General features: G+C 71.0%; 107 protein-coding genes, 3 pseudogenes and 6 riboswitches (2 of these 116 cut by a window edge). Of the genes and pseudogenes, 55 read left to right on the top strand and 55 right to left on the bottom strand.

Translation table 11 applies throughout. From position 1 onward, the window contains the following. From AB0469_RS06260 to AB0469_RS06245, 4 genes and pseudogenes are all read left to right on the top strand, one after another. Positions 1-223: pseudogene (locus AB0469_RS06260) on the top strand (PEP/pyruvate-binding domain-containing protein) (its annotated part extends 722 nt beyond the left edge of the window); the annotation flags it as partial. A gap of 27 nt (positions 224-250) precedes the next feature. After that, a complete protein-coding gene (locus AB0469_RS06255; RefSeq protein WP_366450244.1) occupies positions 251-1,861 on the top strand; it encodes a PEP-utilizing enzyme in 1,611 nt (536 codons plus the stop codon). 54 nt (positions 1,862-1,915) lie between these two features. Further along, the gene (zapE, locus tag AB0469_RS06250) at positions 1,916-2,974 is read left to right on the top strand and encodes a cell division protein ZapE (protein WP_366450159.1); all 1,059 of its coding nucleotides are present in this window, start codon (positions 1,916-1,918) and stop codon (positions 2,972-2,974) included. 540 nt (positions 2,975-3,514) lie between these two features. After that, positions 3,515-4,762, top strand: coding sequence for a dsDNA nuclease domain-containing protein (locus AB0469_RS06245; RefSeq protein ID WP_366450158.1), 1,248 nt, complete (start codon positions 3,515-3,517; stop codon positions 4,760-4,762). 103 nt (positions 4,763-4,865) lie between these two features. Here the strand turns inward: AB0469_RS06245 and AB0469_RS06240 are convergent, their stop codons facing one another. After that, positions 4,866-6,074, bottom strand: coding sequence for an IS701 family transposase (locus tag AB0469_RS06240; RefSeq protein ID WP_366450157.1), 1,209 nt, complete (start codon positions 6,072-6,074; stop codon positions 4,866-4,868). A gap of 273 nt (positions 6,075-6,347) precedes the next feature. On the opposite strand from AB0469_RS06240, the gene AB0469_RS06235 reads away from it, so the two are divergent. Next, positions 6,348-6,824 carry a hypothetical protein gene (locus AB0469_RS06235; protein WP_366450156.1) on the top strand — a complete coding sequence of 159 codons (477 nt, stop codon included), beginning with the start codon at positions 6,348-6,350 and terminating at the stop codon, positions 6,822-6,824. A gap of 1 nt (position 6,825) precedes the next feature. Further along, a complete protein-coding gene (locus tag AB0469_RS06230) occupies positions 6,826-8,760 on the top strand; it encodes a hypothetical protein (RefSeq protein ID WP_366450155.1) in 1,935 nt (644 codons plus the stop codon). A gap of 63 nt (positions 8,761-8,823) precedes the next feature. Here the strand turns inward: AB0469_RS06230 and trxB are convergent, their stop codons facing one another. From trxB to AB0469_RS06215, 3 genes are read right to left on the bottom strand one after another with little or no spacing between them, the layout of a single operon-like run. Beyond that, positions 8,824-9,816, bottom strand: coding sequence for a thioredoxin-disulfide reductase (trxB, locus tag AB0469_RS06225; RefSeq protein ID WP_366450154.1), 993 nt, complete (start codon positions 9,814-9,816; stop codon positions 8,824-8,826). A gap of 10 nt (positions 9,817-9,826) precedes the next feature. After that, a complete protein-coding gene (locus AB0469_RS06220) occupies positions 9,827-10,246 on the bottom strand; it encodes an arsenate reductase ArsC (RefSeq protein ID WP_366450152.1) in 420 nt (139 codons plus the stop codon). Positions 10,247-10,292: 46 nt separating this feature from the next. After that, positions 10,293-10,922 carry an arsenate reductase ArsC gene (locus AB0469_RS06215; RefSeq protein WP_366450151.1) on the bottom strand — a complete coding sequence of 210 codons (630 nt, stop codon included), beginning with the start codon at positions 10,920-10,922 and terminating at the stop codon, positions 10,293-10,295. Between the two features lie 76 nt (positions 10,923-10,998). Between AB0469_RS06215 and AB0469_RS06210 the strand changes: the two genes are divergently transcribed. The 6 genes from AB0469_RS06210 to AB0469_RS06185 are packed head-to-tail and all read left to right on the top strand — an operon-like array spanning position 10,999 to position 15,363. Further along, positions 10,999-11,313 carry a metalloregulator ArsR/SmtB family transcription factor gene (locus AB0469_RS06210; RefSeq protein WP_361768722.1) on the top strand — a complete coding sequence of 105 codons (315 nt, stop codon included), beginning with the start codon at positions 10,999-11,001 and terminating at the stop codon, positions 11,311-11,313. A gap of 40 nt (positions 11,314-11,353) precedes the next feature. Further along, a complete protein-coding gene (locus AB0469_RS06205; RefSeq protein ID WP_366450150.1) occupies positions 11,354-12,130 on the top strand; it encodes an aquaporin in 777 nt (258 codons plus the stop codon). Continuing rightward, complete coding sequence (locus AB0469_RS06200; protein ID WP_366450149.1) at positions 12,127-13,185, top strand: ArsO family NAD(P)H-dependent flavin-containing monooxygenase; 1,059 nt, start codon at positions 12,127-12,129, stop codon at positions 13,183-13,185. The genes AB0469_RS06205 and AB0469_RS06200 overlap by 4 nt, the downstream gene beginning before the upstream one ends. Before the next feature lie 34 nt (positions 13,186-13,219). Further along, positions 13,220-14,002, top strand: coding sequence for a MerR family transcriptional regulator (locus AB0469_RS06195; protein WP_366450148.1), 783 nt, complete (start codon positions 13,220-13,222; stop codon positions 14,000-14,002). Next, positions 13,999-14,304 (top strand): hypothetical protein, encoded by a 306-nt coding sequence (locus AB0469_RS06190; protein ID WP_366450147.1) that lies wholly within the window; start codon positions 13,999-14,001, stop codon positions 14,302-14,304. The genes AB0469_RS06195 and AB0469_RS06190 overlap by 4 nt, the downstream gene beginning before the upstream one ends. Before the next feature lie 60 nt (positions 14,305-14,364). After that, positions 14,365-15,363 (top strand): bile acid:sodium symporter, encoded by a 999-nt coding sequence (locus tag AB0469_RS06185; protein WP_366450146.1) that lies wholly within the window; start codon positions 14,365-14,367, stop codon positions 15,361-15,363. On the opposite strand, the gene AB0469_RS06180 is transcribed toward AB0469_RS06185, so the two are convergent. Genes AB0469_RS06180 through AB0469_RS06170 form a run of 3 tightly spaced genes read right to left on the bottom strand, consistent with a single transcriptional unit; the run spans position 15,356 to position 17,318 of the window. Continuing rightward, complete coding sequence (locus tag AB0469_RS06180) at positions 15,356-15,853, bottom strand: N-acetyltransferase family protein (RefSeq protein WP_366450145.1); 498 nt, start codon at positions 15,851-15,853, stop codon at positions 15,356-15,358. The two genes, AB0469_RS06185 and AB0469_RS06180, sit on opposite strands and share 8 nt — an antisense overlap. Next, the gene (locus AB0469_RS06175; protein ID WP_366450144.1) at positions 15,850-16,218 is read right to left on the bottom strand and encodes a metalloregulator ArsR/SmtB family transcription factor; all 369 of its coding nucleotides are present in this window, start codon (positions 16,216-16,218) and stop codon (positions 15,850-15,852) included. The genes AB0469_RS06180 and AB0469_RS06175 overlap by 4 nt, the downstream gene beginning before the upstream one ends. Before the next feature lie 41 nt (positions 16,219-16,259). Next, on the bottom strand, positions 16,260-17,318 hold the full coding sequence (locus AB0469_RS06170) for an NAD(P)/FAD-dependent oxidoreductase (protein ID WP_366450143.1): 1,059 nt from the start codon (positions 17,316-17,318) through the stop codon (positions 16,260-16,262). A 106-nt stretch (positions 17,319-17,424) separates the two neighbouring features. Between AB0469_RS06170 and AB0469_RS06165 the strand changes: the two genes are divergently transcribed. The 10 genes and pseudogenes from AB0469_RS06165 to AB0469_RS06120 all read left to right on the top strand — a co-directional run bounded on the left by AB0469_RS06165 (position 17,425) and on the right by AB0469_RS06120 (position 28,998). Further along, entirely contained in the window at positions 17,425-17,637 is a 213-nt protein-coding gene (locus AB0469_RS06165; protein ID WP_366450142.1) for a hypothetical protein, read from the top strand. 55 nt (positions 17,638-17,692) lie between these two features. Continuing rightward, positions 17,693-19,057: an NAD(P)-binding domain-containing protein gene (locus AB0469_RS06160; protein ID WP_366450141.1), complete on the top strand. Its 1,365-nt coding sequence runs from the start codon at positions 17,693-17,695 to the stop codon at positions 19,055-19,057. Between the two features lies 1 nt (position 19,058). Next, entirely contained in the window at positions 19,059-20,300 is a 1,242-nt protein-coding gene (locus AB0469_RS06155; RefSeq protein WP_366450140.1) for an MFS transporter, read from the top strand. Positions 20,301-20,757: 457 nt separating this feature from the next. After that, entirely contained in the window at positions 20,758-21,783 is a 1,026-nt protein-coding gene (locus AB0469_RS06150) for a helix-turn-helix transcriptional regulator (RefSeq protein WP_366450139.1), read from the top strand. After that, positions 21,780-22,601, top strand: a complete 822-nt coding sequence (locus tag AB0469_RS06145) for a sulfite exporter TauE/SafE family protein (protein ID WP_366450138.1) — start codon at positions 21,780-21,782, stop codon at positions 22,599-22,601. Before AB0469_RS06150 ends, AB0469_RS06145 begins: the two co-directional genes overlap by 4 nt. Before the next feature lie 101 nt (positions 22,602-22,702). Further along, positions 22,703-22,873: pseudogene (locus AB0469_RS06140) on the top strand (helix-turn-helix domain-containing protein); the annotation flags it as partial. Between the two features lie 488 nt (positions 22,874-23,361). Continuing rightward, positions 23,362-24,420: a tRNA (adenosine(37)-N6)-threonylcarbamoyltransferase complex transferase subunit TsaD gene (tsaD, locus tag AB0469_RS06135; RefSeq protein WP_366450243.1), complete on the top strand. Its 1,059-nt coding sequence runs from the start codon at positions 23,362-23,364 to the stop codon at positions 24,418-24,420. A 20-nt stretch (positions 24,421-24,440) separates the two neighbouring features. Beyond that, positions 24,441-24,992, top strand: a complete 552-nt coding sequence (locus AB0469_RS06130) for a GNAT family N-acetyltransferase (RefSeq protein ID WP_366450137.1) — start codon at positions 24,441-24,443, stop codon at positions 24,990-24,992. Between the two features lie 26 nt (positions 24,993-25,018). After that, positions 25,019-27,664: an alanine--tRNA ligase gene (alaS, locus tag AB0469_RS06125; RefSeq protein WP_366450136.1), complete on the top strand. Its 2,646-nt coding sequence runs from the start codon at positions 25,019-25,021 to the stop codon at positions 27,662-27,664. A gap of 239 nt (positions 27,665-27,903) precedes the next feature. Further along, positions 27,904-28,998, top strand: a complete 1,095-nt coding sequence (locus tag AB0469_RS06120; protein WP_366450135.1) for a HoxN/HupN/NixA family nickel/cobalt transporter — start codon at positions 27,904-27,906, stop codon at positions 28,996-28,998. Between the two features lie 179 nt (positions 28,999-29,177). Here the strand turns inward: AB0469_RS06120 and AB0469_RS06115 are convergent, their stop codons facing one another. The 5 genes from AB0469_RS06115 to AB0469_RS06095 are packed head-to-tail and all read right to left on the bottom strand — an operon-like array spanning position 29,178 to position 36,546. Continuing rightward, positions 29,178-29,993, bottom strand: coding sequence for an ECF transporter S component (locus tag AB0469_RS06115; protein ID WP_366450134.1), 816 nt, complete (start codon positions 29,991-29,993; stop codon positions 29,178-29,180). Beyond that, positions 29,990-31,645 (bottom strand): ATP-binding cassette domain-containing protein, encoded by a 1,656-nt coding sequence (locus tag AB0469_RS06110; protein ID WP_366450133.1) that lies wholly within the window; start codon positions 31,643-31,645, stop codon positions 29,990-29,992. Before AB0469_RS06110 ends, AB0469_RS06115 begins: the two co-directional genes overlap by 4 nt. Beyond that, positions 31,642-32,832 (bottom strand): energy-coupling factor transporter transmembrane component T, encoded by a 1,191-nt coding sequence (locus AB0469_RS06105; RefSeq protein WP_366450132.1) that lies wholly within the window; start codon positions 32,830-32,832, stop codon positions 31,642-31,644. The genes AB0469_RS06110 and AB0469_RS06105 overlap by 4 nt, the downstream gene beginning before the upstream one ends. A gap of 4 nt (positions 32,833-32,836) precedes the next feature. Beyond that, on the bottom strand, positions 32,837-33,766 hold the full coding sequence (locus AB0469_RS06100; protein WP_366450131.1) for a hypothetical protein: 930 nt from the start codon (positions 33,764-33,766) through the stop codon (positions 32,837-32,839). Beyond that, positions 33,763-36,546, bottom strand: a complete 2,784-nt coding sequence (locus AB0469_RS06095) for a prenyltransferase/squalene oxidase repeat-containing protein (protein WP_366450130.1) — start codon at positions 36,544-36,546, stop codon at positions 33,763-33,765. Before AB0469_RS06095 ends, AB0469_RS06100 begins: the two co-directional genes overlap by 4 nt. Before the next feature lie 112 nt (positions 36,547-36,658). Next, a riboswitch (cobalamin riboswitch) is annotated at positions 36,659-36,795 on the bottom strand. A 76-nt stretch (positions 36,796-36,871) separates the two neighbouring features. Then, positions 36,872-37,011: riboswitch (cobalamin riboswitch) on the top strand. A gap of 96 nt (positions 37,012-37,107) precedes the next feature. On the opposite strand from AB0469_RS06095, the gene AB0469_RS06090 reads away from it, so the two are divergent. Continuing rightward, entirely contained in the window at positions 37,108-38,520 is a 1,413-nt protein-coding gene (locus AB0469_RS06090) for a hypothetical protein (RefSeq protein WP_366450129.1), read from the top strand. Between the two features lie 117 nt (positions 38,521-38,637). Further along, a complete protein-coding gene (locus AB0469_RS06085; RefSeq protein ID WP_366450128.1) occupies positions 38,638-38,997 on the top strand; it encodes a hypothetical protein in 360 nt (119 codons plus the stop codon). Positions 38,998-39,040: 43 nt separating this feature from the next. On the opposite strand, the gene AB0469_RS06080 is transcribed toward AB0469_RS06085, so the two are convergent. Next, the gene (locus tag AB0469_RS06080; protein WP_366450127.1) at positions 39,041-39,529 is read right to left on the bottom strand and encodes a DUF4430 domain-containing protein; all 489 of its coding nucleotides are present in this window, start codon (positions 39,527-39,529) and stop codon (positions 39,041-39,043) included. A 166-nt stretch (positions 39,530-39,695) separates the two neighbouring features. After that, positions 39,696-39,769, bottom strand: a riboswitch (cobalamin riboswitch). Positions 39,770-39,926: 157 nt separating this feature from the next. Beyond that, positions 39,927-40,847, bottom strand: coding sequence for a cobalamin-binding protein (locus AB0469_RS06075; RefSeq protein WP_366450126.1), 921 nt, complete (start codon positions 40,845-40,847; stop codon positions 39,927-39,929). A gap of 48 nt (positions 40,848-40,895) precedes the next feature. Then, a riboswitch (cobalamin riboswitch) is annotated at positions 40,896-41,081 on the top strand. A 192-nt stretch (positions 41,082-41,273) separates the two neighbouring features. Between AB0469_RS06075 and AB0469_RS06070 the strand changes: the two genes are divergently transcribed. The 5 genes from AB0469_RS06070 to AB0469_RS06050 are packed head-to-tail and all read left to right on the top strand — an operon-like array spanning position 41,274 to position 46,705. Beyond that, a complete protein-coding gene (locus tag AB0469_RS06070; RefSeq protein ID WP_366450124.1) occupies positions 41,274-42,773 on the top strand; it encodes a CoA-acylating methylmalonate-semialdehyde dehydrogenase in 1,500 nt (499 codons plus the stop codon). Continuing rightward, positions 42,770-43,924 carry an acyl-CoA dehydrogenase family protein gene (locus tag AB0469_RS06065; RefSeq protein ID WP_366450123.1) on the top strand — a complete coding sequence of 385 codons (1,155 nt, stop codon included), beginning with the start codon at positions 42,770-42,772 and terminating at the stop codon, positions 43,922-43,924. The genes AB0469_RS06070 and AB0469_RS06065 overlap by 4 nt, the downstream gene beginning before the upstream one ends. Further along, the gene (locus AB0469_RS06060; RefSeq protein WP_366450122.1) at positions 43,921-45,021 is read left to right on the top strand and encodes an enoyl-CoA hydratase/isomerase family protein; all 1,101 of its coding nucleotides are present in this window, start codon (positions 43,921-43,923) and stop codon (positions 45,019-45,021) included. Before AB0469_RS06065 ends, AB0469_RS06060 begins: the two co-directional genes overlap by 4 nt. After that, positions 45,018-45,932: a 3-hydroxyisobutyrate dehydrogenase gene (gene mmsB, locus AB0469_RS06055; protein WP_366450121.1), complete on the top strand. Its 915-nt coding sequence runs from the start codon at positions 45,018-45,020 to the stop codon at positions 45,930-45,932. Before AB0469_RS06060 ends, mmsB begins: the two co-directional genes overlap by 4 nt. Further along, entirely contained in the window at positions 45,929-46,705 is a 777-nt protein-coding gene (locus AB0469_RS06050) for an enoyl-CoA hydratase (protein WP_366450120.1), read from the top strand. The genes mmsB and AB0469_RS06050 overlap by 4 nt, the downstream gene beginning before the upstream one ends. Positions 46,706-46,755: 50 nt before the next feature. Here AB0469_RS06050 and AB0469_RS06045 read toward each other — a convergent pair whose 3' ends face one another. Beyond that, complete coding sequence (locus AB0469_RS06045; protein WP_366450242.1) at positions 46,756-47,610, bottom strand: S1 RNA-binding domain-containing protein; 855 nt, start codon at positions 47,608-47,610, stop codon at positions 46,756-46,758. 341 nt (positions 47,611-47,951) lie between these two features. On the opposite strand from AB0469_RS06045, the gene AB0469_RS06040 reads away from it, so the two are divergent. Together AB0469_RS06040 and AB0469_RS06035 are read left to right on the top strand one after the other, a co-directional pair. Continuing rightward, positions 47,952-48,179: a CbtB-domain containing protein gene (locus AB0469_RS06040; RefSeq protein ID WP_366450119.1), complete on the top strand. Its 228-nt coding sequence runs from the start codon at positions 47,952-47,954 to the stop codon at positions 48,177-48,179. A 14-nt stretch (positions 48,180-48,193) separates the two neighbouring features. After that, positions 48,194-49,027, top strand: coding sequence for a CbtA family protein (locus AB0469_RS06035; protein ID WP_366450118.1), 834 nt, complete (start codon positions 48,194-48,196; stop codon positions 49,025-49,027). Positions 49,028-49,109: 82 nt separating this feature from the next. Here the strand turns inward: AB0469_RS06035 and AB0469_RS06030 are convergent, their stop codons facing one another. Genes AB0469_RS06030 through AB0469_RS06020 form a run of 3 tightly spaced genes read right to left on the bottom strand, consistent with a single transcriptional unit; the run spans position 49,110 to position 52,689 of the window. Further along, positions 49,110-50,246 carry a bifunctional 2-methylcitrate synthase/citrate synthase gene (locus AB0469_RS06030; protein ID WP_366450117.1) on the bottom strand — a complete coding sequence of 379 codons (1,137 nt, stop codon included), beginning with the start codon at positions 50,244-50,246 and terminating at the stop codon, positions 49,110-49,112. Positions 50,247-50,263: 17 nt separating this feature from the next. Then, on the bottom strand, positions 50,264-51,169 hold the full coding sequence (gene prpB, locus AB0469_RS06025; protein WP_366450116.1) for a methylisocitrate lyase: 906 nt from the start codon (positions 51,167-51,169) through the stop codon (positions 50,264-50,266). Next, positions 51,169-52,689 carry an MmgE/PrpD family protein gene (locus AB0469_RS06020; protein ID WP_366450115.1) on the bottom strand — a complete coding sequence of 507 codons (1,521 nt, stop codon included), beginning with the start codon at positions 52,687-52,689 and terminating at the stop codon, positions 51,169-51,171. Before AB0469_RS06020 ends, prpB begins: the two co-directional genes overlap by 1 nt. 183 nt (positions 52,690-52,872) lie before the next feature. On the opposite strand from AB0469_RS06020, the gene AB0469_RS06015 reads away from it, so the two are divergent. Then, a complete protein-coding gene (locus tag AB0469_RS06015; RefSeq protein WP_366450114.1) occupies positions 52,873-54,303 on the top strand; it encodes a short-chain fatty acyl-CoA regulator family protein in 1,431 nt (476 codons plus the stop codon). A gap of 19 nt (positions 54,304-54,322) precedes the next feature. On the opposite strand, the gene AB0469_RS06010 is transcribed toward AB0469_RS06015, so the two are convergent. Both AB0469_RS06010 and AB0469_RS06005 read right to left on the bottom strand, forming a co-directional pair. Then, positions 54,323-55,024, bottom strand: a complete 702-nt coding sequence (locus tag AB0469_RS06010) for a hypothetical protein (RefSeq protein WP_366450113.1) — start codon at positions 55,022-55,024, stop codon at positions 54,323-54,325. Between the two features lie 54 nt (positions 55,025-55,078). After that, positions 55,079-56,494: a short-chain fatty acyl-CoA regulator family protein gene (locus tag AB0469_RS06005; RefSeq protein ID WP_366450111.1), complete on the bottom strand. Its 1,416-nt coding sequence runs from the start codon at positions 56,492-56,494 to the stop codon at positions 55,079-55,081. Between the two features lie 380 nt (positions 56,495-56,874). On the opposite strand from AB0469_RS06005, the gene aceA reads away from it, so the two are divergent. The 3 genes from aceA to AB0469_RS05990 all read left to right on the top strand — a co-directional run bounded on the left by aceA (position 56,875) and on the right by AB0469_RS05990 (position 60,754). Next, entirely contained in the window at positions 56,875-58,158 is a 1,284-nt protein-coding gene (aceA, locus tag AB0469_RS06000) for an isocitrate lyase (RefSeq protein WP_125638903.1), read from the top strand. Positions 58,159-58,274: 116 nt separating this feature from the next. Then, entirely contained in the window at positions 58,275-59,873 is a 1,599-nt protein-coding gene (gene aceB / locus AB0469_RS05995) for a malate synthase A (RefSeq protein ID WP_366450110.1), read from the top strand. Then, entirely contained in the window at positions 59,870-60,754 is an 885-nt protein-coding gene (locus AB0469_RS05990) for a 3-hydroxybutyryl-CoA dehydrogenase (RefSeq protein ID WP_366450109.1), read from the top strand. The genes aceB (AB0469_RS05995) and AB0469_RS05990 overlap by 4 nt, the downstream gene beginning before the upstream one ends. A gap of 180 nt (positions 60,755-60,934) precedes the next feature. On the opposite strand, the gene AB0469_RS05985 is transcribed toward AB0469_RS05990, so the two are convergent. The 7 genes and pseudogenes from AB0469_RS05985 to AB0469_RS05955 all read right to left on the bottom strand — a co-directional run. Next, complete coding sequence (locus AB0469_RS05985) at positions 60,935-61,462, bottom strand: flagellar hook-length control protein FliK (RefSeq protein WP_366450108.1); 528 nt, start codon at positions 61,460-61,462, stop codon at positions 60,935-60,937. 429 nt (positions 61,463-61,891) lie between these two features. Beyond that, positions 61,892-63,388 carry a hypothetical protein gene (locus tag AB0469_RS05980; protein WP_366450107.1) on the bottom strand — a complete coding sequence of 499 codons (1,497 nt, stop codon included), beginning with the start codon at positions 63,386-63,388 and terminating at the stop codon, positions 61,892-61,894. Positions 63,389-63,528: 140 nt separating this feature from the next. Next, a riboswitch (cobalamin riboswitch) is annotated at positions 63,529-63,676 on the bottom strand. Positions 63,677-63,757: 81 nt separating this feature from the next. Beyond that, positions 63,758-64,555, bottom strand: a complete 798-nt coding sequence (gene folP, locus AB0469_RS05975) for a dihydropteroate synthase (protein ID WP_366450241.1) — start codon at positions 64,553-64,555, stop codon at positions 63,758-63,760. A 92-nt stretch (positions 64,556-64,647) separates the two neighbouring features. Further along, the gene (gene aceB, locus AB0469_RS05970) at positions 64,648-66,240 is read right to left on the bottom strand and encodes a malate synthase A (protein WP_366450106.1); all 1,593 of its coding nucleotides are present in this window, start codon (positions 66,238-66,240) and stop codon (positions 64,648-64,650) included. Positions 66,241-66,299: 59 nt separating this feature from the next. Beyond that, positions 66,300-66,638, bottom strand: a complete 339-nt coding sequence (locus tag AB0469_RS05965) for a hypothetical protein (protein ID WP_366450105.1) — start codon at positions 66,636-66,638, stop codon at positions 66,300-66,302. Between the two features lie 94 nt (positions 66,639-66,732). Continuing rightward, positions 66,733-69,057 carry a 5-methyltetrahydropteroyltriglutamate--homocysteine S-methyltransferase gene (metE, locus tag AB0469_RS05960; RefSeq protein ID WP_366450104.1) on the bottom strand — a complete coding sequence of 775 codons (2,325 nt, stop codon included), beginning with the start codon at positions 69,055-69,057 and terminating at the stop codon, positions 66,733-66,735. Between the two features lie 168 nt (positions 69,058-69,225). Beyond that, a riboswitch (cobalamin riboswitch) is annotated at positions 69,226-69,452 on the bottom strand. A 154-nt stretch (positions 69,453-69,606) separates the two neighbouring features. Then, positions 69,607-69,789, bottom strand: a pseudogene (locus tag AB0469_RS05955) (serine/threonine-protein phosphatase); the annotation flags it as partial. A 290-nt stretch (positions 69,790-70,079) separates the two neighbouring features. Between AB0469_RS05955 and AB0469_RS05950 the strand changes: the two are divergent. Further along, the gene (locus AB0469_RS05950; protein WP_366450240.1) at positions 70,080-70,976 is read left to right on the top strand and encodes a DUF5655 domain-containing protein; all 897 of its coding nucleotides are present in this window, start codon (positions 70,080-70,082) and stop codon (positions 70,974-70,976) included. 195 nt (positions 70,977-71,171) lie between these two features. Here the strand turns inward: AB0469_RS05950 and AB0469_RS05945 are convergent, their stop codons facing one another. The 26 genes from AB0469_RS05945 to AB0469_RS05820 all read right to left on the bottom strand — a co-directional run bounded on the left by AB0469_RS05945 (position 71,172) and on the right by AB0469_RS05820 (position 95,554). Beyond that, positions 71,172-72,311, bottom strand: coding sequence for a DnaB-like helicase N-terminal domain-containing protein (locus AB0469_RS05945; protein WP_366450103.1), 1,140 nt, complete (start codon positions 72,309-72,311; stop codon positions 71,172-71,174). Continuing rightward, a complete protein-coding gene (locus tag AB0469_RS05940) occupies positions 72,308-73,528 on the bottom strand; it encodes a DNA cytosine methyltransferase (protein WP_366450102.1) in 1,221 nt (406 codons plus the stop codon). Before AB0469_RS05940 ends, AB0469_RS05945 begins: the two co-directional genes overlap by 4 nt. Next, entirely contained in the window at positions 73,525-75,333 is a 1,809-nt protein-coding gene (locus tag AB0469_RS05935) for a TraM recognition domain-containing protein (RefSeq protein WP_366450101.1), read from the bottom strand. The genes AB0469_RS05940 and AB0469_RS05935 overlap by 4 nt, the downstream gene beginning before the upstream one ends. A gap of 47 nt (positions 75,334-75,380) precedes the next feature. Beyond that, positions 75,381-76,124, bottom strand: a complete 744-nt coding sequence (locus tag AB0469_RS05930; protein WP_366450100.1) for a DUF317 domain-containing protein — start codon at positions 76,122-76,124, stop codon at positions 75,381-75,383. After that, positions 76,121-76,909 carry a DUF317 domain-containing protein gene (locus tag AB0469_RS05925; RefSeq protein WP_366450099.1) on the bottom strand — a complete coding sequence of 263 codons (789 nt, stop codon included), beginning with the start codon at positions 76,907-76,909 and terminating at the stop codon, positions 76,121-76,123. Before AB0469_RS05925 ends, AB0469_RS05930 begins: the two co-directional genes overlap by 4 nt. Further along, the gene (locus AB0469_RS05920) at positions 76,906-77,289 is read right to left on the bottom strand and encodes a hypothetical protein (RefSeq protein ID WP_366450097.1); all 384 of its coding nucleotides are present in this window, start codon (positions 77,287-77,289) and stop codon (positions 76,906-76,908) included. The genes AB0469_RS05925 and AB0469_RS05920 overlap by 4 nt, the downstream gene beginning before the upstream one ends. A gap of 38 nt (positions 77,290-77,327) precedes the next feature. Then, positions 77,328-77,561, bottom strand: a complete 234-nt coding sequence (locus tag AB0469_RS05915) for a hypothetical protein (protein WP_366450096.1) — start codon at positions 77,559-77,561, stop codon at positions 77,328-77,330. Continuing rightward, positions 77,558-78,346, bottom strand: coding sequence for a hypothetical protein (locus AB0469_RS05910; RefSeq protein WP_366450095.1), 789 nt, complete (start codon positions 78,344-78,346; stop codon positions 77,558-77,560). Before AB0469_RS05910 ends, AB0469_RS05915 begins: the two co-directional genes overlap by 4 nt. Positions 78,347-78,356: 10 nt before the next feature. Next, complete coding sequence (locus AB0469_RS05905; protein ID WP_366450093.1) at positions 78,357-79,007, bottom strand: hypothetical protein; 651 nt, start codon at positions 79,005-79,007, stop codon at positions 78,357-78,359. Next, the gene (locus AB0469_RS05900; protein ID WP_366450092.1) at positions 79,004-79,897 is read right to left on the bottom strand and encodes a hypothetical protein; all 894 of its coding nucleotides are present in this window, start codon (positions 79,895-79,897) and stop codon (positions 79,004-79,006) included. Before AB0469_RS05900 ends, AB0469_RS05905 begins: the two co-directional genes overlap by 4 nt. 75 nt (positions 79,898-79,972) lie before the next feature. Further along, entirely contained in the window at positions 79,973-80,389 is a 417-nt protein-coding gene (locus AB0469_RS05895; protein WP_366450091.1) for a hypothetical protein, read from the bottom strand. Positions 80,390-80,494: 105 nt separating this feature from the next. Continuing rightward, entirely contained in the window at positions 80,495-80,932 is a 438-nt protein-coding gene (locus tag AB0469_RS05890; RefSeq protein ID WP_365489732.1) for a hypothetical protein, read from the bottom strand. Positions 80,933-81,195: 263 nt separating this feature from the next. Next, the gene (locus tag AB0469_RS05885; protein ID WP_366450090.1) at positions 81,196-82,992 is read right to left on the bottom strand and encodes a hypothetical protein; all 1,797 of its coding nucleotides are present in this window, start codon (positions 82,990-82,992) and stop codon (positions 81,196-81,198) included. After that, complete coding sequence (locus tag AB0469_RS05880) at positions 82,989-84,116, bottom strand: AAA family ATPase (RefSeq protein ID WP_366450239.1); 1,128 nt, start codon at positions 84,114-84,116, stop codon at positions 82,989-82,991. The genes AB0469_RS05885 and AB0469_RS05880 overlap by 4 nt, the downstream gene beginning before the upstream one ends. Positions 84,117-84,309: 193 nt before the next feature. After that, a complete protein-coding gene (locus tag AB0469_RS05875; RefSeq protein ID WP_366450238.1) occupies positions 84,310-84,531 on the bottom strand; it encodes a hypothetical protein in 222 nt (73 codons plus the stop codon). 597 nt (positions 84,532-85,128) lie between these two features. Continuing rightward, positions 85,129-86,265 carry a hypothetical protein gene (locus AB0469_RS05870; protein WP_366450089.1) on the bottom strand — a complete coding sequence of 379 codons (1,137 nt, stop codon included), beginning with the start codon at positions 86,263-86,265 and terminating at the stop codon, positions 85,129-85,131. 2 nt (positions 86,266-86,267) lie between these two features. Beyond that, complete coding sequence (locus tag AB0469_RS05865) at positions 86,268-87,035, bottom strand: glycosyltransferase (protein WP_366450088.1); 768 nt, start codon at positions 87,033-87,035, stop codon at positions 86,268-86,270. Between the two features lie 11 nt (positions 87,036-87,046). After that, positions 87,047-87,826 carry a hypothetical protein gene (locus tag AB0469_RS05860; protein ID WP_366450087.1) on the bottom strand — a complete coding sequence of 260 codons (780 nt, stop codon included), beginning with the start codon at positions 87,824-87,826 and terminating at the stop codon, positions 87,047-87,049. Continuing rightward, positions 87,823-88,371, bottom strand: coding sequence for a hypothetical protein (locus AB0469_RS05855; protein ID WP_365489718.1), 549 nt, complete (start codon positions 88,369-88,371; stop codon positions 87,823-87,825). Before AB0469_RS05855 ends, AB0469_RS05860 begins: the two co-directional genes overlap by 4 nt. Positions 88,372-88,380: 9 nt before the next feature. Continuing rightward, the gene (locus AB0469_RS05850; protein ID WP_366450086.1) at positions 88,381-89,871 is read right to left on the bottom strand and encodes an ATP-binding protein; all 1,491 of its coding nucleotides are present in this window, start codon (positions 89,869-89,871) and stop codon (positions 88,381-88,383) included. 30 nt (positions 89,872-89,901) lie between these two features. Next, a complete protein-coding gene (locus AB0469_RS05845; protein WP_366450085.1) occupies positions 89,902-90,360 on the bottom strand; it encodes a DUF6238 family protein in 459 nt (152 codons plus the stop codon). Between the two features lie 45 nt (positions 90,361-90,405). Beyond that, positions 90,406-91,875: an SCO6880 family protein gene (locus tag AB0469_RS05840; protein ID WP_366450084.1), complete on the bottom strand. Its 1,470-nt coding sequence runs from the start codon at positions 91,873-91,875 to the stop codon at positions 90,406-90,408. Positions 91,876-91,943: 68 nt separating this feature from the next. Continuing rightward, positions 91,944-93,260, bottom strand: a complete 1,317-nt coding sequence (locus AB0469_RS05835) for an ATP-binding protein (RefSeq protein WP_366450083.1) — start codon at positions 93,258-93,260, stop codon at positions 91,944-91,946. 30 nt (positions 93,261-93,290) lie between these two features. Then, positions 93,291-93,971 carry a hypothetical protein gene (locus AB0469_RS05830; protein WP_366450082.1) on the bottom strand — a complete coding sequence of 227 codons (681 nt, stop codon included), beginning with the start codon at positions 93,969-93,971 and terminating at the stop codon, positions 93,291-93,293. Beyond that, positions 93,971-94,300 carry a hypothetical protein gene (locus AB0469_RS05825; RefSeq protein ID WP_125651797.1) on the bottom strand — a complete coding sequence of 110 codons (330 nt, stop codon included), beginning with the start codon at positions 94,298-94,300 and terminating at the stop codon, positions 93,971-93,973. The genes AB0469_RS05830 and AB0469_RS05825 overlap by 1 nt, the downstream gene beginning before the upstream one ends. A gap of 141 nt (positions 94,301-94,441) precedes the next feature. Continuing rightward, the gene (locus AB0469_RS05820) at positions 94,442-95,554 is read right to left on the bottom strand and encodes a C40 family peptidase (RefSeq protein ID WP_366450081.1); all 1,113 of its coding nucleotides are present in this window, start codon (positions 95,552-95,554) and stop codon (positions 94,442-94,444) included. A gap of 837 nt (positions 95,555-96,391) precedes the next feature. On the opposite strand from AB0469_RS05820, the gene AB0469_RS05815 reads away from it, so the two are divergent. From AB0469_RS05815 to AB0469_RS05730, 18 genes are all read left to right on the top strand, one after another. Beyond that, a complete protein-coding gene (locus AB0469_RS05815) occupies positions 96,392-97,147 on the top strand; it encodes a site-specific DNA-methyltransferase (protein WP_125650356.1) in 756 nt (251 codons plus the stop codon). A gap of 168 nt (positions 97,148-97,315) precedes the next feature. Next, positions 97,316-97,945 (top strand): DUF4913 domain-containing protein, encoded by a 630-nt coding sequence (locus tag AB0469_RS05810; protein ID WP_366450237.1) that lies wholly within the window; start codon positions 97,316-97,318, stop codon positions 97,943-97,945. A gap of 62 nt (positions 97,946-98,007) precedes the next feature. Next, positions 98,008-98,442 carry a hypothetical protein gene (locus AB0469_RS05805; RefSeq protein WP_366450080.1) on the top strand — a complete coding sequence of 145 codons (435 nt, stop codon included), beginning with the start codon at positions 98,008-98,010 and terminating at the stop codon, positions 98,440-98,442. Continuing rightward, a complete protein-coding gene (locus AB0469_RS05800; RefSeq protein WP_366450079.1) occupies positions 98,439-99,077 on the top strand; it encodes a DUF3631 domain-containing protein in 639 nt (212 codons plus the stop codon). The genes AB0469_RS05805 and AB0469_RS05800 overlap by 4 nt, the downstream gene beginning before the upstream one ends. After that, positions 99,074-99,748 (top strand): hypothetical protein, encoded by a 675-nt coding sequence (locus tag AB0469_RS05795; RefSeq protein WP_366450078.1) that lies wholly within the window; start codon positions 99,074-99,076, stop codon positions 99,746-99,748. The genes AB0469_RS05800 and AB0469_RS05795 overlap by 4 nt, the downstream gene beginning before the upstream one ends. A gap of 55 nt (positions 99,749-99,803) precedes the next feature. Further along, a complete protein-coding gene (locus tag AB0469_RS05790) occupies positions 99,804-100,511 on the top strand; it encodes a hypothetical protein (RefSeq protein ID WP_366450077.1) in 708 nt (235 codons plus the stop codon). A 279-nt stretch (positions 100,512-100,790) separates the two neighbouring features. Next, positions 100,791-100,979 (top strand): SH3 domain-containing protein, encoded by a 189-nt coding sequence (locus AB0469_RS05785; protein WP_366450076.1) that lies wholly within the window; start codon positions 100,791-100,793, stop codon positions 100,977-100,979. A gap of 38 nt (positions 100,980-101,017) precedes the next feature. Continuing rightward, positions 101,018-101,461 (top strand): hypothetical protein, encoded by a 444-nt coding sequence (locus AB0469_RS05780; RefSeq protein WP_366450075.1) that lies wholly within the window; start codon positions 101,018-101,020, stop codon positions 101,459-101,461. Next, positions 101,458-101,901, top strand: coding sequence for a hypothetical protein (locus AB0469_RS05775; RefSeq protein ID WP_366450074.1), 444 nt, complete (start codon positions 101,458-101,460; stop codon positions 101,899-101,901). Before AB0469_RS05780 ends, AB0469_RS05775 begins: the two co-directional genes overlap by 4 nt. Next, positions 101,902-102,327, top strand: a complete 426-nt coding sequence (locus tag AB0469_RS05770) for a hypothetical protein (RefSeq protein ID WP_366450073.1) — start codon at positions 101,902-101,904, stop codon at positions 102,325-102,327. Positions 102,328-102,375: 48 nt separating this feature from the next. Further along, a complete protein-coding gene (locus AB0469_RS05765; RefSeq protein ID WP_366450072.1) occupies positions 102,376-103,233 on the top strand; it encodes a helix-turn-helix domain-containing protein in 858 nt (285 codons plus the stop codon). 97 nt (positions 103,234-103,330) lie between these two features. After that, positions 103,331-104,626: an MFS transporter gene (locus AB0469_RS05760; protein ID WP_366450071.1), complete on the top strand. Its 1,296-nt coding sequence runs from the start codon at positions 103,331-103,333 to the stop codon at positions 104,624-104,626. Between the two features lie 82 nt (positions 104,627-104,708). Then, positions 104,709-105,968, top strand: coding sequence for an MFS transporter (locus tag AB0469_RS05755; protein WP_366450070.1), 1,260 nt, complete (start codon positions 104,709-104,711; stop codon positions 105,966-105,968). A gap of 36 nt (positions 105,969-106,004) precedes the next feature. After that, on the top strand, positions 106,005-107,213 hold the full coding sequence (locus tag AB0469_RS05750) for a hypothetical protein (RefSeq protein WP_366450068.1): 1,209 nt from the start codon (positions 106,005-106,007) through the stop codon (positions 107,211-107,213). Between the two features lie 29 nt (positions 107,214-107,242). After that, positions 107,243-108,085 carry a DUF317 domain-containing protein gene (locus tag AB0469_RS05745; RefSeq protein WP_366450067.1) on the top strand — a complete coding sequence of 281 codons (843 nt, stop codon included), beginning with the start codon at positions 107,243-107,245 and terminating at the stop codon, positions 108,083-108,085. A gap of 20 nt (positions 108,086-108,105) precedes the next feature. Beyond that, complete coding sequence (locus AB0469_RS05740) at positions 108,106-108,582, top strand: hypothetical protein (RefSeq protein ID WP_366450066.1); 477 nt, start codon at positions 108,106-108,108, stop codon at positions 108,580-108,582. 105 nt (positions 108,583-108,687) lie between these two features. Beyond that, positions 108,688-110,376, top strand: a complete 1,689-nt coding sequence (locus AB0469_RS05735) for a SpaA isopeptide-forming pilin-related protein (RefSeq protein WP_366450065.1) — start codon at positions 108,688-108,690, stop codon at positions 110,374-110,376. Between the two features lie 73 nt (positions 110,377-110,449). Beyond that, positions 110,450-111,511 (top strand): SpaA isopeptide-forming pilin-related protein, encoded by a 1,062-nt coding sequence (locus AB0469_RS05730; RefSeq protein WP_366450064.1) that lies wholly within the window; start codon positions 110,450-110,452, stop codon positions 111,509-111,511. A 24-nt stretch (positions 111,512-111,535) separates the two neighbouring features. Here the strand turns inward: AB0469_RS05730 and AB0469_RS05725 are convergent, their stop codons facing one another. Continuing rightward, positions 111,536-112,696 carry a hypothetical protein gene (locus AB0469_RS05725; RefSeq protein WP_366450063.1) on the bottom strand — a complete coding sequence of 387 codons (1,161 nt, stop codon included), beginning with the start codon at positions 112,694-112,696 and terminating at the stop codon, positions 111,536-111,538. A gap of 40 nt (positions 112,697-112,736) precedes the next feature. Next, on the bottom strand, positions 112,737-113,843 hold the full coding sequence (locus tag AB0469_RS05720) for a hypothetical protein (RefSeq protein WP_366450062.1): 1,107 nt from the start codon (positions 113,841-113,843) through the stop codon (positions 112,737-112,739). A 171-nt stretch (positions 113,844-114,014) separates the two neighbouring features. On the opposite strand from AB0469_RS05720, the gene AB0469_RS05715 reads away from it, so the two are divergent. Next, positions 114,015-114,022, top strand: the 5' portion of a protein-coding gene (locus AB0469_RS05715; protein ID WP_366450061.1) for a hypothetical protein. Its footprint extends 145 nt past the window's final position; the window shows 8 of its 153 coding nt (coding positions 1-8); the start codon lies at positions 114,015-114,017; its stop codon lies beyond the right edge, outside the window.

Raw genomic sequence — 114,022 nt, 5'->3', positions numbered from 1 at the left:
GGAACGCGTCGCCGCGAAGGAGGTGATGACCGTTCCGACCGCCGAAGGAACCGCGTAGCAGCCGGTCCCCGAGGACCTGCGCGAGGCCCCGGTCCTCACCGCCGCGGAGGCCGGCGAACTGGCCCGGCTCGGACTTGCGATCGAGGAGCTGTACGGCGAGCCGCGCGACATCGAGTGGGCCCGCGAGGCGGGTTCCTTCCGCATCCTCCAGGCACGGCCCGTCACCACGGTCGCGGCGCCCCGGCCCGAGGTGTGGAACGACAGCACCGGCACCGACGCCCTGTGGACGAGCGCCAACCTGGGCGAGGCCGTCCCGGACGTGATGACGCCCGCGACCTGGTCGTTCGTCAAGGCGTTCATGGGCGACGTCATGGTCGGGGCCAGCCTGGAGGGACGCCCGATGTACGGGAACATCGGCGGCCGCTTCTACATGAACCTCAGCGTCACGGCCACCCTCGCCGCCGCGTTCGGGCAGGGCCGCAAGTTCGCCCAGGCGAACGAGCTGGTCTTCGGCCGCCTCCCCGAGGGCATGACCATTCCGCTGCTGCCCGCCTCCAGGGTGCGGGTCTGGCGGGACACCATCGGCGAGGCGTTCGCGGTGATGAACCGCATTCGCGCGAACGGGAAGCAGCTGCCGGCGTTCCTGGAGGAGGCTCCCGAGCGCTGCGAGGAACTGCGCGCCCGTGTCGCCGCCGCGGCGACCGCCGGGGACCTGTCGGCGCTGTGGGAGTCGGAGGTGGCGCCGTACTTCCGCCGCTGCTGCCACATGCTCCAGGCCGCCACGCGCCAGGGCGGGGACTCCCTCGTCAAGGTGCGCGGCACCCTGGAGTCCCTGGTGGGTGAGCAGGACGCCGACCTGATGACCACCGGCCTCGGCGACGACGGCCAACTGGCCAGCATGGGACCGCTGCTGGGCCTGGAGCGGCTGGCCCGCGGCGAGACCGACCGCGACACCTACACCCGGACGTACGGCCACCGCGGCCCGCACGAGTTCGAGGTGTCCCTCCCGAGGCCGGCCGAGGACGCGCAGTGGATCGACCGGCAGCTCGCCGCGCTCGGTACGGTCGAGGAGGACGCGGCCCTGCGGCTCGCACGGCAGACCACCGCTCGCGCGGCGGCATGGGACCGCCTGGCCGCCGCCCACCCCCGGCGGCTGGCGGGCCTGCGCACCGCGGTGGACGGCTGGGCGGCCTCGGCACGCCTGCGGGAGGCCGCCCGTACCGAGGTCGCCCGCGTCTTCTGGCTGCTGCGCACCTTCGTCCTGCGCGCGGGCGAGGTCAGCGGGGTCGGCGAAGACCTGTTCTTCCTGTCCCGCGGGGAGATCCTCGCCCTGCTCGGCGGCGACCGGACCCCGCTCGCCGCGGTCCCGGCCCGTCGTGCCGCATACGACGCCTACCGCGCGCTCCCCACCTATCCGACCCTGATCCGGGGTGAGTTCGACCCGCAGGCGTGGGCCGCCGACCCGAACCGGCGGGCCGACCTGTTCGACGCGCAGGACACGACGCCCGCCACGGACACGGTCGCGGGCTCGCCCGCGTCCGGCGGCGTGGTGGAGGGCACGGCCCGGGTCGTCGCCGGCGTCGAGGAGGGCGAGGCCATCCAGCCGGGCGAGATCCTGGTGACCACGGTGACGAACATCGGCTGGACACCCCTGTTCACACGGATCTCGGCGATCGTGACGGACGTCGGCGCGAACCTCTCGCACGCCTCGATCGTGGCGCGTGAGCTCGGCATCCCGGCGGTGGTCGGATGCGGCAACGCCACGACGCGGATCCGGACGGGAGACAGGATCAGGGTGGACGGCGGCCGCGGGACGGTGGACGTCCTGGAACCGGCGGCCGAGACCTCGGACCCCGCCTGATCCCCGGCCGATGGCCCGACCCGGAACCCAGCGTACGAACGGACGAGCAGACCGGTGCCCCAGCACGAACAGGCCATGCGCCGCCACTTCCAGCAGGCCGCGGCACGAAGCGGATTCTCGGTCGCCCCGGCGCAGGAGGCCGCCGTGGAGCGGCTGGCCCGCCTGGCGGCCGAACTCGCCCGGCCGGCCTGGACGTTCCCCAGGCCGCCACGGGACCTGTACGTCTGGGGCCCGGTGGGCCGGGGCAAGTCCTGGTTGGTGGACACCTTCTACGACGGGCTGCCCACGGGGCGCAAGCGCCGTCTGCACTTCCACGACTTCTTCCGCCGGCTGCACGACGGGGTGAACCGGCCGGGCGCCCGCCACGACGGGCAGAGCGCTGTCGACGGCGCCCTCGACGAGCTGATCGGCGACAGCCGCGTCCTGGTCTTCGACGAGTTCCACGCACACGACGCGGGCGACGCGATGCTGATCGCACGCCTCTTCCGTACCCTCCTCGACCGCCGCATCACCCTGGTCACCACCTCGAACTACCCGCCCGCCGGGCTGATGCCCGACCCGCTCTACCACCACCTGTTCGAGCCCACCATCGAACTCATAGAGGAACGGATGGACGTCCTGGACGTCACGGGTCCGGTGGACTTCCGCCGACTCGCGGTGCCCCGGCCGCAGGCCCGCCGCCGGTTCGCGACGGGCCTGTGCCTACCCCCGGGGGACACCGTTCTGGAGGCACGGGGCCTCACCGCCCCGGCGCCCGCGGAGGCCACCGCCGTCCAGGCGCACCTGCGGCAGCTGCCGGCCCGCGCGGTGCGCCGCGACCTCGTCTGGTTCGCCTTCGACGCCCTGTGCGAGGCCGCGACGGGCGTGCCCGACTACCTGGCCCTCGCCGAACGGTTCGGCACTCTGGTCCTGGACGGCCTGCCACCGCTGGCCGAGGCCTCCGCCGACGCACGGCAGCGTTTCGCGAACGTCGTCGACGTGGCCTGCGACCGGGACGTCCGGCTCGTCCTCATCGGCGCCGACCCCCTGGCCGCCCTCCCCGCAGACCGGGCCCTCACACGCGACCTGGACCGCACGGCCAGCCGCCTCGCGATGCTCCAGCGGGGCACCTGAGCCGACCCGTCCCCGCCACAGCCGGGATCCACGGGGGCCATGGCCGGATTCCCAGCGCCTCCCGAGGGCGCTCAGAAGAAGCCGAGCTTCTTCGGGGAGTAGCTGACCAGCATGTTCTTGGTCTCCTGGTGGTACAGCAGCTATACCCGTGCTGACCTGCGAAAACGTCACATTGTGAGGGTCTTGGGCGGGCGCTGGTCCGGACATGGTCCGGATCTTGGTCCGATGGACGCCTGCCCGGGCTGCGCCTTGGCTGCAGTGGCAGCGTGTGGGAGCGATCGGGTCTGGACGGGTGAGGTGGGTGGCTGCCTGCACGTCCACGCCGGATTGAAGTGGGGTCGCGAGCCCGTGGGCTGTTCCAAGGCTAGGGAGTCGGAAGCGCTGCGGGCCGGTGTCGTTCTGGGTGCGGTGGGCTCCACATCTCCGTGGCCGCGAATGTGACCGACCGGTTACGGAGTGCATGGGTGCTGTGGTAGTTGTGGTGATCTTCCGCCGTCGGCCCTGGGGTCGTACCTCCAGCGGCGGGGTGGGGGGTGTGCAGTGGCTGTTGAGGTTGAGGCGGCAGAGGACGCGGACGCTGATGAAGGGTTCGTGCACCCGATCTTCCGAATGGCACCTCATGAGGACAGCGGGTCGGACACCCTGGGCAACTACCGCTATCAGGCAGAGGTAGCTGCCCAGATCTGCGTTGCGCTGCTCACCCAGGATTCTGTCGAGTCGGTGGTCTGTGAGTGGCACGAGGACTTTGTGGTCTCCTACGCGAACGGTTCGGTAGAACTCGTATCGGTGAAGCACCGTGGAAAGCGGCGTAACCCCTGGAATGTGGCGGATCTTTGCAAGGACGGCGGACTGGCGCACCTCTTCGACCGATGGCGTGCGTGTGATGGCTTGAGTAGCGTCCGTCTTCGGCTTGCGACGAACGCTGGTCTCACAACGGGCAAGGGTGGCGCCACAACGCTGAAGGCGATGTGCGGGCCCGACCCGCGAACCACCGTTGGCGTCGACGATATGGCCAGTGCCGTCGCCCAGTACCTCTTGAAAGTTCGTTGGAAGCAGCCCTACGCCACAATTCCCGAAGTGCCCCAGGTTTCGCGGCTCGCCGACATCGCCATCCCGGACGGTTTTATCGACTTGGTGAAGCTCTTCTTTGGCGCGCTGCTCATTGACGATGAACTGCCGTCGCGTCGGCACATCACCGACGTCAATCTCCAGAGTCTCCTCGTTCCCGCGATCGCGACCCTTCAGCGGGAACACGTGGATGTCGAGGCAACCTATCGCGCATTGATCGAGCGAATCGAGCAGTGCAACCGCGACGAGAGCGATCGGGGCCAGCTCGCTGTCTACATCGCAGACCCGGCGAGGGTCCTGCACAGCGTGCAAATTCAGCAGCGCATCGCGAGGCGTCGGTTGACCAAGGAGACGGTTCTCGACACGTTCGTCTCCAGCCGCTCCGCCGTGCCCACCTTCGCTCGCGGCCAGCTGCCGATCGTCGCCCCGGGTGGGGGCAACCTGCGCAAGAAGATGGCCCGCGGCCGCATTCCGGCGGACGAGGCTGCCCACGCCGAGCGCCTTCGCTCAGCCTGGTATGTCGCCTGGTCCCAGCACCGGTCGGGCCTGGCGGGGGACACTACGGAGCTGGCCAATGTGAGTTATGAGGTTCTGGACACCGTCTTTGCCTGCCGCGACCAGGCCGAGGAGGAAGTGCCAGACGGGGCACCCTACGGGCGCCGCATGAACCAGCTGATGACTCGGCACCTGACACCGGACCTACTAGTAGGGCTTTGTTAGGTGGTGTCGTAGGGCTGCCATGGGACGGTTTGTTGGCAGGTGGGGCAGGTGCCGGTCCAGGTGGCGATGAGGTGTTGGAGGAGGTCCAGGGCCTGGTAGAGGGTCAGGCCCTGGCAGGGGCTTTTGGGTTCCTCCGCTGTTCGGTCAGGAACAGGTGGGCGGCGGTGACGAGGGTGACATGCCGGTGCCATCCGGCAAACGAGCGGCCCTCGAAGTGGTCCAGGCCCAGAGCGGTCTTCAGCTCTCGGTAGTCATGCTCGATCCGCCAGCGGGCCTTCGCCAGACGGACCAGGTCTTTGGCGGGGATGTCGGCGGGCAGGTTCGAGATCCAGTACCTCACCGGTTCGGCTTCGCCTTCGGGCCACTGGGCGATCAGCCAGGACAGCGGGATCGTGCCGTCGGCGGCCGGTTTCGGACGGCGGCCGGCGAGGCGGACCCGCAGGAGCACGAAGTGCGAGCTCATTGCTGCTTTGGAGCCCTTGCGCCAGGTCAGGGACCGGCCGCTGCTGCGGCCCGCGGCCAGCGCATGATCGCGCAAGGAGCGTGGGCGGGTGCGGTAGCGGGGCAGCGGGCGGGGCCCGAGCCCGCCGTAGTCGGGCCGGTGCGGCACCGCGTCCTGGCCGTGGGCGGTCATCTCGCCCTTGACCTGCAGGACCCAGGCCAGACCACGATCGTCCAGACCGCGGCGGAAGTCGGCGTTCGCGCCGTAGCCGGTGTCCGCGACCAGGGCGGCGGGCCTCAGCCCGGTGGCGGCGAGTTCGTCGAGCATGTCCAGGGCGAGCTGCCACTTGGGCCGGTGATGGACGCTGTCGGGGATCCGGCAGGCCCGCCTGCGGGCCTCGGCGTCGGGTCCGTCCCAGATGGCGGGCAGGAACAGGCGCCAGGACAGCGGGCACGAGGCGGTGTCGGAGGCGGCATGGACGCTGACGCCGATCTGGCAGTTGCCGACCTTGCCCAGCGTCCCGGAGTACTGCCGGGCCACCCCTGGCGAGGAACGGCCGTCTTTGGGAAACCCGGTGTCGTCGACGACCCACACCTGCGGCCGCACCGCTACCACCGCCCGCCATGCCAGCCGGGCCCGGACGTCCTCGACCGGCCAGGTCGAGGACGTCATGAACTGCTGCAACTGCTGGTGATCGACCCCGAGCCGGTCGGCCATCGGCTCCATCGACTTCCGCCGGCCATCCAGCAGCAGTCCCCGCAGATACAAGGCGCCCTTCTCGCGCTGGTCCCGCCGTATCAGCGGCGCGAACACCTCGGACGCGAACTCCTCCAACCGGCCCCGCACCGCGGCAAGCTCCCCAGCCCTCATACAGCCAGCGAACTACCGCACACCGAACACGACAAGACCACCTAACAAAGCCCTACTAGGCGCCGGGCTTCCGTTTCCTGTCAACGGGCGTCATTTGCGGGGCTTGGCCTACCAACTCTGCGACGACTGCGACTTCTACTTCTCCGACGTGTTCGACCCCTCTGAGGAGGAGGCGTCGTGACAAGCGCCGGCGACCGACTGGTGGCAACCACACGCCTGAGGGACCGGGCTCGTCGAGAGGAGCAGCATGAGGCTCACTATCACGAGGCCCGTGTGCTGCTGCTGATCGACCGCTTCACCGGAGCGAAGAAGGGCCTGGAAGGTTTGACCAAGCTTGCCAAGCTCGACTTCCTGCTGCGCTACCCGGCCATGCTGGAGCGCCTCCTGGCCAAGGATGGAATTCCGTGGCCCGACGGAGCCCAACCCACCTCCGCTGAACGCCTATCCGTCGAGAGCCGCATGACCCGCTACAAGTACGGGCCCTGGGACCACCGCTACTACACCGTCCTGGGATCCCTGGCTGCACGCGACCTGATCACCTACGGCGGGACTGGCCGTGCCGAATTCCGCATCACAGCCTCCGGCGCGGTCGCCGGGGCAATGCTGGCAGAAACGGACGAGTGGAGTGTGGTGGCCAAGCGCATCACGCTCCTCAAGAAGCACTTCAACAAGTCGGGTACGACCCTGAAGACCCTCATCTACGACCGTCTGCCGGACGCGGTCGACAGGCCCTGGCGGACGGAGATCTGAAATGGCAGTCCACCTTCGATTTCGATCCCTCACCGTCACCACCGCCGACGCCGAGAAGACCTACCGCTTCGACGGGCCGGCCACCGTCGTCAGCGGTCCCAGCGGTACTGGCAAGTCCAGCCTCCTGATGCTGCTCAAGCATGTGGTGGGTGGCAAAGCCGTACTGACCCCGGCTGTCCGCGACCACGTCCTCTCTGCCCAGGCCGAGGTGGTCATCGGCGAGCAGTACGTGATCCTCAAAAGGACCGTGAACGACGCCCGCTCCGGCCAGGTCGACGTCCTCGACCCAGAAACCCTAGCCACTGTCAACACCTACGCCGTACAAGCGGACGGCGACCTGCCACCCTTGTCGGACTACCTTCTGAGGGCGCTCGACTTTCCCCGCGAGACGATCCCGTCCAGCCGCGACGGCAAAGCCACGACGCGGGACCTCACCTTCCCCGATCTCTTCGCCTACGTGTACCGGGAAGCCCGCAACATCGACCGCGAAGTCGTGGGACACCTCGACACGTGGTTCCGGACCAAACGCACCGCGCTCTTCAAGCTGATGTTCGCTCTTACCGACAGCACCGTGCTGGAGCTCAGCCGGAAGCTGGGGGAGCTCAAGGAGGAGCTCCGCAAGAAGACGGACGAATACGAGAACGTCAAGAACTTCCTCGGTGCGACCGACCCCCGCACCGAGGACCAACTGCGGGCCGAACTCACCAGCCTGCGGGACATGCTCCAGCGAGCCGATGCAACGCTGACATCCCTGCGCCACGAACTGGAGGAGAGCACCGCAGCCGACGCCGTCCTCCGCCAAGAGCTGCGTGCCGCAGTGGACAGTGCCCGCGAGGCGGCGGAGGAGGTCCTGGCGGCACAAGAACTCGTGGAGGCTCGTGCCGCGGTTGTCGCCCAGGTCGAACTTGACCTCTCCCGACTCGATCGCTCCACCACCGCCATCGAGAAGCTGTCCCCCTTCGACTTCGTAGTCTGTCCGCGCTGCATGCAGCGCCTCAGCACCCGCCCCGTCCCCGAGGACCACTGTGTGGTCTGCCTGCAGCACGACCCGCACGACCAAGACGTCGACCCCGCCGCAATCGCGCAGACCCGGAGAACCCTCGACCTTCAGCTCCAGGACGCCCAGACCGTACTCGAAGCCGACAGCGGTGTCCTGGAAGCCGCACAACAGCGTGCCCAGCAAACCGACTTCCTCGCGCACAGCCTGCGCCGTCAACTCGACGCGCAGACCCGCGACCTCGTGGCGCCACGCTTCGACGCCATTGCAGACGCCAGCGCCCGCGCGGCCTCGCTCAGAGCAGCCATTGACTCTGTAACCCAGCTACGAGACTCCTGGGCGCGAGCTCACGTGATCGCACGAGATGTCCGCGCCATCAAGGAGCAGCGGACCCGCGCAACGGCTGAAAGGAAGGCCCGAACAGCCGAACTCGCAGCGCGACAAACCCTCGTGAGTGACCTCGGCCGAGACTTCAACACGATGATCTCTCAGCTGCGCCCTGCGCCGTGGATCCAGTCCGCGACCGTCGACCCGACGTCCTATCTGCCCGTCGTGGACAACGTCTCGTTCGAGAGCCTTCAGGCGGACGGCGGGGGCATCGTGACCTGTATCAACGTCGCGTACAGCCTTTCCCTGCTGGAGTTCGGCATCACACACCCAGACGTCCGAGTGCCGTCGCTGCTGATCATTGACTCCCCACGAAAGGCGTCCGGGAGTAACTTGGACGACCAAGCACGAGGCCACCGGACCTACCAGCGCTTTCAAACACTCGCCGAGGTACATGGCTCTCAGGCCCAACTGATCATCGCCGACAACGACTCGGCGCCGATCCCAGGTGCGGCCTTCGGCAAGATCGAACTTGACTACGACAACCCCTTCGTCCCCGGTGTCGCCCACCCCGGCCCCGAGCACACCCACCGAGCCGAAGACGACTCCTGAACGGGCTGTCCGGAGGGGGCGGGGTTCCAGGCTGGCCCCCACCATGGGGTGGGGGCCAGCCGGTCAGGCGTTGACCTGCGCCATGTCTACGTTGGTGCTGCTGTCGCTCAGGGCGGCGAGGTAGCGCTCGGCGTCGAGGGCCGCTGCGCAGCCGGAGCCGGCTGCGGTGATGGCCTGGCGGTAGGTGTGGTCGACGACGTCGCCGGCGGCGAAGACGCCGGGGATGTTCGTGCGGGTCGAGGGCGAGGCGACCTTGATGTAGCCCTCGTCGTCGACGTCGACCTGTCCGGTGAACAGTTCGGTGCGGGGGTCGTGTCCGATGGCGATGAACAGGCCGGTGACGTCGAGGTCGCGGAGCTTGCCGGTGAAGGTGTCGCGCAGGACGACGCCGGAGAGCATGCCGTTCGTGTCCTTGATCTCGGCGATTTCGCTGTCGAAGGCGAAGGAGATCTTGTCGTCGGTGAACGCCCGGTTCTGCATGACCTTGGAGGCGCGCAGGGTGGAGCGGCGGTGGACGATGGTGACGGAGCGGGCGAAGCGGGTGAGGAAGGTGGCTTCTTCCATGGCGGTGTCGCCGCCGCCGACCACGACGATGTCGCGGTCGCGGAAGAAGAACCCGTCGCAGGTGGCGCACCAGGACACCCCGCGGCCGGAGAGCTCGTCCTCCTTGGGGAGGCCAAGCTTGCGGTAGCCGGAGCCGGCCGCGATGATCACCGTCTTCGCGCGGTGGACGGTGCCTTCGGAGTCGGTGACTTCCTTGATATCGCCGGTGAGGTTCACGGAGACGATGTCGTCGTCGATCATCTCGGCGCCGAACTTCTCGGCCTGAGCCCGCATGTTCACCATCAGGTCCGGGCCGTCGATCCCATCGGGGAAGCCGGGAAAGTTCTCCACCTCGGTGGTCGTGGTGAGGGAGCCGCCGACGAAGATGGAGCTGCCGAACAGCAGCGGCTTCAACTGTGCGCGGGCGGTGTACAGGGCGGCGGTGTATCCGGCGGGGCCGGAGCCTATGACGATGACGTCGCGGACGTCGTTGGTCGGGGTCGTCTCGGTCACGGCAGGTGCCTCAGGCCTTCGGCTTGGCGTCGATCTCGGCGATCAGGCCCTCGATGAGGCTCTTGATCTCGTCGCGGATGGGGCGGACGGCCTCGACGCCCTGGCCGGCCGGGTCCTCGAGCTGCCAGTCGAGGTACGTCTTGCCGGGGAAGTACGGGCAGGCGTCCCCGCAGCCCATGGTGATGATGTAGTCGGACGCCTGGGCGGCCTCGGGGGTGAGGACCTTCGGCTTCTGGTCGGAGATGTCGATGCCCAGCTCGGCCATGGCGGCGACGGCGGAGGGGTTGATCTGCTCGCCGGGCATGGAGCCGGCGGAGCGGACCTCGACGCGGTCGCCGGCGAGGTGGCGGAGGAACCCGGCCGCCATCTGGGAGCGGCCCGCGTTGTGGATGCAGACGAACAGGACGGAGGCGGCAGGAGCGGAGGACATCTGTTCTTCCTAGGGGTGAGACGACTGCGATGGGGATGCGTGGGGGTCAGGGGGCGAGCTGGGCGAGCAGCTCGGCGATGCGGGCGTCGATGACGTCGCGTATGTCGCGGACGACGGCGATCGGCGCCCCGTCGGGGTCTGCCACGGGCCAGTCGAGGTATCGGCGGCCGGGCATCACCGGGCAGGCGTCGCCGCAGCCCATCGTGATCACGATGTCGGCGGCCTGCACGACCTCCTCGGTGAGCGGCTTGGGGTAGGCGTCGGCCAGGTTCGCGCCCGCCTCGGTGAGGGCCTGGACGATGTGCGGCTCGACCTCGTCGGCGGGGTGGGTGCCCGCTGAGGAGACCGTGACCGCATCGCCGGCCCGGTGGGCCAGGAGGGCGGCTGCCATCTGGGAGCGGCCCGCGTTCTGGCTGCACACGAACAGCACCCGCATCGGCCCGCTCGTCAGCCCCTGGGTGTGGGCGAGGGCGTCAAGGCGGTCGGCGGTCAGCCGTTCCGCCAGCACGACCAGGTGCGTGCGGATCCGTGCCTGCTCGGCGAGACGCGCGTAGGAGTCGGCAAGCAGGCCCAGCACGGTTTCCGGCGCGAAGTGGCCGGCGTAGCGGGTGGCGAGACGGGCAGCCCCGGCGGCCAGGCGTTCGTCCGGCAGGAGGGGCGAGGAAGGCGTGGGCATGGCGATCCTGTTCAAAGGAGCCAATAGGATCAGCTCGGGCTGGTGTCAGCCCCAACTGATGTGACAGTATCAGTCCATGATGACGTCAGTCGACACTGATCTGATCCGGGTTCTGGCCGACCCGCTCAGGCTCCAGATCGTGACCCTGCTCGCCCGCGAGACGCTCTGCACCACCCACCTCGTGGAGGAGACGGGCGCGAAGCAGACGAACCTCTCCAACCACATGAAGGTGCTGCGGGAGGCGGGGGTCGTGGATACGGAGCCATGCGGCCGGTACATCTACTACCGCCTGCGCCCGGAAGTCATCGAAGCCCTCGCCGGTCAGTTCGCCGACCTCGCACAGACCGCGCGAGCCACCGCAGAAGCGAACCTCAAGCGGTCCTGCCCATAGTCTTCCGCGCTTTGCCTCACCTGCTCGAGGAGAACCCGCCTTGACCGCCACCCAGCCCGTCGGCACCCCGATACCTGCCGACGTGCCCCAGCCCGCACCCGGCGCGACTCCGCCCCGCACCCCGCTGATCGCCCGCGCCGCCGCCGAGCTGGTCGGCACCGCCGCTCTCGTCGCGGTCGTCGTCGGCTCGGGCATCCAGGCCACGAAGCTCACCGACGACGTGGCCCTGCAGCTGCTGGCCAACTCGACCGCCACGGTGTTCGGGCTCGGTGTCCTGATCGCGCTCCTCGGCCCTGTCTCCGGCGCGCACTTCAACCCGGCCGTCACGCTGGCGGAGTGGTGGACCGCCCGTCGGGGCGGCGCCGGGGTCACCGCCCGAGAGTTCGCCGTCTACGTGCCCTCGCAGATCGCGGGGGCGATCGCGGGCGCGATCCTGGCGGACGCGATGTTCGGCGAACCCCTGGTGAAGTGGTCCACCCACGACCGCTCCGCCGGGAACCTCCTCCTCGGCGAGGTCGTCGCTACGGCCGGCCTGATCCTGCTGATCTTCGGCCTGGCCCGCACCGACCGCCTGCGCTTCGCGCCCGTCGCAGTGGCCTCGTACATCGGCGCCGCGTACTGGTTCACGTCCTCGACCTCCTTCGCCAACCCGGCCGTCACCATCGGCCGCGCCTTCACGGACACCTTCGCGGGCATCGCCCCGGCCTCGGTGCCCGGGTTCGTAGGCGCGCAGCTGGCCGGCGCGGTCGTGGGCCTGGCCCTGGTGGCGGTCATCTTCATGCGAGGCAAGACGGACACCGGGACGCTCTCGGCATGACGCGGCGCACGGACGTGGTGGTGATCGGCGGCGGCCAAGCGGGGCTCGCCGCCGGCTACCACCTGCGCCGCCTGGGCATCGAGCACGTCATCCTCGACGCCGAGGCGGCGCCCGGCGGGGCCTGGCAGCACACCTGGGACTCCCTGCGCCTCTTCTCCCCGGCCCAGTACTCCTCCCTGCCCGGGCGGCTCATGCCGTCCCAGCCGGGCGAGCTCTACCCGGACGCCGCCCACGTCATCGGCTACCTCACCGACTACGAGAAGCGGTACGAACTGCCCGTCCAGCGTGGTGTGTGGGTCTCCGCCGTCCACCGGGACGGCGCCTTCCTGCGGGTCGCGACGGACTGCGGGGACTGGCGGGCCCGCGCGGTCATCAGCGCCACCGGCACCTGGACCCGCCCCTTCCTGCCTGCGGTGCCCGGCCGCCGCGAATTCGCCGGCCGACAGCTGCACACATTGCAGTACCAGAACCCGCGGGAGTTCGACGGGCAGCGCGTGATCGTGGTGGGCGGCGGGAACTCCGGAGCTCAGATCGCCGCCGACCTCGCCGGCAGGGCAGAGGTGACGTGGGTGACGCAGCGCCCGCCACGCTACCTCGCCGACGACATCGACGGCCGTGCCCTCTTCGACCACGCCACCGCCCGCCGCCGGGCCCTGGACGAGGGACGTAGGGACACCGGCGGTGTCGCTTCCCTCGGCGACATCGTCGCCATTCCGCCCGTACGCGCCGCCCGCGACGCCGGGCTGTTGACCGCCAGGCCGATGCTCAGCCGCCTCACCGCCACCGGAGCCCAGTGGGCGGACGGGGCAACGGCGGAGGCGGACGTGGTCATCTGGTGTACCGGCTTTCGACCCGCGCTCGCCCCCTTCGCGGCACTGCGCCTGCGCGGCACGCGCGGTCACATCGCCACCGTCGGGACCCGGGCCGTCGACGAACCACGCCTGCACCTGCTCGGCTACGGCGACTGGACCGGCCCCGCCTCCGCCACCCTGATCGGTGTCGGCCGCCCCGCCCGTGATGCGGCCCGCGAGATTGCCGGGCTTCTGCGGGCTTGACCTTCGAGTCGGGTTGAAGGTTTACGGTCGAGGCATGAGCACACTGCGCATATCGCAGCTGGCCGAACGCTCCGGCGTGCCGGCCTCCACCCTGCGGTTCTACGAGACGGCCGGGCTGCTGCCCGCAGAGCGGACGGCGTCCGGCTACCGCCAGTACGGGCCGGACGCGGTGGAGCGGCTGGCGTTCATCTCCTCCGCGAAGCTGCTCGGGCTGGCGCTGGAGGACATCCGCGACCTGCTCGACGTACGGGACGCGGGGGTGTGCGCCGCGGTGCGGGCGCGCATGGTGCCCCTGGTCGCCGACCGGATCGCGGACGCGGACCGCCGCGCGGCCGAGCTGGCCGCCTTCTCCGTCCGCCTCGCCGAAGTCCACCGGCAGCTGTCCGGGCCGGCGCCGTCCGGCGGGTGCGGCCCGGACTGCGGCTGCACCACCGCCGAGCAGCCCCGGCCGGCGGGGCCGGTCCTGGTCGCACTCTCACCCACCCGCCCCCAGCCCGACGCCGACAGCGAGCCGTGGCGCGAGGCGCCGGTGGCCTGCACGCTCGGCGGGGACGAACTGGGCGAACGCACAACCCAGTGGCGGGCGCTGATCGCGCGGTCCACCGGACGCGAAGAGATCACCGACGGCCTGCGCCTCGTCTTCCCGAGCACCCCGCGACTGGCGGCCGAACTCGCCGCCCTGGCGGCGGCGGAGCAGGACTGCTGCGCGTTCTTCGACTTCACCCTGGGTCTCACCCCCACCCACCTGACGCTGACGGTGCGGGCACCCGAAGCGGCCGCTTCCCTGCTCGCCGACCTGTTCGGAGCCACCACGTGAACCCCGAGACGAAGTCTTCCGGCACGTCCCTCCTCGGAGTGGGCGGCCTCGCCGCACTGGCCTGCGCGGCCTGCTGCATCGGCCCGATCACGGCCTTCCTCGGCGGGCTGGGAGTCCTCTCCGCTGTCGGCGCCGTGTGGGTGCCCGCCCTGGCCGCCGTCACCGTCGGAACCCTTGCCGCCACGGCGTGGGTACTGCGTCGGCGCCGCCGGGCCGCCACGTGCGCGACCGCGCCGGGCCCGGTGGACCTCGGCCTGCCCACCCCGCCGCCCGGGCAAGGGCACGCCGGCTTGCCACAATGACCGGGCCCCAGACGGGGCCACCGCACGATCAGCAGGTACGTACAGCAAGGAGTCAGCAGGGTGTCGCAGGAACCACAGGGTCTGGTCGCACGCATGGAGCACCACCAGATCCCGATCTACCTCGGCGCCATGGCCCTGGGCGCGCTCCTCGGCTGGGCAGCACCCTCGGCCGGTCCGGGACTCGAACACGCCATCAACCCCGTCCTCGGGGCGCTGCTCTTCGTGACCTTCCTCCAGGTCCCGGCCGCCGACCTGTTCCGCTCCCTGCGCGACGGCAGGTTCCTGTCCGCGACCATGGTCGTGAACTTCGCCGTCGTCCCGCTCGTCGTCGCCGCGATGTTCACCTTCCTTCCCGCCGACCAGGCCGTGCGCATCGGCGTCCTGCTGGTGCTGCTCTGCCCGTGCGTGGACTACGTCATCGTCTTCACCGGCCTGGCCGGCGGCGACGGCCGACGCCTCCTGGCCGCGACCCCGCTGCTGCTCGTCGCCCAGATGCTGCTCCTGCCAGGCCTGCTGTACCTGTTCATGGGCCCGGACCTGGCCGACGTCGTCGAGGTCGGCCCGTTCCTGGAAGCCTTCCTCGTCCTCATCGTGATCCCGCTCGCGCTGGCCTGGATCCTCCAGGCGTGGGCGGGACGCGCACCGGCCGGACGGAAGGTGTCGGACGCGGCCACGACGACGATGGTGCCGCTGATGGCCGCCACCCTCGTCACCGTGGTCGCCTCCCAGGTCCCCAAGCTCGGCGGCAGCCTCGGCGACGTCGCCGCCGTCATCCCCTTCTACGTCGCGTTCCTCGTGGTCATGGCCTTCGCCGGACGGGGTGTCGCCCGCCTCTTCCGCCTCGAAGTCCCCGCATCACGGGCGGTCGTCTTCACCGGCGCGACACGCAACTCCCTGGTGGTCCTGCCCCTGGCCCTCGCGCTGCCCGACGACCTCGCGGTCGCCGCGGTCGTCGTGGTCACCCAGACCCTGGTCGAGGTGATCGGCATGGTGGTCTACGTACGCCTCGTTCCCCGCCTCGTGCCCGCGACCGCCACCACGCCCGTCGGCGTCAGCTGATCCGTGGGCTGCGGCGCTCCAGGAGGACCACGTCCCGCCAGACACCGTGGTGGCGGCCGATCCGCTCGCGGGTGCCGATGATCCGGAAGCCGACCCGCTCGTGGACGGCGAGGCTCGCGGTGTTCTCGGGGAAGACGCCGGACTGGACCGTCCAGATCCCCGCGGCCTCGGTCGACTCGACCAAGGCGGCAAGGAGCCGGCCCGCGACGCCGCGGCCGCGGGCGTCGGGGTGGACGTACACGGAGTGCTCGACCACGCCCGCGTACGCACAGCGGTCGGAGACCGCGCTCGCCGCGACCCAGCCCGCCACTCGGCCGCCCTCGTCGAGGGCGACGAAGCGGTGACCGGGCAGTTTGGCCTTGTCGAAGGCGGCCCAGTCAGGGGCCTGCGTCTCGAAGGTTGCGTTGCCTTCGTCGATGCCGGCCTGGTAGATGCCCAGCACCTGCTCAGCGTGCTCCGGCAGAAGAGCCTCGATCCGCACGCCGGTCACGCGGCCTTCGCAGCGCCGACCAGCAGCGCGCCCATGGCGGCGAGCACGGACGGCTCGACCCGGTAGTACACCCACGTGCCGCGCCGCTCGGAGGAGAGCAAGCCGGCTTCCTTGAGCTTCTTGAGGTGGTGGGAGACGGTGGGCTGGGAGACGCCGACGTCGGAGATGTCGCATACGCACGCCTCGCCACCCTCGTGGGAGGCAACGGCGGAGAACAGGCGCAGGCGCACTGGGTCCCCCAGCGCCTTGAACATCTTCGCCGCGACCTCTGCCTCGTCCGCCGACATGGGGCGCTCGTTCAGCGGCGGGCAGCAGGGCGCGACGGCCTCGGGCTCCAGGAGCGGCAGTACCTTCGCATTCGACATACGTCTATGTTGACACATGTCGAACCAGACTGGCAGGGGTCTCACGCGCGGTCCAGGTGGGCGGCAAGGCGGCGGGCCGTCCGCTCGGCGTCCCGGCCGACGCCTCGCAGGGAGTTCGAGGACAGGCTGCGCTGCCACTCCAGGCCCACGAAGGCCAGGCCCGGGTGTGCGGGGGAAGCGCCGTCCCGTTGCCGGGGCCGGCCGGAGGTGTCGAGGGCGCCGCCGAGACCGGCCAGGTATGGCAGATCCGGGCGGTAGCCAGTGGCCAGGATCAGCGCATCCAGCCTCTCGGTGGTGCCATCGGCCCAGGTGACCTTGTTGCCGTTCAGGTGCTGGAACATCGGGCGCCGGTCGGGGCTGCCGGCCGCCAGGGCGGCGCGGTAGCGGCCGTCGTCCAGGACTGGCTGGCCGGGCGGGGTCCGCAGCAGGCGCCCCAGCGGTGCGGTGTCGACACCGGTGCGGGTCAGCCAGAAGTGCAGATCCCTCCCCGGTAGGTGCTGGCGGGCGAACTTCACCGGCGCCCGCGTGGCCAGCGTGTTCCGGCTTTCACGCGCGAGCTCGGCGGCTATCTGGACCGCGGAGTTCCCCGCCCCGACGACCGCGACCCGCTGGTCGGCGAACGCGGCGGGGCTGCGGTAGTCGGCTGCGTGCAGGACCTGCCCATCGAAGGTCTTCAGGCCCGGCAGGTCAGGGTGGTGGGGGCGGCCGAAGCTACCCGAGGCTGCGACCACCACCCGCGCCGACAACCGCCCGCCGCCCTCCAGCTCGACGGTGAAACCGCCGCCGTCGGCCAGGACCGCGGCCACGCGCTGCCCGGTGCGGATGTCGGCCTGCAGTCGGTCGGCGTAGGCGGTGAGGTAGGCGACGACTTCGTCCCGGTGCGGGTAGCGGTCCGGATCCCCGCCGAACGGCACTCCGGGCAGTGCGCTGAACCGAGCTGGGGAGAAGAGGGTCAGGCTGTCGTAGTAGCGCGGCCACGAGCCCGCGGCCTGGCTCGACGCCTCCAGTACCAATGGCTTCAACCCTGATCTGACCAGTGCGTGCGCGGCCGCCAGCCCCGACTGCCAGCCCCCGATGACGGCGACTTCCACATGCTCCACGGCAACCTCCGGGAAATAGATGAACGTCTATGTTGACGTCTATCGATACAGGTGTCATGCTGATCACGCAAGCCATCGACAAACTTCGAAACACCAGGGAGTCGTCATGAGCGAGTCGGTCACCCCCAGCCCGAACCACGCCGAGACGGCGGCTTCCTGCTGTAGCGCCGCCCCGGCCGCGCCCACGGCGGAGGCGGCTCCCGCCGAGTCCTCGTCCTCACCGTGCTGCGGCACCGTCGAGGGCGCGGAAGCCGCCGGAGCCTGCTGCGACCCCCAGTCCAAGCGCGAGGCCGTCGCTACCGGAGCCGGCTGCTGCTGACCACCCGAAGTCCCCACCCACCTTGCCCGCCTGCACGAAGACCCGGAGACCAGTCATGAGCGAGACCACCACCGAGCTGCCCGTCGTCGTCATCGGAGCCGGCCCCGCCGGACTCGCGGCCGCCGCCCACCTCGTCGACCGCGGCATCGAACCGCTCGTCCTGGAAGCCGGGACCGCCGCCGGATCCGCCGTCCGAGAATGGGCCCACGTACGCCTCTTCTCCCGCTGGGGCGAGGTCGTCGACCCGGCCGCCGAGAAGCTCCTCGCCCCGACCGGCCGGGTCAAGCCCGCCGAGGACACCTACCCCTCCGGCGGGGACTGGGCCGAGCGGTACCTACAGCCGCTGGCCGACGTCCTCGGCGAGCAGGTCCGCTACGACGCCCGCGTCACCGGCGTCTCGCGCGCCGGCCGCGACCGTATCGTCGACGCCGACCGCGAGGCCCAGCCCTTCGTCGTCCACTACGAGAACGCCGACGGCCGCGAGCAGCGGATCTTCGCCCGCGCGGTCATCGACGCCTCCGGCACCTGGTCCACCCCCAGCCCTGCCGGCGGCAACGGCCTGGCGGCCCTGGGGGAGAAGGCGGCCGCCGACCGGATCGGCTACCGCGTCCCGGACCTGAAGGACCCCGCCGTCCGGGCCCGGTACGCGGGCAAGCGCACCGCGGTCATCGGCTCCGGCGCCTCCGCCTTCACCGCCCTCGCCTACCTGGCTGACCTCGCCAAGTCCGAGGACGGCACCGGTACCCACGCCACCTGGATCCTGCGCCGGGGTATCTCCGGCTCGACCTTCGGCGGCGGAGAGGCGGACCAGCTGCCCGCCCGCGGCGCCCTGGGCCTGGCGGCGAAGGCCGCGGTCGACGGCGGGTACGCGGACGCCGTCACCGGCTTCCGCACCGACGCCTTCGAGCGCGACGAGGACGGCCGCTTGGTCCTCGTCGGGGAGGACGGCCGCCGCCTGGACCCGGTGGACGAGGTCATCGTCCTCACCGGCTTCCGCCCCGACCTCTCCTTCCTCGACGAGCTGCGCCTCGGCCTCGACGACCGCCTCCAGGCGCCGGTCGAGCTGGCTCCGCTGATCGACCCCAACCAGCACTCCTGCGGCACCGTCTACCCGCACGGCGCGAACGAGCTCTCCCACCCGGAGAAGGACGTCTACCTCGTCGGCATGAAGTCCTACGGCCGAGCCCCGACCTTCCTCGCGATGACCGGTTACGAGCAGGTCCGCTCCATCGCCGCCCACCTCGCCGGTGACCAGGAAGCCGCCGAGCGCGTCGAACTCACCCTCCCCGAGACCGGAGTCTGCGGCGGCGCGGGTCTCTTCGACGAACCCGCAGCCGCGGAGGGGGCCGGTGGCGGTTGCTGCGCGGCCCCGGCCACCCTCACCATCGGCGCCGTACCCGCCTCCTCCGGCGGCTGCTGAGGTGAGCGACCTACGAAGCGGCGTGGCTGCGACCGGGACGGGGGTCCGGTCGCGGCCACGCGCCGTCCTGCCCGCCTTCTGCCTCACCCAGATCACCAGCTGGGGCGTCGTCTACTACGCCTTCCCCGTCCTCAACCCGGCCATCACCGCGGACACCGGGTGGAGTACGGGCTCCACCACCGCAGCGTTTTCCGCTGCCCTCGTCGTCTCCGCCGTCGTCGGGATCTATGTCGGCCGCGTCCTGGACCACCGCGGCCCGCGCCTGGTCATGACCGCCGGCTCCGCCCTGGGTTCGCTGAGCCTGCTGGTGATAGCCGCAGCCCCCAACCTGGCCGTGTTCTTTGCCGGATGGCTGCTGGCCGGAGCGGCGATGGCCGCCATTTTCTACCAGCCGGCCTTCGCCGCCCTCACCCGTTGGTGGGCCCCCGACCACGTCCGCGCCCTCACGATCGTCACGCTCGCCGGCGGGCTCGCGTCCACGGTTTTCGCACCCCTTACCGCGGTCCTCGCCGACCACATGTCCTGGCGCGCCACCTACGTGGTCCTCGCCGGCATCCTTGCGGTGCTGACCATTCCGGCGCACGCCCTCGCCCTGAAGGCTCCCTGGCCGCCGGCTCCTCCGAGCCCGCCGCACGTCAGTGGCGGGCACGAGCAGGTCGTCCGCAGCCGGGCGTTCTGGATGCTGGCCGTCACCTTCACCCTGTCCGCGTTCGCCATGTACGCGGTCGTCATCGGCCTCGTCCCCCTCCTGATCGAGCGCGGCTACACCACCACCCAGGCGGCATGGGCCCTCGGCCTCGGCGGCGCCGGCCAGACCCTCGGCCGCACCCTCTACGCGACCCTCGCCCGCCACCTCGGCGTCACCGCCCGCACCATCACCCTGATCGCGCTCGGTGCCCTCACCACCGCCGCCCTCGCCGTCGTGGCCGGGCCGTACGCCCTGCTCGTCGCCGTGTCCGTCTTCGCCGGGGTGATCCGAGGGAACCTCACCCTCCTGCAGGCCACCGCCATCACCGACCGCTGGGGCACCACCCACTACGGCCGACTCTCCGGACTCCTCGGCGCACCCGCCCACGCCGCAGCCGCCCTCGCCCCCTTTGCCGGGGCCATCCTGGCCGGACCCCTCGGCGGTTACCACGCACTGTTCGCCCTACTCGCCGCGCTGGCGTTCGCTGCGGCCGTCACGGCCCTCGGAGCCCGCATGCAACAGCCCGAAGGGGCAACCTCCGCTGGCAGCCGTTGATTTCGAGCCCAGGAACCCAGGTCCGCCCTCATGTCCGGCAACTGAGGCCGCCCGCCGGGCACAGGGCGCGGCGAGCGTCCGAACTTGGTGTCGCACCTGCGGGCCGGGGTCGGGAGCATCTAGATAACTGACATCGCAGATGCCAGCCGATTCACGCTTTACAGCTTGCATATGTTTATTGAATGCGAGATTTGATGGGCGAATGCGGTAGGGCCGCCCATGTCTTGATTCCCGCAGGGGGTGGTTCTTCACGGCCGTGGGATGAATCTCGGGATCTCAAGCCCTTCGGATCACATTCGGGCGGCGTCACATATCTGCTGGTCAGAGCACCCGTGATTCGGCCGTCGGTATTTTCCTCCTAATCCTCAGCCGTGTGCTTCCGGTGGTTGTGTGGGAGTTGCCGAAATCCAGGCCGCCCTCTTGTGCCTGGATAGTGGCGGACCGCTATCTTCCTGGCATGGCTGGTGAACGGGTACGAGAGCGGCGGCTGGCTTTGCGCTGGTCGCAGGAGGAGTTGGCGGCTGCTGCGGGGGTTTCGCGGCAGTCGGTCGCGGCGGTGGAGTCCGGGCGGCAGGTTCCTTCGGTGACGGCTGCGCTCGGGCTTGCCGCGGCGTTCGGCTGCTCGGTGGAGGAGCTCTTCGCTGCGTCCGGGCCGGAGGTGTTCGCTCCGGTGATGGCCGACGAAGGGCAGCCGGAGGTGGGTACGCCGCTGGCGGTGGCCCGGGTCGGTGAGAACCAGGTGTGGGCGCCGCTCGGCGAGAGCGACGGGCACGGTTTCACGCTGGCCGACGCCGTCTGGTCCGAGCGGGGGCCGCAGTTGCTGGACGGCGCGTCGGTCGACGGGTTCGTGGTGGCGGGCTGTGAGCCTGCCCTCGGGATGGCCGCAGCTGCTGGCCCTGGCCGCGGTCCCGGGCGGCTGGTGGTCGTGCACGCTTCCTCGGGCCGGTCGATGGCCGCGCTGGCCGCCGGCCGGGCGCACGCCGCAGTCGTTCACGGTCCTGCCGGTGAACTGCCGCAGGTACCCGACGGGGTGGCGAGGTGGGAGCTCGCACGCTGGCCGGTGGGCCTGGCCCATGACGGGCCCGCGCCCGCCCTGTCCGCGATCGGCACCGGCCTCGTGCCGGTGGCCCACCGAGACGCGCAGGCCGGTTCCCAGCAGGCGCTGCTGCGGACCCTTGCCGCCGCCGGTGCTCCCGACCAGGTCGCGGGCCCGGTGGTCTCCGGCCACCTGGCCTCGGCGCGGATGACTGCGGCCGGGCAGGTGGCGGCGGGGATCACCACGGCCGCCGCCGCGGCGTCGGTCGGTTTGGACTTCTCCCCGTGGGAGGAGCACGTCGTGCAGCTGTGGGTGGACCGGCGGTTCGTCGAACACCCCGGCATGTCGACGCTGTTGCAGGTGTGGTGTTCGCCTCGGGTGAGCGCTCAGTTGCGCCGGCTGGGCGGATACACGCTCACCGGCGCCGGACAAGAGGTGAACGCGTGATCGACGTGGCATCAGACAAGGCATTGGCCGGGGCCGCGCGGTCGCGGTCGACACCGCTGGTCTTCGGGGCTGGCGCCATGGTGGGTGTGCTCGGCGGCATGATCGGCCTGGGCGGTGCCGAGTTCCGACTGCCGCTGCTGATCAGCATGTTCGGCTTCGCTGCCCTGTCGGCGGTCATCCTGAACAAGGCGATGAGCCTGGTCGTCGTGATCACCGCCCTGCCCGCCCGACTCGCCGCGGTCTCCTTCAGCGACCTCGGCGCCCACTGGTCGATCGCGGTCAACCTGCTGGCCGGCAGCCTCCTCGGCGCGTGGGCGGGAGCATCGTGGGCCGTGCGGATGCGCTCGTCCACCCTCTACAAGGTCCTCGCCGTCCTGATGGTAGGCATGGCTGGTGCACTCGTCCTCACCCACACCACCGCCGTCGGAACCCTGGACCTGCCGGGCCCCGTCCAGATCGTGGCCGGAGTGGTGGCCGGGTTCGGGATCGGGGTCGTCGCGGCCATCATGGGCGTAGCCGGCGGCGAGCTTCTGATTCCCACGATCGTGCTGCTGTTCGGCGCCGACATCAAGCTCGCGGGAAGCCTGTCCCTGCTGGTGTCCCTGCCGACGATGCTGGTGGCCTTCGCCCGCTACAGCCGCGACGGCAGCTTCGCCGTCCTTGGCGCCAACCTCCGCTTCGCCGCTCTCCTGGCCGGAGGATCCATCGCCGGCGCGCTCCTCGGCGGGCTCCTGCTCGGAGTGATCCCGGACATCGTCCTGATCCCCGGCCTCGCGCTGATCCTGCTGATCTCGGCCGTCAAGGTCGCCCGCCACTAGTAGACCAGCCGGTAGGAAGCAGGAAGAGGGATGCCCCCACGCCGCGGCACCCTTCTTCCTACGGCGGACAGCGAAAGTCAACGGCACGTGCCGCGCTCCACGTGGAGCAGGCCGAGCGCCTGCTGGGCCTCAGTCCCGACACCGCCCACCGCTGGGCCGACGCGGGGAAGTTCCCCGCGCGCCGGGAAGGCGGCGACGGCGCGGGCCGACGCCTCATCGCCGGCCGCGATGTCGCCGCGTTCGCCGTCGACCTTGCCAACCGCGCCCCGGAGGACGACAGCGGAGACGCCGACTTGTGAACGGGCATTCGGTGCTGCTGGATTTGAAGGAATTGCTGCCCGCGCGCGCCGCTGCCTTCGTGCTCATTGGGTTCGGGCGGGGCGACATCGAGGAGGGTCTCCTGCCAGGGTCTTGTTCGTCCCCTGGTGGTACAGCGGTCGCATCCGCCCGGACCAGGGCAAACGTCCGTGAGAGCGGCTCCTGGGAGGCGGCTGGTCCGGGAATCGGCCTGTCGGGCCTCTACTTCGCATGGACCGCCTTCGGGATCCTCTACGGCGCCATGCTCCGCACAAGCCACGCGCGACGCGTCGGCGGAGGCGGCACCCGGTCATCCACGTCGGGACGCGGTGGGCAGTCCCCGGCTCTCTCCGGCTCTTCCCAGAACCCCTGACACCGGGCGGGTGCCCCATCCGGCTCCTTATTGCGCATATATTGCAGTTGCAGGTTGAGTGCAGAAGGAGTGGGTGCTGTGGCCGGACCGGTGGTGCTGGGGATCGAGTCGTCGTGTGACGAGACCGGCGCGGGCATCGTTCAGGACGGGAAGCTGCTGGCGCACGTGGTGGCGTCGAGCATGGGCGAGCACGCCCTCTTTGGCGGTGTGGTGCCCGAGATCGCGGCCCGTGCCCACCTGCACGCCTTCAACCCGGTGGTCAGGCAGGCCCTCGACCAGGCCGGGCTGCGGATCGACCAACTCGACGCGGTCGCCGTCACCACGGGCCCGGGACTCTCCGGCGCCCTCCAGGTCGGCCTGGCCGGGGCGAAGACCCTGGCCTACGCGGCCGGGGTGCCGCTGTACGGCGTCCACCACCTGGCCGGGCACGTCGCCGCCGACACCCTGGAGCACGGCCCTCTGCCCGACCCGTGCGTGGTACTGATCGTCTCCGGCGGCCACACCTCGCTCCTCCTCGTCCAGGACCTCGTGCGCGAGCCGATCCTGCACCTCGGAGACACCCTCGACGACGCGGCCGGCGAATGCTTCGACAAGGTCGCACGCATCCTCGGCCTGCCGTACCCAGGCGGTCCTGCCATCGACAAGGCCGCGCGGGACGGGAACCCGAAGGCCGTGGCCTTCCCGCGCCCGCTCACCCGGCCCGGCGACGACCCGTACGCCTTCTCCTTCTCCGGCCTCAAGACCGCCGCCGCCCGCTGGGTCGAGCAGCACCGCCAGCGCGGCGAGGAGGTGCCGGTGGCCGACGGCGCCGCCGCCCTCCAGGAAGCCGTGGCCGACGTCCTGACCCGCAAGGCCATGGCGGCCTGCAAGGCATACGACGTGAAGACACTGGTCGTGGTCGGCGGAGTAGCCGCCAACTCCCGCGTCCGCGCCCTCGCGGAGAAGCGGTGCGCCTCCGTCGGCATCGAACTCCGGGTCCCGCCCATGACCTTGTGCACGGACAACGGGGCGATGATCGCCGCCGTCGGGGACCTGCTCGTCCGCTCGGGCGCCGAGCCGGCCCCGCTGGACGTATCGATCGACCCGTCCGCCCCGCTCGAATACGCGTCCCTGACCCCCCTCGCACGCCCCGCCGTCAGGGCAGCCTGATGCCCGTCGATGTCCCGTGCATGTCCGCTCCTGAGGTACTCGGGTACATAGGCGGGGTGCGTGAGGTCTACGCCGAGGCCTACGGAGCCCCGCCCTGGGAGGAGGATCCGGGCCGGTCTGACGTCTACGTCCGGCGGCTCGCCGACGACGTGAAGCGCCCGGGCTTCACCGCGGCCCTCGCCCTCGACGGGGACGTCGTCCTCGGTTACGCCACGGCCTGGACGACTCCGGAGTCCTTCCCGACCGACCGCTGCTACCCGCACGTATCGGCGGCTCTGGGCGAGCGACACACCTCTGCCTGGCTGTGTGGCGCACGGGAGGTCGACGAGTTGGCCGTCGCCGCCCGTGCCCGGGGCACCGGACTGGGCGCCCGGTTGCTGGCTGCTGTCACCGAGGAGCGCGCCGACGGCCTCTGCTGGCTACTGACCTCGATCCGCGCCAAGGCCGCCTGCGCGTTCTACGAGCGACAGGGCTGGACCCAGGCCACCCACCCCGCACCCGGGGGAGCCGGCTACGCCGCCTTCCTCGGCCCCCGACACCCGGCCCGCACAGCCGCCCCTCGCCCCCTCTGAGAACCGACCAACGGAGCCGATCCACCGTGCGTACCGCCGACATCCGCAGCAGATTCCTCGACTTCTTCACCGAACGCGGCCACACGCCCGTCCCCAGCGCGCCGCTGCCCACCCCGGACCCGACGCTGTTGTTCGTCAACGCCGGCATGGTGCCGTTCAAGCCGTACTTCACCGGGGAGATCGCCCCACTATGGGAACGGGCGACCAGCGTGCAGAAGTGCGTACGGACCCTGGACATCGAGGAGGTCGGGAAGACCACCCGGCACGGCTCGTTCTTCCAGATGAACGGCAACTTCTCCTTCGGGGACTACTTCAAGGAAGAAGCCATCGCCTACGCCTGGGAGCTGTCGACGGCCTCCCAGACGAACGGCGGCTACGGCCTCGACCCGGACAAGATCTGGGTCACCGTCCACCACTCCGACACCGAATCCCGCGGCATCTGGCGCAAGGTCGCGGGCCTGCCCGACGAGCGGATCGTGGCCCGGGGCGACGAGGACAACTTCTGGTCCATGGGCGTCCCCGGCCCCTGCGGCCCCTGCTCCGAGCTGTACTACGACCGCGGCCCGGCCCTCGGCCGCGAAGGCGGCCCGGCGGTCGACGAGGACCGGTACATGGAGTTCTGGAACCTCGTCTTCATGCAGTACGAGCGCGGCGAGGGCCCCGGCAAGTCCGGCTACCCGATCCTGGGCGAACTGCCGCGCCGCAACATCGACACCGGCATGGGCCTGGAGCGCATGGCCACCCTGCTCCAGGGCGTCGACAACCTCTACGAGATCGACGAAACCCGCCCCATCCTCGACCGCGCGGCCGCCCTCGCGGGTGTCCGGTACGGGGCCGACGCCGAGGCCGACGTACGACTGCGGGTCGTCGCCGACCACGTCCGTACCGCCCTGATGCTCCTCGGCGACGGCACCGCCCCCGGCAACGAGGGCCGCGGCTACGTCCTGCGCCGCATCCTGCGCCGCGCGGTCCGCTCCATGCGCCAGCTCGGCTACCAGGACCCGGCCCTGCGCGAGCTGCTCCCGGTGGCCCGCGACTGCATGGCCCCCAGCTACCCCGAGATCACCGAAGCGTTCCCCCGGATCACCGACCAGGCGTACGGCGAGGAGGCCACCTTCCGCGCCACCCTCAAGCAGGGCACCACCGTCCTCGACACCGCCGTCACCAAGGTCAAGGCGGAGGGCGGACGTTCGTTGCCCGGCGCGCAGGCGTTCCTGCTGCACGACACCTACGGCTTCCCCATCGACCTCACCCTCGAGATGGCTGCCGAGCAGGGCGTGGAGGTCGACCGCGAAGGCTTCACGGCACTGATGAACGCCCAGCGGGAGCGGGCCCGCGCGGACGCCCGCGCCCGCAAGTCCGGCGGCGCCGTCGACACCACCGCCCTGCGCTCCGTCCTGGACGCGAACGGGCCGACCGACTGGCTGGCCTGGGAGACCCTGACCACCGAATCCCGTGTCCTCGCCGTCCTGGGTGCCGAGGGCGCGGTACCCGTGGCCCGGATCGGGGAGATCGTCACCGTCGTCCTCGACCGTTCCCCCTTCTATGCTGAGTCCGGTGGTCAGGACAGCGATGCGGGCGTCCTCTCCGGTGCCTCCGTCGAGGCCGAGGTGCTGGACGTCCAGCGGCCCCTGCCCAGCCTGGTCGCCCACCAGGTCCGGATCACCGCGGGCGAGCTCGCCCCCGGTGACGCAGTACACGCAGCCGTCGACCCGGAATGGCGGCTCGGTGCCCGCCAGGCCCACTCCGGCACGCACGTCCTGCACGCGGCCCTGCGCGAGGTCCTCGGCCCCACTGCCCTCCAGGCCGGCTCGTACAACCGGCCCGGCTACCTCCGGCTCGACTTCCCCTGGCGCGGCGGGCTCTCGACTACTGTCCGCAGCGAGGTGGAGGAGGCCGCGAACCGGGCCCTGCGCCGTGACCTGCCGGTCGGCGTGCAGTGGATGACCCTCCCCGAGGCGAAGGAGCTGGGCGCGCTCGCCCTCTTCGACGAGACGTACGGGGAGAAGGTCCGGGTCGTCGAGATCGGTGGGGCCTGGTCGCGGGAGCTGTGCGGCGGCACCCACGTCGAGCACGCCTCACAGATCGGCACGGTCGCCCTGACCTCGGAGGGCTCGGTCGGCGCGGGCATGCGCCGCCTGGAGGCCGCCGTCGGCGTCGAGGGCTTCGCGTACCTGGCCCGTGAACGGGACCTCGTCGCCCGGATCGCCGAACAGCTGGGCGCCCCGCGCGCCGAGCTGCCCGAGAAGATCGCCGGGCTGCTGGACCGGCTCAAGGCCGCCGACAGGGAGAACGCCCGACTCAAGCAGCAGGCCACCACCGTCCGCGCCGCCGCGCTGGCCAGGAGCGCGGTCGACGCGAACGGCGTCCAGGTGGTCGTCACCACCGCCGACGGCGGCGGTGACGAGGCCCGCGCCCTGGCGACAGCCGTACGCGACCGGCTGTCCGCCGCGATGCCGGGCGTCGTCGGCGTAGGTACGGCGGCCGGGGTGGTCGTCGTAGCGCTGAACAAGGCCGCCCGCGAGGCGGGGCTGCACGCGGCCTCGCTGGTCAAGCAGCTCCTCGGCGGCCGCGGCGGCGGCTCCCCGGAGCTGGCCCAGGGCGGCGGCCTGGCAGCGGAACGCCTCGCCGACACGCTGGCGCAGCTGCCCCGCCTCGTCGGTAGCCGCTGACCCGCTCCCCGGGGAGGCCGTGGCCGAATGCCACGGCCTCCCCATGGCGGTGCAAAACCTCCGCCAGCTGCCGGCCGGCCTTAGGCCACGGCGGCCTCAAACCGCTCCTGCACACAGGTTGCAAGAGCACTCTCTTGGCGATAGATGTGGAACGCGACCGAGAGAAGACACCCATGACCGCCGCCGTACCTGTCCCACCAGCGCCTTCTCGCTCCCGATGGCAACGCTTCACCGGGTCCATGACCCGGGCGGAGTGGCGGCGGGTGGCCGGGATGACCGCGTTCATCGCCGCTCTCCACGTCATCGGCTGGTTCACCCTCGTCGCGATCGTCGCGCCCGAGCACTACAGCCTGGGCGAGAAGACCTTCGGCATCGGGATCGGCGTCACCGCCTACACCCTGGGCATGCGGCACGCCTTCGACGCCGACCACATCGCCGCGATCGACAACACCACCCGCAAGCTCATGCACGAGGGCCAGCGCCCCCTGTCGGTCGGCTTCTGGTTCTCGCTGGGCCACTCCACCATCGTCTTCGCCCTCGCCGTACTGCTCTCCCTCGGGATCAAGGCCCTCGCCGGCCCCGTCGAGAACGACGACTCCCAGCTCCACAACATCACCGGCTGGATCGGCACCACGGTCTCCGGCGTCTTCCTCTACGCCATCGCGATCATCAACCTCGTGATCCTGGCCGGGATCTGGAAGGTGTTCCGCGAGATGCGCTCCGGGCAGTTCGACGAAGCCGCCCTGGAGGAGCAGCTGAACAACCGCGGCTTCATGAACCGCCTCCTGGGCCGGCTGATGCGGTCGATCACCAAGCCCTGGCAGATGTACCCGCTCGGGATGCTGTTCGGGCTCGGCTTCGACACCGCCACCGAGATCGCCCTGCTGGTCCTCGCCGGGACCGGTGCCGCTTCCGGGCTGCCCTGGTACGCGATCCTCTGCCTGCCGGTCCTCTTCGCGGCGGGGATGTCGCTCCTGGACACGATCGACGGCTCGTTCATGAACTTCGCCTACGGCTGGGCCTTCTCCAAGCCGGTCCGCAAGGTCTATTACAACCTCACCATCACCGGCCTGTCGGTGGCCGTAGCCCTGATCATCGGCACGGTCGAGCTGCTGGGTCTCGTCGGCGAGAAGCTCGACCTGCACGGACCGTTCTGGGACTGGGTCGGCAGCCTCGACCTCAACATCATCGGCTACCTCATCGTGGGCCTCTTCATCGCCACGTGGATCGTCGCGTTCGCAGTCTGGAGGTTCGGCCGTATCGAGGAGAAGTGGACTGCTGACCTCCAGCCCGCCCACGCGGGAGGCGAGGCGGGAACAGACCGGCAGCCGTGACCCTGCGGCGGGACTGGGGTCTCCTTTCCTGCAGACGGGGAAGGGGCCCCAGCGCCGTTTCACGGGCTGACCGCTTCCGGCGCCGGCCGTTGTGATCTCCCGGAGGTCTCTGTCAGGTCACTCCGCCGAGAGTCGCGGGGTGCGCTGCGGCTCGGAGCGCCGGGTGCGAGCGTTGCAGCTCACTTCTCAGCCGGGATCGTGCTGGGCTTGAAGCTGACCGGGGCTTGGAAGCGGGCTTTGCGGGCCGCTCGGCGGAAGACGGTGAGGACGGCCGGGCCGGCCAGGCAGACGCAGATGAAGTTGGTGACGGCGCGGCCGGTGTCCCAGCCGAGGGAGGTGGCGAGGTCGAAGGCGAGGTAGCGGTGGAACTGTTCGGTGAACGGCAGGCCGGGGAGGTAGGCGATGGAGCTGTTGGGGTCGAGGGAGAAGGGCCAGAAGGAGAGGTTGAGGAGGAAGCCGAAGAGGTAGCCGGAGACGGAGCCGTAGACGGCGAGCATCGCGACTTCCTTGCGGCCGGTGGCCTTCGGGAGGAAACCGGCCAGCATGCCCACGAAGGCGCAGCCGAACATCTGGTACGGCATCCACGGCCCGACGCCGCCGGTGATGAGGGCGGAGGCGAAGAGGGAGGTGCAGCCCAGGGTGAAGCCGAAGCCCGGGCCGTAGACCCGGCCGGCGAGGACGAGGATGAAGAAGACGGTCTCGATTCCCGCCGTGCCCGCGCCCAGGGGGCGGATGGCCGCGTTGACAGCCGACAGGACGCCCAGCATGGCGAGGGCCTTGGAGTTGATGCCGCCCTCGGCGATCTCGGAGATGACGACGCAGAGCACGATGACGAGCAGGACGCCGAAGATCAGCGGCGGGGCGTAGTTCGACCCGAACTTCCCTGGCGCGACGAGGAACGGCCAGAAGAAGGCGACGATGCCGAGGAAGGCCGCCATGGCGATGACGATGCCGGCGCGCGCGTTGATCCGGATGGCTGCGGCGCGTGCGGTCATGAGGCCGGGTCCGTCTCGTCGTCGGTGAGGGTGGCGGCCGCCTGGGCGACCGTGAGGTAGGGGAGCGGGGCGAGGATCTTCGCGGTCTGGGGGGCGAAGACGGGGGAGGCGACGATTACCTCGGTGGTGGGGCCGTCGGCGACGACGTCGCCTTCCGCCATGACGACGACGCGGTCGGCGGCGCGGGCGACGAACTCGACGTCGTGAGTGGAGATCACGACGGCCCTGCCTTCTGCGGCGAGGTCATCGACGATGCGGATCAGCTCGCTCTTCGCCCGGTAGTCGAGCCCGCGGGTGGGCTCGTCGAGGAGGAGCACCCGGGGTGCGGCGGTCAGCTGGATCGCGAGGACGAGGGCGAGCTTCTGGCCCTCGGACAGGTCGCGGGGGTGGGTGGCGTCGGGGATGCCGGGTGCGAGCCGGTCCAGGATGGTGCGGGCCCGGATCCCGTCGGCGGCGACGCCGGACTCGGCGTCGGCCTGGTCGAGTTCCTGCTTGACGCTCTCCAGGTAGAGGAGGTCGGTGGGGGTCTGCGGGACCAGCCCGACCAGCTGTCGGGCGTCCGCGGCCGACAGCTTCCGGGGGTCCAGCGGCTTCGAGTCGCCTGCGGCGCCGACGGCCACGGAGCCGGCCTTACGCGGTCCGGAGCCCTGGAGGGCCCACAGGAGGGAGGACTTGCCGGAGCCGTTGCGGCCCATGAGCGCGGTGATCTCACCGCCGCGCAGGTCGAGGTCGACCTCGCGGACGGCTGGGACGCCCTGGTAGGTCACCGTCACACCGTGAGCCGTCAGCAGCGTGGTGGCATCGGCTGCGGGTGCCGGGCGTACCGGCGGTGGCGTGACTCCGGCGAGCCGGGACCGCAGAGGGGCCGCGGCCCGGCGGGCGTCGCGGATCGAGAGGGGCAGGGGGGCCCAGCCCGCGGCGCGGCCCAGTTCGACGATGGGCGGGGCGATGGAGGAGGTGCGGAAGATCTCGGCGGGTGTGCCGGAGACGACCCGGCCGTTGCCGGGCAGGTGGATGACGCGGTCGGCGTACTGGACCACGCGCTCCAGGCGGTGTTCGGCGAGGAGGACGGTGACGCCGAGGTCGTGGACGAGCCGGGTGACGGCCGCCAGGACCTCCTCCGCGGCCGTCGGGTCCAGGGCGGAGGTGGGCTCGTCCAGCACGAGCACGCGGGGATGGGCGGTGAGGACGGAGCCGATGGCGACCCGCTGCTGCTGGCCGCCCGAGAGCTCGTGCAGGGCGCGGTGGCGCAGGTCGGCGAGGCCGAGGAGGTCGAGGGTCTCCTCCACGCGCTTGCGCATCGTCGCCGGGGGGACCGCCAGCTGCTCCATGGCGTAGGCGAGTTCCTCCTCGACGGTGTCGGTGACGAACCCGTCGAGCGGGTCCTGGCCCACGACGCCGACGACGTCGGCGAGTTCGCGGGGCGGGTGCTCGGCCGTGTTGCGGCCGTCGACGAGTACGCGGCCGTACAGGGTGCCGCCGGTGAAGTGTGGGACGAGCCCGTTGACGGCGCCGAGGAGGGTGGACTTGCCGACGCCGGTGTGGCCGACGACGAGGCAGAGTTCGCCTTCCTCGACGGTTAGGTCGACGTCGCGCAGGACCGGTTCGGCCGTGTCCTCGTACTGGACGGTGACCTGGTCGAAGTGGATCACTTGGGTTCCTCGGTGCGCTGGGGCGGGACGGCCGCCCGGGCCGGAGCGGCCGGCGGCGGGGCCAGGAAGCCGGCGGCTCCCGCGAGGAGGATCGCGGCGGCCGGCACGAGCGGCAGGGTGGGCCAACTGAGCGGGTAGATGGAGGGGTTGAGCTCGGCCGCATTGAAGCCGACGTTGGCGAAGAGCAGGACGGCGGAGAGGACGCCGCAGCCGGCGACGGCCCATTCGGCGAAGCGCCACGGGTCGGGTCGGTACGCGGTCCGTGTGATCCGGCGGCCTCCCAGGCGCAGCCCGGCGAAGCACAGCACGGCTCCGGCGCCCATGGCCGGGAGCCCGAGCAGCTTCGGCGCGGTCGCGTCGAGCAGTCCGTAGGCCCCGGCGCACAGGCCGCACATGCCGAGCAGCATCAGGGTGCCGGTCAGGCGGCGGGAACGCCGGGTGGCCGTGCCCGCGCGACCGTAGCCGCGGGAGTCCATGGCGGCGGCCAGGCGCAGGGACCGTTCGAGTGCGTCCTCCAGGACGGGGACGATGATGCCGCGCAGGGCGCGCAGTCCCTTCGAGCGTCCTGCCCGCAGGCGCTTGGCGCGGTGGACGCGCTGCACGCTCTGGACGAGCTGCGGGGCGACGCTGATGGAGACGGTGACGGCGACGCCCAGTTCGTAGAGGGCGCCGGGCAGTACGCGCAGGGCTCGTTTGGGGTTGGCGAGGGTGTTGGCGGCGCCGATGCAGCAGAGCATGCAGGCCAGGCGTAGTCCGTCCGTCGCGGCGGAGAGGAGGGCTTCCAGGGAGACGGGGCCGCCGAGTTGGATGCCCGCGTACCAGTCGGGGGTGGGGATGTGGGGGAGGGAGAAGAGGAAGTGGTCACGGGGGGTGATGCCGGTGGCGAAGATCGCGCGGAAGGTGACGCGGATCGTGACGACGGTCAGTGCGAGGTAGAGGTAGTACTTGAAGCCGCGGGCCCAGGGCGCCTCGGTGCGGCGCATGGTGATGACGTAGCCGAGGACCGCGAGGACGAGGAAGAGCAGCAGCGGGTTGTTGGTGCGGCTGACGGCGGTGGCGAGGGCGAGGGCCCAGATCCACCAGGCGACGGGGTGCAGGGTGCGGGGCAGGCGGCGGCCGCCCGTGTCCGGCGAGAGGCCGGACACGGGCGGCTTCGCCGCCTGCGTCGAGGTGGTGGTGCGTGGCACGCGGCTACTCCGTACGACGGCGGCGCTTGGCGGCGTACACGGCCGCGGCACCGATCAGCAGCACCAGCGCTCCGGTGGCGACGGCGGGCAGGTACGAGCCGACATCATGCTTCGCGTCGGCGGCAGGTGCGGCTTCGACCACCTGGGGGCCGGGCGCGGCCACAGCCGGAGCACTGGCGGAAGGAGGCGCGGAGGGCGTCGGCGAGACGCTCTCGGAAGGGCTCGGCGAGGCCGAGGGGCTCTCCGAAGGCGTGGAGCTGGGCAGCGGGGTCGGAGTCTGCGGGGCGGCTGGGGGCGGGTTCTCCGGGCGGGGACCGGTGTTGACGTTCGGAGGCAGGGGAGCGGCCGTGCGGGTGTCCTTCGGCGCGGGGCCGCCGGTCGGCTGGGTGTTCTTGGCGCGGAGCTGGTCGGGGGTGACGGTGGGCTTGCCCTCGGTGCCCTCGATGTTCGTGCCGCCGAAGATCCACAGGTCGACGCTGCCGGGCTTCGGCTTGTAGAGCATGGCGCCGAGCTGGCTGTACTCCCAGGTGTTCTGGCCGGGGTTCGCGTGCCAGTACGACCAGTAGGCGGAGGCCGGCGGGGTCAGGACGCAGTCGTCCTGCTGCGGGGTGGGGTACTGCTTGCCGCCCTGGTGTCCGCTGTAGCCGATGCGGCAGATGAAGGCGGGGCCGTCGTGGCCGGTGCCGGTGGTGGCCCAGCCGCCCTGGTTGAGGAGTTCGTAGCCGGTGGTGGGGGTGGTGCCGCAGGAGCGGTAGACGGGGCCGCCCCAGTGGCTGAAGTCCACGGCGAGTACGACCCCCGAGGAGGTGGTGCACTGGCCCATGGGCTGCGGTGCGGCGCCGGCGGGGGCCGCGGTGGCGGCGAAGGCGGCCACCGTCAGCCCCAGCGCGGCGGCGGTCCTGGCGAGGGCGCGTACGACGCGGTTGCGGCTCATGCTCCCGCTCCCGTCCGGCGGCGGCGCTTCGCGGCGCGGGTCAGGCCCCAGCCGCCGAGGGTCAGGACCAGCGCGGCAGCGGCCAGCGTGCCGACCTGGGCTCCGGTCGAGGCGAGAGGTCCGCCACCGGAGCCGGAGCCGCCTGCGGATCCTGTGCTGCCGCCGTTCTCGCCCGGGGTCACGATGACGGGCGAGCCGTTGCCGCCGGAGCTTCCTCCAGAGGTGCCTCCAGAAGTACCTCCGGTCGTGCTGGGGATGGGCTGGGGGGTGGTGCCGGTGAGGTCGCGGGTCAGCGTGCCGAAGGAGATGCCGGTGGCGCCGCCGACGGCCTGGGTGGAGGCGCGGAGGTCGGAGCCGGTCTGGCCGCCCTTGGCGACGTTGAACCCGCCGTCGCTGTTCTGCTGGCTCACCAGGAACTTCCGGGCCTTGGCGATCTGGGTGCCGTACTTGGGTGCGTCGAGTGAGAGCCCCTGGATGGCGAGGGCCGCGGAGTTCACGGAGTTGCCGGAGGCGCCGGGGAAGCCGCCGTCGTCCTTCTGCTGGGTGGCGAGCCAGGCGAGCGCCTTGTCCACCGCGGCCTGGGAGTCGGCGTCGGGGAGGAGGTCCACGGTCATGGCGGCCATGGCGGTGGAGTCCACTTCGGGGCCGCTGGGTTCCCCGATCAGGCTGACCCAGGCGCCCGAGGGATCCTGGAGGCTCTTGAGGTACGCGGCCGGCTCGGCCGCGGCGGCCTTCTCGCCGGCGCGGAGCTGGGCCATGACGCCGAGGGACTGCTTGAAGACGGACGTGGCGTAGGCGTAGTTGCCCTTGGCCGCGCACTCCTGGCGGGTGTCGGTCTTCGCCTGGCAGGTGATCTTGGCGAGTGCGGCGATCAGATCCTGGCCGCCGAAGTTCCGGGGGTCTCGGCCCACGGCTTCGGCGAGTACGGCGGTCTTGCCGATGGAGCCGCCGTTCGCGTACGTGGTGCCGACGAGGGTCCAGTCGTGGATGCCGCGCTTCTGGCCGTCCTTGCCGCCCTTGTCCATGAAGTCGACGATGTTGCGCAGGGCGGCGTTGTCCTGGCCGGTGGCGGCGAGGGCGTACGCGCCGTCGATGGTCAGGCCGTAGTCGGCGAAGCCGGAGCCGGGCTGGCTCTCGTAGAAGCGGCCCTGGACCAGGCGGGACGGGGCCGTCAGGTACGCGGTGCCCTTCTTGAGGTCGGGTCCTTCACCAGACGGGGGCGTGGTCGGCGGGTTCGTCGGTGCCGGCGGTTCGGCCGGCTTGGCGGTCAGGCTGGCCAGATCAGTGCCGGCGCCCGCGGCCGCGGCCGTGGCGGTGGGGTACAGCCTCGATTCGGTGTCGTCCTCGGCGAAGCCGAATCCGCCGGTCGGGAGCTGGTGCTTGGAGAGATAGGAGACGCCGGCGTCCGCGAACGCCTCGTCGCCGAGGGCGCGCAGTGCCTGCGAGGCCCAGGCGGTGGCGGCCGGGTTGCCGGTCGTCTCGTAGTAGAGGGCCGGCCAGGCGCCGGTCGTCAGCTGGGACCTCTTCAGGTAGCTGCGGGCCTTCTGGAGCACGGCCTCGTGGCCGCCGGCCCGCTCAAGGGCGAGGGTGATGAGGCCGGTGGCGCCGGCCTCGCTCTCGCAGCCCGGACTGCCGGGGCGGATGAGGACGCTGGTGAATCCGCCGTCCTCGCACTGCAGGACGGTCAGCCGGGCAACTGAGCCGGGGGGCGGGGTCATACCGGCGTTGACCAGGGCGATGACGGCCATGGCCTGGGCGTCGGCCTGCCCGGTGGTACGGAAGTCGCCCTTGGTGAGGCAGCCTTCGACCGTGTCGCCGTCGCCGATGTCGCGGGGGCAGGCGTACTTGACGAGGTCGCCGAGCAGGTCGTGCCCGCCGAACACGCGCGGGTCTTTGCCGGTGGCTTCGGCGACCAGGGCGAGCCGGGCCGCGGCGGTGGCGTCCGGGATGCCGTCCTTTCCGGCCGGGTAGGCGTACGCGTCGGTCTGCGCGGGCGTGGCGAGGAAGTCAGCGATCTTCTTCGCCACTGGGCTCTTGCGGTCGGCCGCCGCGAGGGCGAAGGCGGCTTCCGTGGTGAGGAAGTGGTTCGGGGTGGTGGAGCCTTCGTCGACGACGCGCTCCCCGTCCGTCAGCGTCCCGGTGACCCAGCGGGTGGTCGCGGGTACGTCGACACGCCCGGCCGGTACCTTGGGCGGGGCCGTCGGGACGGTCGGGTCGGGGGTGGTGAAACCGCGGACGTCGTCGGGGGAGAAGGACGGCTTGCCCTTGGTGCCCTCGATGTCCGTGCCGCCGTAGACCCAAGCCTCCACATCACCCGGCTTCGGGTTCCGGGCCATGGCCCCTTGCTGGCTGTAGGACCACTTGCGCTGACCGGGCGAGGCGGTCCAGTACGACCAGTAGGCGGTGGCCTGCGGGGTGAGTACGCAGGGCTCCTTGTCCGGCGTGGGGTACTGCGTACCGGTGCCCTTGCCGATGCGGCAGATGAAGGCGGGGCCGTCGTGGACGGTGCCCTCCATGGTGAAGCCGGCGGTCTGCAGCAGCTCGTAGCCGGTGGTGGGGGTGGTGTCGCAGCCCTTCTCCACCTTGCCGCCGAACGGGCCGAAGTCCACCGCGACGATCGCCCCGGCGGTGGCCGTGCACTGCTCGATCGGGTCGGCCGAGGCGGACACCGTCCCGCCCACGAAGGCCACGCTCGCGGCGAAGGTCAGCAACGCCGCCGATACGAGCGACAACAGCCCCTTGCTCCCCAGGTGTCGCTCTGCTTGCTGTGCGGTCCCCACCACGGCCCCTCGTGTCGGCCGGGCGGACCAGTGCGTGGTGAAGAGGCTTCCGCAGCCCGTTGGGCACACGGGGAGGCCGTTCGAACCACGCCGTAGTCCGCGACGGCGTTTCTCGCTGCAAAAACCTGACTCCAGGCATTCCGACTCGCCCGGATGGAACCGGGCCTACGGTTGCGGGTCAGCGCCGGATTTCGACCGGCTTCCCCTGGAGCTGAGTGCTTATCAGTCGGAGTGGACCACGTTGATAAAGACAGCGTCAAGGTGGTCTGCGTCTCATGTGCCACGGCTCCGGCACCGCTCGACCGGTCTCCAGCGCAGCGGCTGGCGGAGCCTTGATCACTCGGGTAGCGTCCTGGGCTGCCACATGGGGGAACCTGGTGCGAATCCGGGGCTGACGCGCAGCGGTGTGGGACGGCAGGGGGCCGTCACCAAGCCCGAATGCCCATGCGGCATGGCACATCACCAGCCGTACCACGCGTTCGGACGGCCGCCACCGAGCTCCGGGCTGCCCGCCCGCACGAGCCACGGTCAGGTCGGCGTCCCCCATTCCAGGAGCAGGCCATGACCCGTACCCGCACTTCCCGCCGCCTCACCCTTGCGGTGCCCGCAGCACTGGGCGCCCTCGCCCTCACGACCCTGCCGGCGTTCGCCACCTCCTCGCCCGCGCAGATCGCCACGTCCAAGACCAACGGCGTGACGTACCTCAAGTCCCTCCAGGCCGCCGACGGTTCGTACGCGGGCAGCGGCCTGTCCAACGAGTGGGCGTTCAGCGCCTTCGCGGCCACCGGCACGGCCGTCGTCGATGTCTACCCGGGTGGTGACACGACGAAGAACGCGCGGACGGTCTACCGCAACCTGCTTTCGACGGCGGGCTGGCCGCAGGCCTCCCCGGTCGTCACCGACTACGAGCGCGGCACCCTCAACGCGTACGCCGCCGGCATCGACCCGGCCCGCGTCTCGGCCTCCCGCAACCTCATCGCCAACATCTACTCCTACTGGCAGACCGCCGAGGCCGGCTACTTCGGCCCGTCCGGGAACTTCAACGGCACCGTCTTCGCGGCCCTTTCACTGGGCGGAGCCAAGACCCAGGCCGGCGGCGCGCGCGTCCCGCAGGCCCTGACCGACTCCATGGTCACCCGCATCCGGGCCAACCAGCACGTGGACGGCGGCTGGACCTATAACAAGGCCGAGGGCAACCCCACCGTCCTCAACTCCGCGGGCGATGTGGACATGACCGGCGCGGCGATGGCGGCCCTGTGCGTCTCCGGCGTTCCCAATACGGACGCGGACGTCGTCCAGGCGAAGAACTTCCTCAAGAGCAAGCTCGTCTCCAGCAGCGGCGCGTTCAATTCCCTCTACGGGGTCAACACCAGCTCCAACGGCTGGGGCGTCGCGGGGCTGAACGCCTGCGGTTTCAACCCGCAGACGGGCGATTTCCTCACCGGTAGCGGCAAGACCCCGATCGACTTCCTCATCGCCAACCAGTACAACCCGGCAGGCGGCTTCAAGTACCAGCCCGCCGACACCAGCCCGTCGGCCTACTCCTCCATCGACGCCCTGCGCGCCGTCGCAGGCGGTGGCTTCACCACCGCTCCGCCCGTCCCGGTCACCCCCGGCGCACCGCAGTGGGTTTCCCAGTCCACCTTCACCGCCGGCACGGCGACGAAGCTGGCACTGACCGTCGATGACGGGGCCGGCAATCTCAAGGTGTGCTCGGTGGCCTTCACGCCGACCGGGACGACCACCACACTGGGTGACGTCCTCAACGCCGCGGTGACCGCCGCCGCTCCGTCCGGTTGCGTCACCAGCGTCACGCCGTCCTCCGGGACCGGCACCATCACCGACGTCAACGGCAAGGCCAACAGCGGCTCCAACACGTGGAAGGTGAGCGTGGACGGGTCCGCGTTCGCCGGCGCCGCCCGCAACAAGGTCATCAACGTGGGCGACACGATCGCCCTGCGGTGGGGTGTCTGATCATTTCGGCCACAGTGCGGGTTGCGGGCCCCCGGCCCGCAACCCGCACTGTTGCACTATTGGAGGACAGGCAACGTGAAAGCAGGGCGTTTGCCCATGACGCCGGAAGGGTCGGGGATGGCGAAGATTGTGCCGCGTCATGTGATGGTCGACGGGGTGCAGTTGGTCGCCCTCACGGAACAGGAGTACGAGAGTCTCGCCGCGTCACGGCGCCAGTTCGGCTCCCACGTAGTGCGGTTGCGCATGACACGGGAGGCGCTCACCTCCTTGACCCGGGTGGCCGGGGCGATGTGTGCCCTGCTCCGGGCGGGCGAGGTCCCCGCGGAGACTTCCCACAGTGGACCTGATGCCTCCCGACAGGCGCCGAAGGGCCTGCTCAGCGCTCTGGAAGCAGCGGTCGAGCAGGCCCAACGAGTCATCGGAAAGCAGTCGGACGCATCGCCCGGCTCGGCGAACGGCCGTGGAGGCAAGCGCTAGCGGACCGACGGAGCGGGCCCGGTGGCACGGACTTCGGAACGGACTAGAAGGACGTCCAGGTGAAGGACACCTGGTCACCGGCGTTGAGCTTGAACTGGCAGCCGCCGACCGGGGTGGGGGTGCCGTTGACGGCGATGCTCCAGTAGGCGGAGCCGCCGCCGCTGACGTTCTTGATGGTGTCGACGGAGAAGTCGTCGAAGGACGCGTACCAGGTGCCGTCCCAGGCGAAGTAGTTCAGGCGGGCCGCGTCGTCGAGGGCCGCGGTCGGGGTGGGGACCTTGGACGGGTTGGCGCCGCCGTTGGTGCCGTCGCACTTGTGCGTGCCACCGGTCACCGTGGTGACGTCGTGGCCCTTGGTCGTGATCTTGCCCTTGAACAGCAGCCCGTCGGGGCCCTGAACGGTGAGGCTGACCCTGACGGCCGCGTTCGGGTTCGGCTTGGGGGCGGCCTCGGCCGCGGCCGGAGCGGTGGCGAGAGCGAGACCGAGGGCGACCGTGGTGATCACGGAGCGGCGGGCGAGGAGCTGGCGCATGATGCCTACTTCCTGAGAGGGACGACGGGTCTGAGCCGACGGTCCCTCCGCCGCACGTGCCCGTCCCCTGCTCGTTTCCAAGAGGAAAAGGGCAGGGGACGCAGGCCCGGGGTGGGGGCTTCGCGCTGCAGACCATGACAGTGAGAAGCAGTACGCAGTGCACCCCGGGTACTCCGACTCACGGTGCCCAGCGGCCCGTTCACGGTTGCAGGTCAGTGCCGGATTCCCACCGGCTTCCCCCAGCTGTGCATGCATTCGATTGTGAGCCCCGCCGTGTGGGCCGGAGCAGAACGCATCGTACGGTCTGGTGGGGGTGCGCCGGAAGCGGATCCCGAGAGATGATCGCGTGAACACATCGGCTCCGTCCCGGCGAGCCGCCTTCGGCCGGAAGGGGGCGCTACGCCCCGCCCAGCCGCCGTGCCTCCGCCTCGGTCACCGGGTCTCCGGCCTGCGCCCCGTGCAACACGTGGGCGAGTACTTCGGCACCCCGGACCACGCGCGGACCTGGCCGATTGAAGTAGGCGGGGCCGTCCAGCACCCACACCTCGCCCGCCCGTACGGCGGGCAGCTCCTCCCAGTCCGGCAGCGAGGTGAGCAGGTCGAGCTCCGTCAGGGTCCGCTCGGGCGGGAACCCGCACGGCAGGACGAGGACCACGTCCGGGCGTGCCTCGCGTACCGCCTCCCACGTCATCGGCCCGGTGTGCTCGCCCGGCCCGGCCAGTAGCGGCTCGCCGCCCGCCGCGGCGATCTGTTCGGGTACCCAGTGGCCGGCGGGCCACAGCGGGTCGAGCCACTCGACGGCCACCACCCGCGGCCTCGGCCAGCTTGCCACGGCGCGTCGGACCCCGGCGAGCCGGCCGAGCAGCTCCGTGCGCCGCCGTTCGGCCGTTTCCCGGACTCCCAGCAGGTCGCCCACGGTGACCAGGCAGTCCAGGACGTCGTCCAGGGTCCTCGGTTCCAGGCTCAGCACGCGCGGTCCGGCGTCCATGAGGCGCACCGCCCGGGAGACGCCCTCGTAGGACACCGCGCAGACCCGGCACAGGTCCTGGGTGAGCAGGACGTCGGGTGCGAGCGCCGCGAGTGCCTCCGTGTCCAGGGTGTAGAGCGAGGAGCCGCTGTGCGCCGCGCCACCGACCGCGGCGGAGATTTCCCGGCTGCTGAGTGCGTCCGCGTCGAATTCGGCGCGGGTGACCACGGGCACGGAGGCGACCGTCGCGGGAGGCCAGTCGCATTCGTGGGTGCGTCCGACCAGGTCGGCGGCGAGTCCGAGGTCCGCCACGATGTCCGTGGCCGCGGGGAGCAGGGAGACGATGCGCATGCCACGACTCTAGGCCCGCCCGAGCGGTGGGTCTGGACTTACTAGGACGTCCAACTATATGTTCGTGGCACAAGGTCCGCGGTGCAGGGAAGCCGGTGAGAAACCGGCACGGTCCCGCCACTGTGACCGGGGAGTGTGCTGCCATCCACACGCCACTGACGAGGTCTGTCGGGAAGGCGGGCGGCGCGCGGTGATCCGGGAGTCAGGATACCGGCCGCGGATGTTCCGTGTTGTCCACGAGGATGGAGCAGACACGCATGACACCGGTTTGTACCCACGACCCTGGTGATCCGGCGGAGCGCGCGCACACCGATTTCGCGCGCTCGTAGTTCTCACGGCTTCCCCGCAGCGGCGCACCCCTACCCGGGTGCGGTCCGCCGGCCTGCCGTGCCATCCCCGGATCCAACCTGACGAGAGCAGGCATCCATGGTCCGTGAACTCACCCATTTCATCGGCGGAAAGCACACCACCGGTTCCTCCGGGCTCTTCGCCGACGTGTACGACCCCAACACTGGCGCCGTCCAGGCCCGGGTTCCGCTCGCCGGGCGCGCCGACACCGAGGCCGCCATCGCCAACGCCGAGGAGGCGCAGGCCGAGTGGGGGCAGTGGAACCCCCAGCGGCGCGCCCGTGTCCTGATGCGCTTCCTCCAGCTCGTCGAGGGTGAACGCGAGAGCTTGGCCCGGCTGTTGTCGGCCGAGCACGGCAAGACCGTCGCCGATGCCCACGGCGACCTGCAACGCGGCCTGGAGGTGGTCGAGTTCGCGGCAGGTATCCCGCACCTGCTCAAAGGCGAGTTCACCGACAACGCGGGCACCGGGATCGACGTGCACTCGCTGCGCTCCCCGCTCGGTGTCGTCGCCGGGATCACCCCCTTCAACTTCCCCGCGATGATCCCCCTCTGGCAGGCCGCGCCCGCCCTGGCCTGCGGCAACGCGTTCATCCTCAAGCCCTCCGAGCGCGACCCGTCCGTACCGCTGCGCCTCGCGGAACTCTTCCTGGAGGCCGGCCTGCCGCCGGGCGTCCTCAACGTGGTCAACGGCGGGAAGGAAGCCGTCGACACCCTCCTCGAAGACCCCCGCGTCCAGGCACTCGGCTTCGTCGGCTCCACTCCGATCGCCGCGCACATCTACGCCACCGCAGCCGCGCACGGCAAGCGCGCCCAGTGCTTCGGCGGGGCCAAGAACCACATGATCGTGATGCCGGACGCCGACCTCGACCAGGCCGTCGACGCCCTGATCGGCGCCGGCTACGGCTCGGCCGGCGAACGCTGCATGGCCATCTCCGTCGCCGTCCCCGTCGGCGAGGAGACCGCCGACAAGCTGGTCGCCGCCCTGAAGGACCGCATCGCGACCTTGAAGATCGGTCGCTCCGATGACCCTGACGCGGAATTCGGCCCTCTGGTGAGCCGCGACGCCCTCGACCGGGTCCGCCGCTACGTCGACATCGGCGTCAACGAGGGAGCCGAACTCGTCGTTGACGGACGCGGTTTCGCTCTGGAAGGTCACGAGAACGGCTTCTTCGCCGGCGCGTCCCTCTTCGACCGTGTCTCCCCACAGATGAGGATCTACCGCGAGGAGATCTTCGGCCCCGTCCTGTCCGTGGTGCGGGCCGCAGACTTCGAGGAGGCGCTGCGCCTGCCGAGCGAGCACCCGTTCGGCAACGGCGTGGCGATCTTCACCCGGGACGGGGACACCGCCCGCGAGTTCTCCCGCCGGGTCAACACCGGCATGGTCGGCGTCAACGTGCCGATCCCCGTCCCCGTCGCCTACCACACCTTCGGAGGCTGGAAGAAGTCCGGCTTCGGCGACCTGAACCAGCACGGCCCGGACTCGATCCGCTTCTACACCCGCACGAAGACCGTCACCTCGCGCTGGCCCTCCGGGGTCAAGGAGGGCGCGAGCTTCACCATCCCGACGATGGGGTGAGCGCGGTGACCACCACCCTCACCGAGGACCAGCTCGCCCTGGCCGAGGTCACCCTCGACTTCGCGCAGGAGCAGCTCGCCCCCCATGCCGTGGCCTGGGACCAGGACAAGCACTTCCCCGTCGACGTCATCCGCCGGGCGGCCGGACTCGGTCTCGCCGGCGTGTACGTACGCGAGGAGCAGGGCGGTTCCGGCCTCTCCCGCAGCGACGGCGTCCTCGTCTTCGAGACCCTCGCGACGGGCTGTCCGTCCATCGCGGGCTACCTCTCCATCCACAACATGGTCGCCTGGATGATCGACCGCTACGGCGACGACGCCCAGCGCGCCCGCTGGCTGCCCGGCCTCTGCTCCGCGACGACCCTGGGCAGCTACTGCCTGACCGAACCGGGCGCGGGCTCGGACGCCGCCGCGCTGCGCACCCGCGCCGAACGCCAGGGCGACCACTACGTGCTGACCGGGGTCAAGCAGTTCATCTCCGGTGCCGGCGCCTCGGACGTCTACGTGGTCATGGCCCGGACCGGCGAGCCGGGCCCCGGCGGGATCTCCGCCTTTGTGGTCGAGCGCGAGGATCCGGGAGTCTCCTTCGGCCCCAATGAACGGAAGATGGGCTGGAACGCGCAGCCGACCCGTCAGGTGGTCCTCGACGGTGTTCGCATTCCTGCCGACCGGCGGCTCGGCGCGGAGGGCGATGGCTTCCGCATCGCCATGAACGGCCTCAACGGCGGCCGGCTCGGCATCGCTGCCTGCTCGCTCGGCGGGGCGCAGAGCGCCCTCGATCGCTCGCTGTCCTACCTGGCCGACCGCGAGGCCTTCGGCGCCCGTCTGCTGGACGCGCAGGCGCTCCAGTTCCGGCTGGCCGACATGGCCACGGAACTGGCCGCCGCCCGCGCGCTGGTCCGCCAGGCCGCCGAGGCCCTGGATACCGGGGATCCGCTGGCTCCGCGGCTGTGCGCGATGGCCAAGCGGTTCGCCACCGACACCGGGTACGCGGTGGCCGACGCGGCCCTCCAGCTCCACGGCGGATACGGATACCTGAGCGAGTACGGCATCGAGAAGATCGTCCGCGACCTGCGGGTCCATCAGATCCTGGAAGGCACGAACGAGGTCATGCGCGTCATCGTCGCGCGCGGACTCACGGAGACCCTGCGATGACCAACGAAGCCCCTCACGACCACGACAACGACCGCGACCACGTCCTCCTGCGCACCGAGGGACGTGCTGCCTACCTCACCCTCAACCGCCCCAAGGCCCTCAACGCCCTCAGCCATCCGATGGTGCTCCGCATCGAGCAGGCCCTCACGGCCTGGGCGCAGGACCCCGGCATCGAAGTGGTCGTCATCGACGGCGCCGGCGGCCGGGGCCTGTGCGCGGGCGGGGACATCCGCGCGATCTACGAGGACGCCCGTACCGGTGGCACCGCCTCGGCGGACTTCTGGCGCGACGAGTACCGGCTCAACGCGCTGATCGCCCGCTACCCCAAGCCCTACGTGGCCCTCATGGACGGCATCGTCATGGGCGGCGGAGTGGGCGTCTCCGCCCACGGCAGCGTCCGCATCGTCACCGAACGCTCCAAGATCGCCATGCCCGAGACCGGCATCGGGTTCGTCCCCGACGTCGGCGGCACCTACCTCCTCGCCCTGGCTCCGGGGGAGCTCGGCACCCACCTGGCACTCACGGGAGCCCCGGTCGGCGCCGCCGACGCGCTGCTGTGCGGGCTCGCCGACCACTTCGTCCCAGCGCAGGCGCTGCCCACGCTGTCCCGGGAGCTGGCCGTGGACTCCGTACACGAAGTGCTGCAGCGGCACGTGCAAGAGCCTCCCGCAGGGACCCTCGTCCCCGCGCGCGGCGAGTGGATCGACCACTGCTACGCCGCCGACACCGCCGAGGAGATCGTGGCCCGGCTCCTGGCCTCGGGCTCGTCCGCCGCGAAGGACGCGGCGGACACCCTGCTGTCCAAGTCGCCGACGGCGGTCAAGGTTACCCTGGCCGCACTGCGCGGGGCCCGGCAGCTGGGGCCGCTGGAGCGGGTGCTGGACCAGGAATACCGCGTCTCGTGCGCGGCACTGTCCTCGCCCGACCTGGTGGAGGGCATCCGCGCCCAGGTCATCGACAAGGACCGGAACCCGCGGTGGTCCCCGGCCACGCTGGAGGACGTCACCCCCGCGGAAGTGGACCGCTACTTCGCCCCGCTCGACGCGAACGAGCTCGGGCTCGTCGCGACCACTTCGTCGCAGGAGGTCGTCTGGTGAGCAGCACCGTCGCATTCATCGGGCTCGGACACATGGGCGGGCCCATGGCCGCCAACCTCGTCAAGGCCGGCCACCGCGTCCTCGGCTTCGACCTCGTGCCCGAGCTGCTCGCCGCCGCTGCCGCCACCGGCGTCGAGCCGGCGCCCTCCGCCGCGGAGGCCGCCGCCGCGGCCGACGTGGTGATCACCATGCTCCCCGCCGGCCATCACGTCCTCTCCCTCTACCGGGAACAGGGTCTCCTGGCCGCAGCCCGGCCCGGGACCCTGTTCGTCGACTGCTCCACCATCGACGTGGCCGACGCGCGGACTGCGCACGAGGCCGTCGTCGCGGCCGGCCACCGGGGGCTGGACGCCCCGGTGTCCGGGGGAGTCGTGGGCGCGGAAGCCGCGACCCTCACCTTCATGGCGGGCGGAGGGGAAGCCGAGTTCGCTGCTGCCGAACCACTGCTCGGAGCCATGGGGAAGAAGGCCGTGCACTGCGGTGCGGCAGGATCCGGCCAAGCCGCGAAGATCTGCAACAACATGATCCTCGCCGTCTCCATGATCGGGGTGAGCGAGGCCTTCGTCCTGGCCGAGAGCCTCGGCCTGGATCACCAGGCGCTGTACGACGTCGCCTCCACCGCCTCGGGCCAGTGCTGGGCCCTGACCGTCAACTGCCCCGTCCCCGGCCCCGTCCCGACCAGTCCGGCCAACCGTGACTACCGGCCGGGCTTCGCCGCCCCGCTGATGGCCAAGGACCTCGGGCTCGCCGCGAACGCTCTGCGCGCCGGCGGAGTGGACGCACCGCTGGGACTCAAGGCCGCGCAGATGTACGCAGACTTCGCCGAGGGGGAGGGTGCGGGACTGGACTTCTCAGCGATCGTCCGCACGCTCCGTCCCGGTGTACCGAACCAGATGGGAAACCCCGCATGACCACCTACGAGACCATCCTGCTCGAACGCAAGGGCCGCGTCGCCGTCCTCACCCTCAACCGGCCCGAGGCACTCAACGCCCTCAACCTCCAGGTGATGACGGAGGTCGTGGCGGCCACCGAGGAGCTGGACCGGGACCCGGAGGTCGGCTGCATCGTGCTGACCGGTTCCGCGAAGGCCTTCGCCGCCGGCGCCGACATCAAGGAGATGCGCCCGCAGTCCTACATGGACATGTACCTCTCCGACTGGTTCACGGCCTGGGACCGGCTCGGCCAGGTCCGCACCCCCACGCTCGCCGCCGTCTCCGGCTATGCGCTGGGCGGCGGCTGCGAACTGGCCATGCTCTGCGACATCCTGCTCGCCGCCGACACCGCGAAGTTCGGCCAGCCCGAGATCAAGCTCGGAGTCATCCCCGGCATCGGCGGCTCCCAGCGCCTGACGCGCGCCGTCGGCAAGGCCAAGGCCATGGAGCTCTGCCTGACCGGCCGCACCATGGACGCCACCGAAGCCGAACGCGCCGGGCTTGTCTCCCGGATCGTGCCCGCGGACGAACTGCTCGCCGAGGCCCTCGCCGTGGCGACGACGGTCGCCGAGATGTCCAAGCCGGTCGCGATGATGGCTAAGGAGGCGGTCAACCGCGCCTTCGAGACCACCCTCGCCGAAGGCGTCCGCTTCGAACGCCGCCTCTTCCACGCGGTGTTCGCCACCGCCGACCAGAAGGAGGGCATGTCCGCCTTCGTGGACAAGCGCCCGCCGCACTTCACACACAGCTGACCGCGTGCAGCGTTCGGTGGACGGCAGGCCAGCCGTCCACCGAACGCTGGTCACCGTCCTGGACGCGGCTCGTCAGTCTGGCGTTCCAGGGTCCTACAGGACCTGGCGGACAGGGAGAGCCGTTGGCGAGCCAGGTCGACCGCGACGATCCGTACCGTGATCTCATCACCTTCGCGGACGATCCGAGCGGGATCGTCGACGGGCGCGTCCGCCAGCTCGGTGTTGTGTACGAACCCCTCCACACCCTCGGCCAGACGGACGACTGCCCCGAACGACAGCAAGGTGGTGACCCGCCCGACCGCGGTCTGGCCGATTCGCTCCCTGAACGGTACGAGAGGGTTCGTCTGGAGCGCCTTCAGGGACAACTGAACCTGCCCTCGGCGCCTGTTCACGTCGAGGATCTCCCCTACGACGGGCTGTCCGACCGTGACCACATCGGCCGGCTCGTTGATCCAGGCCCAGGTCAGTTCGGGCCCGCGAATGAAGCCCGTGCACAGACCGTCCGGCTCGTCGTCGAGGTTCACGAAGACTCCGTAAGTGTGGACGCTACGCACCCGGCCCCTGTGGATGGCACCACGTCGGAGGCTCAAGAGGAAATCTCGCAGAGCCAGGTCCTCACAGGCGGAGGCCGACCCCCAGACGTACTCGTGCTCGCGGTCGATCTCGAAAACCTCGAAGGTGAGCCGCTGGCCGATGCCCACCACCTTGGACGGATGTTCAGACAGGTGGAGTGATAGATCTCGGCTGAGGATGCGCGCTGTGACTGGCTTGGCGCCCGAGAATCCGTCCATTTCAACGAGCACTTCGTGGTCCGAGATGTTGACGACTCGACCCGTGCGGATTTCGCCGGCACGGATGGCGTCGAAGGGGTTGTTGGCTCCGTCCTGCAATGGGGCATCGGTCATGATGATCACCCTATGATCCCGGGCTGTTCAGCACACCGCAGTGGGGGCGTCTCCTTGGTGAGCGCGCGATCCGCCCCTGCCGGAGCCGAGCGTCTTGCGCAGCGGACAGCCTCTGTGATCAGGGACTCATCCGCTTGGTCGGACCGGTCGCACGCTGTAGCCTCACGCCGACATTTCCATATAGCGACGACGGCGAGACGGAAGCCCGGTGTGAATCCGGCATGGTCGCGCCACTGTGTGCTGCGGCGACACCTTCCGGGTGGCGGCGCGGCGAGTCAGACCCGAGGACCGTCGTCCTGCACCACCGTATGGGACGCGTTGTTCCCCGAGGAGGTTCCATCATGGCCGAGGCTGTCGCTTCCGCTGCCATACCCGCCACCGCCCTGTCGCCGTCGGCTCCGCTGCCCGTGCGCGCGGTCCTGCCCTGGGCGCTGTTCGTCGGCCTGCTGATGCTCGTGGCCCTGTACTTCGTCGGTGCGGAGCAGGGCGCGACCGCCGTGTTCTCCGGCGAGGGCGTCCACGAGTGGGTCCACGACGGCCGCCACCTGCTCGGCTTCCCCTGCCACTGAGAGGCACACGCACCATGTACGCCTCCACTGTCAGAGGTCTGCTGGTCCGCGGCATGCTCGCGGGCCTGATCGCCGGACTGTTCGCCTTCGCTGTCGCCTACGTCGTCGGTGAGCCGCCGGTTCGGGGTTCCATCGCCGTCGAAGAGGCCACGGCCGCCAAGGAAGCCGCCCCCGCCGCCCCCGCCGCCGGTCACGCCGGTCACGGCGCGGCCGCTGCGCCCGCCGAGGAGGAGGAAGAGCTCGTCAGCCGGCCGGTCCAGTCCACCGTCGGCCTGGCCACCGGTGTCCTGGTCTACGGGGTCGCGCTCGGCGGCATCGCCTCCCTCGCGTTCTCCTTCGTCCTTGGCCGTGTCGGCGGGTTCAGCCCGCGGGGCACCGCCGCACTGACGGCCGCCGGTGCCTTCACCACCGTCTATTTCGTACCGTTCCTGAAGTACCCGGCCAGCCCGCCGGCCGTCGGGAACCCGGACACCATTGGGCAGCGCACGACGCTGTTCTTCCTGATGATCCTGCTCAGCGTCCTGCTCGGCGTCGGCGCGATCATCCTGGGCAGGCGCCTGGCACCGCGCCTGGGTAATTGGAACGCGACCCTCACCGCGGGTGCGGGTTTCGTCGTCGCCGCGGCGCTGGCCTTCCTGGTGCTCCCGGACAACACCGACGCGGTCAAGCCCGAGTTCCCGGCAGCCCTGCTGTGGGAGTTCCGGGTCGCGTCGGTGACCGTCCAGGTCGTGATGTGGGTGGTGTTCGGGATCGTCTTCGGCGTCCTCGCCCAGCGGCTCCTGGCCCAGCGCACCGATCCCGCCGGTGCGCAGGCGACGGCTGCTCAGCCGGATCCGGTTCTCGGCTGATCGAGGGAACCTGCAGCCAGCCCAGAGCCCTGTCTCCCCGCACATGCGGGGAGACAGGGCTCTGGCCATTGCTGCCCGATCCTCAGACCGGCTGGGGGAGCGGGCGCTGATCCGGACCGTTGTAGATGCCCAGGGGGCGGATCAGTGCGTTGTGCGCGAGCTGTTCGGTGATGTGGGCGGTCCACCCGGTGACCCTGCTCATGACGAACAGCGGAGTGAACATGGGTACGTCGAAGCCCATCAGGTGGTAGGCGAGTGCGGCGGGGTAGTCCAGGTTCGGGTGGATGCCCTTGCGGCCGATCATCGCGTGGCGCAGGGCCGCGTGGAGTGCGGTGAGCCGGGTTACCTCCGGGCTCGCGGCCCGGGCGACGAGCCGGTCGGTGGCCTCCTGCATGATCGGAACGCGGGAGTCGCCGTGCTTGTAGACCCGGTGACCGAAGCCCATGATCTTGCGCTTGTCCGCCAGGGCCCGGTCCAGCCAGTCAGCGGCCTGCTCGGGGCCGCCGATCTCCCGCAACATATGCATGACCGCTTCGTTGGCGCCGCCGTGCAGGGGGCCCTTCAGCGCGCCGATCGCCGCCGTGACCGCGCTGTAGAGGTCGGAGAGGGTGGAGGTGACAACGCGGGCGGTGAAGGTCGAGGCGTTGAAGCTGTGTTCGGCGTAGAGGATCATCGAGATCTCGAAACAGCGGACCACCTCGGGGGCCGGGACCGCGCCGAAGCACATGTGGAAGAAGTTCTCCGCGTATCCGAGCTCCGGGTCCGGCTGGATGGGATCTTCCCCGAGCCGTCGCCGGTGGTCCGCGGCGACGACCACCGGCAGTTTGGCGAGCAGGCCCAGCGACTTGGTCAGATGTCCGGCGGCGCCCTCCTCGTCCTCGGTGGGGTCCTCCGCGCCGAAGAAGCTGACAGCGGTGCGGAGCACGTCCATGGGGTGGCAGGTCCGGGGCAGGCCGGCCAGCAGTTCGGCCGTGGTGCGGTCGAGCGGGCGCAGGGCCCGCTCCCGGGCCCGGAACCGCTCCAGCTCTCCGGCGTCCGGCAGCTCTCCGTGCCACAGCAGGTACGCGACCTCCTCGAAGGAGCGGTGCGCGGCCAGCTCCTGCACCGGATAGCCGCGATACGTCAGGGAGTTGGTTGCCTCGATCACCGTGGAGATCGCGGTGGTGTCGACGACGACACCGGCGAGGCCACGGTGGATCTCAGGGGTGGTGGCGGTCATGGCTCACTCCGGTGGGGTCAGGTGCCGGGCGGCAGGGTGAAGTCGAAGACGCTTCCGTCGAAGGCGGTGTACGCCTCGTAGTCGAGGACCTCGTACAGGCGGGAGCGGGTCTGCATGCGGGGGAGGAGGGACTCCTGGGTCCCCTCCTGCGCGATCGTGCGCAAGCCCTCCTCGACCGCGCCCATGGCGAGGCGGAAGAGGGTCACGGGGTAGATGACGAGGTTGTAGCCGAGGTCCTCGAGGGCGCGGGCAGGCAGCAGCGGGCCCTTGCCGAACTCGGTCATGTTGGCCAGCAGCGGTACGTCGACGGCCTTGCGGAAGGCCTCGAACTCGACCTCGCTGCCCAGAGCTTCTGGGAAGATCGCGTCCGCTCCGGCGTCCACGTACGCCTTGGCGCGGTCGATCGCCGCCTCCAGACCTTCGACGGAGCGGGCGTCGGTGCGTGCCATGAGGAGGAAGTCGGGATCGCGTCGGGCGTCGACGGCTGCCCGTACCCGACGCCGCATCGCATCGAGGGGGATGAGCGCCTTGCCGTCGAGGTGGCCGCAGCGCTTCGGATTGACCTGGTCCTCCAGGTGGAGGCCGGCCAGGCCCGCGTCCTCCATGAGCTGGACGGTGCGGGCGACGTTCAACGGTTCGCCGAAGCCGGTGTCGGCGTCGACGAGGGCGGGCAGGTCGGTGGTCCGGGTGATCTGCTGGGCGCGGGCCGCGACCTCGGTCGAGGTCGTCAGGCCGATGTCGGGCAGCCCCAGGTCGGCGGCGAGTACCGCTCCGGAGAGGTAGACGCCGTCGAAGCCGGCCTCTTGGATGAGGCGGGCCGAGTACGGGTTGATCGCGCCGGGCATGCGCAGCAGCCGCCCCGAGGAGAGCTGTTTCCTGAAACTCCGGCGCCTGGCGGCGGGTGTGGTGTGGGTGTGGAGCATCAGAACAGTCCCTTCGGGAGCGCCCCGTCGTACGCGGCGGTCCGGCCCGTGTCGAGCGTGGGGAACAGGTCCGCGAGCCCGTCGGTGTCCAACTTCGCGAGCCGGCCGGCGGCGTCGAGGAAGCGGTCCTGGGCGCCGGCCGTGACAATGCCTTCGGTCAGGGTGCGGAACTTGCCGGTGTAGGCGGCTCGGTCGAAGGGTCGCGCGCCGGCCGGGTGCGCGTCGGCGACACCCAGCTCGTCCTCGATGACGCTGCCGTCGTCGAGGGTGACGACCAGGCGTCCGCCGAAGGCCCGGCGCTCCGGGTCGGGGTGGTGGTAGCGGCGGGTCCACTCGGGGTCCTCGACGGTGGAGATCCTCTTCCACAGCTCGACGGTCGCGGGCCGCTGGGCGCGCTCGGGGGCGTAGGACCGCTCGTGGTGCCAAGTGCCGTCCTCCAGAGCGACGGCGAGGATGTACGGGATGGAGTGGTCGAGGGTTTCGCGGCTGGCCGTCGGGTCGTATTTCTGGGGGTCGCCGGAGCCGGAGCCGATCACGTGGTGGGTGTGGTGGCTGGTGTGCAGGACGGCCTCGCGGATTGCGGTGGTCGGGCCGGTCTTCTCGCGCATCCGGCGGGCGAGGTCGATGATCGCCTGCGCCTGGTACTCGGCGGAGTATTCCTTGGTGTAGGTGTCGAGGATCGCCCGCCGGGATTCTCCGGGGGCGGGTAGTGACACGGTGTAGGCGGCCTGCGGTCCGTTCAGCATCCGGGCGAGGAAGCCGTCCTCCCCCTCGTAGATGGGGGAGGGGGAGCCTTCGCCGCGCATTGCACGGTCGACGGCCTCGATCGCGGCCTTTCCGGCGAAGGCCGGGGCGTAGGCCTTCCAGCTGGAGATCTCTCCCTTGCGGGACTGCCGGGTGGCCGTTGTGGTGTGCACCGCCTGCTGGACAGCCTGGTAGACCGTCGCCGTGTCGAGGTCCAGCATCGCCCCGAGCCCGCAGGCGGTGGCGGCACTCAGGTGGGCCACGTGGTCGATGCGGTGCTCGTGCAGGCAGATGCCGCGGACCAGGGCGACGTGGACCTCGTAGGCGGCGATGATGCCGCGCAGGAGGTCGGCGCCCGAGCGGCCGGTGTGCTGGGCAACGGCCAGCAGGGGCGGGATGTTGTCGCCCGGGTGGGAGTAGTCGGCGGCCAGGAAGGTGTCGTGGAAATCGAGCTCGCGCACGGCCGTGCCGTTGGCCCAGGCCGCCCATTCGGGGGAGACCCGTACCTCCGGCGGCAGCCCGAAGACGGAGGCTCCGGGTGCTGCCCGGTGGGGTACGGCCTGGGCCCGGGCCACCGCGACCGGGCGGCGCAGCAGGGAGGCCACGGCCACGGAGGCGTTGTCCACGATCCGGTTCACCGCCATGTCGGCGGCCTGAGGGTCGAGGGAGGCGGCCGGCTTGGTGCCGGTGGCCGCCTCGGCCAGCTTCCAGGCGAGCTGCCGCTCGCGCGGAAGGCGGTCGGCGCTGGGATGGACGCGTACCTCGTGCTCGATCACGGAACTCCTCGGGTGCGGAAAGCGAAGGTTTCGATGCCTCAGCTTTCCCCGCATCCGGAGCCGATGCGACAGCTCCAACCTGCGGAATCAGTACCGTCGAATCCTGCGAATCTGCGAATCTTGCGAAAGGGGCGAGTGCTACCTTCGCAAGAGAGGAACGGGTGGAAGGAACGCTGTCGCCACATGGGACGTACGGCCGGACGCAAGATCTACGCCCACGCGAAACTGCGCAGGCTGCGCCGTGAGCGGGGCATGAACCAGGTGGAGCTGGCCCATGCCCTGGACCTGTCCACCAGCTACCTGAATCAGATCGAGCACAGCCAGCGGCCTCTCACCGCCCCTGTCCTGCTGAAGATCGCCGAGGTGTTCGGGGTCGACCCCGAATTCTTCTCCGAAGCCGACGAGGAACGCCTCACCACCGATCTGCGCGCCGCCCTCGCGGACGAAGCCGGCGGGGTCTCGGTGGCCTCCGAGGAGATCGCGGACATGGCCCGGGACCACCCGGACATCGCGAAGGCCCTCGTCGCGCTCCACCACCGCTACCGCGACGCGGCCGAGCAGGTCGCCGCCCTGGCCCCGCCGGGGGACTCGACGGTCGTGGTGCGCGCCGAACCGCACGACGAAGTAAGGGACTTCTTCTACGCCCACCACAACCATTTCGACGCACTCGACACCGAAGCGGAAGCCGTCGCATCGACCCTGGGCGGCGGCTCCGTGTCCCGCACGGCGGACCGCCTCGCCGAAGTTCTCGCCACCCGGCACGGAGTGACCCTCTACGACGGCGCTCCGGACTGGTCCTCGGACGCCCGCCGCTTCGATCGCGAACGCGGCCTGCTGTTCCTGTCACCCTGGCTGACCGACGCACAACGTGCCTTCCAGCTCGCCACCCAACTGGCACTGCTGGCGCACGGGCCGCTGCTCGACTCCCTGGTGGCCGACACCGAGTTCGATTCTGACGCATCTTCCGGACTGGCCAGGGTCGGACTGGCGAACTACTTCGCGGGCGCCCTCTTGATGCCCTACGGGGCCTTCCGGGCGGCGGCCGAGGAACTGCGCTACGACATCGAGCTCCTCCAGGCCCGCTTCGGGGTCGGCTTCGAGACGGTCTGCCATCGGCTGAGCACCCTGCAACGCACCGGACAGCGCGGAGTTCCGTTCTCGTTCCTGCGCGCCGACCGGGCCGGAAACATCTCCAAGAGACAGTCCGCGACCGACTTCCACTTCTCCCGCCTCGGCGGCACCTGCCCCCTGTGGACGGTCTACGAGGCGTTCTCCGCTCCGGGCCGGATCCTGACCCAGGTGGCGGAGATGCCCGACGGCAAGAAGTACTTCTGGATCGCCCGCACCGTGACCCGCGGAGGCTACGGACATCGCGCCCGCCGGGCCGAGTTCGCCGTTGCGTTGGGCTGCGAGCTCCGCCACGCGTCCCGGCTCGTCTACGCCGAAGGCCTCGCGGTGACGGATCAGGCGGCCGCGACCCCGATCGGGCTCGGCTGCCGGATCTGCGAGCGCCGCGACTGTGCCCAGCGGGCCAGGCCGCCGGCCGGGGGCCGCCTCGCGGTCGACCCCGACCGGCAGACGTACGTTCCCTACCCGGTGTTCAAAAGCGGGTGATCCGGCGCCCCGGATGGTCTTACTTCCTGCCCAGCACCTCCGCGTACGCGGTGAGCTCGCCTTCCTGGTCCCAAGTCAAGTGCCGGATATCCCAGATCAGCGAGGCGGTGTCGACCACCTCGGGCGCCGGTTCGCGATGCTCGCCGGACGGGCGGATTCCGGTCAGGTGGGCCAGCACGGCGACCCGGATGCCGAGTGTTGCCGCGAAGCCGTCGAGCATCTCCGCATCGAGTTCCTTGGCACCTCGTCCCACCGCGCCGATGGTCGAGGCCGCCTTGCACACACCGGACATCAGGCACATCGCCTTGGCCGCCCCCGACCAGTTCAGGTTGCGGAGCGCGAGCATCCGCAGGAGGAGCGAGCCGAAGCCCGGTGGATACTGCTCGTACGGGCGGGGCTGCCGAGGCGTGAGCGTGCCCGCCGGCGCGGTCATGGAGCGTGCACGGGTGCGCAGCAGCTGCCTGCCGGACGGGGGCAAGGCAAGGGAACGCGACACCAGGGAACTGGAGGCGCTGGCCGTCTCGTCGAAGAGCCATGCGGTCGCGGGTACGGGTAGGTCCGCGACGAGCAGCAGGTCGTGGGTGTGCAGCCCGGTCCGTTGCGCGAGGTCGTCAAGGAACTGATCGGTCGGTGGACATGCGGGCGGGAGACCGACCGCTTCCGCGAGGCGCGCCAGTCGTACGTCGGGTTCGGGATATGTCGAGGGTTCCATGACCACCACGGCTGGTAGGGGCTTCGGGGCGTGTCCGCGCTGCCTGGGTCGACCCCAGGTGCGTCAGCTGCGGGGGGACGAGGGGGCGCCCATGACGGGGTACGGGACGAACGTGCTGCTGTTCTCGTCCACGGCGAGGGCACGCCCGAGCGGGGGGACCGCCCGCTGCGGGCAGTCGAGGCGCTCGCAGAGACGACAGCCCATGCCGATCGGGGTCGCGGCCGCCGTGTTGTCGAGGTCGAGCCCGTCGGCGTACACGAGCCGCGAGGCGTGTCGGATCTCGCAGCCGAGGCCGATCGCGAAGGTCTTGCCGGGCTCGCCCCAGCCGCCGCGGTGGCGGGTGACGGCGCGGGCGGTCCACAGGTACCGCTGTCCGTCGGGCATGGCGGCGACCTGGACGTGGATGCGGCCGGGGGCGCTGAAGGCCTCGTAGACGTTCCAGAGCGGGCAGGTGCCGCCCGCGCGGGAGAAGTGGAACCCTGTGGCTGATTGCCGCTTGGACATGTTCCCGGCCCGGTCGACCCGGACGAAGGAGAAGGGGACCCCGCGCAGCCTGGGGCGTTGCATGGTGCTGAGGCGGTGGCAGACGGTTTCGTAGCCGATGCCGAAGTGGTCGGTCAGGCGCTCGATGTCGTAGCGGAACTCCTCGGTGGCCGTGTGGAACGCGGTGTACGGGAGAATCAGCGCGGCGGCGAAGTAGTTGGCGATGCCGATCCGGGCCAAGGGGCGTGCCTCGGATCCGGCCGGGAAGTCCTCGGCGGCCAGCCGGTCGAGCTCGTCTCCGTATTCGAGGAGGGCGAGCTGGGTGGCCATCCGGAAGGCCTGCTGGCCGGGGCGGAGCCTGCTCGACAGGTGCAGGGCGCGGCCCTCGGCGTCGTAGTGGTGCAGCCTGTCGGAGTCCGCGGTGATCCTCACCCCGTGCCGGTCGGTGAGGCGGTGCGTCAGGGCGCGGATGACGTCCCCGGGGCGGATGCCGATCTCGCGGGCCAGGTCCTCGGCGGCGAGGTCGGTGTCGTGGAGGTAGTTCTGCCGCCGGTAGAAGAACTCGCGGATCTCCTCGTGGGGAGAGCGCGGCGCCTCCGCCGGACCCCCACGGCCTTCGGCCGCGTCGGCGAGCCGCTCCGCCAGGAGCTGGCCGCGTCGCCCGAGGTCCAGCAGGACGGCGGCGACCGCGGGCATCCGGGTGGCCAGCTCGGCCAGGTCGGAGGAAGAGACACGGGCTTCGGCGACCTCCTTGGCCAGAGCCTCGCGAAGGTCGGCCACCATGCGGCTGGTGTCGCGCTCCGAGAAGAACCCCGGGTCCACCCCGAAGGCCTCGGTGAGGCGCAGCAGCACCGGAACGGTGAGCGGGCGGGAGTCGTGTTCCATCTGGTTCAGGTAGCTGGGCGAGATGCCCAGAACCCTGGCCAGGTCGGCCTGCGTCATGCGCCGCTCTTCACGCAGCCGCCGCAGCCGTGCTCCCGCGTAGGTCTTGCTCACCGGACTCCTCCACCGTCGGACGGGTCCCGTCAGCATACGGCGACCTGTACCCATCGGTAACCTTCGCAAGGTTGGCAATTTCAGCCTCGAAGATTCGCAAACCTTGGCAGCCGTCCCTCCTTGATGGCACCCAGTGCCAATGCCAGAGTCAGTCCTGCGGCCAGCCGGAACCGGTGGCCGGGAAGGACCTCAGAACTTCGATTCATGCCCTAATTTCGATGCTCTGGCGCGTCCGCTCCTGGCGGATCGGCAGCATTGCTCAGCTCCAGCCCACGGGCGGGTTCGGCGGCCGCACCTTCTTCACTAGGCACAGAGTGCCAATGCGTGGATCCCTACCGGGGGCATTGGCAAGACAAGCGACGACGGAAACGGTGACGGTCATGGCAGAGGCGAACAAGGCGGCGGCCGAGCAGCTCAAGCAGCGCTGGGCGGACGACCCGCGGTGGGCGGGCATCGAGCGGACGTACTCCGCCGAGGACGTGGTCCGCCTGTCGGGCAGCGTCCGCGAGGAACACACCCTGGCCCGGCGCGGCGCCGAGCGCCTGTGGCGACAGCTCCACGAGCAGGACTACATCCACGCGCTCGGCGCCCTCACCGGCGGCCAGGCCGTCCAGCAGGTCCGAGCGGGCCTTCAGGCGATCTACCTGTCCGGCTGGCAGGTCGCCGCCGACGCCAACCAGGCCGGACACACCTACCCGGACCAGAGCCTGTACCCGGTCAACTCCGTCCCGCAGGTAGTGCGTCGGATCAACAACGCCCTGCTGCGCGCCGACCAGATCGCCACCGCCGAGGGCGGCACCGACACGACGGACTGGCTCGCGCCGATCGTCGCCGACGCCGAAGCCGGCTTCGGCGGACCGCTCAACGCCTTCGAACTCACCAAGGCGATGATCGCGGCCGGCGCCGCGGGCATCCACTACGAGGACCAGCTGGCCTCCGAGAAGAAGTGCGGCCACCTCGGCGGCAAGGTCCTCGTGCCGACCTCGCAGCACATCCGCACCCTGAACGCGGCCCGCCTGGCCGCCGACATCGCGGACACCCCGACCCTGATCATCGCCCGTACCGACGCCCTCGCCGCCACACTGCTGACCAGCGACGTCGACGAGCGCGACGCCGAGTTCTGCACCGGCGAGCGCACCGCCGAGGGCTTCTACCACGTACGCAACGGAATGGCACCGGTCATCGCCCGCGGCCTGGCCTACGCCCCGTACGCCGACCTCATCTGGGTCGAGACTGGCACCCCGGACCTGGCCCAGGCCCGCGAGTTCGCCGAGGCGATCCACGCGCAGTACCCGGACCAGATGCTGGCCTACAACTGCTCGCCGTCCTTCAACTGGAAGGCCGCCCTGGACGACGACCAGATCGCCAAGTTCCAGCGTGAGCTCGGCGCCATGGGCTACCGCTTCCAGTTCATCACCCTCGCCGGTTTCCACTCCCTCAACCACGGCATGTTCGACCTCGCCCGCGGCTACGCCGAGCACGGCATGACCGCGTACGTGGACCTCCAGGAGCGGGAGTTCGCCGCCCAGGCGCAGGGCTTCACGGCCGTCAAGCACCAGCGCGAGGTCGGCACCGGCTACTTCGACCTGGTCTCCACCGCGGTCAACCCCGCCTCCTCCACCACGGCGCTCGCCGGTTCCACCGAGGAAGAGCAGTTCCACTAGAACCTCCGCTCTTCGTCCAACCGGGTACAGCCCGGCGCTCTGCCGCTCACCGTCCGACGGCGCCCGAGGGGGTTCTCCTCGGGCGCCCGCCGCCCACCGCTGAGGAGAAGAACCTCATGTCACGCACGCCCCTGATCAGCAGCGTCCGGGTTCTCGGCGCGCCGGCTGAGCGCCACGAGGAGATCCTGACTCCCGAGGCCCTGGAGTTCATCAGCCGGCTCGACGCCGCCTTCGCGGACCGCCGCCTGGAAATCCTCAAGGAACGCCGACGCCGCTCTGCCCACCTGGCCTCCGGGACGCCGCTGGACTTCTCCCGCGCCACGGCCGCTGTCCGCACCGACACCGACTGGCGCGTGGCCCCGCCGGCCCCCGGCCTGACCGACCGCCGAGTGGAGATCACCGGCCCGCCGGAGCGCCGTATGGCGATCAACGCGCTGAACTCCGGGGCCAAGGTCTGGATGGCCGACTTCGAGGACGCCACCGCACCCACCTGGAACAACGTCATCGGCGGCCAGCTCAACCTGCTCGACGCCATCGAGCGGCGCATCGACTTCACGACTCCCGAGGGCAAGGAGTACCACCTCGGCGCGGACCTCGCGACCATCATGGTCCGCCCGCGCGGCTGGCACCTGACCGAGGAGCACCTGGAGATCGACGGCCGGCCCGTGTCCGCCTCGCTCGTGGACTTCGGTCTGTACTTCTTCCACTGCGCGCAGCGGCAGATCGACGCCGGCCACGGCCCGTACTTCTACCTCCCGAAGCTGGAGAACCGTACCGAGGCCCGCCTGTGGAACGACATCTTCGTGTTCGCCCAGGACCTCCTCGGAATCCCCCGCGGCACGGTCCGCGCCACCGTCCTGATCGAGACGATCACCGCCGCGTTCGAGATGGAGGAGATCCTCTACGAACTGCGCGAGCACAGCGCCGGGTTGAACGCGGGCCGCTGGGACTATCTCTTCAGCCTCATCAAGACCTTCGGCCACCGCACCGACTTCCAGCTCCCCGATCGGGCCTCGGTCACCATGACCGCCCCGTTCATGCGCGCGTACACCGAACTCCTTGTCCGTACCTGCCACCGCCGAGGTGCGCACGCCATCGGCGGCATGGCCGCCCACGTTCCCAGCAAGGACCCGGACGTGAACGCCGCCGCGTTCGCGAAGGTCCGGCTCGACAAGGAACGGGAGGCCGAGGACGGCTTCGACGGCTCCTGGGTCGCCCACCCCGGCCTCGTCCCCCTCTGCCGCGAGGTCTTCGACGGCGTCCTCGGGGACCGGCCGAACCAGCTGGAACGCACTCGGGAGGACGTCGAGGTCACGGCCGCCGACCTGCTGTCCGTCCGCAGGATCGCGGCCCCGCCGACCTCCGAGGGCATCCGCTCCAACGTGGCCGTGGCCCTGCGTTACTTCGACGCCTGGCTGCGCGGCAGGGGCGCCGTGGCCCTGAACGGCCTGATGGAGGACGCGGCCACCGCCGAGATCGCCCGCGTCCAGATCTGGCAGTGGCTGCGCCACGACCGGGTGGACCGGGGCGCCGTCGTCGATCTCCTCGACGCCGAATGCGCGGCCCTGGAGGCCGAGGACCCGCAGGCACTTACCCTCGAAGCCCGGGAGGTCTTCGTGGACTCGGCACTGTCGATGCAGCTCCCGCCGTTCTTCACGCCCGCCGCCTACACCCGTCACCTGGTCCGCCGCATTCCCGCGCAGGTGAACGCGTGAACGCCCTCCCGCAGCCTGCCGGCATCCGGCGAGTCGGTGTCGTCGGCGGCGGCCAGATGGGCGCGGGCATCGCCGAGGTGTGCGCCCGAGCCGGCCTCGACACCGTCGTGGCCGAAGCGGACGCCACCGCCGCCCGAGCGGCCGGTCAACGCGTGGCCGTTTCCCTGGAGCGAGCGGTGCAGCGCGGCAAGCTCGACCGCTTCTCCGCCGAGGACGCCCTGGCCCGCCTCGTCTTCACCGGCGACCTGGAGGATCTTGGTGACCGGCAGCTCGTCATCGAGGCCGTCACCGAGAACCCCGAAGCCAAAACGGAGATATTCACGGCCCTCGACAAGATCGTCGCGGATCCGGAGGCCATCCTCGCCACGAACACCTCGGCCATCCCGATCATGCGGCTGGGCATGGCCACCGGCCGCGCCGACCGGGTCGTGGGCCTACATTTCTTCAACCCCGTTCCCGTCCTGCCGCTGGTCGAGGTCGTCTCGTCCCTCCACACGTCGGCGGATACCCTCTCGGCAGTCGAGACGTTCGCCCGTGATGCTCTAGGGAAGACCACGGTCCGGTCCCAGGACCGGGCGGGCTTCGTCGTCAACGCGCTGCTGGTCCCGTACCTGCTCTCCGCCATCCGCATGGCCGAATCCGGGTTCGCGAGCGCCGCCGACGTGGACGCCGGCATGGAGCTGGGCTGCGCTCACCCCATGGGCCCCCTCAAGCTCGCCGACCTGATCGGCCTCGACACCGTGGTCGCGATCGCGGAGTCGCTGTACGAGGAATTCAAGGAACCCCTGTACGCCCCGCCCCCGCTGCTCCAGCGGATGGTGCAGGCGGGGCTGCTGGGGCGCAAGAGCGGCCGAGGGTTCCACACATACGGCCGGGTCTGAGGGACCCGGCACGGCTCCGGAGCTGAGGGTGCACCGGAGGTACGCGGGAACGGTGGGGGTGCGGCGAGTGGTGTCGTCGCGCTCTCACCGTTCTTCGTTCCATCAAATCGCGAAGCGAGGCGCTGCGGGACGGGGCAGCAGCCCTGACGGTCACGGCTGGGCTGCTGCACCCGGGCCCGCCTACGGGCGGACGGGGGCGACGCGGGGCTGCGGGTTCGTGCTCGCGGTCTTGTTCAGGGAGAACGACCAGCCTTCGAAGCTGCCGAGCGCAGGCTTGCGTGCCGAAGCGCCGGACGTGCTGTAGGTCCAGTTGCCGCCGTTGGGGGCGTGCCAGTACGACCAGTAGGCGGAGGCCGGAGGCGTGTTCACACACGCCTCGGTGGCGGCGGTGGGCTTGCCCTCGATGCGGCAGATGAAGGCCTCGCCCCAACGCTGGGTGCCGGCGATCGAGAAGCCGGCGTTCTTGAGGGCTGCGAGCCCCGTGGCCTGGTCGCCAGGGGCACAACGGGTGATGGTCGATCCGCCGAGCTCCTGGAAGTCGACGACGACCGTGACGCCGTTGCCGTTCGGGCAGTAACCGGCAGTTCCCAGACCGGTCAGCGCCGTTGCTTCCGGAGCGGTGGCCACGTTGACCGCGCCCAGTCCCAGGACCATGGCGATGGACAGCACGGCGGCGCGCATCGCGCGTACGGCATGCCGATACGTCATTCTCATAAGGGTTCTTCTCTCTCGTTCGAGGCCGCTCAGTCGGTGATACGGCCAAGGACACACAGGCTCCGGCGGGTACGCCGGGCTTGGATTGGGTCAAGGTGACCGGCGCCTCCAAGGCGGTCCGGCGCAGGGTGGCCGACACAACGCGGCCGATAACGGCGGCCACGGACGGAGAGCCGGCCTTCAACAGCCCAGGCACGAGCAGGGATACGGCGACCAGCGGGAGGCTTGAGCCGGGGCCGCAGACCAGGCCGGCACCACCGATCGACCACGGTGACGCCATTGCCTTCTGAGCAGTGGCCCGGGGTGCCCTTGTCGCGCTCGACCGAGTATGAGATCCGCGTGGAGCCATACGGATCTCGGCGGAGCCGAAGGCCAGAGTGAGCGCCCCGGACCGGAAACTGTGTCAGCGCGGCGCCTTGAGCGTCACGCGTGTGACCCCCGCTTGCGCTTGGCAGTGCGGAGCGCGGTGTAGCCGCCCGCGGTCAGTGCAACTGCCGTGCCCCCGAGGAGCAGGGCGTTGCTGCCGGTGCTGGCCAGAGGGCCGCTCCCGCCACTGGCGGCGGAGCCGTTCGGCACCGTGCCTGTCGTGGAGGCCGGGCCGGCGGATCCGCCCGCGGACGGGGTGCCGCTCGGGGTGGGGGAGGCGCCGCCGCTCGCAGTGCCGGACGGGCTTCCGCTCGGGGTTCCGGAGGGACTCTTCGAGGGGTCAACCGACGGCTTGCCGCTGGGGCTCTTGGAGGGGTCCCCCGACGGCTTGCCGCTCGGGTCGGGGCTCGGCTTCTGGTCGGTGAGGCCGATCTTCGCGAGCGGGACCTGTGCCAGCGCCAGCAGAGCCTGCGGGGTGGACCGGCGCCACTGGTCGCGCCCGAATTCCGGGATGCCGTCGGCTTTGGCCCCGTCCAGTGCTTCGTCGTTGTAGGCGATGGCACCGATCTCTGCCGACGCTGCGCCCGCGTTGGCCGCGCTGATCTGGCGAGCCTTGATCCAGGAAGCAGCCTTGTCCGCGGCCTCCTGGTGGCCCGTGGCCGCCAGTGCCTGGCCTCCCAGGCCCGTGCTGTTCGCGTTGGGGAAGGCAGTGGGGCCGGACCCGATCAGCGAACCGTCGGCCTGCTGAACCTTGGCCAGCCAGTCACCGCCCTTCTTCGCCGCCGAGGCGGCGCCTTCGACACCATCGTCCGCCGCCGCGAGCAGAGCTTGCACGGCCATGGCCGTCGAATCGGGGTCGAGTATCGCGTCGGCACCCTGGGCATCGCAGTTCCCGGTCACCTTCGTGCTGCCGAAGGCGTACGGGTAGAGGCGGAAGCCGCCGGCGGCGCACTGCTGGTCCATCAGGAAGTCGACGGTGCTCTGCGGCACGTCCCCGCTGCGTGCGAGACCGAGGACGGCCAGGGACTGGCCGAACGTGTTGCTGCTGTCCTCGCCAGAGGTGATCTTGTCCTTCACCCGGCCCTTCTCCGCACCCGAGCCGGGCCCTGCGATCAGGTCGAGGGTTTCCTGGCGCAGGTCGTACTTGCCGAACTTGGTGGGGTCCTCCCCGGCAGCCACGGCCGCGTACAGGAGCTTGGCGGTGGCGCCCGACACCCGCTGGCCGGGTTCGCCCCAGGCGTCGTTGCTGTTGTAGTCGCGTACGTGCGTCTTGAGGTTCGCGACGACTTCCGCGGCGGCCTTCTCGTCCGCCCCTGTGGCCTTGAGGGCGATAAGGGTGTCAATGGTCAGGCCCCAGTCGGACTGCCCGGGGGAGAAGCCGGGTATCCCGCCGTTCTCGAGCTCGCCGGCCTGCCAGCGGGCAGCGGCCGTGGCGGTGTCCGGCTGGGGTGCTGCGGCCGCGCTGGGCGTGAGGGTGATCAGGCAGGCGGCGAGGAACGAGCCCCCGGCGCCGAGAGCGGCGCCAATCTTGACCGGTGGTCTGACGCCGAGCATGGCGCAGATCCCTTCGAGAAGAGGCCGGCAACAGGCTCCCGGAGGGCTGTCGCAGGAGGAAACCCTGCCGTGCATTCGGAAACGAATGGGGCAGGGTCCAGGGCAGTTGCCGGGCTTCGTGCTGCAGACCATGACAGTGGGAAGCGGTACACCTACGCAATGGGTGATCCGACTCGTGACAGATGATTTTCTGCCACTTACGGTTGCAGGTCAGTGCCGGATTCACACCGGCTTTCCCCAATTGATAGGCATTCAGTTGTCGTTCCACCTGCGAGTGGAACGACCGCATGCTACGTACTTTTGCGCCACCGCCGCCACCCTTGTCAGGTGCGGTACGCGCCACACGCGCCCGGCTGGACCTGGGGCTGTTCAGCGGGCCGCAGCGATCGCGCGAGCGACCCTGACCGCGTCCGCCGTCGCACGGGCGTCGTGGACCCTGACGGCCCAAGCTCCCTGATAGGCGGCGATCGCGGAGAGCGCGGCAGTGGCGGCGTCCCGCCCGTGTGCGGGTGGCGGTGTGCCGTCCGCGTTCGCCAAGACGTGTCCGAGGAATCTCTTCCGGGAGCCCGCGACCAGTACGGGACGGCCCAGCGAGCACACCTCGGCCAGGCCGGCGACCAGACTGAGGTCGTGCTCAGCTCGTTTGGCGAAGCCCAGCCCCGGGTCGACCACCAGCCGCTCCAGAGGGATGCCGGCGGAAACCACAGCCTCGACACGGGCTCCGAGTTCCGTGACAACCTCCCGCACCACATCCTCGTACACCGCGCGGCTGTTCATGTCGTGGCTGAACCCCCGCCAGTGCATGACCACGAAGGGCACGCAGCCGGCTGCCACGGCCGGGACCATGGCGGGGTCTGCCAGGCCCCCACTGACGTCGTTGACAAGGACAGCGCCGGCGTCGATTGCCCGTGCGGCGACAGAAGCGCGCATGGTGTCGACGGACACCAGGACACCTTCGGCCGTCAGGTCCCGAACGACCGGGATGACGCGCCGCAACTCCTCCTCCTCGTCGACGCGGGAGGCCCCGGGGCGCGTCGACTCGCCACCGACGTCGACCAGATCGGCGCCTTCAGCCGCGAGATCCAGACCGTGCTTGACCGCGGTTGCCGTGTCGAACCAGTAACCGCCGTCGGAGAACGAATCAGGGGTCACGTTCACCACGCCCATGACCGCGCACCGGTCCCAGTTCGGCAAACCCGCGACGACGCTTTCCTCAAGGCTGCTCGCGCGCGATGTACCCGTCCGGGCGCTGAACGAACTCATGACGACACCGCCGCGTGGCGGACCAGGTGGCGGCGGTACGCCTCGGGGGTGAAGAAGGCCGGCAACTCACGCGTCGAGATCGACCGTTCGAGGACCTCACGAGCCTCGGAAACCAGTGCGCCGGGCTGTTCTCGGGTCAGGGTGGCGGACTCGTTGTCGATCAGACCGCGCAGTTCCTCCTGGGAGATCAGGCGATGCCGAGTCCACTGCCAGATCCGGGCTCGGGCGATCTCGGCCGTGGCCGTGTCCTCCAGCAGCCCGTCCAGAGCGACGGCCCCCTGTCCGCGTAGCCAGGCATCGAAGTACCGCAGTGCAACAGACACGTTCGACCGAACCTGTTCCCTCGACGGAGGCAGGGTGGAGCGGCGTACGGACAGCAGATCGGCCGCGCTCACCTCCACGTCGCCGAGCGCGCGGTGAATCTGGTGCGGGCGGTCGGCGAGGACTCGATCGAAGACCTTGCGGCAGACGGGTACAAGGGCGGGGTGGGCGATCCAGGCCCCGTCGAAACCGTCTGCGGCCTCCCGTTCCTTGTCGAGGCTCACCTTGGCCAGCACGGCCTGGTCGGCCGCGGGGGCCCTGTCGGGTACGTGGGCGGCGACACCGCCGATCGCGTGGGCGCCGCGCCGGTGGCAGGTGCGGACGAGGAGTTCGGTGTACGCCCTCATGAACGGAGCGGTCATGGCGATCTCGGTGCGATCCGGTAGGAGGAAGCGAGGGTGGTGGCCGAAGGTCTTGATGAAGCTGAAGAGGTAGTCCCAGCGACCGGCGTTCAGGCCGGCGCTGTGCTCGCGCAGTTCGTAGAGGATCTCCTCCATCTCGAACGCGGCCGTGACCGTCTCGATGACGGCGGTGGCTCGGATCGTGCCGCGCGGGATGCCGAGGAGGTCCTGGGCAAGGAGGAACACGTCGTTCCACAGTCGCGCCTCGTACCGGTTCTCCAGCTTGGGGAGGTAGAAGTACGGGCCGGAGCCGCTGTCGATCCGGTGCTGAGCGCAGTGGAAGAAGTAGAGGCCGAAGTCGACCAGGGACGCCGACAGGAACCGGCCTTCGACCGCCAGGTGTTCCTCTTCCAGGTGCCAGCCACGCGGGCGGACCATGATGGCCGGCAAGTCCGTACCGATGCGGTACGCCTTGCCCTCCGGGGTGGTGAAGTCTATGCGCCGCCGACACACGTCGAGCAGGGTCAACTGGCCTCCGACGATGTTCTCCCAGAGGGGGGAGGTGGCGTCCTCCAAGTCGGCCATCCACACCTGGGCGCCGGAGTTGAGCGCGTTGACGGCCATGCGGGGCGTGGGAGGGCTGGTGATCTCCACACGGCGATCGGTCAGGTCGTCAGCCGGAGGTGCGACCCGCCAGTTGGGAGCGTCTCGGACGCCCGAGGTGGCACGAGGGAAGCCCAGCGGAGATCCCGAGGCAAGGCGGTCCGAACGGTGGAGGCGTGCCGTGAGGATCTCGCGGCGGCGGTCCGCGAACGCGGCGTCGAGCCGCGCCAGGAATTCCAGCGCCTCCGGAGTGAGGATCTCGCTATGGCGATGGCCCGCAGGGCCGAGGACTTCGACGCGGCGGGTCGGTACGTGGGTGGACATGCTGACTGTCTCCAAATGTGACCGCTTTCGCGGGACCCCGGGGCCGAGGATGCTGTAGCTCAGTGCCTACGCCGTCGGGAAGAACGGCGGTGGGGAGCCCCGACAACGCGGCTGGCGTGATGCAGGAGTTCGGGTGCCGAGGCGAGCAGGACTGCAACAGGGGGCGCGGCACTTCCGGCCGAGTGATGATGTCCGGCAATGTCGTCTGCTTCGAGTGCGGCGAGCAGCGCCGAAAGGAACTCGGTCGTGTCCCTCAGCGTGTCGCGCACGACGCGCAGCCGGGCCCCCAGCCCGCCCACCTGACTGCGCATGGTCATGAGACCGGCGTATTCCTTGGGGGTCAGGGCCACCATGGGCTGCCCGTCGACCATGATGTGCCGGGGGTTCCGCTTCGCCACCTGAGACCTTCCCGTCTGCCGGGCCCGCGTCGCTCCTGTCTGGTTGTGGCCGGTCTGGGCCGGACGCCTCGGCGTCCGGCCCAGACCATGTGCATCAGCCGTTCTCGACTGCCAGCTCCGCCCTGACCTCGCGGGCGGCGGCGACGAGGTTCTCCAGGGAGGCACGAGTCTCGGGCCAACCGCGGGTCTTGAGACCGCAGTCGGGGTTGACCCACAGCCGCTCCGCCGGGATGGCGTCCAGCCCCTTGCGCAGGAGCCCGGCGGCTTCGTCGGTGCTCGGGACGCGCGGGGAGTGGATGTCCCAGACGCCGGGTCCGGCCTCACGGGGGTAACCGTGCTCGGCCAGCTCGTCCGCGACCTGCATGTGGGAGCGGGCGGCCTCCAGGCTGATGACGTCGGCGTCGAGGTCGTCGATGGCCTGGACGATGTCGCCGAACTCCGCGTAGCACATGTGGGTGTGGATCTGGGTGTCCGGCCGGACGCCGCTGGTGGTGAGCCGGAAGGACTCGGTCGCCCAGGCGAGGTACTCGGCGTGGTCGGCGGCCCGCAGCGGCAGCGTCTCGCGCAGTGCCGGCTCGTCGACCTGGATCACCGAAGTCCCGGCCGCTTCCAGATCGCCGACCTCGTCGCGCAGTGCGAGCGCCACTTGGCGGGCGGTGTCGCCGAGCGGCTGGTCGTCGCGTACGAAGGACCAGGCGAGCATGGTGACAGGGCCGGTCAGCATGCCCTTGACCGGCTTGGAGGTCTGCGATTGGGCGTACGTGGTCCAGCGCACGGTCATCGGCTCCGGGCGGGAGATGTCCCCGGCCAGGACCGGCGGCCGGACGTAGCGGGTGCCGTACGACTGCACCCAGCCGTGCTGGGTCGCCACGTAGCCCGTCAACTGCTCGGCGAAGTACTGCACCATGTCGTTGCGCTCGGGCTCGCCGTGCACCAGGACGTCGATGCCGGTCTTCTCCTGGAACGAGATCACCTCGCGGATCTCGTTCTCGATCCGCTCCTCGTACCCGGCCGCGTCGGTCCGGCCGGCCCGCAGGTCGGCGCGGGCCACGCGCAGTTCGTCGGTCTGCGGGAACGAGCCGATGGTGGTGGTCGGCAGCAACGGCAGGCCCAAGTGGGCGCGTTGTGCGACAGTCCGCTGCGCGTAGGGCTGGGAGCGCCGTCCGTCCGCATCGGTGACGGCCGCGGTGCGGGCGCGGACAGCCGGGTCGTGGGTGATGGCGGAATGGGCGCGCGAGGCGAGGTCGGCACGGTTCGCAGCCAGCTCCGCAGCGATCACGTCGGTGCCCTGGGCGAGACCGCGGGCGAGGGTGGTGATCTCGGTGGTCTTCTGGCGGGCGAAGGCGAGCCAGCGCCGGATCTGCGGATCGATGTCCCGCTCGGCACTCGCGTCGAGCGGTACGTGCAGCAGGGAGCAGGAGGCGGCGACGTCGACCTGGTCGGCGAGGCCGAGGAGGGTGCCGAGAGTGGTCAGGGACTTCTGGTAGTCGTTGATCCAGATGTTCCGGCCGTTGACGACGCCCGCGACCAGGCGCTTGCCCGGCAGCCCGCCGACGGAGGCGAGGGCGTCCAGGTTCGCGGCGGCGGAGTCGGTGAAATCGACGGCGAGACCCTCTACCGGGGCGGCGGCGAGGACCTGGAGAGCCTCGCCGAGTCGGCCGAAGTAGGAGGCCACGAGCACCTTGGGCCGCTCCGTCAGCGCACCGAGCTCGCGGTAGGCACGGGCGGCGGCGTTCAGGTCAGCCGGGGTGCGGTCCTGGACCAGGGCGGGCTCGTCCAGCTGCACCCACTCGGCGCCCGCGGCGCGCAGCTCGGCCAGGACCCGGGCGTAGACGGGCAGGAGCCGGTCGAGCAGCGTGATCGGCTGGAAGTCGGCGGCCACGCCCGGGGCGGGCTTGGCCAGCAGCAGGTACGTGATGGGGCCGACGAGGACCGGGCGCGCGGTGTGGCCGAGCGCGACGGCCTCCTTCAGCTCGGCGACCTGCTTGGTGGAATCGGCGGTGAAGACAGTGTCCGGGCCGAGCTCGGGGACCAGGTAGTGGTAGTTCGTGTCGAACCACTTGGTCATCTCCAGCGGCGCCACGTCCTGGGTGCCGCGGGCCATCGCGAAGTAGCCGTCGAGCGCGTCGGCGGCGACCGCCGTCCGGTGCCGCTCGGGGACAGCGCCGACCATCACACTGGTGTCGAGTACGTGGTCGTAGTACGAGAAGTCACCGGTCGGCACCTCGTGGATACCGGCGTCGGTCAGCTGCTGCCAGTTCGAACGGCGCAGGTCGGAGGCGGTCTGCCGGAGGGCGTCGGCTGTGACGCGGCCCTTCCAGTAGCCCTCGATCGCCTTCTTCAGTTCGCGGTTCTGTCCTTGGCGGGGGTAGCCGTACACGGTGGCTCGTGCTGCCGCGGCTGCGGGCTTCGCTGTCACGGAACTCTCCTTCGCGAGATGTGTCCAGAACATCCCGGACGACGGGACGCGGACGCGAAGGGACGACAGAACGCGCGGACCACGCCGCGGGAGGGAACACCGCACGTGCCGCTCGCTGTGTACGCCGACCCGCCCACGAGGTCACCGGGATGTCCGCATGCGGCATACGTCCGCGTGCGGGCAACGGGCAGGTCTTCGGACTCGCGGGCACGCCTGCCGGTCTCCCGGCGGGCACCTACTGGCCGTCGCTTCCCAGGACCGTTGTCCGGTCCCAGTGCGTATGACGGCGGTCGTTCCCGCTCACCGCTGCGGGGCAGTCCCGGATTCCCACCGGGTTCCCTCTTACGACGCATCCCGCCTGGCGGACGGGGCGAACCAGCTGCCCGGCCAGAGTAGGGTGCCCGATCGCTCAGCGACGAGTAGTGTCCACGATTCGGACACTGGAATGAGATACCTGTCGGGTGTGGTGGCTGGGGATCGGTGTTGTGAGACCACCGGGATCGGGAGGTGGTGCGCTGATGTGGTTGCCGTCGACCAGGTCGTGAGGTGGCCGCCGAACGCCACCGTGATCGCGGGCGCTGCCACCAGTAGTGGACCGAGATGGATGTGCGGCGGAGCCAGAACATCCACTACGCACACGGTGGCGATCAGCCCGAGCGGAATCATCAGCAGCGCGGGCGCATGCCCTGGCTGCCAGAAACGCCGGACGTCCAGCCATGCGTGAAGGGTCATGACTCAAGCCTTCCATCCTGGCCGGACATGGCCGCCACCTCGGCGCCTGCCGCTTCGGCTTTCAGCCCGAGCCGCAGGTGGACCAGCGTGACCAAGGGTGCGCCGATCAACACAGCGGCAACCGCGATCCGCCTGACTGGCATCACTCCTCCTCAGCGGCGTCGTGATCGCGCAGGGACCAGACCACCAGGCAGCCTCGGGAACTGATATCGCTCCCAAGGTGGTTAGTGCGCCTAAAGCTGGCGGAAATATCCCTCGACCTGCGGGTGTTACCCGTCGGCAAAGGCGACATGGGGGTGTTGAGTCTGAAGCTGTTCTACACGAAGGGCGGAGTGGCCGAGGTCACGCCGAGCTTGGCCGAAGCTGAGGCTGATGTGCAGAGCCTGGTCGAGGGGGCGATGGAGGCGATGCTCGGAGTGCGATTCCTTGCCTCCGAGTACAGCACCGGACCCGCGCACGGTGGACGCATCGACTCGCTGGGGCTCGACGAGAACGGTGCTCCGGTGATCGTCGAGTACAAGCGTGCGACCGACCCAGGGGTCATCAACCAGGGCCTTTTCTATATGGCGTGGCTGGTGGACCACCGGACTGAGTTCCAGGCGCTGGTGCGCGAGCGCCTCGGGACGACCGCAGCTTCGCAGGTGTTGTGGAGCACGCCCCGGTTGATCTGCATCGCCGGCGACTTCACCCGCTACGACCTTCATGCGGTGCGCGAGCACAGCCGCTCGATCGATCTGGTCCGCTATCGCCTATACGGCGAACACCACATCGCGCTCGAGACGGTTGCCGCTTCGGTGCTTGGCCGGACCAAAGCGCCCACGCGTATCCGTCGTGTCGGTGCTGCCGGCACCCTGCCCGCCCAGCGGGCCCCTCAGGCAGTCGCCTACCTGGCGTCGGCGGTGGACGCGCTGCTGCTGGGGCTGGGGGACGACGTCAAGAAGGTCAGGCGCCAGCAGTACGACGCCTACCAGAGGCTCCGGAACTTCGCCTGCGTGACGCCACGACAGGACAAGCTCCTCGTGTACCTCAAGGCCACTCCTGCGGCCGTCGACCTCGTGCCGGGCTTCACCAGGGACGTGACCGGAGTGGGGCACCACGGCACCGGCGACCTAGAGGTCCGGCTGCGCTCCGAGGAGGACGTCGAGCGAGCGGTGGAGCTGTTCCGGCTGTCCTACGCGGCGGCGTAGGAGTCGTCGACTGGACGCCGAGATCGTTCCGGGACACCAGAGCGGGGCGTGCGTGAGTGACGGCGGGAGTGAGGGTTCTCGGCGGGGGGCCTTTCGACGTGGCGGACAGGACGCGGCGGTGGAGTTGTCCATGTTCCGCACGATCCCCGGTTTCGGAAACCGGGGATCGTGCGCCATGTATCGCCCAGCCGCCCATCAGAGGGCGGGTCGTGCAGGGCGGCGCACGGCCGGGCTGGCCCGTGCGGCCGACTGCCGGAGCGCTGAGGTCTGGACAGTCGTGGGAGCAGCGGCGCGTGCTCCTGAAGTTGTGTCTCCGAGGGCCTGGTGCCAGCGGGCCCGGACGGAGGACAGTGGGGCGAGGGCCCGGCGGCTGCCAGTGGCCAGCTGATGGACCGTGGTGGCCTCGTCGGCAGTGAGAGCCCCGATCCGGGCGGCGACATCTTCGGCTTGACGCAGGAGCGCGCGCTGGAGGATCTTCTGCGCCCAGTGCTCGGGTGCACCTGCGGGGTGGGAGACCGCGTTGAGGACATCGGTGGGACCGAACCCGTCGTGAAGAAGACCGCGCTGCTGTGCCTCCCACAGCACGGTGATCGGGTCCACGGGTACGCCACGGCGGGCCATGCCGGTGAGGCAGGCGAAGAGGGCGGCGTGCATCGGAGTGGTCAGGTCGCTTTCGTGCAGCCACAGCAGCCGCGGCAGATCCTCGGGGCGGGCGGTGGCTGCGGCCAGCAGCATCCGCTCCTCGTCCCCCGCCTCGACCGATGCCTGCACCGCCGCTGAAGGCGCAGCCGGTGTCCGGGGCATCGAGCCGGGGTGGGAGGGGAAGGCAGTTGCCAGCTCGTCGAGGTATACGGCGAGCTGGTCGGCCCGGGTGAGGACAGCCCGGGCCGGATCGGGCCCCGGGGCGCGGACGGCCTGGGCGAGGAGACCGGCATGGCGACGCAGAACGCGGCGGGCGTGTCCGGAACGGACCATCTGCGCGTAGGCAGGGGCGTGGGCGTCTGCGGGGCACACGCTGATGAGGGTGTGCAGGTAGGAGGCCGTCAGGGCTCGGGCTTGGGGCTGGGCCGCGTCGAGGAGCTGGTTCGGCCACAGCGGGCTGGTTCGATGGACCTCGGGCGGGGGAGGGGGCACCGTGCGCATCGCCGCGAACAGGGCGCTGTGCGCGGTGTTGGCGAAGTGCTCGGGTTCGAGCGGCCCGATGGTCTTGAGCCGCTCGGGAACCAGGAGCAGGGCCCCGAGCAGAGCCTGTTCCGCGTAGTGGACCACGGGCGGCGGCGTCGGGTACTGCAGGACGTCCTCGTCGGCTTGGGTGCGGGTGGCGTCGGACATCATGCCGCCAGGGCGAAGTCGTCGCGGGTGAGTACGCGTTCGACGTGTGGTGCGATCAAATGGGCTGCGAACAGGGGCGGAACGGCGTTCCCGATCTGAGAGAAGCGTTGGCCCTTGTTGCCCTGCCAGGGGTAGGCCAGCGGGAAGGACTGCAGGATCCCGGCTTCCTCGGCGGTGATACGGATCGCAGGCGGCGCCGTCTCCGTGGGGCCTGTGGTGGTCCAGACGCATTCGTTGGCGCGATTGCCGAAGAACAGGGTGGCGGCCGGCTCGCTCACGGAGCGGATCGCCGCGTTGGCCTGGCTGTTGCTGCGCAGGACCCAGTCCCGTCCGCCCGTACACCGAGGCGTCAGCTGAGATTCCTCCCTGCAGCTGCACGCAGGTCCGGCCTTGAGGTTCTGGTCGTGGAGCGGGGGGTTCTTCCACGCGCCGCGGTCGCGGGCGTCGGAGAGCGTCTTGCGGGAGCCGGAGGGGAAGGGCTCCGGTCCGCCTCCGGGTCCGCCGCCGGCGCACACGGTGGGTACGGGCCCGTCGGTGCGCCCCCAGCCCAAGGCTTCGGCCATGGACACCCAGGTCCGGCGGCCGGGCCCGAAGAAGGTCTCCGGCTCACCGAACCTGGCGTGCGTCGGCTCGGGCGGCGCCGCCGTGTGGGTGCGGGAGGCGATCAGGATCGCCCGCCTCCTCGTCTGCGGCACGCCGTAGTCGGCGGCATTGAGGATGCCGCTCCAGGTGGAGAACCCCCAGGAGCGGAGCACGGCGGCGTACTGCTTCCACAGGGGCGCGACGTCGGGGACCTCCTCCATCAGCACCCATTCCGGCTCGCCGGCCTGGTGCAGGGCGTGGAGGTAGCGCATCGGCTCGGCGGCCAGCAGCGACCGCTGGTCCTGGCAGGCGGTGAGGAGCTGTTCCCGGGTGTCCCGGCCGGCGGCCAGGTCCGCGACGGCCTGGTGGACAAGCGGCTGGTCGATCAAGCCGAGGCGTTTGCCGGCCATGCTCCACGCCTGGCAGGGCGGGCTCGCTATGAGCCCGCGGGTCCGGCCCACGAAGGGCCGCACGGGGTAGAGGGCGACGTCGGTGCGGATGGTGGTCTGCGCGGCTGCCGCGCGGGTCTTGCAGGCCCATTCGTCCCACTCCAGGCCGACGTCGCGTACGCCCAGGACGTGCAGGGCGTGCCCCCAGCCGCCCGGGCCGGCGAAGAGGTCCACGATCAGATCGTTCATGCGGCCAGCCCGAAGTTTTCGCGGCCAGGCTCGGCCCGTGTGGGCTCGACCTTGGCGACGGCCCGGGCGGTGATGGCATCTGAGGCGGCCTTGGACGCGGCGGCCAGCTCTCCGGCGCCCGGTTCGAGGTACCAGGGGCGAAGGTCGAGCATGGCGGCGCGCAGGCCGGTCGCGAAGAGGAGGGCGGTGCCCTTGGGCAGGGCACGGATCCGGTCCGCGGGCAGGATCCGTTCCTGCCGCATGCTGATCGAGGTGGACTTGCCCGACTCCGAGATGGAGGTGGACTTGGTCTCCACGTCGTGGTCGCCGATCAACCTGCTGAGCTTGTCGGCGAAGTCGGGGTCGTCGATGCCGGACCCGATGACCTTGATGGTGGCCGCGGACCACATGGCGTCCATGCCCGCGTCGCCCCAGACTTTCTGGCCCTGCCTGTAGGACTGCAGGATCGTGATCGGGATGATTCCGCGCGAGCCCAGGTGCGAGTACAGGTCCGGGAGGTCGCTGATCTTGCACACGTTGGCGGCCTCGTCGAGGATCGCGAGCATGGGCGGGTCGAGACGTCCGCCGGTCCGTTCGGCTCGGGCGGTCGCGGCCCGCATCACCGAGTCCGCGCACGCTGCGATGAGCGCCGAGGCACCGCCGCCGCCGTCCTTGGAGAGAAGGAACAGCGTGTCGGTGGAGGCCACGAACTCGACCGGTCGGAACTCCGGTACGTCCTTCTGCGGGGTCACCCAGGCGGCGATGTCGGCGCTGAGCAGGGCGGACGCGTACTGTCTCGCGGTCTCGTAGATGCCGTCTCGAGTCTCCGGCGGGCCCTCGACCGTGCCCTTCAACTGGGCTGCGACGGAGGTGAATCCGTGGTCGCGCAGGATGTCGAGCGGTCGCCGGTCGGCGGGGAACGCCAGCCACTGCATCACGTCCGTGATCGGGCGGTTGTCGAGGGCCGCGGCCAGGAACAGCTGCGACAAGATGTTGGATCCGGCCTTGGACCAGAAGTCGCTCTGCTGGCTTGCGTCCACGGACGCGGCGAGGAAGTGGCCGGCGAGCCGGTTCGCGCCCTCCAAGGACTTCGCGTCCGCAAGGGGGTTCCACCACATGGTGCGCGGTGCGTGCGCGATCTGCTGAGGGTCCATCGACCACACCCGCCCGACCTTGCAGCGGGCGTCGAGGCAGGTCGTATAGACGTCTCCGGCCGCCTTATTACTGGTCAGGAGTACGGCGCCGGGCGCGGCCAGGATGGAGGGGATCGCCAGCGAGGTGGTCTTCCCGGAGCGCGGCGCCATGATCGCCACCGCGACGTCCTCGTACCCCATGCGGACCTCGGTCCGGGTGCCCTGGAGATTGCCGAGGAGGATTCCGGTGTCGGAGGCCGCGATGCGGTCGGCGTCCTTCAGGCTGGGGCGCAGGCTGCGGGCCTTGGCGGTGATCGCGCTGGCCAGGAGGGGCTCGATGTCCCTGGCCTTTGCGGTGCCCTGGACCCGGCGCTTGTTCTTCCCGTCGAAGGTGCCCTTGTGGCGGCTCCACCACACGCCGCCGGCGGCGGCGATGGTGATCAGGGCGAGTACGGGAAGGATGCGGGCGCCGAGGAGCAGTGACGTTTCTCCCAGGTCGGGCCAGAGCTGGTCGGGGCGTATGAGGGCGTCGGCGGGCCGGTAGGCGGCCCAGGTGTTGCCGGTGGCCAGGGCGGTGAGGTTGCCGCTTAGCCAGGTGAGGTGGGCGAGGGGGATGGCGACGGCGAACAGGCCCAAGAGGACCTTGAAGGCTATGCCGTAGCCGTCGGACGAGGAGGAGTTGGGCTGGGGCAAGGGCGGCGCTGTTCCGTGAAGGGGCGGGGGTGGGAATGAGGGAGAGGTCAGCGGGTGCGGCGCGGCAACGGCCCGCCCGGCGGCTGGGGAGGCAGGGGCTGGTCCCGCGTGCGGTAGAGCGGGGCGGGGTCGGTCAGGGCGGCGAGGAATCCGGCGATGGCCCCGGGCGGAGCGTGGTCGTCGATGTACGCACTCCACACCGACTGATGGTCCCTGCCGTCCGGGTGTGGAGCGCTGACGTGTACCCTCCACGTCCAGGCCGGCGGACCGGTGGCGACGACGCGCTCCTTGAGCACGAAGGCGGTCGGCGGGGTTCCGTCGAATTCGGGCGGAGCGAGGAGTCCTGCGAGCCGGTCGTCGTGGACTTCCGTCCACCCGTTGGCATGGGCCTGCTCCCACACGTCTTCGACGGAGAGGTGCGGGCCGGCGGGGCGGGTGAGGGCGTCAGCGGCACCCGCGATGATCTCCACCGGGGTCCAGGCTCCGAAGGCCATCTGCCAGTGCCTGATCCCTTCGGCGGGCAGGAAGCGCCATGCGGTCTCGTGCCGGTCTGGGTGCGGTAGTTCGAGCGTGAGGTGGAAGCGCTGGTCGGGTGAGGAGAGCAGGACGTGGGGGTATCCGGGCACGGAGTGGTCCCTCCACCCGTGGGCCATCAGGTGGCCGGTGACCCACCGGGGGTCCCCGCCGCCCGCGAGGTGGCGTGGGGTGACCGCCGTGACGGCGCGGTCTGCGGCGAACTTCGGGCCCAAGGCGCGGGTGAGGAACGGCGAGGAGGGGTCCGAATGGTTCATCGGGTCCTTGCGTAGCCGGACGTCCTGGCGCCGGTGCGGGCGCGGGAGGAGACCCAGTTACGGCTCCAGGCCGCGGCGCGGGCGGCGGAGAGGCGGGCCTGCTGCCAGGCGCCTAGCTGGTCGGGCAGGACGGACACGGAGGTGACGCGGATACGCCTGCTGAGCGGGACGTGCCCGAGCGGGCGCATCACCGGCTCCGTGTCGGCCAGCGCCGTGGTCAGTGACTGCACCAAGTGCAGCGGCGTGCTCGCGGTGGCCTGCGCGTTCCACACCGGCCCGTGCTCGTTGCGGGCACCGACCCACCAGTGGTTCTGGCTTCCGTCACCACCGGGTTGGACGTACTGCACGACGGCGTGCCGGTCGGGGCTCTGGGCGACGAAGTAGTCGTCCGACTGCATGCTCCACGACTTCTCGGTGAGCGGCGCCCACACGTTCGGGGCATGCGCCGAGCGCGGCTTGGTCAGCGCATCGGTCAGGCCCGCCACGATCTCCACCGGGGTCTGCGGGGTCAGGGTGACCTGCCAGGCCGGCTGATGTCCGTGCGCGGCCCCGTGGACCTGCCAGCCGCCCGGCGGCTGGTAGGCGACGCGCACCATCTGGTCGGGCGAGTCGAAGGCGAGCATCGTGCCGGACTGACGGGCGATGTCCTTCCAACCCGACGCGCGCAGGAATTCACCGACGTGGCGCAGATCCCCGCCGCCGGCCAGGTAGCGGGGCTCGACCAGGTAGTGCTGCTGCGCCTGCTGGGCCTGGCCCCAGCCGGTCCACTGCTGTCTCTTGCTCAACGGTGCCTCCCGCGCGCCACCAGGGCGGTGGCCTGCGTGGCGGCCGGTGAGGACGTGGTCAGGGAGCGGCGCGAGGCGATCTCCTCGAACACTTCCTGGTGTTCGTACAGGTCAAGGGCGAGGTCGTGGAGGGAGTTGGCGGTGCGCCCGAGCGCCAGCCACATTTCCGCGGGGAAGACGCCGCTCTGGGCGTGGTGCTTGGTGACGTAGGTGCCGGTGCCGACCAGGGCCGTCAGCCTGCCGAGGATGCCGTTCTCGGCGTCCAGGATCTGCTGGAGGATCTGTGCGGCCTGCTGGGGACCGGCCTGGGACAGGTGTGCGGAGAGCTGGTCGAGCTGGCGGTTGATGCTCTCGGTGAGCGTGGTGGCGGGTGGGGTCATGGGCGGTCCAGGGGGCTGTGCCGTACCCCCGACGGTGGTCAGCGGGTGTGGCGGTGGATGGAGGCGGACGGCTGGTCGGCGCGCGGCGGCGGTGCGAGGCGGGGCCGGTCGGGGCCTGCGGCCTTGACGACGGCGGTGCGCAGGTAGCGGCGCAGCAGGAAGCGGGCGAGCCGCGGCCGGCTGGCAGTGCTGAGCGGTGGGACGCGCGGCCGGTGGCCGGTGCTGCCGGCGGCCAGCTGCATGTGGGTGGGGCGGTGCTGCGAGTGGGTCACCGGGTGCGGGTGGTGGTCCGGGTGCCGGGCGGCGGAGTGGGCAGGGCGACCTCCGCGGCAGGGCGGGCGGCGGTGCGCAGCACGGTGGCGATGCCGAGGCGGGCGAGGCGGGCGCCGGCCGCCTGGACGGCGTGGGCCTGGGCGCGGGTGTCGTCCCCGGAGAGCACGTACGCGCCCGCCGAGCTGCTCCACGTGAACCCTTCGCCGACCAGGGCTTCGGCCGCGGGCCGGGCGGTGGTCACGGCCGCGAGGGAACCGTCCTCGAGCCAGGTCATCACCACCTGCTGCGGCTGAGAACCGGGGGCGGGCAGGGGCTGCGGGGGGTTCATCGCGTTGTGCCGGACCTGGGCGAGCGCGATGTCGTAGCGGGGCAGCAGGTCGGCGGTGATAGCGCGGGCGGCGCGCTCGGGATCGGCGGGCACGGCGATCCCGTCGGGTTCGCGGACCCCGGCGAACGCCTCCGGGGCGATGCCGGACGGAGCCATGGCGGCCACGAGAAACTCTTCCTCGTGCCGGGGATGGAGGGTGACGTACAGGCGGGTGCCGTCGTCGCAGGTGAGGTGGGCATCTGCGCCCAGGGCGTACTCGGAGAGGGCGGCGGCGACGTCGTTGAGGTCCCAGACGTGTTCGGCGTGCAGGAACTGGTCCTCGTGCCGCTGGTGTTGGTGATGGTGCACGGTCCAGTTCCCGGGGAGTTCCTCGGAGAGGATGGTGGCGAACGACTCCACGTCACGGCTGTCGTCGTCGGGCAGGGTGCGGGGGGCGGGCATGGGCTCCTCGAACATGGGGCAGGGGTCATCGGGTCCGTCCGGAGGCGGTAGCGGCTGGTGCGGCCGGCGCGGCGGCGGGCAGTGACGTGCCCGGCCGGGCTGGGGCCGTGGTGCGGTCGGCGAGTTCCGTGCGGGTGTGCAGCAGGTCCGCGGTGATGGGACCGAGCCGGTGCTCTGCCAGGTAGCGCATGCGGTCCGCGATGTGCTGGTCAGCGGGTCCGCCGAGGCCGTCGTAGAAGGCGGCAAGGGAGTGGAGGAGCTGGTCGAGGGAGGCGAGGATGCCATCGTGCGCGGCGGTCACCTCCTCCAGCCGGTCGGACACCTCGGCCGGGCTCGTCGCCTCGCGGATGGCGGCAGCGAGGTTGGCGATGGACCGGCCGTCCGTCACGTAGCGGTCCTGTGTCGTCGGCGTCGCGCATTCGGCGTCGGCCTCGACCCGGTACCCGGCGGCCCGGAGCCGGGCGACCGCGAGCTGGGCCACTGCGGCCTGGTCCGCCGGCAGAACGGTCGGCGACAGCCGGTGCCAGGTCACGCCGTGAACCTCGCGGAGGAAGAAGGTGCGTTCCAGGATGCCGTGGGCCAGCCCGTCACCGCCCCGGGCGATGATCCGGCCGGTGTCCGCGTCCCGGGCGACGGTGACGGGTGCTGCCTTGCGCGGGGTGGCCGGCTCGTTCACCGGGCCGCCACCCGCGATGCGGCAGGCGCCTGTACCGGCCGGGCCGGCGCGACGGAGGCCGAAGGCGTGGGAGGGTGGAGCCGGGAGGCGATCTCGCCCAGCTGCTCCTGCAGCCCGTACAGGCGACGCGCGGCCCAGAACAAGTCCTGAGCAGCGGCGTCTGTTTGGTCGCCAGGCAGGGCGGCGGCCTGGCGGCCGACCTCTTCCACGAGCTGTCGCACGGTGGCGATCGGGCCGGACTGCTCGGCAGCGAGCTGCCGCAGAATTCCAGCGAGTGGGCTGGTCGCGGTCGGAACCCGGGGGGAGACGGCGATCGCCGGACCGGCCGAAGGGGCCTGGGGGTCCGAATTCCGCGGGGGGCTGGGGTGCAGGAGGAGATCGGCCGCGAGGCGCTGCTGTTCGGTGAGCAGGGTCTGCGCGAGTCGGTGGGGAAGGGCACTCCAGGTACCGTCGCCACGTATCAGGTTGCCGATCAGGTCCAAGCGGCCGGACTGGCCCTGGACGGCGATCCACCGGCAAGCCGCGTCATCGGCGGGCGGCGCGAAACCAGCGGCACGGGCGAGTCGATAGCCGATCTCCTGCCACTCGGCGTGGTTCAGCTCCCGGTCCAGCGGATGCAGGTACGCGGTGATGTGGAGGATCGCGCGCCGGACGCCGTCGGGCCCGGAGGCGAGAGGGTGCTCCAGCGACGGGTTGGCGAGGTGGTTGGCCCACGTCGCCGACTCCCACATCCGGTCGTCGTCGGTGTAGTGGTCCAGCTGGTTCCAGTGGGCCACCACCGTGCCGCCGGGCTCGGTGGTCAGGCCCTCTTCCATGCTGATCTCGCGGCCGAGCGCCTCGGCGAGTGCTTCGCCGGCGGTCGCGTCACGGGAGTGGATTTTAATGATCATGGTCTCGCTCGGGGTCGGGCTTATCGGGGGCCGACTGGAGGCCGACGCCTTCTCACATCGGCAGAACGGCTGTGGTCAGCGCCCGGGTCTGGCGTCGGCGATGTGGACGAGCTGGTCGAGCGCGGTCAGCGAGTACCAGTTGCAGTTCACGACCTCCTCGCTGTCCCCCAGGCGCTTGACCAGGTACTCCCGCAGCGCTTTCTGGTGCATCAGGCACTCCGGGCACCGCTTGGACAGGTGCACCAGGTAGCGGGGGTGGGCTGTGACGTAGGAGCGGTCGCCGCCGTTGGGGTCGAGCAGTCGCCACCCGTCCTCGTCGGTCGGGGTGTGCCAGGAGTCGACCACGACCTTCATCGCATCGCCCCACAGCTCTCCGCCGGCGGCGCCCTTGAGGATCACGACGTGCTCGCCGGGGCGGAAGTGCTGGTGGGTGATGTCCCGCTCCGGGGTGAGCGGGTCGGGCGGCAGATACACGGGGCGGGTCTCGGGCACGGAGGGTCCTCCACGAAGGCGCTGGGCGGCGGTGGAAGACAAAGGGTCCGGAGAATCCCCGGTTTCCGAAACCGGGGATCGGCGGCTATATTGCGCGCCGCGCACCTACCGGAACGGGTTCTCCGTGGGCCGGTCGCGGTCGTCGGCGGCCTCCAGCAGCTCGGGCAGATCGGTCCCCTCGGCCTCGCGCTGGTCGACCCACCACCCTGCCCGCGTCAGCAGCCGGACCTGCTCCTCCAACTGCGCCCAGTCGGCTTCGTCCCACGTACCCTCTGTGACCAGCGCGGTGTATGCGCGGGTCACCAGCTGGTGCCGGGTGCGCTCGCCCCAGCCCAGGATCTTCTCGGGACCTTCCAGGGGCGGCATGTCGAACTGGGTCGCCCAGTCCTCGGCGGCGGCCTGTTCGGCCGCGCGCTTGGCGGCCAGCCATTCGGCCGTGCTGGCGGCATCCGCCTGGTGATCAGCCCGCCAGCAGTCGGTGCACTGCCGGGCGGCAAGCCATCGAGCGTATCCGGCGCGCTGGTCCGCCGAACGGCCGCTCAAGTCGTGGGTGTTGGCGTGTCCACAGCTGTGGATGACCTCGAAGGATGTGGGGACCCCAGGGGAATTCCGTTTGATGGGCGTTACGTTCGAAGTCGGGCTGCTGGTCTGGGGCTTCAATTCAGGTGCCTTTCGTTGGCGGTTGGGGTGGTGGCCTGCGTCGCTGCGGAGGGTCGTGCGTCAGATGCACGATTCGGGCGGCGGACGGAGGTGGTCCGGGGTGCTCGGCCGTGGTCTCGGGGGACGCTTCCGCCTTCTGCGTCGTCTCAGCGTGTCCTGCGGATGGCGTCGGTGGCCGCCGTGGCGATGGCGGCGGGAGCGCTGGAGGGCTTGGGCAGGTGCAGCAAGGTGGTACCCGGCAAGTGGAGGGACCTCGCGGTAAGGGTGAGCTGGAGCACGGCGCAGCCGGCGGTCGTGAGCCGCTTGACGCGGGTGACGGCCGCAGCGGTTTCGTCGCTCGTGTACTGGGCGTCGGTGACGATCACGAGGAGGCGGCCGGCGCCGGGGAGGCTGAGTGCGAGGCCGTGGTCGAGTGCGTCGATGGCGTCGCCGAGGTTGTGGGCGCCGCCGTTGGCGCCGAACGTCGTCACGCGCTCCGGTGCCCGGTGGGTGGGCCGGGTCAATGCGGTCAGATGCCTGTCGTAGGCGATGGTGGCGGTAAGGGAGTCGGGGTCGGTCAAGGCTGCTGCGCGTGCCACGATCCAGGCAGCAGACGCGACGGGCGCGCAGGCGGCACGCATGGAGCCGGAGACATCGACGGCGATCCCCACCCGCAGCGGTGGGGTGGGGGAGGTGCGGCGGCGGGTGTGGGTGAACGGCTCCGCGGTGGGGACCGACCCGGCCGCGCGCTGAGCGTCACGGGCGAGGGCCGCGCGCATGTTGAGGCGGCCGGGCGGGGTCGGGCTGGTGGTCCGCTCCTCGGTCCGCTCGCGGTAGGCGGCGGCACGCAGGGCGCGGCTCAGGCGCGAGGCGGCACTCTGCTCGGCGGCGGTGGGCCGGCGGGTACCGGTGACCGGGTTGCTGCGGGGCTCCGGTGTGCCGTCGGGGCTGACGGTGCCGCGGGCGCTGAAGACCGACTTGGCGGTGGCGGCGGCTTGGCGTCGCTGGCCGGCCCGCTGGGCACGGTCCTGGGCCTGCGCCTTGGACTGTGCGGCCATGGCGTTGTTCGCTGCTGCCTGTTCCGCGAGGTCGGCGGCGTCGGTGGCGGCCATGCTGTCCATGACGACCCCCACGGCGCCGGACAGCAGATCGGCGAGACCCGCTGGCACGGGCAGGGCGGGAGCCGCGGCGTCCAGAGCGTCACACCACTCCTGGGCGTGCCCGAGCATGGTCGTGGCATCGTGGTCGGCGCACTGGTGGACTGCGGTCCAGATGCGGGTGAGGGTGGCCAGCAGGTCTGCGCCCAGCACCGTTTCGCACAGATCGGCGACGGCCCGGGTCTCGCCAGCGTCCAGGATGCCGACGTCACGGCGGCCGAGGATCAGGGCCGCCACGGAGGCGGCGTGCTCGATGCCCTGGAGGGTGGGGTGGGCGATGTCGGGCATGACCAGGGTTCGGGCACTGGTGCGCAAGTACGTGCGGTCGGTGGGCCGCCTGGTCAGGTGTGCGCCTTCGGCGCGGCTCTCCTCCAGCAGGAACGCGGCCTCGACGACCCGGGGCTCCGCTCCGGCAGGCGGTGTCCAGACGGAGTGGGCCGCGTGCGCGGCCTCGTGCACGAAAACTCCCCAGGCGGCGGGATAGCGCTCCTCGTCGCCCACGATCCGCGGATGGATCTCGTGGGCCTGGAGCGGGGCGAACAGGCCGACGTCGAACTCGACCTCGCCCAGAGCGGGGAAGAACGCGGCCGGTGCCCCGCTGCGCGTGCCGGGGCGGCAGGTGACGAGGAGGTCCTGGCGGCCGGAAAGGGCGACCAGCCGGTCACCGAGCTCGGCTCCCACGCGCAGCCACGCGTCCGGGGAGGAACGCGGCTGCGCGGGCGGGGCGCCGTCGTCGTCCCATCGCGCGAGGTCAGCTTCGTCGTCCGGCGCGGTGGCGGGGTACTGGACGTGGTGGTGGGCGCTCATCGCGAGCGGCCCCGGTGCGCGGAGACGGTGCTGCCCGGAGGCTTTCGGGCGGCTGAGGCGGGAAGCTGCTTGCCGAGGGTGAGGGGCGCGATCTTCTTGACGCCGACAGCCTTGATGACGGCGTCGGCGACAGCGTCGCGATCCTCCAGAGGAGCGATGCCGACCAGGTTCGCGAGCGCGGCGTTGGTGCCGAGGACGGCCTCGGTCTTCTGGTAGCTGAGCAGTTCCCGTAGTTGGGGGGCCCAGCCCAGCTCGCCGAGGTCGACCTGGCGGGCGAGGTGTCGGGCGACCCGGACCACCCGGGCATCGATCTTCAAGGCCAGGGCGAGGTCGTAGTCCGTGCCGACCTGGATCTGCACGCTGAACCGGGACGACAGCGCCTCCGTCAGAACGGCACCGTGGACGCCGGGATTGTGGCCCGCCACCACGTAGAAGCCCGGCTCGGCCTTGATGATCTCGCCCTTGTGGGCCTTGACCTGGATCTGCCGGCGCCCGTCCATCGCGGGATACAGCGCCGCCAACACCTTCGGCGAAATCAGAGTGGCATCGTCGATCAGCAGGGCGCGGCCCTCGGTCATCGCGGTGACCAGCGGACCGTACTGGAAGACGTAGCCTCCGCCGTCGGCCTGCGTGTACTCGCCGATCAGGTCGCCGACCGTGGTGTCGCCGTCACCGGCGACGGTGAGCAGGTCCGGGAACGCGGCCTCCACCAGTGACGTCTTGCCGGTGCCCGGAGGGCCGTAGAGCAGCACCGGCACGTCGGCGTCGCGCAGGCGGTTCAGCGCCTCGACGTCGGGCAGGTCGGCCAGCGCCCGGGGGTGGTAGAGCTGGCCCCCCGCGCGGCGGATCGGGCCGGTCTGCCTGGGCGTGGCTGCGGCGGGAGTGGTCGTCTGGGCGCGGGGGGCGTGGGTGCCCGGTGGGCTGATCACAGCGGTCTGCGCGGCTGCGGCGGTCTTCGCGTTCGCACGGAACTCCGGCTGCCCCGTTCCGCTTTGGTCGGCCTCGCCGCGTCGCACCAGGGTCAAGGAGGCGTTGCGGACGGCGCCGTGGGAGTGGCCCAGCTGCCGGGCCATGTCCCCGATGGTGAGCTTGTCCGCCGGCCGGTCGGCCAGCAGTCGGGCCACCTTGGCCCGCAGTTCGCCGCCCTTGGTCCGTGCTGGACTGGTAGGCGTTCCGGGTGTCGTCAAAACGAGGGTCCTTCAACAGATACGGGAGCGGGCGGGGTTGGCGATGCGCCGGAGGGGCTGGCCGCTGGCGGAGCAGATCATCGAATGTGCCGACATCGGCGACCGGGCCAACCGGGGCGTACGTCGGCGCTCACCGGCCGACCGGGGGCTCGGTGCAGGTGCAGGGGATAGCCGGCGACGAGCAGCTCGCTGGCTGCCGAGCAGAACCGTGCGCCTGCTCCGTGCCGGGTTCCGTCGCGTGGCAGGCGCAGCCTGGTGCCTCTTCGAAGCCGGACTGGAGCAGGATCCGCCGGGCGGCGGCGCCAAAGCGGGTGGTGGTGATCTCGCCGGTGATGCTGTGCCGGATTGGCATGAACGGTTCTGCTGGCGCTTCGGGCAAGGCGGATCTCCTATCGGTGGTGGAGGGAAGGTGGTGCGGTGGCGGTCGGAGGCAGGACGGGTGTCCTTGGGCGGGGACGTGGGCGAGGCGGTCTTCAGGCCGGGGAACGGTGCCCTGTGATCACCGGGCTCGGTGGGCAGCGGGGGAGCGGGCACCGAGGGCGGGTACGGGCACGGACGTGACCTGGGGGCCGTTTACGCGGTGCTGCGGAGGCCGGGTGGCAGCGGCTCGGGCGATGCGAGCCAGCCGCTCGGCCGCAGAGTTCGCTCGGACCGGGGCGTTCGGCGGGGCGGTCTCCGCTGGATCGAGGGAGAGGTCCGCGTGCACGGTGAACCCATGTCGGCGCAGGTCATGGACGGTCTGCCGGGCACGACGCCGCAGGTCGTGATCGGGCTGGGTCAACCGGAACAGATCCGCGTGGCCTGGTACGGGTTCGAACTGCTCGCGCTCCAGGTACCAGGCCGCGAGGTGCGCAGTGATGGCTGTGGTGGGACGGGCGACCACACCGTGCTCAGCGTGCAGTCCGAAATGGAAGTGCGGTTGCATGGGGGCGTCCTGATGGTTGGGGGATCATCGACTGCGGGGTGCTCGCCCGGGGATGGAGGGCGCCGCTGTGGCCGCAGGAGGAAGTGCAGGTCGGACCGTGCACGTAGGGCCGACGGGGCGGGAGGCTCGGGCTTGCCGCAGCAGGGCCGGCGCGTCCGCCCGCCACCGGCGGAGACTCTCGGCAGTGCCTGGAGCCAGTGCGGCGGGCGAGGACGGTGCCGCCGGCCATGAAGAGACCGCCGCGTCAGGCGGGAGCAGTTGGGAGAGGCGGTCCAGGGAGACGGTGTCCTCGGTGGCCGCCGAGGGACGGGTGCGGGAGAGGAGCTCCGCGGCGTGGGGGCGCAGTCGGCGCCACTCCACGAAGCTCTCTTCGAGGTACTGCTGCTCGGTGTGTCCGAGCGCGGCCGGGTCCAGGCGGATGCCGTCGGTGCAGCGACCGGATTGCTGGATCGCCGTCCACGCTGCATGCAGTTCCTCGAGCCTGCCGTGTGCTGCTTCGACGGCGGCCAGGAGCCGGTCGTGGACGGCCTGCTCGTACGCAGGCAGGAACGTTCCGGTGACCAGGCCGACCGCATGGGCCATGTCGGCGGGAAGCACGATCGCACTGGGGGCGTGCGGGTCGGCATAGTTGTCGTCGAAGGTGGCGCTGGCGAAGGTGCCGAGGAGGTACTCGTCGGCACTTCCGGGCCGTTCGACCAGGAGGAGATTGATGCCGACGCCGTTGGTGAGCTCGGCGGCGTACGGGATGCGGGCGTGTTCGACGGAGTCGATGAGTTCGCCGGCGTCCCACAGGAGAGGGACGAGGTCTTCCTGCCATACGGGGTGGGCGTAGACCTCGACCTTCACCGTCCACTCCCCGGGCAGCCGGTCGGCCAGAGCGGTGGCGTAGTCGCCCAGGTAAGTGCGGGGCCCGCCGAAGAGGTGGACGCGGTGTCGGCGAGCGGCGTCGGCAAGGGCGCGCAGGATGGGTGCGGCAGTGTCCACGTCGCGCAGGGCGTACGTGCCGTCGGGGCGCCGCTCGAACCCGGGCGTGAGCTGAAGAGCGGTCTCGGCCCACCGGTACTGCTCACCCAGGGCGACGGCGACCAGACCGCCGGCCGGGCTGAGAGCGAGGATGATCTGTGCCAGGCCCCTGGAACGGGGCGTCGTACGGTCGTCCATGCTCAGGCTCGACGGGTGAAGGCGTTGCGCAGGCCGTGTCCGAACGCGTGGGCATGGCGGCGGGCCGCCAGCTCCAACTCCTCGTACTGCGCGCCGCGGGTCATCTGCCCGTCGTGCTTGCGGTACCGGTAGACGGGTAGCCGGAGCAGTACGCCGGGCGCCAGCGTGGTGACGCCGACGGCGGCCATGTAGTCCTCGCCCTGGACAAGGCCGCCCATGCCGCCCGCGGCGCGGACCAGGCGGGTGCGGGCCAGGATGGTTGTCGGTCCGATGGGAATGGTGTCCTGCGGCCGGGGCCAGTAAGTCACCACGTCGCCGGCGGCATGGTAGCCGGGCGGGGCCGGGCACTCCCATAGGCGCCGGGAGCCGTCTGGCAGCAAGTCCTCGCTGTATCCGGCGACCCACCCGAGCTCGTCGGTGAAGGTGTCCAGGCGCACGCCCAGGCTCCAGTCGGGGAAGACGTCATCGTCGTCGTCGGCCCAGTTCACGAACTCGGTGCGCACCTCGTTCAGGCCGAGGTTGCGTGCGCAGGCGGCGCCGACCGGGCGGGGCAGGGCGAGGGTCCTGACCCGCGGGTCGGCGGTGATCGGGGCAGGTACGAGGGCGGGGTCGGCGCCGTCGAGGACGAGGACTGCCTCCCAGGGCACGGTCTGCCGGGTGAGGCTGGCGTGCATCTCCTGCAGGTAGGGCAGGCGTTCGGGGCGGAGCTGGGTGGCAATGACGACGGTGATCTGCGGGGCGGACAGGGACTTCTCCGGAGTGCGGTCCACGGGCGGGGCGGTCAGCGGGTGATCCGCGATCGGGCGGGTGCGGGTGCCGGGGCGACCGGCTTGGTGATCTTCAGCGGGGTGGCGGGGGCCTGGATGGGCGCGGGCCGGTTCGACTCCCAGAGGGAGGGGGTGCCGGAGATCCGGGAGAGGGGGTCGGTGTCCCAGGGCACGATGGGGCCGATGTCGTACCAGGTCAGGGCGATGACTTCGATGCCGTGGTCGTGCAGGACGTAGCCCCATTCCAGGCCCATCGCATCAGCGTTGGCGTCGGTGACCGGGATCGGCTTCGCGGGGGTGCCGTCCATGTTGAAGACGTTGTCGAAGGGTGCGCTCGGCCCGCGGTCGCCGTGCGGGTCGAGGTTCTCCCGGACGTTGTCGGGGGCCCGGTCCAGGAGGTCCATGCCGAGGTTCTTCCAGTCGTGGGGTCCGTCGATGAGGTGCCGGCGAAGGGCATCGAGGTCGCCGCCGAAGCGGTAGCGGGCGGCGCCGAGCAGAAGGGGGAGCTGGTGATCGGGGTAGCCGTCGTAATGGCAGTAGATGCCCTCGTAGCCGGTACCGGTGGGGCGGGCGATGAAGCTGCGGGTGCTGATGGCGTTTCCTTCGTGCAGGTGGTCAGGGTGCGCTGGCGACAGGGGCTGCGGGCAGGGCGGCCACGGGCTGGGCGACGGCCAGGGGGCGGGCTGGCGTGGCGGCGGGTGTGGCGTGACGCAGAGGGCGTTGTGATGACCCGGGAGGCGAGCCAGCGGACGTTCTTGTGGTCGACCCGCCTCCGGCTCCTGGCGCGAGGTCATCGGGTCCGGCCGGGTGCGGGCGTGACGGCTGGGGGCACCGGGGTGTGCGTGTAGCCGTGCGCATCGAGGCGGTGATCGAGGTCCGTGATCGCGTCACGGAGGCACCTCGACGTAAGTCGCAGATATGCGCGCGCCGTTGAGTGATGGCTGATGATGCGGTTCTCTGCGTCGCGCCGGTCCTGCGGAGTGGAAGTACCCGGCAGGCCGAGGGCGGATTCCGCGGCTTCTGCGAAGTGAGTTGCTGCGTAGCTCGACATTGTGCTCGCTGTCGCGAGGTGTTCCAGGGCGCCGCGGCCTTGAGTGGCCGTGCCGTGCGGAGTGGCGGCCAATTCGGCGGTGAGCTGCAAAACCTCGCGGGAGAGTTCCTGTGTCCCGCTGGCCTGCTGGAACAGTTCGGCGAAGGGGGTTTCCAGTAGGCGGCCGACCTCACGCGGCTCCCACCTCTGTGATGTGTCGGCGAACTTGACCTCCAGCGCGTTGAGCATGCCGACGAGGTGCCGGAACTGGGCGTGTGGTGTCAACGCGTGCGGCGGGGTGAGGTCCATGAGTCTCTTTCAATGCATGCGGGCGTCGGTGTCGAAGAGCTGCAGTTCAGCGGGGTGCAGCTGGTGCTGGACCACGAAGCTCCGGCCGGCGACCTTCCACAGGCCGCGGCCACGGCTGAGGTGGGACAGGGCTGCGGTTTCGACGCTGGTCAGTCCGAGGAGTCCGGCGGCGGCGTGCAGCTGGTCGGTCTCCTGGCGGTAGATCACGCGGGTGCTGCAGTCGGCGAGCAACCCCTCGGCCAGCGCGCGGCTTTGGCTGCCGGCGTCGCCCGCGGTCAGCAGGTCGGATAGCCGGTGGATGACCATGGCGTTGGCGATGCCCAGGCCGCGGGAGAGCTTCCACTGGGCCTGCATGCGCATCAGGAGGGCTGGATGCCTCATCAGCCTCCATGCCTCGTCGTAGATCACCCACCGCCTGCCGCCGTAGGGGTCGGTGAGCGCGGCTTCCATCCAGGCCGAGGCGCACGTCATGGCCAGGACCAGTGCGGTGTCGTCGCTGCCGCCGAGGCGGGAGAGGTCGATGGACAGCATCGGGCTGTACGGGTTGAAGGCGCTGGTGGACGGCGCGTCGAACATCCCCGCCAAGTCGCCGAAGACCAAGCGCCGCATGGCGTGGGCGAGGTCGCGGGCTGCCTCCCCGAGCCGTCCGGCCAGCAGCCCGCCGGCAAGGTCGAGCCCGGGGCCGTCGGCGAGGGCGTGGGCGATGTCGCCGAGCAGCGGGGGACGGCCACTGGCCGCTGCCCGGGCGCAGGCGGCATCGAGTGCGACGTCGAGGACGGTGTGCTCCATGGGCAGCAGGTCCCGGCCCAGCACGGTGCGGGCGAGGGAGCCGAGGAGCAGCAGGCGGCGCTTGCGGACCTCGCCTTCCCACTCCGCCTCCGGTACGGACGGCGGCCTCGGCGCCGCGTCCAGCGGGTTCAGCCTGCCGGGCAGCCCCGGCCCCAGGGCGATGGATGTGCCGCCCAGGGCGGAGGCCACAGCACTCCACTCCCCCTTGGGGTCGCACGGCACGTACACCCGGTAGCCGAACGCGACGGACCGCAGGGCCAGGCTCTTGGCCAGGGCGCTCTTGCCCTGCCCGATCACCCCCGCGAGCAACAGGTTGGGGTTGGTGAACCCCTCGACCTTCCCGTACAGGGAGAACGGGTCGAAGGTGAACGACCCTTCGGCGTGCAGGTCGCGGCCGATGTAGATGCCGTCGGCGCCGAGCCCGCCTTCGGCGAGGAACGGGTAAGCGGCCGAGGCGACGGCGGTGGTCATCCGGTGGGCGGGGAGTTTGAGGCGGCTGCCGCGGGCGGACGAGGGTCCGGGGCGTCCGGCGAGCGGGTAGACGGCGTCGGGGTAGGACGCCTCGGTGGGCTGCTGCTCCGCGTCTGCGCCGGCGGCGATCCGGGCGCGGGCTTCGGCTCGGGCCGTCTGCTTGCGCAGGGCCCGGCGCTGGGCGCGGTCGATGTTGTGCGGGGTGAACAGGGGGGTCGCGCTGGCGCGGCGGTGGGACAACGGTGCTCGCTCGTTTCCGGGGTGGGGTGTTCAGGACGCCGGTGCGGCGAGGTCGGAGGCCGTGGTCTTGCGCCGTACGGCGTGGGAAGCGGCCAGGTGGCGCTGGCAGATGGTCAGTACGGGCGGGCCTTCCGGGAGCCGCTCGGGGTGGCAGTCGCTGGCGCCCGGGGCTGCGGCGGGCAGCAGGTGGAACGCAGCGTGGACGGCGTCGGCTGCCTGCCAGAGGCGGGCGTGGGCGGTGGCCAGGTGCCGCCCGGAGGCGGGACGCTCGGGCCGGGAGCGTTCAGCGAGCTGGTCCAGCAGCCGGTGCAGCGCGGTGAGGTGGGCGTGCAGGCTGTCGAGGTGAGGCCGGTCGGCGGGACGCGCGCTCGCGCCGGTGGAGCTCTGTGCGGTGAGGGTGCGCGTGTGGTGGCGCAGGCCGGCGGTGGCCGCCCGCAGATACGGGTGGGCGTCGCTCGTGGGGAGAACGTCGCGGTCGTCAGGTGACAAGGGCTTCTCGCGGGGGGATGGACGCCAAGATGGCGGGCGGGCGGGTTAGAGGGTGTTGCGGGCCAGCGGGAGAGCGCCGGCGGTGAAGGCGTCCGTCTGCTGGTAGATCAGGCGCCGCAGGTCGACCTGGGCTCCTGCGGCAGCCGTTTCGATCTGCGCGCACGCCGCGTCCAGGTGGGCGTCGGTGTCGGCGGAGACGGTGAGCAGCCCTGTCAGGGCGACGTCCGCGTGCCCGGAGATCAGCTGCTTCTCGCGGGTCTTGACGTCCGCGTACTCGACGTTGTCCGCCTCGGACTCCACCTGGCCGCGGCGGCGGCGCTCGGAAGCGTCCGCGATGATCGCCGCCTTACGGCGCTGGACGTCGCGCAGGGCGGAGTCGATCCCCTGGGGGGCGTAGATGAGGGAGAAGGTCCGCCGTACCCCGGTGCTGAACATGATGTTGTGCAGGAACCCGGCGTGGGTTTCGACCCTCGGCCAGTTCTCGATCCAGTAGGTGGTGTGCCGGGCGGAGTCGGTGATCACCCGGTCGGTCTCCTCGACCTGGGCGACGGGCCCGGCGGCGGCCGGGTCGGCCTCGGCGCGGCCGGTGGAGGACCACTGCTGGAGGCGGGCGGTGGAGGCGGGGTCGTAGGCGGTGCGCAGCACGGCTGCGATCTCACGCGGGCCCAGCCAGCCGGTGACGGCGAGACCGGCGGTGCGGGCGGCCTGGGCGACGGACGCGGTGGTCTGCGCCATGACAGTGAAGGCACCGTCGAGCCCGCTGCCGGCCTGGCTGACCAGGCGCTTGGCGGCTTTGAGGTCCAGGGCGATGGCGAGGTACGCCTCGTGAGGGGCGGCGGCGGGCCCGGCGGATTCGACGAGCGCGGAGTAGATCTGCCCGGCGACGGGAGCCTGAGGGTTGCCGTGCTCGGCCCAGTGCCGGGCGAGGCTGTCGCCGGAGTCCGGGACGGTGCGCTCCAGCACCTGGACGGTGGCGACGTGCCCGGTGCGGGCGATGCCCGCGAGTGCCCGGCCCCACGCGGTGACGTTCGCGTTCTGGGTGGCGGGATCGAGCAGGGCGAAGGCACGGGAGCTGACCTTGGCGACGGCGGTCAGCGTCTGCCGGTGGGGGTCGTGGACAGCGGCGGCGCCTGAGGCGGCCGTGGCCACGCGCAGCGATGCGGTTGTTCCGGGCAGGTGGAGCAGACCTTCGACTCGGGGCCGGGAGGCCGGTCGGGCCCGCCAAACCGTCTGCCCGGTCCGGCGGCGGTGGGCGTAGCGGGCGACGAGCGGCGCCCAGTCGATCAACGACCGGCCCTCCCGTCGCACTCCGACCAGGACGGCGGTGGTGATCCACAGCGGGGCCAGGACGACGGCGCCCATCAGGCCGGAGGTCACCACGGTGACCAGGAGCAGCGCGAGGGCCGAGGAGACGAGAACAAGCTGGGGGAGGCTGAGGCCCAGCAGGATGCCGCGCCGGGACCGGTGCGGGAACTTGACGGTGAGAGGGAGGACTTCGGAAGACAAGGTTCGCATCCGGGTCGGGTCGGGCCGGGGCAGGGCACGCGGGAGGCGGGCCCTGCCCCGGGTGGGGGCGGGTGGGGTTACAGACCGGTGGGTGAGCCGGACTGGGTGCTGTCACCAGCGGAGGGCGTTCCGTGCGCCGGAGGCATCGGATCGGACGGGGCGCTGCTGCTCCACTGGCCCTGCTGACCGCCGCCGCCCCAGCTCGGCGGAGTGCTGTCCTGGCCGGAGCCCTGACCCGCACTGTTCTGGGTCTGCGGGGTGCCGGACTGTTCCATGAGGTCGCGGAAGCTGCCTCCGGAACTGTCGCCGGAGTCGTCCTTGTCCATGCTCATTCCGCCGGTGGGATTGGCGGCGATGTCGCCGGGGAAGCCTCCGCCGCCTGCGGCCTGGGTGCCGCCCGCGGCCCCGGCGCCAGCCGCCGCGCCGCCGGTGCCCGCAGTGGCTGCTGCGGAAGCGGCCTTGCGTCCGGCGTTCTCGGCGTGCTGGCGGGCCATCTGGGCGCCTGCGCCACCGGCTCGGTGAATCGATTCGCCGTCCGTGCCTTCGCTCGCCCAGTGGACGAACTTGAACACCATGTACGGGCAGAGCAGCACCAGGAGCATGATCACCATGCCTGCGGCCATGTCGGCGAGGGCGGCGACGCCGTCCTTGGCTTCGGTCTTGCTCATGGCCGCGATGCCGAGCACGAAGATGATCGTCATCAACAGCTTCGACACCACGAGGGTTGCGGTGGCTTCGATCCAGCCGCGCCGCCAGCGGCGGGCGACCTCCCAGCCGCCGCCGGCTCCCGCGAAGACCGCGAGGGTCACCAGGATCAAGATGCCGACCTTGCGGACCATCATCACGCCCCAGAAGAGGAACATCCCGATCGCGCTCGCGCAGGCGGCGACGACGGCGACGAGCCAGCCCATGCCCGCGATGGCGCTGATCTGGGAGATTTTGACGAGGCGCCGCACGGCCGTGGACATGTCTGTCCCCGATGCCTTGAACAGCCCGTCGCTCAAGGCGTCGACGACTTCGAGGGCCACCGTGGTGAAGGCGATGGCGCAGAACGCGAACAGCACACCGCTGGCCGTGCCGGTGACGGCCTGGGTCAGGGCCTGGCCGTCGCGTTTGATGGCGGCGCGTACGAGTTGGGCGCAGAAGGTCGCGACCAGCACGAGCAGACCGATGGGCAAGATCGTCTCGTAGTTGTCGCGGAACCAGCCGGCACCCAGGTCGATGTCGGTGGTCCGGTTGATGGCCTTCGCGGCGAGGTCGGCCGCGGCGGCGGCGAGGTCGCCGGCGCTCTTCGCCATCCAGTCCCCGATGGCGCCGACGGGATCGGAGGCGAAGTCGATCACGTCGCCGACCGTGCAGAGTTTGCCGGCGACGGGCAGGTCACAGAAGCCCACGCGGGCGTCCTTTCGGGGAGAGGGGAAGGGCTACGGGGCGACGCGCGGGGATACGGCGACCAGGCGGCAGTCCTTGCCGGGGCGGCACTGGACGGCGAGGGTGATCTGGCGGTCCTCGGCACCGCCCCCGCCGCCGTTCCAGGCGAGCTGTGTCTTGCCGCGCACGGTGACGGCGTAGATGTACGCCTCGGTGATCGCCTGCGGGTTCTCGGCCAGGGCCTGCTTGAACGCCGAGGGGAAGTGCCCCTCGGAGGTGGTGGCACTGGCGTGCTGGCCGTTGTCCTTCAGCCGGGACCACAGGAGGGGGTCCGGGATCTGGGCCTGGACGGAGTCCCAGTCCGCGTACGCGGTCTCGCCGGTCATCCAGGTGTGCATGCCGGCGAGTTGGTCGTCACGGCTGGTGGTGCGGGCGTCGAAGGTCCACAGCATCACCGCGCTCGCCCGGGCGAAGGCCAGTGGGTCGGCGATCGGTGGGGGCCCTGCGACCTTGGACCCGCCCGGGGGCGGCTTCGGCACGGGAGCGGAGGTGCTCTTCGGCGATGCGGAGGACCCGGTGTGTGGCGCGGAAGCGCTGTCGCTCTGGCCGCGGCCGGTCCACCAGGCCACGGCTCCAGTCAGTACGAGCAGCGCGGTCAGGATGCCAGCGGCGAGCATGATGCGCCGGGGCGGCTGCCAGCCGATGCCGAGAGCGTCGAGGGAACGTTTCCTCATCAGTGGACCTGCGAGCCGAGGGCGCTGAAGAAGGCCACGATTCCGTTGGCCGCGCCCAGGCCGAGGGCGGCGCCGGCGCTCACGACCGCGCCCTTCTTGCCGTTGGCTTCGGCCTGGTGGCCGCCGGAGTGGTGGCCCCAGGCCCACACGCCGAGGCTGACGGCGAGCGCGCCGACCACCGCGACGATGCCGAAGAGGTTGATCGAGTTGACGACGGTGCGCAGGACTTCGAGTCCGGGCAGGCCGCCGCCCTTGGGCGAGACCCCCGGATCGTAGGCAAGCAGAGTGAAGCGTTCGGACAGGGGTGGGGTGAGGTGGACGGGGGAGATGGTGGTGCGCTCCTTGCGTGCGCAGGACACGGCGGGCCCTGCCGGGGAACAGGAAGAAAGGGGGATGGGGAGGGGGCGCTCTGCGGCGCGAAGGTGGTCCGGTCCGCCCGGTGCCTCAAGGGCCGGCCGGGCGGACCGGTGTCACGGGAGACGGCGTGCGCTGTTGGCGGCGAAGTCGGCGAGGGTGGCGAAGCGGACTGGTTTTCCGGTGCGCGGGGCCTCGATGACGTAGCCATGGCCGGCGTAGATGCCGACGTGCTCGGGGACTGCGACGGTGCCGCGGCTGAACACCAGGTCGCCGGGGCGGAGTTGGTTCAGCGGGATGGCGTTGCCTTCTTTGACCTGGGTGTATGTGGTCCGGGTCAGGGTGATCCCGGCCTTCTTGTACGCCTGCTGGGTCAGAGAGCTGCAGTCGCACCGGCCCATGGGGTCCGGGCCGTGGGGTGCGAGACAGGAGCCGCCCCACTGGTAGAGGGTGCCGAGCTGGTTCATGGCCCACGTGATGGCCGTCTTGGCACGGGGATCGGCGTCGGCGGGGATCGAGTACCCCTTGGGGACGGCCCCTTCGGGGATCGGCCCGGAGCCGCTGCCGTCTTCGCTCGGAGTGCACGGGTCGGTGGCCGGGATGCCGGGGTTCTGGCCGCCGGCGGGCGGCTGTGCGCCCTTGAGAGTCGGGGCGATCGCCTGCTGCAGGGCTCGGGCGAGGGGTTCCCACTGGGCGTATGCGTCGGGGAAGCCGCTCAGCTGGACGGCTTGCGCGGCCTGCGTGATCGTCATCTGCTGCCAGCCGGGGACCTTGAGCAGGCCCTGGTAGAACTTCGTGCTGGCGTAGACGGGGTCTCGGACCTGGGCGGCAGTGCCCCACCCCTGGCTGGGTCGCTGCTGGAACAAGCCCAGCGAGTCGCGGTCGCCGTAGCCGAGGTTGCGCAGCCGGCTCTCCTGGATGGCGGTGGCCAGGGCGACGACCTGGCCGCGCTCGGGTACTTCGAGCGTGATGCCGGTGGCGACGATGGTGCGGGCGTGCGGTATCTGCTCGTCGGGCAGGTCAAGGCCGTCGACGTGGACCTTCTGGGCGCCGGATCCGCCGAGAACGGCGGTGACTTGGCGTCGTACGGCTTCGGTGTCGTCCGACTTGGTGAAGCAGGAGGTGTCCTGGTCCGAGGAGTCGCTCGCGGCGGCGGCGAGGACGGCGGTGCCGGCCAGCAGGAAGGGGGTGAGGCAGAGCGCGCCGATCGCGGCGGCGATGCCTTTCACTCCCGGGCGGCCTCCGGTCGGCGGGCCGCGGGGATGTCACGTGGGGATGGGGAGGGACGGGTCACGGGGAGGTCCTCGGGGGTGGGCCCCGGCCGCACGGTGTGAAAAGGGGAAGGGCCGTGCGGCCGGAGCGGTGGAGGCGGGCTGGGGGCCCGGCCTGGGTGCGTGTTGCCTCACGCGCCCGGCGGGACGGGGGAGTTACGGGCGGAACATGGGCGTGCCTCCAGGAAGGTGCAGGGATCGGCCCGCAGCGGCGGGTCGGTGAAGAAGGGGGACGCGGGGGCGTTTTACGGGCGGAACATCAGCGAACTCCTGGAGCGGGTGCCGGGGCCGGGGAGGGCCGTGGGGGATCTGGGCGTGCCGGGTGGGCGTTGCCTCGCGCACCGGGGCAGTGGGGGTTACGGGCGGAACATCAGGGGGACCTCCTCGTCCTGCGGAGTGGCGTGGGATGCGGGCGAGGTCAGCAGGGGCGGTACATGGGCGGTCTCCGATTCAGGGTCTGCGGCGGGCGGGGAGCGATGGGGCGGCGGCGATGGCCGCGTGCGGGGTCACGGACGGAACACAGGGGCCTCCTGCGGGAAGGGGAAAACGGGGGAAGGGGTACGCCATCGGCGGTGTCCGCCGGGCAGTGACACGACAGTAAGCCCGAATCCCCGGTCACCGAAATCGCCGCCGAAATCCGCGAGATTCCGGGCTTCATGTCCCGCGATGCTTCCCAACCGGGGATCGTGACCTACAGTTTGGGCCTCCCCGCGCGCCACCGGCTTGTACTGCCGTGGCCCTCTGCGCGGTCCGGAGCCCTTCCACCCGCATCCCTCATCGAATTGGGGTCCCCTTTTGTCGTTTTCCCTCCACCAGGGCGACGCGCTGACCGTGCTCGCGACACTGCCCGACGCCTGCGCCGACTCGGTCATCACCGACCCGCCGTACAACAGCGGAGGCCGGACGGCGAAGGAGCGCACGAGCCGCTCCGCCCGCCAGAAGTACGTCTCCGCCGACGCCCAGCACGCCCTGCCGGACTTCACCGGCGAGAACATGGACCAGCGCTCGTACACGCTGTGGCTGACGCAGATCATGACCGAGGCCCACCGGGTGACGAAGCCTGGCGGCACGGGGCTGCTGTTCACCGACTGGCGCCAGCTGCCGGCCACGACGGATGCCTTCCAAGCGGCCGGATGGCTGTGGCTGGGCCTCCTGGCCTGGCACAAGCCGCAGGCCAGGCCGCAGAAGGGCAAGTTCCGCCAGGACACCGAGTACATCGTCTGGGGCGCGAAGGGCAAGATCGACGCCGCCGCGAACCCGGTCTACCTGCCGGGGATGTTCAGCGCCTCGCAGCCCTCGGGCAAGGCACGCAGGCACATCACGCAGAAGCCCGTCGAGGTGATGCGGCAGCTGGTGAAGATAGCCCCGCCGGGCGGCACCGTGCTCGACTTCTGCGCCGGATCCGGCAGCACCGGGGTCGCAGCCCTCCTGGAAGGGCGGAGCTTCATCGGCATCGAGAAGACCAGCCAGTACGCGGCCGTCGCCTCCGACCGGCTCACCGAGACCCTCCAGCAGGTGCATTCCCAGGACGATTTCGACCTGACCTCCTGACCGGACCGCATCACCGGCCGGATTGCGGCGGGGCGGAATATAGCGGCAGATCCCCGGTTTCCGAAACCGGGGATTCTCCGGACCATCGGAGCCACTGAATCCACGGCCCCGGCTGCAAGGAGAACCCTTTTCGTGTCCGAATCTGCTGAGCCCCGCCATGGCGGGGAAATGGAGCCGGTCCGTCTGCCGGAAGGCGACCTCGAATCGATCGAGGCGTCGGTGCGCAAGCTCCTGGACCAGTCGGCCGAGCAGGCCCGCCTGATCGACACGCTGGCCTCCGCCCCGACGGCCGACCCGATGACCGCGAGCATGCCCTTCGCGGGATTCCCCGGCATGCCCTCGTACGCCGCCCCCACCCCGCCGCCGGACCCCAAGCCGATCCTGGAACTGGAGGGCGAGGAGTTCGAGGACGAGTTGGCCGCGCTCACCGACTGGGTGGACGACCACCTCATGGACGTCTACGGCGCCGAGGTCACCACCGCCGCACCGTGGTGCGACCAGTGGCAGGAACACCTCGACGTCGTCGCGTGGCTGCACGCCCTGTGGCTGGCCTACCAGCAGCACAAGGACCCCGAGGCCGGCCTCAGCGGCATGGCCGTGTGGCATCGGGACTACCTCACCCACTGCCTGGCCTACGTCCGCGCCCCCGGCGGCCCGCTCAGCGCCTGCCAGACCGACCCGGAGCGTCCCGAGCACCGCCTGCTGCGGGGCCCGGGTCCGTCCGCGAAGTCCGCCGCCCGCGATGCCGAAGCCCAGCAGGCTGATGCCGGACCTTCGCCGGTCGGGGCCGCCACGTGACACACCCACCGCAGCCTCCGCCGGCGTTCGGGCTGTCCGTTCACCCCGAGGCCCTGAATGACTTGCTGGCCGCCCCGGGCGACATGCGAGACCTGGGGCTCGCCCTCATCCAGGACGTCGTCCGCGCCCAAGTGAGGGGCGGCAAGCTGACCGGGGAGTTGTCCGGGTACCGCAAGCTCTACCTCGGCGCCCAGGTGCAGTACCGCATCGTCTACGCCCACCGCCCGGCCCCGCCCGGCTCCAGCCACCCCACCGACATCCACGTCGTCGCCGTACGCCCCCGGGCCAAGCACGACATCTACGACACCGTCCGGGCTCGCGTAGGCCGCCCCCGCCCCGCGGTTGGGCCCCGCGCGCACGCGGCCCGCTCCCTCTCACCGCAAGTCCGGCCGCGCCCTGCGCCCAGGCCGGCGCCTCCGGCCCCGGCGTTCCCGGTCCCCGGACTTCCCGTGCCCGCCCGCATCACCACGACTTCCCCGAAGGCTCCTTCGCGATGACCAACCTCATGGCCCAGTCCTCCCCCCTGCTCCAGGCTTTGATGACGACCCTCCTCGAGCCCCGCCCGGCTCCGCACCCGCGCCACCAGGCCCTGCTGGACGCCCACGAACGCCAGCTGGAAGTGGAAGCGGAACTGAGCGCTTGGGCCGGCCGACCGCAGCCCACCACTCCCGCCGCTCAGGACCAAGAGCTCGACGACCTGAGCAATCTGCTCGTCGAGCACGCCAAGGCGGGTCGGCAGGTCTCGCAGCTCCTGGGCGCCGACACCTGCTGCCCGCCGTGCACCGACTCCGAGCAGCCGCCGACCGCCCTCAGCCGCCCCACCGAGGACACGGTCCCCGCCTTCAGGGCCCCGTGCATCCTGGCCGCCTGCCTGGACATCTTCGCCCTCCACGGCAGTCCGGACGTGGTGTCCTCCGCCGACCTCGTCGCGGAACTGCGCACCCTGCCCGGCGTAGCCGAGGGTCGCTGGCCCTACGCCGAACTCACCCAGACCCGCCTGGCCGCCTTGCTCCGCCCGTACGAGGTGGCCAGCCGCGACGTCACCCACGGCGACGGGCGGCGCCGCAAGTCCTACCGCCGCTCGGCCCTTCTGTCCGCCATTCCGGCCGACTGCGACTGCCTGCCGTCGTGACTGCCCGCGAGTCCCCGGCGACCGCTTTGGACGCGGCCATCGAGCAAGTCGTCGGCGACCTGACCGTCCTGCACCACGACCACCTCCGTGGGCTGCTCCCGCCCGAGCGAGCAGCGCTTGCTGCCGTGCACCGGGAACTGGTGACCGCCGAGGACGCGGTCACCTACCACCGCAACGCGCTGAAGCGGCTCTCCTCCGGGAGCTACCCCGTGGACACCCCGCTCCTGGACCGCCTGCGCCGTACCCTGCACGACCTGGCCCAGGCCACGGCCACCCGCGACCGCCTGCAGGAAGGCGTCGGTTCCGCCCTGGAGGCAGCCAGAGCCGCCACCCCCGCCGCCGCTCCCGCCGACGACGAGCTGACGCCCCGCGACTTCGCCGCGCTGCTCTCGCTCGCCGGCGGCGGCACGATGCGTGAACACCTCCTCACCCACCGGGTCTCGGTCCGCACCGTCCAGAGCCGCCTGATCGAGCTTCCGGTGTTCCAGCGCCTGGAAGCCCACGGGCTGGTCACCCGGGACACGTCCCGGGCTCTGACTGTCGGCCAGCCGGTCACCCTGACCGAAACCGGCCGGACCGCGCTGCTCGGCACCCGCCGCACGCCGGCCTTTGCCACCCCGGTGCCCGCACGCCCGGCCGGAGCCTGGCCGGCACCAGCCCGACACCACTGACCGCACGGTGCCCGCGGTACGTCCTCTCCCGCCCGCAGAAAGCAGCCCACCCAACGTGCCTTTCCACGAACCCGACTACGAAGTCGACGGCTTCGAGCCCGCTGACGACGAGCACGAGCAGCACCACGACCATCTCGACATCTCGTCCTACAAGGTGCTCGGCGAACATCGCACGGACACCGACAGCTACTTCGTGCTCCTCGACGAGGGAGCCACCTGGGGTATCCCAGGAAGCCCGCAGCTCAGGGCCGTTCACGCCTCCCGTGACCTCAGTGCCCGCACCTTCGAGATCGACTCCAAGGAACTCCCGCTGTACGCGATGGCCCAGTCGTACCTCATAGCCCGAGGCTGTCCCTGCGACGCGCTCAGCCCGCAGGAGGGTGTGCACGACCCCGCCGACGACATGACCCGGGCCCTGGAGGCACGCGTCCGCGGGGACGGTGACCATTTCGCCTTGCTGGCCAGCTACACCGCCGACATGCGCGATCCCGTGGAAACGGTCGTGATGCTGCGCTCCCTTGACCCCCAGGCGGTGCCGGAGTTCCGGATCCTGCTGGAGCGGTTCGACTGGGACTCCAACACCCACACCCTGCGGGAAGGCGGGTTCGAAACGTACGAGGCCGCTGTCAACTGGTGGGAGGCATGGTCGGACGAGGAGGCTCCGGCGCTGCCGCCGCCGGCTCCGACCGCACGTCGCAGCCCGGCCCGCACCACCCCGGCGACACCCGTGCCGCAGCCACCTCGACGGCCACACACACGCTGAACACGGCCTCCACTCGACCCCGCTTCGGTGGATCGGCGGCGCGCAATATAGCGGCGAAGTCCCGGTTTCGGAAACCGGGGATTCTCCGGACCCTTTGCAACACCACCGCCCCGCTGAGGGCGGTCGCTTCCTGTTGTTCTGCCTGGTCTGGAGCCATCCGCCGTGTGCCACACACCCGCGTCCATCACCGCCACCGTCCTGAGCGGCGCCCCATCCCGTCCTACCGCCGCCGCGGTACGCCGCCCCGCCGCGGCCCGTACGGCTCGGCGGTCCGAGCCGGTGCTCGCTGTCGCAGTCCATGCCCGCTCCGACGGCAACTCCACGGCCGTGGGCGTGCTGCGGCGCGGGGAGCCGTTCACGGCTTCGGTCACCGACGGCACCTGGCGGCACGTCACCACTGCCTCGGGCATCACCGGCTGGGTCGACGACGGTGACCTCCGCCGCGACGACGGCCTTCGCCCGAACTGACCCACTCGTACGTTCCCTTCTCCCAGGAGCCCCCTCTCGTGTCCGACATCCCCGACGTCTTCGACGGCGACGTGCTCGGCCTGTTCGCCGCCCGGATCGAGGCCCAGTTCGGCCTCGGCATGCGCGAGCTGACGCAGGCCGTCCACGCCGCACCCCAGGCTCATCCCGGTGCCACCCAGGCGGTCCACTGGTACGGGCTGCTTTCCCAGGCCCAGCAGGTGCTGGAGACGGCCGAGGACACCCTGCTTGCGGCGCTGGAGACAGCGGTGGGGGATCAGCTGGACGACCCGGTGATGGAGCTGGCCCACCGGGTGAACCACGCTGTTGCCGCCCGCGACGGCAGGGCCATGACGCTCCGGTTCCTCCTGCAGGACCCTGCCGAGACGGCCCGCATCCAGCAGCGCTTCGGACCCCGGGTGACGACCACCCTGCCTACCTCAGTTCCGGCACAGCCCGCGCGGATCCGGGGCGGCACGCGATGAGCGACGGACGCCGGCCCAGCACCCAGGACGCTCGTCTGGAGGGCGTGTTCGGTGGGCCGCTGGACGAGCTCCATCAGCGGGCGGTCCGCCCCGGAGCCTCGCCCGCCCTGGTACGGGCCCTGGAGCTGCGGGTCTTCCTCGCCCTGGCCGAGGCACAGGTCGTACGGGTCCGTGATCGCGTTCACGCGGCGATGGCCCCCGACGCGGAGCTGGACTCGCTGAGTTCCGATGCACTGCGGTTCGACGCCGAGTGGCTGGAGGCCGCGCTGGCAGCACGCAGCGGCTACCGGACCGCCCTGGACAAGCTGCTCGCCACGATGCCACCACCAGCAGTCCGCCCGCTCGCCGCCCCGACTACCGTCCGGCCGACGGTCGCGAGCAGCAATCTCCCGCCGGCCCCCGCAGGGGCCGGAGGCGGAGCGGCAGTTCGGAGAGGCTGAGTGCCCGGTCCGTACGCCGCCTCCCGCACGGCGGGCGGGCGGATCGAAGCCCTCTACGGCCGCCCGGTTGCCGAACTCGCCGCGGACCCCGTGCCCGGCAGCATGCGGTACGCCCTGCTCAACAGCTTCGACGCCCTGCAGTACGCCGACCGCGCCGTCACCTTCCACGCCGAGCAGCTCCACCGGCTGACTCACCCCGACCGCGCGATCGAATCCGTGGACGTCGGCCACATCGCCGACGCCACCCGCCGCCTGGCCCACGCCGTCACCGTCCGCGACTCCCACGCCCAGGTCCTCGGCGACGTGCTGAACAGCCTGGCCCGCGTCCCCGACACCACGCACCAGGCATCCGCCGAGCCCCAGGCTCCGGCCGCCGTACCGGCGCCGCCTCCGGCCGCGTCCACCGAGCCCGTCCGCTCGCGCTGACCCCTCCCTTCTTCTTCTCGACCATCCCGCACGTCTGGAGTTCCCGCCTTGGCTGCTGCCCGCCTGCCCTCGACCGACCTGCCCCGCGTTGCCGAGGCGCTGGAGATGATCGCGCCGCGCTGGAGCGTGTGGGTGCTGATGACACTGGCCTCCCAGCCCGGCCCGCTGCGCTACACCAAGTTCAAGGAGCATCTGCCGTGGCTCGGCGACGGTCAGCTCCACCCCCGGCTGCGGGCCCTGTCCGAGGCCGGACTCGTCGAACGCACCGCCCAGACCCGCCTGCACGTCACTTACGGCCTGACCGCCCGCGGCCGGGAACTGCTGCCGTCCCTGACCGCCCTCGCGGCCTGGGGCGACGCGCACCTGGAGAAGAACCTCGTCCTCAACCGCGTGACCGGTAAGACCGAACCGGAGCGGATCCCGGCCGCGCAGAACGCCGAGGACACCCTTGCCGTGATCGGCCACCGGCACGCCACCGTGCTGCTGTGGACCCTCAAGGCCCGCGGGACCACGACCATGGCCGCGCTCTCCGCCGAAGCGATGGCCGACCACAGCCCGAGCGCGATCTACTCACCGATCCGCCGGCTCATCGACGACGGCATCGTCTCCGTCTCCCGTGATGACGTCGCCTCCCTGCAGCTGACTGCGCCGGGCCAGGCCCTCGCCCCCATCTACCGGTCCCTTTCGACGTGGGCCACCGCCCGCCCACTCCCGGACGCCGAGACCCACCCCGTGTGGGGCACGCCCCGCATCCCGGCCGCCGCCCGCTCCGGGCAGTGGGCAGCCCACCAGGCCCGAAAGACCAGCCAGGCCGTCGCCGTGCGCCAGCCGCCGGCCACCGCCCCGGCCACCGCCTGGCGGCCCGGCGAGCTGTTCTCCGCAGCCACAACGGGTCCGAGCCGATGAACCCCCGCCGCTCTCTGCCACCTTCCGGCCGCCCGCCGCCGGTATCCCCTTCGCTCCCGGCGCCCTGGCGCTGAGCCCTGACGGAAAGCCCCGCCCGTTGACCGCTCGCTCAACCACAACCTCTCCATCGGCCACGTACGGGGCCGTACTGGGCAGCCGGTACGTGGCCCGCCTGCTGGGCGGCACCCTGATCGGGCGCCTGCCCAACGGCATGGTCCCCGTCTCGCTGGTCTTGTGGATCACTGCGGGAGGCGGGTCGCTGGCCTTCGCCGGACTCCTCGCCGCGATCTACGGGCTGGCCTCGGGCCTCTCGCAGCCGGTCAAGGGCCGCCTGATGGACAAGTACGGGCAGACCCGCGTCTCCGTTCCGGCCGTCCTGCTCAACTCCTCCTGCCTAGTTGCGCTCCCGTGGATCGGCGCGGACGGACAGCCGGCGGCCGTGACCGCGGTCGTGGGGTTCGCGGGGCTGATCACCCCACCGCTGGAGGCCGGCCTCCGTGCGTTGTGGCCGACTGTCCTGCCCGATGCGGGACGGCGCCGCGTCGTGCAGGCCCTGGATACCGGCTCCCAAGGGCTCCTCTACATCGTGGGCCCCCTGCTCGCCTCGTGGCTGGCGACCGCGCACAACCCCGACATTGCCCTGTGGGCCACCGCGGCCCTGGGGCTCGCCGGGTCGGCCATCGTCCTGAGCGCCGGACCGTCGAGGTACTGGCGCCCGGCCGTAAACGGGCCTTCAGGCACCGGACGGCTGATGAGCACGGGCCTGGTCCTGCTGTTCACCGCACTGGCGGGCACCGGGTTCGCGCTCGGCGCGATGAACGTCTGGGCCGCGGACATGGCCGCCATGCACCAGATGACCACGCTCTCCGGGGTACTGCCGGCCGCGTTCTCCACCGGCAGCGTCCTGGGCGGCCTGGTCTACGCCCGCAGGACATGGCCCGGCACCACGACCACCCAGTTGATCACTACGAGCACCCTGTTCCTTCTCGGCTGGCTTCCCTTGATGGCCGATCCCGGCCCCCGGGCGGCCGTCGCCCTTGCAGGGATACCGGGGCTGTTCCTCACCTTGATCATCACCAATGGGTTCCATGTGGTAGACGCCTTGGCCCCCGCCTCCCGCACCACCGAGGCGTATGCCTGGCTGATCCTCTCCGTTGGTACGGGGCAGGCCGCCGGCACCGCGCTCGCCGGAGCCCTCTCGGACAGCCCGCAGGCCCTCGCCGCCCTCCCCGCAGCAGGCGCCGCCACCGCGCTGACCGTCCTGATCGCCGCCCGCCCCAAGCTCGGCCCCGGCCGCCGCCTGGGCCGCCACCGGCGCCCGCGCCGCTCCCGGCAGCACACCCAACTGCAGCACGACGCATTCCCAGCGCCGGTCCACGGCCCAGGCCACTAAAGGCCGTTGGCACCCGGTCTGACGGTCACCACCCCGACGGTCCGGCCCCCGAACGTATCCGTCCCACCCTCCCGGAAACACGATGCCTCCCAAGCATGCCGCCCTGCGGCCACCCACTGGCCGACACGTCCGCGTCCCCGCATTCGGGCCCGTCCGCGGCGTCTACGTCCCGCGCACCGCCGATGCCGGAGCCTTCGCGATGAGCACGTACGGCATCCCGCTGCTGGTCCTGGCCGTCACCGACTCGGCCACCCTGACCGGCATCGCCTTCATGCTCGAATGGGTGCCCCGCCTCGGCGCGTTCGCCCTCGCCGGCGCCGCCGTGGACCGGTTCGGCAGCACCCGGGTCCTGCGCATCGCCTCGGTGCTGCGCGCGCTCGTCGTCCTGGCCGCAGCGGCCGTGCTCCCCACCGTCGGCGGCACCGCCGCCATCGCCACGGTCATGCTGCTCGCGGCGTTGACCGGCGTCCTTACGGAGTTCTCCTACATTGCGGCCGAGACTGCGGGCGGCGCCGCCAGCCGGGACGCCGGAGGTCACGCCCACCGCGTCCAGGCCGTCCTGCTGGGCATCGACCAGGGCGCCACGCTGGCCGGCCCGGCCCTGGCCGGGGTCCTGCTGCAGTACACCGGTGCCACCGGCATGCTGCTGACCATCGCCGTCTGCTCCCTGCTCGGCGCGGCCCTGGCCCCGCGCCAGCGCCCCGCCTGGCCCCAGGACGCCCCGGTCCCCGTCGCCCAGGGACTCCGGATCGGCTGGCGGACCCTGCGCTCGCTGCCCGCGTTGGGCTGGCTGTGCGTCGGACTGGTGCTGTCGAACACGGCGATCGGCCTTGTGCAGGCCGCCGGTCCCGTCCTGGTCATCCAGCAGCTCGGCGGCACCAGCAGCCAGGTCGGCCTCGTCTGGTCGGCCGCCGCCGTGGCGTCCCTGGCCATGGTCGCCCTCGCCCGGTTCGCGATCGACCGGACCGGTCTGTGGCCGGTCGGTGCCACCGCAGCAGCCCTCGCCTCCCTGGCCTGCCTGGCCCTGGCAGCCGCCGACACCTACACCACCTTCCTGGTCCTGGTGGCGCTGCTGATGGCCGGCGAGGCGGGCATGACCGTGGTGCTGCGCACCCTTCGCGCCCACCTCGTCCCCGCCGAAGTGTTCGGCAGCACTCTCAGCTTGATCATCCTGCTGCTGCTCGCACCGTTCCCCCTCGCCGGAGCCCTGGTCGCGCTCACCCCGCCCGACTTCCTCGGCCACGCCATCACCGCCTGCGCCGTCCTGCAGGCCGCAGGACTTGCCATGTCCTTCGCGAAACTCCGCACCCACCCGGCCACCCGCCGCCCACTCCCCGCCTGACCGCCCCAGCCACCAACCCCTTCGAAAAGGACCACCATGTCCGCGACCTCCGACGCCCCCCAGCCGCAGTACCGACGCCTCCGCCTGCGCGAAATCGCCGACCTCGACGACACGGCGTTCTCCGACTACCTGCAGGACCGCTTCGACCACCTGGTCACGGCCGCGATAGCCGACGCCGCCGGCTACCTGCGCCCCGCCCAGCACGACCTCCTCCACGCTCCCGGCCGCCTCAACGACCTGCGCGATGCGCTCACCTTCGCCGAGGGCGACCTCCAGGTCGCCGTCGAGCGGATGACCTACCGCCAAGACCCGCGCGCCGCCCCTACCTCCCGCCAGCTGCGGCAGGTACGCACCGCCCTCCACCAGGTCCACCGCGATACCGCAGCCCTGCGCCGAGCCGAGAACCGTACGCGCGACGCTGCCGTGTTGACCGCGACCACCGACACGGTTACCACCGCCCGCGGCTGGCTCGCCCACGCCTACCCCGCCCGCTTCACCCAGCTCCTCGCCCAGGCCCACACCGCAGCGGGACTGCCCGTACGCCCGCTCGCCAAGGACATCTTCGACACGATCGAGGAAGGCTGGGCCGACGGCCACCTCACCGCCCCCAGCACCCCGGGCGTAGAGCAGCTGCTGGCCAGGGGAGTTGTGGCCTTCCGCAGTACCGTCGCCGACGACGCCCGCGACCAGAACGACCGCGACCCCGCGCTGCGCCACCCGCTGCTGCAGCGGCGCTGGAACACGGCCCTGGACGAACTCGCCGCCCTGACCGTGCCGTTGGCCCGCGCCTCCAGCCCCTCCGCCCTGGGGGCCCTGCCCGGTGACTTCGCTGACCTGCCCGAACAGGACGCCTTCAAGATCCTCAACGCCCGCCGGTTCCTGGTCGCCATCTGGCAGCGCCGCGCCGAGCACACCCGCCTGATCCACCAGTACGCGGGGACCGTCACCGTCCTGCGCCGCGCCGCTCCCGACCACGACCTGCGATGCCAGGCCCTGGACGCAGCCCTCGACCGCCTCGTCGCCGAGCAGCCGGCCGCCGCTGCCCGCATCTTGGCCCGGCTCCGCCCGTACGCCACCGCGGACGGCAGGCTCGAGGCAGACGTCTTCACCCCGGCCCTGCGCGTCCAGGTCAAGCGCGAAGTCCTCGCCGACCTAGCCGCCATCCGGAAGCCCAACATCGTCATGCCCTCCGAGATCGCGCCCCGCCCGGCCCTCGTAGCCACCGCTGCCCTCGCCGCCCGCTGACCGCCACCCGTTCCGTCCTGGAGACGCCCTTGCCCGCACCCGCCTCCCGCACCACCGCGACTCCCGTGGACGGTGACGTCTACGTCACGCCCCGATACCTCGCCGGATCACCCGGCTACGGCGATGCCGGCTTCGCGCCCGTCGCGCACTGGCCCCACCACCACCTCGACGAAGGCCCGCACCAGCTCGTCGTGACCAGCCCGGACCACCGCATCCGGATCGGCTGGGCCGGAGACGACTACGACCTGTGGACCATCAGCGCCGCGCCGGATGCCGTCTCCGGACCCCAGTGGACCGCGATCGTCAACCAGAACACCCCGCCCGAGCTTGTCGCGGCCCTGACCGCCACGCTCGCCCAGGACTGGGCCGCGGGCCAGGACCGCTTCCTCGCGGCCCCGTCGGTGTACTGGGCCGACAGCGTGGCACCGCTGGCCGCGGCCGGTTGGGAGCGAACGGGCGCCGAGCTCGGCACCGTAGAGCTGGCCGCCCCCGACGGCAGCGCGGGGGTCTGCATCAACATCTCGCGCCGCGACCTGGAGGACGGGACGCAGCTGTGGGCCGGCCCTCCGGGCTGGGGCACCCGAGCGGAGATCACCTTCACCCCCCGTACGCCCTCCCACCTCATAGCCGCCACCGCGGCAGCCTTCACCGATCCGACTCCCGCAGCCCGTTGGCGCGAGAGCCTCCACCCCAAGCTCACCGCCCGCGCCAGCCTCGCGCCGGTCGTACCGCCCCGCCCGCCGGTGCCCACTCCCCGTGACCTCCGTCCCCGCCTCGGGGTCCGTCCGCCCGTCCTGGTCGGCAGCGTGCCGCGCTGGAGCACCACCACCCACTCCGCCGCCCTGCCCGCGCGTGCCGCCGCACGCCGCTGACCAGCCAACGAGGAAACCCTGTGCCCCTATTCACCGAGCAGCTGTTCGCCGACCACCTCACGCTGCCGTACCCCGAGGCCGCCGTCGTCGGCGACGCCTACTACGCCGCCCCCGTGCCGGACCTCCCGCTGCGGCTGCGCATCGACTTCGCCCCCACGATCCACGCCGACCGCTACGACGGGCTGCGCCTGCAGATCGTGCACATGGAACAGGGGCGGATCGACACCGCCGTGCTGTCCTTCGCCGACCACGGTGCCTTCGAGGCCCGCGACCGGCGCATGGGGCGGAAGCCCGGCGCTGCCGGGTACGGCGCCTTCACCGACTCGCGCTACAGCGAGGATCCGCCGTGGCTCGGCATCGGCGTCACTCGGCTGCGAGCTGCGATCGACCGGTACGTACGCCTGTGGATCCCTGGCGCCCCGCCGGTGCACACCGGCCCGCCTCCCCTCACGGCTCCGGTACCGCAGGTCAGGACCTCCCCGGCCCGCACCCGGTAAGCGGATCCCTCCCACCCGGCCGCTCCCGCTGGCCCGCGCCATCTGCTGACACAGCAGCGTCCGCAGCCTCATTCCCTTCTTCACCGACAGGACCTCTTCCCCCGTATGAGCCTTCGCCTCGCCCGACCTGCTCACCTCGCCGTCGCCGTCGCTGCCCTGGCCGCAGGCACTCTGCTGCCCGCGCAGGCCGTGGCCGCCCCGGACGCCCCACTGGTACTGGGCCCCGGCTACACCATCCCTGACTCCGAAGGGCACGCGGCCTCCAGCCACATTGGCGCCTATGGCCCGCCGGGCCCGGCCGTCCACGGCGACACCGAGACCTACTGCGCCGACCCCGAGCGCAAGGGTCCGGCCGACGCCGGAGGCTACGGCGACCCGCAGCCGGTCCCGACCTGGACGTCGTCGGTGACCGGGAAGCCCGTCACCAAGGAGAACCTGGCACAGGCCGCGTACGTGATCGGCAAGTACGGGCAGACCCGCGACAATGCCCAGGCCGCCGCAGTCGACGCCGTGGTGTACGAGTACCTGGCGGGCGGCACCTATGCCCTCGACGGCGACCGCGGCAAGCAGCGCCTGGCGTACCCGGTCGTCTCCCCGACCGCACGCACCCTCGCCCAGGGCTACGTTGCCGAGGCCAAGAAGCTCGCGGGCCCCTACACCCTCCAGATCACGCCGTCGGTCAAGACCACCACCGCCGGGACGAGAGTCACCGTCGCCGTGAAGGTCACCACCACCGCCGGCACGCCGGTCCCGAAGGTCGCCGTCACGCTCGCCGAGTCAGGCTCCGGCACCGCCTCCGGCAAGATCACCACCAACGAGAACGGCACGGGCGCCTGGGAGTTCACCGCCGAGAAGCCCGGGACCGCCAGCGTCACCGCGATGGCCGAGGGACTGCCCGCCATCGGGCTGCAGGTCCTCACGCCCAAGAACCCGGCCGCCCAGCGGATGCTGCTCGCCGGGGGCACCACCAACATCAAGGACTCCGCCACCATCACCGTCGGCGAGGCCACCGGCGGCGTGACGATACGCAAGAAAGACCCCGAGGGCACCCGCCTGGTCGGCGCCGCGTTCCAGCTCCTGGACTCCGACGGCAAGCAGGTCGCCGCAGGCAAGACCGACGAACAGGGCAACCTCATCTTCGACAAGCTCCCCGCCGGCACCTACCGGCTGCGCGAGACCTCCTCCGGCAGCCTCGTCCACGATCTGCTCCCCGAGCAGACCATCACGATCACCGCCGGACGCACCGCCCAGGCCAACCCCCTCGACCTCGTGGACCCGTTCAAGAAGGCCCGCCTGTCGGTGAAGAAGACCGACAAGAACACCGGCAAGACCCTGCCGGGCGCGGTCATCGCCATCCGCGCCGACGAGACGGACAAGACCGGCAAGCACACCCCCGGCAAGGTGATCACCAGCCTCACCACCGGGGCCGACGGCACCGCGACCGTCCCCCTTGACGTCACGCTCAAGGCGGGCACCCGCTACTGGGCCGGCGAGACCAAGGCCCCCGACGGCTACCAACTCGGCGCCACCCCGGTCGCGTTCACCGCCCGACCCGGCGCCGATGTCACCGTCACCCTCGCTGACAAGCCCACCGCAACCACACCGCCGAGCCCGAGCACCCCGCCCCCGACACCCCCGGCCACCACCCCGCCGACGACACCGCCCGGATCCCTCGCCCACACCGGCGCCGACGCCACCACCTGGCTGGCCGGCGGAGCAACCGCGCTGCTCGCCGCCGGCGGCGGCCTCTACCTGATCAACCGCCGCCGCCGTACGGGCGACGCCCCCAGCTGACCGCTCGCGCTGCCGGGCCATGGCTCCGCAGCCCCGCCACACCGTCCCCACGATTCCGCCCGGAGCACCCCTCATGAAGCACCGCCCCCTCCTGTTCACCACGCTCGTCCTGACCGGCGCCGTCCTGACCGGCCCGGCCACCACCACTGCCACCGCAGCCCCCTCCCCGGCCGCCGAAGCCCCCAAGGAGCAGGCTGATCCCGCGCCGACGGACAAGGCCGGACTACGCATCGTCAAGACGGACCCCGAAGGCCAGGCCGCCCCCGGAGCCGCCTTCCAGCTGCTCGACTCGGCGGGCAAGATGCTCGCCGAGGGCAAGACCGGCGCCGACGGCACCCTGGCCTTCTCCGACCTCGCCCCCGGCGTCGTACGCCTCAAGGAGACCGCCTCCGGCAGCCCGCTGCTGGGCACCGTCCCCGACCAGGACGTCGTCGTCGCCCCCGGCGAGCCCAAGGTCCTGGCGATCACCGACCCGTACAAGTCCGCCGGCCTCACCCTCAAGGTCACCGACAAGGCCACTGGCAAGGGCCTGCCCGGAGCCATCGTCAACATCGCCCCGAAGGACGCCAAAGACGACAAGGGCGCCTTCACTCTCACCACCGGCCCGGACGGCACCGCCAAGGCACCCCTTCCCGTAGGCAAGAAGACCGGCAGCGCCTACACCGCCACCGAGACCAAGGCGCCAGACGGCTACCGGCTGGACGCCACCCCGGTGGAGATCACGGCCAAGCCCGGCGCCGAGACCACCGCGGCCCTGACCAACACGGCCACGCCCAAGCCCACCGAGGACCCGACCCCGAAGCCGACGGCCAAGCCCACCGGCGACCCCACCTCCCAGCCCACGCCGACCAGCTCGTCCTCAACCGGCACCGGAGGGCCCACCGCCACCGCGTCCCCCTCCAGCAGCTCGGACATCGGCACCGCCACCTCGACCCCCACAGCGCCGGACGCGAAGCCCGAAGGCTCCCTCGCCCACACCGGCGCCGACAGCACCAACGGATGGCTCCTGGCCGTTGGCGGCCTCCTACTCGCAGCAGGAGGCGGCGCCGTCCACGCCGCCCGCCGGCGTAAGAGCGAGGACACCGACTCTGAAGTCGGTACCGGCCACCAGCACCGGCGCACTGACGGCAGCTGACTGACGGCGTTGGGTGAGCGGGCCTTAGGACAGTTCCAGGAGCTCTGCGCTGATCCGGTCCCATTCCGGTCGAGGGCCGTCGATCGGGCGTACGGCCGTGAGCAGGCGGCCGTCGAGGAACGTGTCGAGCCGGTCCCCGGTGAGGCTGGCCAGCCGCTCGCGCTGTGCACGGCGGTCCAGCTCTACGCGTTCACCCAGGACTCCGAGCAGTACCTCGTGCCGTGCCTCGCCGAGGACATCGCCGCGGATCCATCGTCCTCGGACGGGCACGCCGTCGAGCGTGCCGAGCTGGTTCTCTTCGCGCTCGAAAGCTCGGTTCATCGCCTCCTCGGCCGCAGGGCCCACCTGGCGGATCGCCTCCCTGGTGGCTGCCTGACCGCTGACCCCTGGAAGCGTCACCACGAAGTCTTCGTCCGGGACCGGGTCCACTACGCGCAGGCGGTCAGGACGCGGGACGCGGAACTGCCACGGTTTCGGGTCCCCGGGTACTTCGATCCATCCGGTCTTGAGGCCTTTCAGGGCGGCGGAGTGGTCGGGGAGGAAGATGTCGACGTAGACGCCGCCCGGGCCGAGCCAGACCCAGCTCATGAAGTAGGCGTGATCGCCATGGTCTACGGACCACTGCGCGAGCTTCTCCAGGCGCTTCCTCTGCTCCGGGGTGCCCTTGCCCGCCGGGAACATCTGCTTGGCGCGCCGTCGTCGCCCCCGTGCTTCGCCCGCAACCGGTCCGGCAGCCAGGTCGTACAGAAGGTCCGGCCGCACGCCGGTGTTCGCGTAGACGCCGCGGAGCTTTCCCGGCAGCCGGTCGAAGCTGCTGAGGCCGCCGGTCGTGTGGGTCCAGTCGAAGAGGACCTCGCTGGCGGCGCTCATCACGCCGAGCCCGGTGCACTCGCTGACGAAGCGCTGGATGTGGCCAGCGCTGGAGTCGAGAGCGGAGCACTCGACTCCGAGTGGCCCCTTACCCTGGTCGCCGAGGATGTAGCTGAGCAGCAGCCTGATCTCGTGATCGCGCACGCGCTGGTCGACCGTCTTGCGAAGGTCGCACGCGAGGGCGTTGACGTTGACCAGGCTGGCCAGGGAAACCGGGAGCGGTCCCTGCCCGATCTCGACAGCCTGGACAGCCTCCGCGCCGGCCTTCCCCTTCTCGATCGTGAAGCGCCACACCCGGGCGCGTACCGTACTCATAGGAGAACCCTACGGTCCGTTGTTCGTGCCGGTTTCCGCCTTAGCGGTCATCTCGGGGGCCTGGGTCCAGGTCGCGGTCCAAGAGAGCCTGGATGATCCTCTCGGTGCGCGCGTGCATCTCCGTTCCGTGGCCGGCGAGGTTGCGGTCGAGTGCGTGCCGCGGCATGTCGAGCACCTGCTTCATCTCGCCGATGAGGCCGGACCATGGTGCGAGCGAATCCGTCAGGTCCCCGATGTTGTCGGACCAGTCGGCTCGGCGGGCTCCCAGGGCGAAGCCGACCAGAAGGACGGCGAAGAGCGGATCGCTGTCGAGAGCTGTGCATGCACCTAGACCTGCAAGGTTCTCCTTGCCGGTCTGGGCTGCGAGAGCCCGGGTGACAACGGGGAGCTGGAGGAAGAGTGCCGCGGCCACTGAGCGGGCTTCCTCCCATTCGGCATCGGAGGCGTGGGCGAGCGCTTCGGTCATCCGCGGCAGGGAGACGAAGTCGGCGGCGCCGACGATGAGGCTCGCCGGGCCGGTCAGCCACGGCTCAGCGCCTTCCACCCGCTGCCGTCTGCCCGGCGAGACACCGAGAACCTTCTCGATCGTCTCCGCGTCGTCTTCCGTCACGTCCGGTCGCGTGCCGAGGGCGAAGATCTGCAGCAGGTGCGCGACAGCGGTTGCCCGGTCGTCAGCCGGGACGCGAATCGGGCGGGGTAGAGCGTTCTTGCCGCGCTTCGCTGCCATGGTCGCCGCGACGGCACCCACGACCGCGTCCTGATCTTCGACAGGGTCGCGGCCCTGGCGGGATGCCTCGGTCCGAAGGAGCTGCTCCACCTCGCGTGACAGGCCGGCCACCACGACGGCCGCGGAGGCACGGACTGCATCGAGGGCAAAGGGGAAGCCCTCGACCCACAGCACGACGCGCAGCACGTCCACGTCCAATGTGCGCTCGCGCCAGCGCAGAAGCTGTACCAGCTGGCGGTCGCTGTCTGGCGGATAGATCCAGACCGGCCGGCGGCCGTCGTTGCCGACTCGGACAGGACGGGGCATCAGGCCGCTGCTGCGGAAGTCCTCCAGTCTCCTCTCGTTCATCGTGCTGAAGCCGGCGGACGTGGCTGCGCGAAGGAGGTCGTCGCGCTGCAGGGCATGAGGTTCAACTGCCATGCCGGGCAGCGTAGGGGCCCCACGGCACACCGGGCGAGCCGAGTACTCCCGTCCCGGGCCGCTCTAACTTGCAAACGGGCCTAACCCCGTTGTCACCAGCGGGTTTGCGCTGCTTCTGTGATTGCGCGGCGCCAACTCGGGCGCTGCTCCTCCCTCTCGAAAGGACTTGTCATGTCCAG

Origin of the sequence: Streptomyces sp. NPDC093801, assembly GCF_040701585.1 — a bacterium.
Taxonomy (GTDB): domain Bacteria; phylum Actinomycetota; class Actinomycetes; order Streptomycetales; family Streptomycetaceae; genus Streptomyces.
Note: the sequence above shows the minus strand (reverse complement) of the source record. Positions and strands in the feature narration are given on the sequence as shown.

Bases quoted from the DNA above. Each gene is read 5' to 3' on its own strand.
- AB0469_RS06240 (WP_366450157.1), bottom strand. From the start codon at position 6,074: ATGAGGGCTGGGGAGCTTGCCGCGGTGCGGGGCCGGTTGGAGGAGTTC.
- AB0469_RS06230 (WP_366450155.1), top strand. From the start codon at position 6,826: ATGGCAGTCCACCTTCGATTTCGATCCCTCACCGTCACCACCGCCGAC.
- AB0469_RS06220 (WP_366450152.1), bottom strand. From the start codon at position 10,246: ATGTCCTCCGCTCCTGCCGCCTCCGTCCTGTTCGTCTGCATCCACAAC.
- AB0469_RS06215 (WP_366450151.1), bottom strand. From the start codon at position 10,922: ATGCCCACGCCTTCCTCGCCCCTCCTGCCGGACGAACGCCTGGCCGCC.
- AB0469_RS06210 (WP_361768722.1), top strand. From the start codon at position 10,999: ATGATGACGTCAGTCGACACTGATCTGATCCGGGTTCTGGCCGACCCG.
- AB0469_RS06200 (WP_366450149.1), top strand. From the start codon at position 12,127: ATGACGCGGCGCACGGACGTGGTGGTGATCGGCGGCGGCCAAGCGGGG.
- AB0469_RS06195 (WP_366450148.1), top strand. From the start codon at position 13,220: ATGAGCACACTGCGCATATCGCAGCTGGCCGAACGCTCCGGCGTGCCG.
- AB0469_RS06175 (WP_366450144.1), bottom strand. From the start codon at position 16,218: ATGTCGAATGCGAAGGTACTGCCGCTCCTGGAGCCCGAGGCCGTCGCG.
- AB0469_RS06165 (WP_366450142.1), top strand. From the start codon at position 17,425: ATGAGCGAGTCGGTCACCCCCAGCCCGAACCACGCCGAGACGGCGGCT.
- AB0469_RS06160 (WP_366450141.1), top strand. From the start codon at position 17,693: ATGAGCGAGACCACCACCGAGCTGCCCGTCGTCGTCATCGGAGCCGGC.
- AB0469_RS06150 (WP_366450139.1), top strand. From the start codon at position 20,758: ATGGCTGGTGAACGGGTACGAGAGCGGCGGCTGGCTTTGCGCTGGTCG.
- AB0469_RS06130 (WP_366450137.1), top strand. From the start codon at position 24,441: ATGTCCGCTCCTGAGGTACTCGGGTACATAGGCGGGGTGCGTGAGGTC.
- AB0469_RS06120 (WP_366450135.1), top strand. From the start codon at position 27,904: ATGACCCGGGCGGAGTGGCGGCGGGTGGCCGGGATGACCGCGTTCATC.
- AB0469_RS06115 (WP_366450134.1), bottom strand. From the start codon at position 29,993: ATGACCGCACGCGCCGCAGCCATCCGGATCAACGCGCGCGCCGGCATC.
- AB0469_RS06100 (WP_366450131.1), bottom strand. From the start codon at position 33,766: ATGAGCCGCAACCGCGTCGTACGCGCCCTCGCCAGGACCGCCGCCGCG.
- AB0469_RS06090 (WP_366450129.1), top strand. From the start codon at position 37,108: ATGACCCGTACCCGCACTTCCCGCCGCCTCACCCTTGCGGTGCCCGCA.
- AB0469_RS06085 (WP_366450128.1), top strand. From the start codon at position 38,638: ATGGCGAAGATTGTGCCGCGTCATGTGATGGTCGACGGGGTGCAGTTG.
- AB0469_RS06080 (WP_366450127.1), bottom strand. From the start codon at position 39,529: ATGCGCCAGCTCCTCGCCCGCCGCTCCGTGATCACCACGGTCGCCCTC.
- AB0469_RS06075 (WP_366450126.1), bottom strand. From the start codon at position 40,847: ATGCGCATCGTCTCCCTGCTCCCCGCGGCCACGGACATCGTGGCGGAC.
- AB0469_RS06070 (WP_366450124.1), top strand. From the start codon at position 41,274: ATGGTCCGTGAACTCACCCATTTCATCGGCGGAAAGCACACCACCGGT.
- AB0469_RS06060 (WP_366450122.1), top strand. From the start codon at position 43,921: ATGACCAACGAAGCCCCTCACGACCACGACAACGACCGCGACCACGTC.
- AB0469_RS06050 (WP_366450120.1), top strand. From the start codon at position 45,929: ATGACCACCTACGAGACCATCCTGCTCGAACGCAAGGGCCGCGTCGCC.
- AB0469_RS06045 (WP_366450242.1), bottom strand. From the start codon at position 47,610: ATGACCGATGCCCCATTGCAGGACGGAGCCAACAACCCCTTCGACGCC.
- AB0469_RS06040 (WP_366450119.1), top strand. From the start codon at position 47,952: ATGGCCGAGGCTGTCGCTTCCGCTGCCATACCCGCCACCGCCCTGTCG.
- AB0469_RS06035 (WP_366450118.1), top strand. From the start codon at position 48,194: ATGTACGCCTCCACTGTCAGAGGTCTGCTGGTCCGCGGCATGCTCGCG.
- AB0469_RS06030 (WP_366450117.1), bottom strand. From the start codon at position 50,246: ATGACCGCCACCACCCCTGAGATCCACCGTGGCCTCGCCGGTGTCGTC.
- prpB (WP_366450116.1), bottom strand. From the start codon at position 51,169: ATGCTCCACACCCACACCACACCCGCCGCCAGGCGCCGGAGTTTCAGG.
- AB0469_RS06015 (WP_366450114.1), top strand. From the start codon at position 52,873: ATGGGACGTACGGCCGGACGCAAGATCTACGCCCACGCGAAACTGCGC.
- aceA (WP_125638903.1), top strand. From the start codon at position 56,875: ATGGCAGAGGCGAACAAGGCGGCGGCCGAGCAGCTCAAGCAGCGCTGG.
- aceB (WP_366450110.1), top strand. From the start codon at position 58,275: ATGTCACGCACGCCCCTGATCAGCAGCGTCCGGGTTCTCGGCGCGCCG.
- AB0469_RS05985 (WP_366450108.1), bottom strand. From the start codon at position 61,462: ATGACGTATCGGCATGCCGTACGCGCGATGCGCGCCGCCGTGCTGTCC.
- AB0469_RS05980 (WP_366450107.1), bottom strand. From the start codon at position 63,388: ATGCTCGGCGTCAGACCACCGGTCAAGATTGGCGCCGCTCTCGGCGCC.
- folP (WP_366450241.1), bottom strand. From the start codon at position 64,555: ATGGGCGTGGTGAACGTGACCCCTGATTCGTTCTCCGACGGCGGTTAC.
- aceB (WP_366450106.1), bottom strand. From the start codon at position 66,240: ATGTCCACCCACGTACCGACCCGCCGCGTCGAAGTCCTCGGCCCTGCG.
- AB0469_RS05950 (WP_366450240.1), top strand. From the start codon at position 70,080: ATGGGGGTGTTGAGTCTGAAGCTGTTCTACACGAAGGGCGGAGTGGCC.
- AB0469_RS05945 (WP_366450103.1), bottom strand. From the start codon at position 72,311: ATGATGTCCGACGCCACCCGCACCCAAGCCGACGAGGACGTCCTGCAG.
- AB0469_RS05940 (WP_366450102.1), bottom strand. From the start codon at position 73,528: ATGAACGATCTGATCGTGGACCTCTTCGCCGGCCCGGGCGGCTGGGGG.
- AB0469_RS05930 (WP_366450100.1), bottom strand. From the start codon at position 76,124: ATGAACCATTCGGACCCCTCCTCGCCGTTCCTCACCCGCGCCTTGGGC.
- AB0469_RS05920 (WP_366450097.1), bottom strand. From the start codon at position 77,289: ATGACCCCACCCGCCACCACGCTCACCGAGAGCATCAACCGCCAGCTC.
- AB0469_RS05910 (WP_366450095.1), bottom strand. From the start codon at position 78,346: ATGTTCGAGGAGCCCATGCCCGCCCCCCGCACCCTGCCCGACGACGAC.
- AB0469_RS05900 (WP_366450092.1), bottom strand. From the start codon at position 79,897: ATGATCATTAAAATCCACTCCCGTGACGCGACCGCCGGCGAAGCACTC.
- AB0469_RS05885 (WP_366450090.1), bottom strand. From the start codon at position 82,992: ATGAGCGCCCACCACCACGTCCAGTACCCCGCCACCGCGCCGGACGAC.
- AB0469_RS05875 (WP_366450238.1), bottom strand. From the start codon at position 84,531: ATGCCAATCCGGCACAGCATCACCGGCGAGATCACCACCACCCGCTTT.
- AB0469_RS05870 (WP_366450089.1), bottom strand. From the start codon at position 86,265: ATGGACGACCGTACGACGCCCCGTTCCAGGGGCCTGGCACAGATCATC.
- AB0469_RS05860 (WP_366450087.1), bottom strand. From the start codon at position 87,826: ATGACCTCGCGCCAGGAGCCGGAGGCGGGTCGACCACAAGAACGTCCG.
- AB0469_RS05855 (WP_365489718.1), bottom strand. From the start codon at position 88,371: ATGGACCTCACCCCGCCGCACGCGTTGACACCACACGCCCAGTTCCGG.
- AB0469_RS05840 (WP_366450084.1), bottom strand. From the start codon at position 91,875: ATGCGAACCTTGTCTTCCGAAGTCCTCCCTCTCACCGTCAAGTTCCCG.
- AB0469_RS05830 (WP_366450082.1), bottom strand. From the start codon at position 93,971: ATGAGGAAACGTTCCCTCGACGCTCTCGGCATCGGCTGGCAGCCGCCC.
- AB0469_RS05810 (WP_366450237.1), top strand. From the start codon at position 97,316: ATGGAGCCGGTCCGTCTGCCGGAAGGCGACCTCGAATCGATCGAGGCG.
- AB0469_RS05800 (WP_366450079.1), top strand. From the start codon at position 98,439: ATGACCAACCTCATGGCCCAGTCCTCCCCCCTGCTCCAGGCTTTGATG.
- AB0469_RS05775 (WP_366450074.1), top strand. From the start codon at position 101,458: ATGAGCGACGGACGCCGGCCCAGCACCCAGGACGCTCGTCTGGAGGGC.
- AB0469_RS05755 (WP_366450070.1), top strand. From the start codon at position 104,709: ATGCCTCCCAAGCATGCCGCCCTGCGGCCACCCACTGGCCGACACGTC.
- AB0469_RS05750 (WP_366450068.1), top strand. From the start codon at position 106,005: ATGTCCGCGACCTCCGACGCCCCCCAGCCGCAGTACCGACGCCTCCGC.
- AB0469_RS05735 (WP_366450065.1), top strand. From the start codon at position 108,688: ATGAGCCTTCGCCTCGCCCGACCTGCTCACCTCGCCGTCGCCGTCGCT.
- AB0469_RS05730 (WP_366450064.1), top strand. From the start codon at position 110,450: ATGAAGCACCGCCCCCTCCTGTTCACCACGCTCGTCCTGACCGGCGCC.
- AB0469_RS05725 (WP_366450063.1), bottom strand. From the start codon at position 112,696: ATGAGTACGGTACGCGCCCGGGTGTGGCGCTTCACGATCGAGAAGGGG.
- AB0469_RS05720 (WP_366450062.1), bottom strand. From the start codon at position 113,843: ATGGCAGTTGAACCTCATGCCCTGCAGCGCGACGACCTCCTTCGCGCA.